We start from the raw sequence: 108,723 nt of genomic DNA on the forward strand, positions 1-108,723 counted from the left end.
CTTTCAGATGCTCAACAATCTCTTCTCGAATTGCCAAAACTTTTGGATCATCACCACCAAGTTCTTTTTCCAGACCCAGTGCTTTGTTCTGCAAATCACGAAGCTTATCAAGGAATTTAGCCAATTCCTCTTCATCAATACCGTCTTCTTTCGGCTCGTTGTTATCGTTGTCCGGCGACAACTCTTCAACCGGTACATCAACCAGATCTTCAGGTCGAACAAACCCTTGAACAACATCGGCGACTTTCCCTTCACCGTCGTCCATTCGATCAAAGGCATCCAGAATACTCTTTGCAAAGTTCGGGTACTTAGCCAAGGCATCCAGCATATCGCGGATACCCCATTCGATACGCTTGGCAATATCGATTTCACCATGACGGGTCAATAGGTCAACCGACCCCATTTCGCGCATATACATACGAACCGGATCGGTGGTACGGCCGAACTCGCTGTCCACTTCCGCCAAAGCGGCAATCGCCGCCTCTGCCGCCGCATCATCAAAAGCGCCGCCATCATCGGCCATCAGTTCATCTTCATCCGGAGGACTGTCAAACAGACGAATACCAAAGTCTTTAAGAATGGTTAATACTTGCCCAAGCTGATCTTCTTCAATATCATCCGGCAAAACATCATTTACATCGGCGTAAGTGAGATAACCCAACTCCTTCGCGCGCTCAATCAAATCTATTAACTGCTGTTTTCTTTCGACTTTGGTCATGCTTTGTCCCGACTGTAATTTACAATAAAACGAGAAATGGCTTAATCCAGGGCCTTTTCTGGCCACCCTGGAAAAACCGAACTCGCTATTATATCAAATTTTTCAAATATTTAGAATGTGTGTTTTTATTAATCTCAGGTTTTGTTCGAACTGGCGCCTATTTCTTTTTCTTTATTTCCGTCAGACGTCCCATTTCCTGCTCGTTCCACCCCTGAGAGCCCAGGCGAATTTCATCCAGCTGCCTGGCCAGCAACAGTGACAACTCTTTCAACTCGTTAATTAAAAAAGTTTCATCGTCCGGAAGATCCGAAGCTACGACCAAAGGCAAAAACACATCCATACCAAACTGCTTAAAGACCCCATCCACCTGACTGAAATCCTGAGAAGTTATCGACTGCGCCTGCATTCGCTTGAGTAATTCCGCCAAAAGCAAATAATCCTTTTCGCTCTGGGTACTTAGATTTTGCAAAAGCCCTGTAGAAAATATTTGGCTCCATTGCGGATTTTTCAAGAGCACACGAACAATTTTTAACGGCACACTCAGAACTTTAGGCATGGGAAGCGCCTGCTGTCGTGCATTTTTTGCTTGCCCACGATTTTGCGAACTCCCGGAACGAACGCCAATCTGCTGACCCAGAACCCAGTCTTTCATACCAACCAGATCCGCCACTCTTTCCAAGAGCTTGATTTGAACCACGCCACGCGCATTTTTAATATAAGGCTCTGCCAAGGCGACAAATCGCTGTCCGCCTTCAACACTCTGCACGTCTCCGCCAAGACGGGACTGCAAGCCATTCAACAGGAAATCGGAGAGCAAATACGCTTGATCGACTCTCCTCTCGAACGCTTCAACCCCTTCCTTGCGCACCATAGAATCCGGGTCCTCTCCATGCGGCAAAAACAAAAACTTCGCCATCCGCTGCCCTTCCATCATCGGCAAAGTAATATCCAGAGCTTTCCAAGCCGCCTTAACTCCCGCCTCATCACCATCAAAACAGAACACAACCTCATTGACCTGACGAAACAGCAACTCAAGATGTTCTTGGGTCGTCGCCGTGCCCAACGTAGCGACCGCATTGCGAATCCCGAACTGAGCCAGGGCCACAACATCCATATACCCCTCAACCACCAGAATACGTTCGACAGGCACGCGCGACTGGCGCATTTCATACAGGCCGTACAAGGTATTGCTTTTGTGGAAAATCGGCGTTTCCGGAGAATTCAAATACTTTGGCTGCCCCTGATCCAGAATACGCCCTCCGAAAGCGATGTAACGCCCGCGGCCGTCGCGAATCGGAAACATGATGCGTTCACGAAAACGATCATAAATCTTTCCGCCTTCTTTTTGCACCAGCATTCCCGCTTCGATCAACTGCTTCTGCAGCGAAGCATCCGCCTTTAGCCCCTTCATCAAACTATCCCATCCCGGAGGCGCGTAACCGATTTTAAACTCTTTGGCTATCTCCGGCGTCAGACCACGTTTTTTCAGATAATTCTTTGCTTGCTCGGACTGTGGATGGTCACGTAACTGCATACGGTAGAAACGCGCCGCCATCTGCATAACATCATACAGATCGCGCTGCTTCTGCTGACGCTGCTGCTCTTCTTGACGCTTTTGCGGACTCAACTGCTCGCGCGGCACCGGCATACCGTACATGGCGGCCAGAGTCTCCACCGCCTCGACAAAACTCAGACCGTCGTACTCCATCAAAAATGTGATTGCATCGCCGCTGGCACCGCAGCCGAAACAGTGATAGAACTGCTTTTGCGGATTTACATTAAAGGAAGGCGTTTTCTCATCATGAAACGGACAGCAGGCCTTATAAGTTGCACCGGCCTTTTTCAGAGGCACACGCTGACCGATCACCTGAACCAGGTCAGCACGCGCCAATACAGATTCTATAAACGACTTGGGAATTGTCCCGCCTTGAGCCATACAAAAGTCCGTTGATGAAAAGTAGAGATTATCTTAATTCAAGTTCGGAAAAATAAAAAACCCGCCGGTGAAAATCACACAGCGGGTTTTCGTCAAACCGATGCATAGCAAACAATTAAGCGTTCAATTTTGCCTTAATCAGCTTACTGACCTCGCCCATATCGGCGCGTCCCTGCATCTTCGGCTTTAGCAAGCCCATTACTTTACCCATATCCTGCATTGAAGCGGCGCTGGTTTCCGCCATCGCTTCGTCAATTAGAGCAGAAATTTCATCTTCAGTCAGCGCTTGCGGCATAAAATCCTGAATGACAGACATCTCATAGGCTTCTTGCTCAGCCAGTTCCGGACGCTCTGCATCCACATACTGCTGATGAGAATCTTTACGCTGCTTCATAGCCTTGTCTAAGATAGCAAGAACTTCCGCATCGTCTTCCAATGTCGTTTGATTATCAATCTCAACCTGTTTGATGGCTGCCAAAAGCGCGCGCACAACACCTAGGCGCGCCTTGTCTTTTGCCTTCATGCAGGCTTTCATTTCTGCCGTTAACTGCTCTTTTAATGCACTCGCCACAAGTAAAGTCCTATGGATTAGTAAAGACGAGTAGTACGACGGTTTTCGCGAGCAAGACGCTTAGCAAGACGCTTAACTGCAGCCGCTTTCATGCGCTTACGCGCCCAAGTTGGCTTTTCATAAAACTCACGCTTACGAGTTTCGGTCAAAACACCTGCTTTCTCACAAGCACGTTTAAAACGACGTAGAGCTACGTCAAATGGTTCTGTATCACGGATTTTTACGCTTGGCATAATAATTACCTTTTAAATTCTTTAAAATTCTATCGCTCAGGGCCGCAGTTACATGATGCATATCTCTACATTCTATTCGAGACGCCCTTTCTTTCCCTCGCAAGAATCAGGAAATAGCTGAAAACGCAGAATTATAAATTTACCCTGATTTTTTTGCAAACCTTTTTACAGAGAAACTCGCCATTCGGACAGAATAATTTTACTAACCGCGAATTTTCCGCTCAGAAAACCCAAGATTAAAAATGTTTTCAACAACTTAAAGTCAATCCAAACTTGACGCTTTACCCGAGCCACTCCCGCAAAGGCCGTGCTTAATATTCCGCCATGAAGACGGAAGCAAAGCAGTGGATGACAACCGCCCTTTAACCGAAATGACAGCAAAATTCATTCAGCGCTCATACAATCATGCGCTATTGACAGGTTTCTCGGTTGTTTTTTGTTAAAATTCATCCACTCTTTATCCACCTTTAACCCGAGGCACTCGGCCTCTATCGAGAGAAAACAGTTAAATGCTTGTATTGGGAATTGAAAGTTCATGCGACGAGACCGGCATCGCGCTCTATGACGGCGAAAACGGATTATTGGCACACCGACTTTACAGCCAAGTGGAATTGCATGCACTCTATGGCGGCGTAGTACCGGAGCTCGCTTCACGCGACCATATCCGCCGTATTATTCCTCTTATACAGGACACCTTAAAGGCGGCAGAACGACAAATCAGCGATCTGTCAGGGATCGCCTATACGGCAGGACCAGGACTGATCGGCGCCTTGCTGACCGGTGCTTCGGTCGCAAGAAGCCTCGCCTTCGCCCTGAACGTTCCTGCCGTCGGAGTGCATCACATGGAAGGCCACTTGCTGGCCCCGATGTTGGAAGAAAATAAACCGCAGTTCCCTTTTATCTGTCTGCTGGTCTCCGGAGGACACTCCATGATTATCCGCGTTGACGGCATAGGCCGTTACCGCCTCTTAGGCGACACCCTTGACGACGCGGCAGGCGAAGCGTTCGACAAAACAGCCAAGCTTCTTGATCTCGGCTACCCCGGCGGTCCGGAAGTTTCCAAACTGGCGCTACAAGGCAACGGTGAACGCTACAAATTTCCGCGCCCGATGGTCGACCGCCCGGGATTGGACATGAGTTTCAGCGGGCTGAAAACCTACACCCTGAATACATGGAAGCAAGCTCAGAAAGAGAACGATGCAACGCTACAGACCAAAGCCGATATCTGCCGCGCTTTTGAGATGGCGGTTGCCGACACCTTGGCAATCAAATGCAAACGCGCTCTGGAACAGGAAGGATTGAATCGACTGGTCGTATCCGGCGGCGTCAGTGCCAACCGTGAAATCCGCGAAAAACTGCAAGGCCTGATGAAAAAACGTCGCGGAGAAGCTTTCTTCCCACGTCTGGAATTCTGCACCGATAACGGAGCAATGATCGCTTACGCCGGCGCGCAGCGCTTGATGGCCGGCGAAGAACAGGGTCTCAACTTTTCGGCCACGCCGCGCTGGTCGCTTGAAGAACTCCCTCCGATCGACTTTTAAAAAAAACGCCCGAAACTTTTCGGGCGTTCTTGTTTTGAGCGATTGCCTTAACAGCCAATCAATTCTTTTTAATCAGACTTTCTTCGCCGTTGAGCAGGCGCTGAATATTACTGCGGTGTCGCCAAAACAGAATCAACGTCATAACCGCCGAACCGATCACCCAGCTCATTTCCGCATCGATAAAATAAATATAAACCGGCGCCAACAGGGAAGCGACCAGCGCGGAAAGCGACGAGATTTTCAGAACCTTGGCGACAAACAACCAGGTTGCCACCACCGCCAGACCAACTGGAAAAGAGAGTGCCAGAAGCATCCCCATCATGGTTGCCACGCCTTTACCGCCACGGAAACCGAAAAACAGCGGATACAAGTGACCGATAAAAGCGGCAAAGCCGATCACAAACACTTCTGCAGCGGAAAAGTCCAACTGATAAGCGAGCACAACCGGAATCACGCCCTTGAGCATATCCCCAAACAGCGTCACCGCTGCCGGCTTATTGCCGTACAAACGTTTAACGTTGGTCGCTCCGGGATTACCGGAGCCGCCTTCGCGCGGATCGCCCAATCCCATAACCCGGCAGACAATAATTGCCGCCGATACCGATCCCAGCAGATAGGACAACGCTACCGCAAAATAAATCTCATAACCCATTTTTTTATTCCCCTAAAAGCCCTGATTTTCTGTTTTTACTTTTTATTATCAGGCGTCTATTGAATTTGAATCGGCAGCAATTCTACCCGCTTGTTTAGGAAAAAGAAAACCGGGCACATAAAATCATTACAATACGACGCATGACCATCAACACAACTGTAAGGAGTGGGTGTGCACGACATTATCTACATTGAAGGCCTGAAAACCGCCGCGATTATCGGAATTTATGACTGGGAAAAAGAACAGCGGCAACCGCTGATTTTCGACATTGAAATGAGTGTACCAATCGCCAATGCGGCAAAAAGCGATCAGATTGAAGACACCGTCGACTATAAGTCCGTGGCGGACTTTATTATTGAATGGGTCAGCAACAGCCGTTTTGATCTTCTGGAAACCCTTCTGGAACAGCTAAGCGAAGAACTGTTTGCGCGTTTCAGAGCGATCCACCATCTCAAAATCAAGATTGGCAAACCGCAAGCCGTCCCTCAGGCCAAAACCGTCGGACTCATTATTCAACGCAGCCGACAGAAATAGACAGGAAGAACTTAAATATCCTGAGATTCTTCTTGAAACTGCTCATGCAGCTGTTTTTGCTCCTGAGCAGCGCGTTTAATCATCGGGATCAACTGCTCCATATATAAACAAGCGTGCGCTTCGGTAATTTTATCCATCGCCGCATAATCCTCGGCAAACTGACGCTGATTCTGCTTCGAAAGATTGCGCATCACCTTATTGTATAAAACCTCACCACTGGCCAAACGGGTAATCGTTACCAGCTGTTCCGGACTGACCAGCGGCGCAAATTTCTGTACCACCCGATCATCAACCTGCGCCATTTTATTTGCCAATGCACGGTAGGATTCCAGCTTTTTCTGTAGAACCGCATGCGAACTCTGCTCGCCGGAACTGAGACGCTTGGCGATCACATCATGCAAACTTTCCACCACCTCATACGGCAGAGTAAACGTCACAGGACCGATCTCCAGAAAAAACTCGCCCGATTCATCGTGTTTTGCCGAAATTTCCATCTCTCTCTCCTTCAATCAGATATAGCGCGTTTCTTCGTCTAAAAACTCGATAACACCTGTCGCTTCCAATTCAAAAGTTTTCTCCACGATGCGGCGAATCGCATCTTTGGAAAGCGCTTCCGAAGGAAGAACCACATCCTGCAAATCGTCACTGATCTGCCGCGACAGTATGCCCCCGCTATTTTCCATAACCATCTGATTAAAGGTTTCATCTCCGGCCAAACGCATCAAAATCACCAGATCAGCACTCTGCAACTCCCTGAGCAGCTTCTGTAAATAAGACGGGCTAAGCGCTTTAATCCTTAAACCGAGTTTAATGTAGCTTTGCAGTGTCGAATGATGCTCACCCCGCTCCAAAGCCATCAGATGCTCTAATGTAATCTGGAGCAGCGCCAGCGTAAAACGGTCGACTTTCAACGCGGCACAGCCAATATGTACCTGCCACTCATTTTCATGGATTTTCTTAATACCGACTTGCATCCCGTTTCCTATAAGCGATTTTGCATCTTTTGCATTCTAACGTGTCCTTGCCGCCCCAAGCGACTTTAAATCAATATCCAGGCGGCAAACAAAACCTAAGCAAATTTTCGACCAGAGTAATGACTCCTGCCATGACCGAAATCAAAAAAAGTCAAACCGGCACAAAGACTTAAGCCTACCATGATCTTTAATCTCCCGGTTTCCATACTGAAAATGCCGTGCGCAATACAAATTTATGCATGAAATGCCCACACCCCTCTAGAGCAGACTACCTATCTATTGCATAATAGCTGGCAATTTTGAACCAATTTAGAAAACTAACATGTCCAAGCACAAAAAGCTGCCGGCACCTTCCGAAGAAGCCAAGGAATTCAGCGAACATTTAAGCCAAAAGATCCGCACCTCGATAAAACGCCACGGATCGCTCAGCTTTGCACAATTCATGCAAAAGGCTCTTTATACACCCAATCTCGGTTATTACAGCAGCAGCCTGCCTAAAATCGGCAAAGGCGGAGACTTTATTACCGCCCCGGAAATTTCGCCGATTTTTTCCCGCTGCCTGGCCCGTCAGACACAACAAGTGCTTGAGCAGCTTGATGAACCCAACATTATCGAGTTCGGTGCCGGGCGCGGCATTATGGCCGCCGACATCCTTCTGGAAATGCAGCGCTTGGAACAAGACATTCATCGTTACTATATTGTGGAAATCAGTGCCGACCTGCAACAGCGTCAGAAAGCCTATCTGCGCGAAACACTCTCCGAAGAGCTGTTCAATAAAGTCGCCTGGCTTGAAAAACTTCCTGCGACACCAATCAGTGCGGTCATTCTGGCAAACGAAGTCCTCGACGCCATGCCGTTTGAGCGCTTACGCATAGAGCCGGAGAGAGCCCTGCAGGGGTACGTCTGCTACAATGAGGCAAAAAACACATTCGACTGGGATTACCAAACCATCACCGACTCCAAACTACAGCGTTTTGCCAACCAGTTGATCAAACATATCGGCAAGGTTTCCGACCTCGGCTATGAAACCGAGATCAACCTCAACCTCGGCCCCTGGTTGAAAAGCCTGAGTCAGATTCTGTCCAAAGGACTGGTTCTATTGATCGACTACGGCTATACCCGAGAAGAGTATTACCAGCCGGCCCGGGTTATGGGGACTTTGCGCTGCCACTATCAACACAGAGCCCACCAGAACCCTTTCTTCTACCCGGGGTTGCAGGACATAACCGCCCACGTTGACTTCACCGCAGTCGCCGAAGCCGGATTTGACGCCGGATTCCGTATCGCCGGCTACACAACTCAGGCGAATTTCCTGATGGGAAGCGGCCTGCTGGAGATGTCGGTGGATCCGCAGGCGGATATCGGCGAACAGATTAAGGTCGCACAACAGATTAAAACCCTGACGATGCCGGACGAAATGGGGGAAAATTTCAAAGTTATCGCTTTAAGCAAACAGATTGACGACGGCCTGATCGGCTTCAAAGTTCGCGATCTGCGCCACCAACTTTAAAAAAGAGAAAATAGATGGAACCTGTTTTAGATTGGTTACAAATCACCGTTCTGGCTTTGATTCAAGGGCTGACCGAATTTCTGCCCATATCCAGTTCCGGCCACCTTATTCTGGTGCCGCAGCTTTTCGGCTGGCAGGATCAGGGACTGGCGTTTGATGTTGCGGTGCATATCGGAACCTTAAGCGCGGTTGTCCTCTATTTCAGAAACGACATCCGACTTATGGTAATCGACTGGACGCGCTCGCTGATTACCCGTCAACCGACGTCGAACAGCCGTCTTGCATGGTGGGTTATTCTTGCCACCTTGCCGGCAATCGCTTTTGGCTTTGTTATCAACAACGGGCTTGAAGAGAGCCTGCGTAACCCGCTGATTATCGCCGCCACAACGATCGGTTTCGGTATCCTGCTGTGGTGGTCGGACATCAAAGGCCAAAAAATCCGCGACGAATACAGCCTGAGCTTTAAAGACATTACCGTAATAGGCTTTGCACAGGCTCTGGCGTTAATCCCTGGAACGTCCCGTTCCGGCATTACCATTACCGCGGCTTTACTGGTCGGCCTGACACCTCAGGCCGCTGCCCGCTTCTCGTTTCTGCTATCGATCCCGATCATTCTCGGCGCCGGGATTTTGAAACTTAAAGATCTTCTGGAGAGTTCGCACCCGGTCCAATGGCAGGCGATGATCGGCGGCACACTGCTTTCCGCTATCAGCGCCTATATTGTCATTGCACTGTTTTTAAAATGGATCAACCGCGTCGGCATGGCACCTTTCGCTTTGTACCGTTTCGCGCTTGGCGCTCTGCTGATCTACCTGTTTATCTAGGAATACACAAATGCGACGCTTATGGCTGATAACCGGCTGGGGATTGATCGCCGGCGTTTTTTACCTTTCCGTATTAACGCCCTATATTCCCACGATCAAAGTGAGTAATATTGATAAGGCGTATCACTTTATCGCCTACTTTGCGCTGATGATCTGGTTTGCTCAGGCTTACGCAGCCAACAGACGCTGGATCATCCTGCTGGCAATCATATTATTCGGCATCCTGATCGAATTCATCCAACCTCATTACGGTCGTGAATTCGATATAAAAGACATGCTCGCCAACAGCGGCGGCGCATTGATGGCATGGCTGATAAGCCTGCAAGGTGGCGACATTCTTTATCGCCGTTTTACCGTCAAGGCGCAGAGATAACGCAAAAGACAGCTATCGTCCAGGGAGAATAAAATGGAACCTCAGCAGAACCTAAGCCATACCCATTTATTCTCCGCGCAACAGAGTCGTCAGCTCGATCGCTTTGCGATTCGAACATTAGACATGCCCGGCATTCTATTAATGAAACGTGCCGCCTGGCACGCTTTCCAGACAACGCAGAATTTTTATCCCGCAATCGACAAATTCGACATTCTATGCGGCACGGGTAATAACGGCGGCGACGGATTCGCCTTGGCTCAGTTCGCTCGACTTCAAGGCAAAGAGGTCAGTATCTGGCTGCTGGGCGATACGCAGAAAATCCAGAATGACGCCCTGACAACATTTAAAGAAGCCCTGGCTCTCGGCATCCCGGTTCAACCCCTCTCAAAATACCCCTCAGCAGCAAACCATGACAAAGAGCGACTGATCGTAGACGCCCTGTTCGGAACAGGACTGGATCGTCCTTTGAGCGCTGAACTGCAAACCCTTATTCATGCGATCAACGCCAAAGAATTTCCTATCATTGCTCTGGATACGCCAAGCGGCCTGGACAGCAACAGCGGTCGAATTCTCGGCGCCGCCATTAAGGCACAGCACACCTGCAGCTTTATTACCTATAAGACAGGCCAATTCACTCTGCATGGCAAAGACCATTGCGGGCAAATCCACCTTTTCGACCTTGGCCTGCCTGATGACGCTTACCGACAAAATCTGTCCGACAGTATCGGCATGCATGGTCTTCGCTACTGGCGCGATAGAATGCCCAAACCCGACAGCACGCACCACAAAGGGCGTGCCGGAGTAGATCTTCTGATCGGAGGCAACAGCCAAATGGAAGGCGCCCTGCAAATAGCCGCCTCCGGCAGCCTGCATTGCGGAGCCGGACTGGTTCACATCTATAGCCCGCACAGCGGCTATCTCCGAGACATCCCGGAAGTACAATGCCACGCTCCGGATAACAGCGATCTCAAAACCTTAATCGCAAAAGCCGGCGCAATCGCGATCGGACCCGGCCTTGGTCAGAATGACTGGGCGCGGCAAAGCCTGCAGCAGCTTATCGAAAATGCATACGACAAAACTCTGATCCTGGATGCCGACGCACTGAACCTTCTGGCGCAAAAAGACGATCCGGAAATTGCCGCTATCCGCAAAAATTTGCAACAAGGCCATAACGAATGGATTTTGACCCCTCACCCCGGAGAAGCAGCCCGCCTGTTAAATTGCTCCGTAGAAGATATTCAAAATGATCGGGGGCATGCTATTCGCCAACTGCAGCAAAAATACGGCGGCATCATCGTTTTAAAAGGCAACGGCAGTTTGATCTTCGACGGCAAACAAATGGAACTCTGTCCGGACGGCAATCCGGGAATGGCGGTTGGAGGAATGGGCGACCTGTTAAGCGGAATTATCTGCGCCCTTGCGGCACAGAGTACGGATTCTTTTGCGGCGGCTTGTCTGGGTGTCTATCTGCACGCCAATGCGGGTGACCGGGCAGCCGAGACGTTTGGTCTCGCCGGCGTCACCCCAAGCAGAATGCTCGAGTCGATCGGCAAGCTGCTTGACTGAACGATTCCCCTCTATTTCGGAAGAAATGCGTTCAACTGCTGCATCATCTGATACAACTCGTCTTCGTTCTCCGCCATCAGGTTGATATGCCCCAGCTTACGCCCGGCTCTTTCCGCCTTGTCGTATAGATGCAGATGCGCCTTCGGCATTTTCAAAACTTCTTCAACCGGACCGGTTTCACCGATAATGTTCACCATGGCGGCCAATGGCTGTTTAGGCTGAGTCGACCCGAGAGGCAGACCACAAATCGCGCGCACATGATTCTCGAACTGACTAGTTTCCGCACCTTCAATCGTCCAGTGCCCGGAGTTATGCACTCGCGGCGCCATTTCATTGGCAACCAGCCCGTCTTCGGTCTCAAAAAGCTCCAGTGTCAGCACCCCGACATGATCCAACTCATCCAGCAGCTTATGCATATACTCTTCCGCCTGCTTCTGTACGTCTTCGCTGATTTGACGTGCCGGCGCAATTGTGTAGCGTAAAATGCCTTCGTGATGCACATTCTGCATCAACGGATAGTAGACATGCTCGTTATGCGCATTGCGTACCGCAATAATTGACAGTTCACGGGCAAAATCGACGAAGCCTTCCAGAATCAGTTCGCGCTCGCCCAATTGCTGCCAGGCCTTCTCAACCTGGTCTTCGCTTTTCAAAACCGCCTGACCCTTGCCGTCATAGCCTTCGGTCGTAGTTTTCAAAACCGCTGGCAGGCCGATTTTTTTCACAGCATTATGCAAACTTTCCAAAGAGTCGACCACTTCAAAAGGTGCGCACGGAATCCCCAGATCGGTAAGCAGATTTTTTTCTCGCCCGCGATGCTGCGAGACATAAAGTGACTTCTCTCCCGGATAGACCGGCGTTGTCTTGGCGATCTCGCGCACCATCTCAACGTCGGTATTCTCGCTCTCATAAGTAATAACATCGGCAAAATCGACCAACTGCTTCAGGTTATCCGCTTCGTCCGAATGCATATGCATATGGCCCAACAGAGCCGACGGTTCGTCTTCACTTACGCCATAAAAGGCGAATTTCTGCGCCAGTGGATAGCCGGCCAAAGCCAACATCCGGCCCAGCTGACCGGCACCTAAAACACCTACTTTCTTGCTGATCGGGGTCATGAGTCACTCCAAATAAAAAACCGTAGGCGTGCATTTTAGCAAAATGCACCCGCTACGGTTACTTTCAAAAGCACTTTATATCAACGGCGTCCGACGGCAATCGGGGCGCGCAGAGCATCGCAAGCGCAAGATGCTCTTGTCCGGCATTTATTACTCTACTCGAGGATCCGGATTAGCCAGAACAGTCTCCGTCTGTTCAGTGCGGAAACGGTTAACCGCCTCGCGTACTTCAGGATACTGGTTTCCGACAATCTGTGCCGCCAGAATACCGGCATTCTTCGCACCGGCTTCACCGATTGCCAAGGTTCCCACCGGAATTCCGCCCGGCATCTGTACGATAGATAGCAAAGAATCGTTACCGTTCAAGGCGCGCGATTTCACCGGCACGCCGAGCACCGGCACAACCGTTTTCGCCGCGACCATTCCCGGAAGGTGCGCCGCACCGCCGGCACCGGCAATAATCACCTGCAGACCGCGCTCTTGCGCCTGCTCTGCATATTCAAACATCAAATCCGGCGTACGGTGTGCCGACACCACTTTAACTTCATGCGGAACGCCAAAAAGTTCCAGCATTTCAACGGAATGTTGCATTGTCGGCCAATCGGACTTAGAGCCCATAATCACACCAACAAGGGGAGCTGTTTGTTGTGACATCGATATCACCCTAAATTTAGAAAAGGCGTCTATTTTCCTTATTTTTCAAACAAAATCAAATATTAAGTTTCAATAATTATTGAGTCGGAATAATTAAACAACCCCTTAATTTTATAAGGTTTTGCTATAATTTTTGATTATCACTCAACCCAGGCCTTTTGATTCATGCGATTCAAGCATTGCGCAAGCAGGCGTTCATTTCTAATGACGACTTTCGCCTCCCTGTTCGGACTGCACGGTTGTCAAAAAAACGATTACTCGCCCCAGGATTATGAACCAAAAGTGCTCGACTCCCCAAGTCTGAAACAGACGGAGTACGCCTTCGCCGTTCACCCTTTGCATAATCCATCAAGGCTATTCGAACTTTTCAATCCGTTAATGGAATATTTAAACGCCTATATTCCGGAAGCGCGCTTTCGACTCGAAGCCTCGCGCGACTATTCCAGCTACGACCAGAAACTGGCCGACGCTTCGGTCGAATTTGCTTTACCTAACCCCTATCAGACGGTAACTGCAATCGAATCCGGGCACTACAGAGTGTTTGCCAAAATGGGCGATGACCACAATTTCCGCGGTATCATTCTCGTCAGAAAAGACAGCGGCATTCGAAAGGTAACCGATCTGAAAGGCAAAACCATCAGTTACCCGGCTCCGACAGCCCTTGCCGCGACCATGATGCCGCAGTACTATCTGTATCAGCATGGCCTGAATATCAAAACCGATGCAAACAATATCTATGTCGGGTCTCAGGAATCATCTATTATGAATGTCCTGCACGGAGAAAGTGATGCCGGCGCAACCTGGCCGCCTCCGTGGGAACTGCTGGCGCAAGAAAATCCTGAACTGAAAGAAAAACTTGAGGTCAAATGGCAGACGGATCCTCTGCCGAACAACGGACTCATTGCGCGCAATGATGTTCCGCAACGACTTGTCACCCAGGTACAGCGACTGCTGAGCGAAATGCACACTACCCCGAGGGGCAGGGAAATTTTACAGACCATCTACCTTTCAAGATTCGAGGTTGCGGACAATGCCACTTATCAACCGGTGAAAGATTTCCTTGAAAACTTCCGGCAAAAAATCCGCATTCCAGAAGAAGAATAACCATAAAAGAAACCAATCCTTTGATGCCGTTACAGATTAAATCCATAAAAAACAAACTGATTTTAAGCATTGCATTAATCCACGCCGTGCTGATGACCCTGTTTATTTTTGACTTGGTACAGCGCCAGATGACCTTTCTGGAAAAAGAAACACGGGGGACGGCCATCGGCATCGCCAAGACACTGGCAACCAACAGCGTCCCCTGGATGCTGTCCAATGACCTTGCGGGACTGGCTGAAATCACTGACGCTCAGGCACAACAGGCCAATATTAACTTCGTGATGCTGATAAACACCGAAGGGAAAATTCTCGCTTATCACAACAACCGCAGCCCGCAACATCACGAAACCAGTATCGGTCGATTTCTGGAACTGCCGAAACACGACCCTTTCAATATGAAAAAAAGCGTCCACACCTACTTCGACGATGACAACGCCGTGGATGTCGCGATTCCGATCTGGAAAGAAGAAACACAACTGGGCTGGGCACGGGTTCAGCTAAGCCGCCTGAACACCACCAACAGCATTGAATTCATTACTCGTGAAGGCTTGTTCTACACTTTGATCGCCATCCTTTCAGGCACCGTAATGGCCTGGCTTATGGGGCACAATCTGACACGCAGGATCTACCGCCTGATCGATACGACCAAACGCATTCGCGACGGCGAACGAAATCTGCCGATCAACACGCAAGGTATAGACGAGTTAAGCGTATTGGCCAAAAACTTCGCCTCCATGCTGCAGCAATTGGAGAAAAACGAAAACGCCCTTTTTGAAGAGAAAGAACGGGCCGAAATCACCTTAAAATCCATCGGCGACGCGGTTGTCGTCATTGATGAAAACGGCAATATCGGCTATATGAACCCAGCCGCCGAACAGGTTACCGCCTGGGAACGAGAAGACGCTTTAAACAAACCGATTATCGAAGTGATGCAACTCTTTAACGAAAGCACCAAAAAACCCGTTAACAATCCGGCACTCCGCGCGCTGGAATACAACAAAGTCGTCGGCATCTCCAAAGAAACCATTCTGATCAACCGTCTGGGCGACACTATCTCACTGGTCGACTCGGCGGCACCGATCATCGATCGCGACGGCCATATTATCGGCGCCATCATGGTTTTCCATGACGCCACCGAAGAACGCTCCCTGCAGCAACGCCTCAGCTGGCAGGCCACTCATGACACCCTAACCGAACTCTATAACCGTTCCGCTTTCGAAAGTGAACTGGAAAGACTGATTCAACTGAGCGAATCGGACAAGCACAGCAAACAGAGCCTGCTCTATCTGGATCTGGATCAATTTAAAATCATCAACGACACCGTAGGACACACTGCCGGCGACCTGCTGCTTAAACAACTGGCAATGATTCTGGAACAGACTATCCAGAGTCGAGGTTTCCTCTCCCGTCTTGGCGGGGACGAGTTTGCCGTACTGATGAGCGAATGTGATACCGACAGCGCTATTCTTCTCGCCGAGGAACTGCGCCGCAGTATCGCCAGCCACCGGCTTTTCTGGGAAGGGAAAAGCTTTCAGGTAGGCTGCAGTATCGGGATTGCCGCAATTCACGGCAATCTGAGTAAAACCACTATTCTTTCGCGAGCCGACATTGCTTGTTATCTAGCCAAGGACAAAGGGCGTAATCGTATTGAAGTCTATCAGGAAAACGACAACTCCCTGGCTCAGGATCAGCACATTATCGACTGGGTCAACCGTATCAAACACGGTTTGGATAACCAGCAATTCCTGCTGTATGCGCAGAAAATCACCAACTTGCAATCCCCCGAACAATACGGCGAAGCCCATTATGAAATTCTGGTACGTATGCGTGATGAGGATGGAGAGATCATTACGCCAAACCACTTCCTGCCCGCCGCAGAGCGCTTTGATCTGATGAGCCAGTTGGATCTGTATATCGCCGAGAAAGCCATCAAATGGCTTAAACAATATGCTGCCAAAATAGAACTGCTGAACATCAATATCTCCGGCCAGTCTCTGGGTCAACAGAACTTCACCGACGAACTCCTCGCTTTGCTGGAGAACAACATCGGCAATAATCATAAAATCTGTTTCGAAATCACTGAAACGGTCGCCATCAGCCAGATGAACAACACCATCGATTTCCTGCATACGGTCAAGGAATTCGGCTGCAAACTGGCGTTAGACGATTTCGGATCCGGCTTTGCCTCCTTTACCTGGCTGAAAAACCTGCCGATTGACTTTGTCAAAATCGACGGCGACTTTATCCGCGACGTCTTGAATGATCCGGTGGATGCCGCCATGGTGCGCACGATCCGCGACATCAGTGAAATCATGCAAATCCAGTCGGTCGCCGAGTTCGTCGAAACGCAGGAGATCAGCGACTGGCTTAGAGAGACCGGAATTCACTATGGGCAGGGGTATCACTTCGACAAACCGAAACCCATTGAACAGGTCTTTGCCGAAAAACGTGTTTAAAATTTCCTTTACCGTTTGCTAGGAAATTAAAAAAATGCGATAATCTGCGAAAATTTAGCGCCGATTTGATCATCAGCTTGCGGGCGCATTAATAAGTACGGCTAAAGCGAGGAGCCTTCGAGCCCTCGAGAAAACGCAATTTCAGGTTTTCCGAGTACTCTCTGAATTTCCCGTCGATTTTCCGTACCTCGTTTTCAACTGTTTAAATATCTCTGTTTTCGAGGAACTCTTATGAGCAAATTTACCGTATTCACTTCCGAATCCGTATCGGAAGGACATCCAGATAAAATCGCAGACCAGATTTCGGACGCCATGCTGGACGCCATTCTGGAACAGGATCCGCGTGCGCGCGTCGCCTGTGAAACCTTTGTCAAAACCGGCATGGTCATTCTGGGTGGTGAAATCACTACGGAAGCGTGGGTTGACCAGGAAGAGCTGGTTCGTAAAGTCGTTAACGATATCGGTTATAACCACGGCGATCTGGGATTTGACGGTGACACCTGTGCGGTGCTTTCCTCAATCGGTAAACAGTCTCCAGAAATCGCCATGGGTGTCGACGAAACCAACGAGCACGAACAAGGTGCCGGTGACCAGGGACTGATGTTCGGCTACGCATCCAACGAAACCGATGTATTGATGCCGGCTCCGATCTACTATGCCCACCGTTTAATGGAACGTCAGGCATATGTTCGCAAATCCGGCCAGCTGAGCTGGCTACGCCCGGATGCCAAAAGCCAGGTAACCCTGCGTTATCAGGACGGTCAACCGGTAGCCATTGATGCGGTCGTACTTTCCACACAGCACAACCCTGAAATCGCCCAGAAAGACCTGCAAGAAGCGGTAATGGAAGAGATTATCAAACCGGTTCTGCCGAACGAGTGGCTACACAAAGAGACCCAATACCATATTAACCCGACCGGCCGTTTTGTTATCGGCGGCCCGGTGGGCGATGCCGGTCTGACCGGCCGTAAGATCATTGTCGATACTTACGGCGGTATGGCACGCCACGGCGGTGGAGCCTTCTCCGGTAAAGATCCATCTAAAGTCGACCGTTCTGCGGCCTACGCCGGCCGTTATGTGGCGAAAAACATCGTAGCTGCCGGCTTGGCCGACAAGTGCGAGATCCAGGTATCCTATGCGATCGGCGTCGCTGAACCGACTTCGATCAGCATTGAAACTTTCGGAACCGAGAAAGTCGATATAACCCTTATTGAAAAACTGGTTCGCGAGCACTTCGATCTACGTCCGAAAGGCCTGATCAGCATGCTGGATCTGTATCGCCCGATCTACCAGAAGACCGCATCCTACGGACACTTCGGTCGCGAGCTGCCGGAATTCAGCTGGGAAAAAACCGACAAAGCGGAGCTTCTGCGCGCCGAAGCCGGGCTGTAATTAAATTACAAAACACCAAGACAACATTTTATCTTCCGTAATGTCGTGTCTTGGTGGTGAAATTAAGCAAAGGAATTATCCAATGCAATCGCAAAAGAAATATGCACAAAAATTAAGCCTTGAGTTCTTTCCACCCAGAACCGAACAGGGGATGGAAAAACTGAAAACCGTCATTACCGAGGTCGGCGCCATGCAACCGGAGTATATGTCGGTCACATACGGCGCCGGCGGAACGACTCAGGAAAAAACCCTGGAAACGGTTCGTTACATTCAGACTCAGACCGAATTTGAAGCCGCCCCGCACCTGACCTGTATCGGCGCATCGCAAGAGAGCGTTCTTGAATTACTTGACGAGTATGAAGCCATGGGCGTCAAACGCATAGTGGCGCTGCGCGGCGACCTGCCATCAGGCATGATGGACCCGGGCGAATTCAAATATGCCAGCGATCTGATCGCGTTTATCCGTGAACGCAAAGGCGACACTTTCCATCTGGAAGTGGCCGCGTATCCGGAAACCCATCCGCAGGCACGCAATTGCGATATCGGCATCAAATGGTTCAAACATAAAGTCGAACAAGGTGCCGATTCAGCCATTACCCAGTATTTCTACAACTTCGACAGCTACCGCTACTTCATCGATAACTGCGAGAAGAACGGAATCGACCTGCCGATCATTCCGGGTATTATGCCAATCACCAACTACGAGAACCTGATCCGTTTCTCGCAAGGTTGCGGAGCAGAAGTACCGCGCTGGTTGAAATGCCGTCTGGAATCCTTCGACGAAGACGATAAAGAAGGCATGAAAGCCTTTGCCCGTGACGTTGTCACCGAACTGTGTCAGAAACTGTTGGATGCCGGCGCTCCGGGATTGCACTTCTACAGCATGAACAGTACCCAGCCAACGCTGGATATTGCTCAAGCCCTGACCTTGAAAAACGCCTGATTAAACGATGCGTATCCCTCGCCTCTATCTTCCGGCCGATTTCGCTCAAGGGGCGACTCTGTCTCTGAGTCGCGAACAGGCGCATTATGCTCTGACGGTACTGCGCCTGAAAGACGGTCACCCTCTGGAGCTGTTTGACGGCCAAGGTAATATCGCCCGGGCAAAGCTCGAGGTTATCGGGCGTCGGGAAGCAAACGTCATCCTTGAAGAGATCCATTGCGCGCACAACGAATCGCCTTTGAACAGCGTTCTGTTGCAGGGAATTTCCCGTGGCGACCGGATGGATTACAGCATTCAGAAAGCGGTCGAACTCGGCGTTACAGCGATTCTGCCGCTCTTTACCGAACGCTGTGAAGTCAAACTTAAGGGCGACAAGCTGGAAAAACGCCGCAGCCAGTGGCAGAGCATTGCAATCAATGCCTGCGAACAGTCCGGGCGTGCTTTTGTGCCGGAGATTTTGCCGATCACTAGCCTGAAAGATTTTTTTGCCGAAGCCTCGGAGCTGCAAGGAATTGTTTGCGATCCTTACGCCGAACAAACCCTGAAACAACTGGCCGCTCCGACCCCCGATACGCCCTTGCACATTCTGGTCGGTCCGGAAGGCGGTCTAAGCGACGAGGAAGTCGCGCTTGCAGTTCAGAACGGATTTGCCGCGACACGGCTTGGTCCACGAGTATTACGTACTGAAACGGCCGGACCGGCTATGTTGGCAATCGCGCAAAGCCTCTGGGGGGATATATAACCTCGTGCTGGTTCTGTTTGACTCTATCAGCCGGCACCCCTCAGACAATGAAGTATTCGGAATCCTCGCGGAATAAGCGCAGCCTGATAAGATTCATTATTACGCCATCATCTGCCGGCTTTATGCCTTCTTCGAATTCGTTATAATACTTAAATTCCCAATTTTGCTAACTTCGCCTCAGCCAATGCGCCCCCGAAGGCGAATAAAAGAGAGAAACCATGCCAGCAACTACCGTCGTTCCCCATTTGCAAACCGCCCTAACGGGTCCGCTACTTGAACTGGAAAGCCACCTACTCGCCCAGAGCCAGGAGATTGAAGCCTGGCTACGCAAGCAGTTCAAACAGACGCCGGCGCCTTTTTATGCATCAGTGGACCTGCGCAATGCCGGTTACAAGCTGGCACCGGTCGATACCAACCTCTTCCCGGCCGGCTTTAACAACCTGCATCCTGAAATCCGCTCTCTGGCCGTACACGCAGCACAGAGCACCATTACGCAGATCTGTCCGATCGCGGATGGCGTTCTGATTATTCCGGAAAACCATACACGCAACACTTTCTATCTGGAAAACCTGTTTTCTCTGAAAACCATCATTGAGACAGCCGGTTACGAAGTGCAGATCGGTTCACTGATGGAAGGCCTTGATGCCCCGATGATTATCGAACTGCCATCGGGCAATACACTGACACTGAAACCTTTGGTGCGCAAAGACAATCAGGTAGGCGTGGACGACTTTTTCCCTTGCGCGGTACTGCTTAACAACGACCTGTCAGGCGGCCGTCCGGCAATTCTCGAAAACATCGAACAAACACTGTTGCCGCCTCTGGATCTTGGCTGGGCCAGCCGCTATAAGACACACCACTTCCAGCATTATTCGGAAGTCACCGAAGCCTTTGCCAAGATCGTCAAGATCGATCCTTGGCTGATCACCCCGACCTCTGTTCAATGCGGTCCGGTGAATTTCAAAGAGCGCAGCGGCTTGGAAGATTTGGCCGAAACGGTCAATAAAGTACTTGCCGACACTCAGCAGTACTACGACACCCACAATATCGGCTGCAAACCATTTGCTATCGTTAAATCCGACAGCGGAACCTACGGCATGGCGATCATGTCGGTACAGAGCTCGGAAGACATCCTGAGCTTGAACCGAAAACAGCGCAATAAAATGTCCTCGGTCAAAGAGGGACTGCATGTCGAGCAGATGCTGGTTCAGGAAGGCGTTTACACCTACGAAGAGATCGACGGAGCCGTTGCCGAGCCGGTGGTTTATATGATCGGTAATCAGGTCGTCGGCAGTTTCTACCGCGTTCACACCGGAAAAGAAGCGACCGATAACCTGAACTCCCCGGGCATGCATTTCCAGCCTCTATCTTATGCCGAACCGGGCATTATGCCGGACGAGACGCAGCAGCCGGACTCGGCGCCTAACCGCTTCTACGCATACGGCGTTATTGCCCGGCTTGCGCTACTGGCAGCCGCCCGCGAAATCGCCGATGCCAAAGGCGATCTTCCGCCTTTGGAAATTCAGTAAGGGACAGGAAAATGATCCGACTTGGTATTGTCATGGACCCGATCGAAGGGATCAAACCCTATAAGGACAGTTCTTTTGCCATGCTGCTTGAAGCACAGCGACGCGGTTACGAGCTGCATTATATGCAACCGGAAGATCTGTATCTGAAGAACGGTCAGCCTTTTGCGACCACCAGTCTGCTCAAGGTATGGGATCGCGAAAAAAACGAGCAGTATTACGGCTTCGGAGCTTCTCAGGAATTGCCGCTCGGCGAGTTGGATATCATTCTTATCCGTCAGGACCCGCCGTTCAATAACGACTATCTGTACAGCACCCATATTCTGGAGCAGGCCGAAGCGCAAGGCGCTTTGGTGGTAAACAAGCCGCAAAGTCTGCGTGACGCCAATGAAAAACTGTTTGCCAGCTGGTTTCCGCACTGCATCCCGCAAACGCTGGTCAGTGCCGACCCGGACAAACTGCGCGCTTTCGTGCTCGAACACCAAGATACCATTTTCAAACCGCTGGATGCCATGGGCGGCGCTTCGATCTTTCGCGTTAAAGCCGGTGACCCGAACCTGAGCGTCATTATTGAGACCATGACCGATCACGGTAAACATCACATTATGGCGCAGATCTTTCTACCGGAAATCAAGCAGGGCGATAAACGGGTTCTACTGATAAACGGTGAGCCGATCGACTATACGCTGGCGCGTATTCCGCAGGAAGGCGAAACACGCGGCAATATCGCCGCCGGAGGTTCCGGCGTAGGCATGCCGATTACCGATCGCGAGCGCTGGCTTTGCGAACAGATCAAGCCGACACTGCAGGCAAAAGGGCTGTATTTTGTTGGCCTTGATGTCATCGGTGATTACATTACCGAAATCAATGTCACCAGTCCGACCTGTATTCGAGAGTTGGATGCACAATTCGGATTGAATATCGCCGGCACGCTTTTCGACGCTCTGGAGCAGCAATTAAACAAAGAGGCGCAATGAGTCGCGCTGCGAAACCAGCCCCGACGTTAAAACGCCGCCACCTGTTTAAAATGGCGGCAGCCGCAGGCTTTGCTTTCTCTTTTAGCGGCTGCTCCCGAAGCGAGTCAGCTTATGAGAGCCAGATTCTTATCTTCGGAACGGAAGTGGATATCAAAATCTACCATCCGGACAAATATGCGGTAAATGAAGCAATCGCCAGAATCAATCGCGACTTTCAAAAATTTCACCATGAATGGCACGCCTGGGAGCGAGGCGGGATCGTCAGTCGCATCAACGACGCTATAACCCGCAAACAGCCGATTGAAGTCGCCGAATCGGTAAAAACCTTCATTCTTAAATCACAACAGCTCAGCGAAGCCAGCGATTATCTGTTCGACCCCGCTATCGGCAAGCTTATCGCCTTATGGGGATTTCATTCTGAACAATGGCAAGGCCCGCCGCCGGATGACGGCGCAATCCGTAACTGGCTGGCGGAACGTCCGTCGATTAAAGATTTGTACTTTATCGGTCGCCGACTGTATAGCCACAACCCTCAGGTACAACTTGATTTCGGCGGCAATGCCAAAGGCCTCGCTCTCGACATGGCTTTACAAAGTCTGCAGAGAGCAGGCATTGAGCACGCTCTGGTCAGCATCGGCGGCGACATGAAGGCACTGGGGATAAAGCCCGGCAATCAACCATGGAAAGTCGCGATCAGCAATCCGCGCATCCCGGCCGAACCGATCGCCTCTCTGGCACTTTACGGGGAAGAGAGCGTTGTCACCTCCGGTACTTATCAGCGCTTCTTCGAATGGCAAGGTCAGCGCTATTCGCACATCCTAAACCCCAACACCGGTTATCCGGCGACAGGTTTCGCTTCGGTGACCGTAATTCACCCGGATGCAACGACCGCGGATGCAGCCGCTACCGCCCTGCTGATTGCCGGGCCGCAACAATGGCGTCACATCGCTGAACAGATGCAAATCGAGTACGCGTTATGCGTTGATTATTCTGGTCAAATCGAGCAAACAAAAGCGATGGAAAAACGCGCCAAACTGTTATAATTCGCTTATGAATCAGATGCACTCTCTCGAACACCATTTTCTGGTTGCCATGCCTTCTCTAGACAATAGCTGGTTTGAAAAATCGGTGATCTATATTGTCGAAGATAACGAGCATGGCACTATGGGACTGACCATTAATCTAGGCCATCAGCTGGACATTCGCACGCTTCTGGAACATTTCCACTACCATTACAACGAACGCAATCCACACTTGGATGAACAGGTGTTGCTGGGCGGCCCAGTGGATGTTGAAAGAGGTTTTATTCTGCACCAGCCCGCCGGAAGCTGGAAAAGTTCCATGCCGCTCAGAGACGGATTGGCAATGACCGTTTCCGACGATTTTCTACAGGCCGTCGGCGATGGCGAAGCGCCGGATAACTTCCTGGTTTGTCTCGGCTTTGCCGGCTGGGAGCCGGGGCAGCTGGCCGAAGAGTTGCAGGAAAACAGCTGGCTGACAATCCCCTATAACCAGAGTCTGCTGTTTGAAACTCCGGTCGAACAGCGCTGGGAAATCGCTTTAGGGACGCTCGGTATCTCTCCGGAATTTTTGAGCAGCGAGGCTGGCCATGCCTAAGAAAACGATTGAAGGCAATGTCATCGGTTTTGATTTCGGATTGCGCCGGATCGGCGTCGCGATAGGACAAACCATTACGCAAACCGCCTCTCCGGAAACCATTGTCGACAGCAGGGATGGCAAACCGGATTGGGATCGGATCACGGAGCTTTTCGAAAAATGGCAGCCAGCCGCGATTGTGGTCGGATTGCCTATGCGCCTGGACGGCAGCGAACAGCCTCTGACTCAGCCGGCACGGAAATTCGGGCAACGCCTGAGCGGCCGCTACGGCAAACCGGTTTTCTTTATCGAAGAGCAGTTGAGTTCGATCGAAGCGGAGCAGCGCCACGGCGCCAAAAAACAGCGTAAATCATCGCATATCGATGATCATGCGGCACAAATCATTCTAGAGAACTGGCTACAACAGACGGTTCCGTCAAATTCATAATTTAAGAGTACTGTCATGCAAGAACTGGATATCGACGTCAACGCCCTGATCGATAAAATGACCGCAGAGCTGAAGCCCCTTCTGAAAAAACACCCGGGCGCCAAAATGATCGGAATCCGCACCGGCGGAGAATGGATTGCACAATCCCTGCATCAACAGCTCGAACTGACAGACGAACTGGGTGTGATCGACATCTCCTTCTACCGCGACGACTTTTCGAAAATCGGCCTGAACCCAACGATCAAACCGTCGCACATTCCATGGGATGTCGAAGATCAGCATCTGATTCTGGTTGACGACGTCCTCTTTACCGGGCGTACCATACGCTCGGCGCTGAATGAGATTTTCGATTTCGGTCGCCCTGCCAGTGTCACTCTGGTTACCCTTCTGGATCGTAAAGGATGTCGTGAACTTCCTTTACAGGCGGATATTGTCGGTATGCCGCTTAAATGCGAACAGACACTAAAACTTACCGGCCCAGAACCCCTTAAAGTTATGATTTCCGAGCCAGCTGAGGTATCTGCATGAAAGCACGCTTGACCGCTCCGAATATTCAGTTAAACGAGCAGGGAAAACTGAAACACCTGCTCACTTTGGAAGGATTAAAACAGCAGCATCTGCTGGAGATCCTCGATACAGCGGAATCCTTTATCGATCCAAACAGCAATAAGATCAAAAAAGTACCGCTGCTGCGCGGCAAGAGCATAATGAATCTGTTCTTCGAGCCGAGTACGCGCACACGCACCACCTTCGAAATCGCTGAAAAGCGATTGTCAGCGGACATCGAGAGCCTGGATATCCAAACCTCGGCCACCAAAAAAGGTGAATCTCTGCTGGATACTTTATGGAATCTGCAGGCGATGCAGGCGGATATGTTTGTTATCCGTCACGCAGAAAGCGGCGCGGCGCATTTCTTTGCCCAGCACGTCGCCCCGCATGTCCACGTCCTGAACGCCGGTGACGGCCAGCACGCCCATCCGACTCAGGCGTTGCTGGATATGTTCACTATCCGTAAAAAGAAAGGCGATATCTTCGATCTTAAGGTCGCCATTATCGGCGACATTCTGCATTCGCGTGTAGTACGCTCGCAAATTCAGGCGCTGAGTATTCTGGAAGCTCGCGAAATCCGTGTAATCGGACCGAAAACCCTGCTGCCGGAAAATCCGGAAGCGCTTGGCGTGCATGTCTATCACGATATCGAGGAAGGCTTGCAGGACGTTGATGTCGTCATTATGGTGCGTCTGCAGAACGAACGCATGAAAAGCGCTCTGATCCCAAGTGAAAAAGAATTTTTCAAACGCTACGGTCTGACGGAAAAACGTCTTGCTTTAGCCAAACCGGATGCCATTGTCATGCACCCCGGCCCAATCAACCGCGGAGTGGAAATCGACTCGGCCGTCGCCGACGGTGCGCAATCGGTAATTCTCGAACAGGTTACCTACGGAATCGCCGTTCGCATGGCTGTGATGTCGATCATTATGAGCAACGCCGCTCAGCTGGCGCAACAGCAAGCAGAACAGCAGGAAAGAGAATTCAACTTAGAGAGTGAAGCCGAAGTGGAGGGAGCCCGATGAGACTCGCTATTCTGAATGCGCGCGTAATCGACCCGAGCCAAAATCTGGATAAAATCACCAGCATTTTTCTGTCACGTGGACGAATTGTCGAAATTGCCGATGAGGCTCCTGATGGATTCACTGCGGACCAAACCATTGACGCAAGCGGAAAATGGATCATTCCCGGGCTGGTTGACCTGCAGGCACGCCTTGGCGAACCCGGCAGCAGCTATGCCGGTTCGATCGCCAGCGAAACCCGAGCGGCTGTAGCCGGCGGCGTTACCACCATTTGCTGCCCGCCGGATACCAGCCCGGTTAACGACTCGCAAGCGGTCACCGAACTGATTCAACGTCGCGCCCGTCAGGCTGCAACCGCCTACGTCATGCCAATCGGCGCCCTGACCCAAGGACTCGAAGGCAAACTTCTCAGCGGGATCTATTCACTGGTTGAAGGCGGCTGTGTTGCACTAAGCCAGGCCAATCAACCGGTACAGAGCGCTCTGACGCTGAAAAATGCACTCGAATATACCGCCTCGTTGGATACGGTTATTATGCTGCGTTGCGAAGATCAGGACCTGAAAAACAATGGTGTGGCGCATGACGGGCCGGTCAGTTCTCGACTCGGTCTACCGGCAATTTCACCGTCCGCCGAAACGACGGCTTTGGCGCGCGATCTGATACTCGTGGAAGAAGCCGGAATCCGTGCACACTTTTCACAGCTCTCTTGCGCGCGCTCGGTCGAGATGATCGCCGAGGCGAAAAAACGTGGATTGCCAGTCACCTGCGACGTTGCCATCCACCAGTTACTGCTTTCGGAAATGGACGTTCTCGGCTTTAACAGTCTGTTCCATGTTTCTCCGCCGCTGCGCAGCCTCAAAGATCGTGACGCTCTGTTAGCCGGCGTTAAATCCGGTGTTATCGATGCGATTGTCAGTGATCACACCCCGTTGCACCGTGATGACAAACTACTGCCATTCGGAGAGAGCAAGCCTGGAATGATCGGTCTGGAAACTCTGCTGCCACTGGTTTTGAAACTGGTTCAGGAAAACCAGCTGGATCTGGATACTGCACTGAAAGCGGTCACCCACACCCCTGCCAGCATTTTAAACATCCCGACCGGCTCTTTGGAAAACGGCCGCCCGGCCGATCTGGTGATTATCGATCCGGAAGCGATCTGGACTTTTGAAGAAGACAAGATCGTCAGCGAAGGTAAAAACTCGCCGTTTGTCGGCTGGGAGTTTATCGGCAAAGTCGAACAGACCTTCTTCCAGGGCAGACCGGTATATAAAAATATCGAACTGTAACACGATGACAGAGAACACCATTGACCTAGCCATTCGCAGCGTCGATTGGCAGGAACAGTTAAATGGCTTTTCCCTGCTGACAGTTGAATGCGAAGCCGCTGATTACCCGAATCTTGCGGAAAACTTAAGCGGCATACAAGCGACTTTCAGCTTTATGCCGCAACTTCAGCTTGAACTTTTCTCTCAGCAGGTGCAAAACAACCGTATCCGACTGCAGTTCCTGACTCAGGACAACAAACCCGAGGGCTTCGATAGCGATGCTTTCGGGGCTGAATACCTTGTAATTCACTTGAGACCCTTCCCGCTACCCGCTTCGGAACAAAACGTCCTGTTACTCGGCGAAAACCTCTCCATGGCGGCTCTCTTCCCTTTAGCCAGACAACGTCAAAACGCTGTCGGCGCGACCTTGGCGCTATTGCATGCACAGCAGGGATTCCCGTTTGCGGTCAAACCGGCACGCTTTATGGTCGAGTCCACTCCACCCGAAGCGATCGGAGCCAGCGCACTGCTGGAAGACTGGAAAGTCGCCAACCGATTGAGCTCGGAAAGCTTTATTGCCGGATGTGCGCAGATGACACTCACGGAAATGCTGAATTACTGGCTGGAACAAATGCGGGAGAGCTTAAAAAAAGATGGGGAAAGTTGGTTGCTGTACCTCTCAGCCGGCGACTCAACGGTTCGCGAATGCCGCGGACTCGTCAAGGGGCTGGGAGAGAAGCTGACATTAATCAGCTTCAAAAGCTCGAATAAGCCAAGCGATGAACCGGGCAACTAACTCTTAATAAGCCGCAGCCCGACTAAAGCAAATACATACAGCACTGCTAAAAACAGCAGACTGCTTAAACCAAGAGCGGCTATCTGCATCAGAGTATGAATAAGGGAATTATCGCCTTGCATTATTTTCCCCAGCGGTTTCCAGATAATCCAACCCCAGAATACCAATCCTCCGAAAGCGGTCAGGAGAAGCAAGCCACCCTCCTTCCTATAGCGCTCTTTAATCATTAAATTCCCTTAATAAAAATAAGTATTTATCACATATTACCTACTTTTATCATGGGAATAAACAGGATTTTCGGACTGAAAAGCACGCAATTCGGCCGCAAAATACTTTTATCGGTAGATACTTTTATAAAACAAAATGAATTTATCCCAAAAGGAACAATCAGTTTTCGACTTTTTCGATTGAAGCCGCTGAATGACGGGTCTTTTTCGCCAAGGCTTCCATCTCTTTAGCCACATCATGCAGAACGCGCGACGCGGTCGAGCCGATCGCAGCCTCAACGAGAATCTGCAGTTCCTCGAAATTTTCTTCTTGAATAACTTGCAACTGCTCGTCACTCAGGCTGTTTTTAAACCCTTTGACGACTTCATAGGCGTGTTGTGAAATTTTCATGCGCTTTCCCCTATCTTCACTCAGTCTTCTTCAAAAATATCTTCGCCGCTGCTGACAATCAGCGGATCTACTTGAGCAACAACCTCTTCGTCTTTTCCCTCATAGGGAATCTGACTCAATATAAAGCGCATGGTTTCCAGGCGGGCGCGTTTCTTGTCGTTCGACTTGACGACCGTCCATGGGGCATGCAGCGTATTGGTATAAAAAAACATGTCTTCTTTGGCTTTGGTGTATTCATCCCAACGATCCAGTGACGCCAAATCCATCGGACTGAGCTTCCACTGCTTCAAAGGGTCTGTTTTACGAGCGTTAAAACGACGCAACTGCTCTTTACGACCGACCGAAAACCAGAATTTCATTAAACGGATACCGTCACTGACCAGCATGCGCTCAAACTCCGGTGTCTGATGCATAAACTGATTATATTGCGGCGGTGTGCAGAACCCCATCACTCGCTCCACTCCGGCGCGGTTGTACCAGGAACGGTCGAAGAGGACAATCTCTCCGCAGGTCGGCAATTCTTCGATGTAACGCTGAAAATACCACTGCCCTTTCTCTTTCTCATTGGGTTTATCAAGTGCAACCACTCTGGCACCACGCGGATTAAGGTGTTCCATGACTCTTTTGATCGTCCCACCTTTTCCGGCCGCGTCACGACCTTCGAACAACATCACGATACGTTCGTCATTCTCCTTGACCCAACGCTGTAATTTTAAAAGCTCAATCTGCAACAGTCGCTTGAGCTCTTCATATTCGTCGCGTTTGATTTTTTCGCTGTAGGGGTAGTTATTTTCACTGGAAATGACTTTCTTCATACGCGCACCTCAACTTTTACCGAAAATCCATTATCTAAGACTCAGTATACGCCCATGAAAGAGGCTTACCGCAGCTGTTACCGGCGAAGTTGAGCGAAGTTAAGGTTTCTCTGCCGGCCCGGTTTTCAAGTCAAACAAACGCGCGTTGAATCCGCTACAATTTAGTTTTTCACGGACACAAAGGATTCTACAATGAGCCTGCCGCAAGCAACGCCGCAACGCCAGCAACAGCTACAAGAGAATTTCCAAAAAGTTGAGCAGCGAATCGAGGAAGCCTGCCACAAAGCGGAACGCCCGAGAGAATCCGTGCAACTGCTGGCCGTCAGCAAAACCAAGCCGCTGGAAGACGTACTCAGCCTGGCCGCTATCGGACAGCAGGCTTTCGGAGAAAACTATCTTCAGGAAGCACTCGACAAAATTGCGCAAGCTCCGGATCTTGAGTGGCACTTCATCGGACCGATTCAATCCAATAAAACCCGACCGATTGCCGAAAACTTCGCTTGGGTACACAGCGTTGATCGCCTGAAAATTGCTCGTCGTCTGAGCGAACAACGCCCGCCAAACTCCGCCGCGTTGAAAATTCTTCTGGAAATCAATCTTGACGACGAATCCAGCAAAGCGGGATTCAATGAACATGACATTGAAGATGCCGTGAGCGAAGTTCTGCAAATGCCGCATATCGAATTGCGCGGCCTGATGGCGATCCCGATGATCCGCAGCGATTTTGCAGGACAAAGAGCGGTCTTCCGCCGGTTGAAAATTCTTCTGGACGCCCTACAGAAAAAATTTCCGGATGCCCGTCTGGATACTTTATCCATGGGGATGTCCGGCGATCTGGAGGCGGCAATTATGGAAGGCGCCACCTGGATTCGCATCGGGACCGACCTGTTCGGCGCGCGCGATTACGGCAGTAAAGCTTGAGCCGCAAAAATAAAAAAGCCGGTTGGGCGTTATCCACCCGACCGGCTGTTCTCCTTTTTGCAGTTTCATCCTTCAGAAAAGAATGAAATGGGTAATTTCTAACAAAACCTTAGCGTTACCTTTTTGGCAAAAGCCGCAAAATTCTATTGATTACCTCTATCTTTATTTAACGTCCGAAAAACGCCAAACTTTAGTTGTTTTCAGAAGAATCTCGCACTTTTTATCGTCGTATTTCAGGAAGCTGCACGCAGAGTTGCCATCGGCACATTAAACCCGTCCAGCTGACGATGAAAACTTTCCATACGCGCCAACCACATCTGCTCGCTACCCTGATCAGGAAAGCGTTGCGCAGCCACTTTAGCCGTCAATTGCACCCAGGTTTTCGAGGCATCCTCAAACCACTCATTCAGCGTTTCCAGAGCCAACTGCCACTTTTGATAATATTCGGGAAGCTGTTCCAGCGACGAAAACTTACTGACGCCGTTCACAGAGTGATTCACATCCTGTACCGCACCGTATTCTGCTATCGCAGCCTGTTGCTGTAACGAGCTGTAACTGACTGACTGCGTTAAGTTCAGTTGCATGCTCTGCAACTGACCGAAATCCATTTTCAATGTTTGTGCAGACTGCAGCGCCTGCTCCAGATTGCCACCGTAAAACTGATTGGCTATAGCATCAACCTGATCGAAGACCTCGAAAACCGCTTTCAACTCGTCCAGATCCAATTCCCCTTGAATACTGAACGCAAATCGTTCTTCAAACGCCATTGACTGCATGGTTTCCAGAGATTTATAGAACGCATTTCCCTGCGGCTGCTCCTCGGCATAGCGGGATTCTGCATACAGCATCTCTTTAAAGGATTGGTAAGAGGCGTACAACTGTCGAAAGTCGACTGTGACCTGATCCCCCTCTTTGGTGGTCAGTTGCAGGCTCATGCTTTCGCTGTACTGAAAAGACCTTTCGACCTGAACATCCGAAGCCACGAAACGGGTGTCGTCAAGATCATCTGCATAGCCGGCAGGCTGCGACCTTCCCGGAGAAGCGTCCTCCGAACCGGGCGCAAACAGATGTTTTCCGACCGAGGCATCTGCCAGTCGATTCAAAAAATCATTACCGGTAATCAAACTTAACATACACCACCTCAAATCACTGCGGGTCAATTTTGGCTTCGGCATCATCTTATAGCCGCCACTGAAAAGCTTAACGGCGCTGAGGGAAGATACTTTAACCGTTACGGAATCAGCCTGTTAGGGCGGCACGCATCCATCGATTGCCGAACACCGCAAAATAGCGCTCCAAAATCATGCAAAAACCCTGAGTAATTGGGCACTAGAGTGTAATTTTACCCGCAAGATGGCATATAATAACCGGCACTGAAATTTACCTAACAAGGCCGGATATTATGAACGCAAAAATCTGTTTTATCGGCGCCGGAAATATGGCAAAGAGTCTGATCGGCGGTTTGCTTGCCAGCGGCTACGAAGCGAAGAATATTATCGCCACCGACCCTTCCGAAGAGCAGCGTCAGGCACTTAGCAGTCAGTTTGCCATCGAAAGTTTTGCTGACAACAATGAAGCGCTGATGCACGCCGATATCGTCGTTCTGGCGGTAAAACCGCAAATTCTGCGCGATGTTTGCGCCGAAATCTCATCAACCGTTCAAGCTGGGTCACCTCTGGTTCTGTCTATCGCTGCCGGCATTCGCACTGACGATATCGATCGCTGGCTGGGTGGAAACCTAGCGATTGTTCGTACCATGCCGAATACTCCGGCTTTAATTCAGACCGGAGCAACCGGGCTTTTTGCCAACGCTCGCGTCAATAACGAACAGCAGAGTCAGGCGGAACACATTATGCGCGCGACCGGTTTGACCCTATGGGTTGATACAGAAGCGAAGATCGATGCGGTCACCGCCCTTTCCGGCAGCGGCCCTGCATACTATTTCCTGTTTATGGAAGCGATGGAAAACGCCGCGGAAAAATTGGGACTGGATCACAAAACCGCTCACCTTCTGACAATGCAGACCGCGTTGGGCGCGGCTAAAATGGTAATGGAAAGTCATCAGGACTGCGCTCAGTTGCGCGCCAATGTCACCTCGCCGAACGGCACCACACAAAAAGCGATCGAACATTTCGAGAGCAAAAACTTGCGTGAAATTGTTGAAGGCGCCATGACCGATGCCTACAAACGTGCTCAAGAACTGGCCGACGAATTGGGAGGCAACGCCTGATGGAAATGACATCGCCTTTAGGCCAGGGAGGCCTGTTTTTACTTCAGTTCACCGTCGGACTGGTGATTTTCGCTCTGATGCTGCGTTTCCTGATGCGTGCGACCTATGCAGACTGGAAACACCCCGTCGTAACCTTTATCGCCAAAGTGACCAACCCGCTGTGCGCAGCGGCAAACAAAGCCCTGCCGACCAAAGGACGCTGGGACTGGGCGGCGATTATTACCGCGCTGGCGATCTACGGCATTTTCGTATTTCTTATCGGACTGCTGACCAACCGAGATTTTGGTTTGCTCTTTATTGTTCTGACCTCGATCAGCGAAATCCTCAATCAGCTGCTGGATATGATGTTCTGGCTGATTATTATTCAGGTGATTTTAAGCTGGGTTTCGCCGCAGCCGAACCCGAACACGATCATCTTTATTCAGATGACTCAGCCGATTCTCGAACCGTTCCGCCGTCTGATTCCACCGATCAGCGGGCTGGATCTGTCGCCTATCGCGGCTATTGTCGCCATTAAACTGGTGCAGTATGTCATTGTCGGCTACATCACCCTCGCCGCCCAATCTATGATAGGAATGCCTGGATGAGTATTACCAATCCAACTGTCACACACTACCTTGCCGTTAACCAGCCGCTTCAATTGACCAGCGGTGCGACCCTGCCTGAATACGAACTGGCCTATGAAACTTACGGACAGCTCAACGAAGACAAATCGAATGCCATTCTGATCTGTCACGCCTTAAGCGGCGATCAGCATGTTGCCGGCATCGACGCCGACGGAAAAAAAGGCTGGTGGGACGGCTATATCGGACCTGGCAAGGTGATCGATACCGACAAGTTCTTTGTTGTTTGCTCCAATAACCTTGGAGGTTGTCGAGGCAGTACCGGTCCGACCAGTATTAATCCGCAAAGCGGGAAAGTGTATGGACCGGATTTTCCGATCGTCACCTGTAAAGACTGGGTGCAGAGCCAGAACCTGTTGCGCGAGCATTTCGACGTCGAACAGTGGGCGGCGCTGATCGGCGGTTCCATGGGCGGAATGCAGGTATTGCAATGGGCGATCGATTTCCCGGACAAGGTTCGGCATGCGATTGTCATCGCCGCCGCCCCTAAGCTTTCGGCACAGAATATCGCTTTCAACGAAGTCGCCCGCCGGGCAATCATGTCTGATCCGGACTTCCACGACGGTCGCTTCATCGAACACGACACCACCCCTAAACGCGGACTGACGCTGGCTCGAATGCTCGGTCATCTGACCTACCTGTCCGATGACATGATGGGCGTCAAATTCGGCCGCGAACTGCGTGAAGGCAAATTGCAATACAACTACGAAGTCGAATTCCAGGTCGAGAGTTACCTGCGCTATCAGGGCGAAAAGTTTGCTACCAAACAGAATTTCGATGCCAACACCTATCTGCTGATGACTAAGGCTCTGGATTATTTCGATCCTGCCGCCGATTTCGAGCATGACCTCAGCAAAGCGCTGGCTCAGGCGACGGCCAAATTCCTGGTCGTTTCTTTCACTTCCGATTGGCGTTTTTCGCCGCAGCGCTCGCACGAAATTGTCAAAGCGTTGCTGGATAACGATGCCGATGTCAGTTATGCCGAAGTCAAATCCGAACACGGCCACGATGCCTTCCTGCTGCCAAACCCGCACTACGAAGGGGTTTTCCGGAACTATATGGAGCGTGTTCATCGGGACACCCTTGCAGTGGAGGCGCAAAAATGAGTCAAGGAAAAATCATTTCCAATGAGTTCAAGTTGATTTCCAACTGGATTCAACCCGACAGCCGCGTACTGGATCTGGGCTGCGGCGACGGCGAATTGCTGAATTATCTGATCAAAACCCATAACGTCAACGGCTACGGCATGGAGCTGGATCCGGATAAAACAACTCAGGCGCTGGGCAATGGCATCAATGTCATTCAGACGGATCTGAACAGTTATGATCTGACCTATTATTTTGACGAGGATTCCTTCGACTATGTCATCATGACACAAGCTCTTCAGGTGGTCAGCCGTCCGGATGAGCTGCTGGAAGAAATGCTCAGCATCGGCAAAAACTGCATTATCACCTTCCCGAATTTCGGTCACTGGCGGAACCGTGCGCAACTGATGTTCGGCGGCACCATGCCGGAAACTGAAACGTTGCCTTACCACTGGTTCGACACACCGAATATTCATATGTGCACCTTCAAGGATTTCGAAAAGCTGTGTGACGACAAACACATCAAGGTAGTTGCACGCACCGTGGTCAACAGCGAACATGAGAGTTCTCTCGGGATGCGAATTGCTCCGAACCTTCTGGGCGAAGTGGCACTCTATCAGATTCGTAAAAAGTGAATCTTCTCTGCAAACGGCAGCGGAACCCCTTCCTCTCGCCGTTTTGCAGGTTATCTCACGCGATTTCTTTATCTATTCAGCTTTCTTTCATAGTTCATCCCCGTCTCGCGATTGAGCTTTAGATTAGAGTTTGCTAAAATTCGCAAATAATAATTATTATCATTTATTTTTCCGGTTTAGCGAAACCGCATAATTTTCGAGAGATTACATGCTGCTATCAGAATGTACCAATGGACAGATCGCCCAGATCACTCATCTTAAAGGCGAAGTCGAGATGAAAATGCGCCTGGTCAATCTCGGCTTTCACACCCATAGTGTGGTCGAATTGCTTATGATCCGCGGCAACAATTTGGTCATTACCGTTGATGGCAGCCGTTTCGCTCTCGACAAGCAGATTGCCGAACTGGTTGAAGTCGAGCCGTTATCATGACCGTTTTAGCCCGCAATTCAAAAAGCAAATCCCAGTTTGCCCTGCAGCATAATGTACAGGTTGCTCTGATCGGCAGCCCTAACTGCGGAAAAACTACCCTATTCAACCGCCTGACCGGTTCGCAGCAGACAACCGGAAATTGGCCCGGGGTTACAGTTGAGCAGAAATCCGGCTATTTCAAATTGAACAATCAGAACTACCACCTGATTGATCTGCCCGGAGTATACAGCCTCGATCTGTCCAACCATTCCGGTCTGGACGAGAAAGTCGCCTGTAATTTCCTGCAGTGTCAGCCGGCCGATCTGATTATTAATGTAGTGGACGCAACCAGTCTTGAGCGTCAGCTTTTCCTGACAGCGCAACTGCTGCACATGGGTCTGCCGGTGGTCGTTGTTCTCAACCGTATGGATCTGCTTAAAGAGCGTAACCTGCATATCGATATCGACAAGCTTTCCGAACAGTTGCACTGTCCGGTCATTCCGATTTCGGCTTATCTCAATAAGGGAATCGATCAACTCAAGCAGCAGCTGCCACAGTATCTTAACCACCGTGTCGATCTGCATTTCGACCTGCCGGATGTTCTGCATAACAGCGTCCATCAGGTGCGCGACTCGCAAGGTCTGGAAAGCGAAGATTCGGTCGGAGAATCGTGCTGGAAAACGCTGCAGATGCTGATTCATCCGCATACTGCTGACACGGCACTGCAGAGTTTCTGTATCGCCGAAAAACAACGTTTGGAAGAATATTATCAGGAAGATCTAGCGCTGATCGCAGCGGATCTGTATTTTCAATTTGCGCATGATGCCGCACATGCCAGTGAAATCCGTACCGACCAATTCACCCGCAATACGACCGACAGTATTGACCGCTGGGTACTGCATCCTATCTGGGGCCTGCCGATCTTTTTCGGAATTATGTATCTGCTGTTCGCGGCTTCGATTGCGGTCGGTAACGTCTTTATCGACTTTTTCGATCTCGGCGCTCAGGCACTGTTTGTCGACGGCACCGCTAATTTTCTCGGCTGGCTCGGTTCCCCCGAATGGCTAACCTCGCTGATTGCCAACGGCATCGGCGGCGGCGTGCAGGTTGTCGCCACCTTTATTCCGGTCATCGGAGCCCTGTATCTTCTGCTTTCGATCCTCGAAGACACCGGTTACATGCAGCGCGCCGCCCTGATTATGGATAACTTTATGCGTCGCCTCGGTTTGTCCGGTCAGGCGCTGGTCCCATTAGTAATCGGTTTCGGCTGCAACATTCCGGCGGTACTGGCCAGCCGGACGCTACCGGCACAGCAGGATCGAATCAAAACCATTATGATGACCCCTTTCATGTCATGCAGTGCCCGACTGACGGTGTATGTCATGTTCGCCACCGCCTTCTTTGAAGAAAATGCCGCGCTAATTGTCTTTTCGCTGTATATGACCGGTATTTTGGCGGCGGTTCTGACCGCCTGGATGCTGAAGAAAACCCTGCTTAGCGGCCAGGCTCGCCCGTTGCTGATGGAACTGCCGATCTATCATAAGCCGACTGTGCTGAATGTGCTGATCAACACCCGTAATCGCCTGAAAAGCTTTATTCTCGACGCCGGTAAGGTCATCGTCATCGTCGTACTGATTCTGAACGTACTTAACAGCCTCGGTACAGACGGTACCTTTGGACATGACAATCAGGAAACCTCGGTTTTGAGCAGTATTGCCAAGAGCGCGACCCCGATAGTCGAACCACTGGGAATTACGGAAGAGAACTGGCCTGCGACCGTCGGATTGTTTACCGGTCTGCTGGCTAAAGAAGTGGTCGTCGGCTCGCTTGACGCTCTCTACCAGCAACAGAATATCGAGTTGGACAGCGCCGCCGAATTCAGTCTGAGCAGCAGTTTAAAAGAAGCCTGGCAGACAATACCGGATAATCTGAGCGGCATCTTCGGCGATATTTCCGACCCGCTGGGCCTGCAATCGATCGAATCGGTGCATGACAAGGTGGCAATTGCCGAAGAACAGGGCTTCAGCCTGAGCACTCTGGATAAGATGGTCAACTCCTTCCAGGGCGCTATCGGTGCCTACGCCTATCTGCTGCTGATTCTTCTGTATTTCCCGTGTGTTGCGACCTTCGGGGCAATTAAACAGGAGCTTGGCTGGCGCTGGGCTTTAACCAGCGGAGCCTGGAGTCTCTTCCTTGGCTACGCCGTGGCGGTGAGTTTTTACCAGATCGCGACTTTCAGTCAGCATCCGAGCGCTTCGAGCGTCTGGCTAGGGGTATTCGCCTCGATTTTCGCAATGATCTGGTTTACCCTGAAATCGATCGGAAGGAAAACGGCGGGCGCGCCTTTGGAAAAAACCTCGGGAGGGAAGGCTTAATGATTCTGTTAGACATTAAACGCTATATCCGCCAAAGAGAAAGGGTCAGTCTGGACGATATTATCAATCGCTTCGACTTGAGCCAGGACGCTGCAGAAGGTTTATTGCAGCCTTTGATCAGTCAGGGACATATCCAGTCGCTGTCCGCCAGCTGTTCGACCGGACGCTGCAGCAGCGCCTGTCAAAGCAATCAGACCTACTATCAATGGCTCGATAACAAACTGCGCCAGCTTAACTTCCCGGTTCAGTTACACGCGAACAACGTCTAAACCCAGCTGCTAATCACCGGCACTTTCTGCATCGCCTGGCGAACTTCCTGGTGTTGCAGAAAGCGATCAATGTCCAGTTGCGTTCTACTGGAAGGCATAATAAATTCAATCGCCGTACGGAACTGTTCGCCTTCGGTCGAGCGGATCTTACGCGAATACAACACCTTGCCTTTGACCATAACAACCCGGTCTAGTTCCATAAAGACATTTACCTGCTCGAGCACTTTGAAAGGATTGGCGGACACAAATCCCAGACCGCCGGAACTGAGATTGATCATTCTTTTCGGCCATTGTTCGGGGTGAGAAATCGGAGCATAGGCTCTTTTAAGAAGATTATAGAGCGCGTTGAGCTGGTTATATTTGCGGATCAATGCATCCAGCACGACCGCCGCCGTCATCCCCTGAGCAACCAGCTGCTCAAGGTTGGAGACATAAAAATGCACATCAAAATCTTCTCTCTCAGCCTGCGGAAAGATAAACAGCCCCTCGTCCAGAGAGTGTTCGATACTCTCTTTCAGGGAACTCAATTCTTCCTCCAGTTCGGCATACAGTCCGGCAACTAGGTGACTGGTCGGCGAATCCTTCTTCACCTCCGGCGGTAAATATTTCAGATCGTCGCGGGCACGGTACTTATATTCTGCATGCGCACGCGGGTTTTGTTGATCCAGCAACTGCTGCAAGAGCCAGAAAAAATAGTTCAGACGATGATTTATGCTCGAAAACAGCGGATACAAAGGTGCTCCGCGAGTGGAAAGCTCCTCAAGCAGTTGATCGACGGTTATATTCAAACTTTCGATTTTTCTTTGCAGAGCGGTACTTTGCGGCCCTTTCAGCTGCTGTAATGTCTGCTTCCATTCCGACGATTCCCGTTGCAGGTAAATATGAATCGGCACATCAAAACGGAAAAAACGACGTCCATTTCCCATGAGTTATCCAAATAACGACTTAAATGCTTTTCTAACGACCTTTCTGCAATCGCGGCAAGCCATCCAGACCATCTTCAAGAAGATAGGCTTGGGCAAAGCCACGGACATACACCGCTTTGGTCACCTTGAGCCGGAAAAGCGAAAAATCCGGCAATGTCTGCAGCGTAGCAATAATGTCGCCAAAACGCTTCTCAAAACGCAACATCCATTCAACAAATTGTGCATCGTCACGCTTGATAAGCGCAACCTGCATCTCAAGACTCAAACGTTCGCGTGCATAAATCTGCTCGCACTCTGCTTCGTCCGCCAGAATCATTCCGGAAATTTCGCACTGTCCCGCTTCGACACACTGCAACAGATTGCCGGTATGTTCCGCCAAAGCGCTGACAAATATTGCCAACTCGCCCTGATCGTTGAAGGCAAACGGTGTCTGGCTGCTGTGCAGTTTTCCTTCGCTATTCTGAGTACTGAGTACCAGCGTCTTTTTGGATTGCCAGAAGTCGCGGCATGCCTGCTGAATTTTTGCATCCGGCTGGGTCATGATCAAACCCCTCTTTGTTGCAGCCATTCTCCGATCTTGAGCAACTGCTGAGCACATACCTGATGCGCCATAGGATAAGTATGCCACTCAACCTGATAACCGCCTTTTTCAATCGTGGCGCGGGACGCTTCTGCAGAAGCAAGAGGCACAACCGGATCGTTTAGCCCATGCATCATTAAAATCGGCATTTTGCGGTGCAGGTAAAACTGCTCGGCCATCGGGCAATAGGTTGAAAGGCCCATTACACCTCCGAGTTCATACTGGCCGCTCAAAGCGGCATGCAGTGCGACCAGCCCGCCCTGAGAAAAACCGGCAAGAATAATATCTTCAGCGGCAACCCCCTGCTTAAGCTGATTTTCAATCAACTCGAATACCCGATAACAGGCGACACGAATACCGGCGGCATCGACATCGTTCATCAGATCTTCGCTGCGGATGTCGTACCAGGAATGCATTTGCATTCCGCCATTGATGGTAACCGGATTGATTGGCGCATGCGGAAAAATAAAACGAATGCCGTGGTCTTCGGGCAGACCGAGTTGCGGAACGACCGGTTCAAAATCGTGGCCGTCCGCGCCCAGCCCATGCAGCCAGATAACCGTTTTTCGTACTTTACCCTGCGGTTCGATCAGAACCGGCGGTTCCTGTTTCAGTTGTGCAAACACGCTTTATTCCTTAATTTCCTGCTGTATTTTTGAGATTTAGCACCACTTTACCAAGCCGTAACAAGAATACAATTGTAAATCGTCCAAAAGCGCCGGTCTCTGGTAAAATAGCCGCCATTCAACGAACTATCGGAAGTAAACCTCAGGAAAGGCTCTATGAAAACCCTTCTGTGTGTAGTGTGCATGCTGATCGCTCTCAGTGGCTGCGGCAAAAAAAGCGACTTGACCTTGCCCGACGAACCGCAACAAAGTCTGTCGGGGCTAAGCGACAATCAGCACCCTTAAAAACTTCCTTAATCCGCTTAAAGTTCCGATAAAGAACGCAGCCCTCGACCAAACGGAAAAACCAAGCGGATTTTATCGCCGAATTCAGATTTTCAGGACTTAACATGATGACTCCATTCACCTATCAAAACGGCACCCTGTTTGCCGAGAACGTATCCCTGGCGCAACTGGCCGAAAACTACGGAACGCCGCTGTATGTTTATTCACGCAGCGAACTGGAAAACCGCTGGAACGCTTTCGATCAGGCTTTCGGAAAACAGCCACATCTTGTCTGTTATGCGGTCAAAACCAACTCCAACATTGCCGTTCTCAATGTACTGGCAAAACTAGGAGCCGGTTTCGATATCGTTTCACAAGGCGAACTGGAAAGAGTGCTGCGTGCCGGCGGCGATCCGAAGAAAGTGGTTTTTTCCGGGGTTGCCAAGCAGCCTGTGGAAATCCGCCGCGCGCTGGAAGTCGGCATCCGCTGCTTCAATATCGAATCCCATGCCGAACTGGACCGCATTCAGCAGGTTGCCGAAGAGATGGATCAGGTCGCCTCTGTGTCGATTCGCGTCAACCCGGATGTCGATGCCAAAACGCACCCTTATATTTCCACCGGTTTGAAAGACAACAAATTCGGTGTAGATATCAACACCGCCCCGGAACTCTACCAGAAGGCCGCGGACTGCAGTCATGTCAAACCGGTCGGAATCGACTGCCACATCGGTTCGCAGCTGACCGAAATCACTCCTTTCGTCGATGCTCTAGAGCGTGTTTTGGCGCTGAAGAATACCTTGCAAGAACAGGGAATCGAAATCCATCACCTGGATCTCGGCGGCGGTCTGGGCATTACCTATACCGATGAGACCCCTCCGGCCATCAGCGACTATATCGGTGCGCTTCTAGACAAGCTGAACGATCCGGATATGGAAGTCATTATTGAACCGGGGCGAGCCATTGCCGGAAACGCCGGCGTACTGTTGACGCAGGTCGAATTCCTTAAGCCGACCGAGCATAAGAATTTTGCGATTATCGACGCCGCCATGAACGATTTGATCCGTCCGGCTCTATATCAATCCTATCAGGACATTGTCGCCGTTACGCCGCGTGAAGACGGGCTGCAAGCGCAATGGGATCTAGTCGGTCCGGTCTGCGAAACCGGCGATTTCCTTGGTAAAGACCGCTCGCTTAACCTGCAGACTGGCGATCTACTGGCGGTTAAATCCGCCGGCGCTTACGGCTTCACCATGGCCTCCAACTACAACACCCGCCCCCGCGCGGCGGAGATCATGGTTGACGGCGACCGGACGCATCTGATCCGACGCCGTGAAACCTACGACGACCTGATCGGTCTGGAAACACTGATCGAGGACTAAGCTCGCCTCGCTCTGAAAAAGAAAAAGCCCGCGGATAATCTCTTATCCGGCGGGCTTTTTTTATGATTTATGACATCTATTTATCGTTCGCGTCGCGCTATCCGCTTATTCCGCGTTTTTAGGCAATTGCTGCAACAGCCATAGATGCAGATCGCTGAGTTGCCTGGCCTGCGCCAGACAGTTATCCTCGCCGCGGATTTTCAAAACCTGAGCCTGAATTTCAGGTTGCGAAACATCCGGCCATTTGATTTCGGCCGCCCACAGACGAACATCCCCATCGTCCGAGCTCTCGCGCCAAACCACAATCGAATGCTGCGGCGGCATGACCTTGGCAAGCAACCACCACGGATGCTGTAGCACGCGACTGATAAAAAGCAATTCTTCTTCACGCTCGATGACTTTCGGCTGCTCGCTGATAAAGCCGCTGTCTACAGAGCGCTGCCCGCTTTCAGGCATAGCTTCCGACAGCCACTGCTGATAAAGGCGCTCGACATCGGTCAGAAAACGGCATTCGGCCAGTTGCGCGATCTTGTCCTCTGCATCGAGCAACCCCAGTAACAGTAAAGCATCCTCAAGCAAAGCGACCATTGCCTGACACTGCAACGGACGACAAGGCAATTGCGCCAGCGATTTATGCAACCGGCTGCCGATCAGTTGCGGGAAACCGGCCGCCAGAGACAACGCCATCGAATTGATCCGCGGCAGCGCCTGCAGACCGTTGAGGCGCTTGGGGTCGATAATGCAGGCTTCAATCTGTTCAGCAATCTGTTGATTAACAAAGCGCAGACGCAAATTGCGTAACAGTTTGACCGTCTCCGCCTTACCCGGCCAACCGAGCTGCTGAACCATTTGCTGCCGGTTGCCGGCCATCAGAGCCACGACATCCGGTTCGGACAGACCGCTGGTCACCAGACGCCATGCCAGCATCGGGGACTGATCCAACAGTTCGAAAAGCTGCGGGTATTTGGCTGCATAATGCAACAGCGTCAGCTGATGGGAAGGGAAAAGACGGCACGAGTCCTGAACCCATTTGGGAATCTGCTTCAACCACGGATCCGTCTCCCGGTTTTTCGGCCACTCGAACGGTTTGATAAAATCGGGATACTCGGGAATCGGCTCGCCATCGAGCATCATCTTGTCCCAACTCGGCAGAGATATAACCCCCATCTCCGGGAACAGTTTACGCGCATCGACCCAAAGCACCTGATCGAACTCTTCCCAGTAGCAGAACTTGCTCAGATGCTTCTGGCGCAGATCCAAAGACGAGCTTTGTGCAAACTGCACCAGCGGTCTCTGTGGCGAACCGGAGAGTGTTGATCGGAATTGCAGGCCGGATTTCATCGCATCACATCCGTCATTTACCAGCTGGCACCGACCTTGAAGAACAGGGTCTTGATATACTCGGTCTCACCGATAGCCGGGTGTACCGGATGATCCGGTCCCTGATGCCCCTGATCGAACAGCTGAACCTGGCGGTCGATATGACGACCGGCCATCTGCACCGCCTGTAAAAGCTGATCGCGGGTCAGATGGTGAGAGCAGGAAGCCGACACCAGAATGCCGTCTTTTTCCAGAACGCGCATGGCCAGTTCATTGATGCGTTTATAGGCCTCAAAGCCCTGTTTGAAGTCTTTCTTGCGCTTGATAAAAGCCGGAGGATCAACAATGACAACATCGTATTTGTGCGCTTCCGCTTTGAGGGCATTCAATACATCAAACGCATTGCCCTGAATTGTGATCAGTTTATCCGCTACGCCGTTCAAGGCCGCATTGGTATCTACGCCGTCCAGCGCCAATTCCGATGCATCGACACAAGTAACTTCCTCGGCACCGGCATTGGCCGCAGCCACTCCCCAGCCTCCAAGGTAGCTGAAAACATCCAGAACGCGCTTGCCTTGCACCAGTTGCTGCAAACGTGCGCGTGACTGACGGTGATCATAGAACCAGCCGGTTTTCTGCCCTTCCTGAATCGGTACCGCAAACTTGGTGTTATTTTCTTCGATCACCAGTTCTTGCGGTAAATCGCCGATCACCTCTTCATCCAGAGAGAGTCCTTCCAGCTCGCGAGCACCGATATTATTTTTCAAGACGACCGCCTGCGGATGGTAGAGGTTTTCCAGCACCTGCAGAATATCCGTTTTAACCGCTTCCATACCGGCGGTGGAAATCTGTACCGAGAAGACATCGCCAAAACGGTCGATCACCAGCCCCGGCAGGCCGTCTGCTTCGGCAAACACCAGACGATAATACGGCTTGTCGAAACTCAGTTCGCGCAGCGCCTGCGCCGCCTGAATACGCTTTTTAAGAAACTTCATGTTCAGTTCAAGCTTGGCGCTGCGGCTTAATATACGTGCGCAGATCAGAGTATTCGGATTGACATACCCCATACCCAGCGGCTTACCGTTACTGGCTTCGATAATGACCTGCTGACCGGGAGCGAACTCTTTCAAAGGGGTCTCCTTGGTATCGACCTCATTGCTGAAAACCCATAGGTGCCCCTGCTTGATACGGCGCTCTTCATTCTTTTTTAAGCGTAAACTGGCTAACATTGATTTAATTCTCGCTGCAGACCCGAATCTTTACGGGCATTGAAAACAAAAAGAAGAGAGCGTTCTCGGGAACGGTTCTCTTCTTTTGCAAAATTAGAATGCGTGTGAAAGATTATTCGGCGTCGATTTGCGCCTGATAATCTTCATCGCTCAGAAGGTTGTCCAGTTCGGACTCGTCATGTGGCTGAATCTTGAACAGCCACCCGCCATCGTAAGGTTCGTCGTTAATCAACTCAGGCTCGTCTTCCAGCGCTTCGTTATAAGCGACGATCTCTCCGCTCAGCGGTGCAAAAATGTCCGATGCCGATTTGACCGACTCCAGAGACATCACTTCTTCGCCCTGCGCAACATCCGATCCCAACTCGGGAAAAGTAACGCTCATCAGCTCACCCAGAGCCTCCTGAGCGAAATCGGTAATTCCAACAACCGCCAAGCCGTCTTCATCAATATAGACCCACTCGTGACTATCGGCATATTTTAAATGATTCGGTAAGACACTCATCACAAATTCCTTTGATACGTTTTTGGCAAATCATAACATCAATTAAAGGGAAGTTGCTAAGAACTCATAAGCCATTCTCGAAAGAACTTCTAAAAAGCGAATTTCCGGTCATTTTACAAACTCACTACTGCACTTAAAGGACCTCTGCGGAGGCATTATCTTCCCTTGCACTGCGCCAGAAAAAAAGCATTTGGGAAATAGTTGCCGCCCATATAGGCCTTGGATACAATGGTGGCAATTCTACTGACGGTGGCCTTATGAAAGACCCTAAATTGCGCAATGCACTTCTCTTGCAACTCGTTGAGCAGGCTCAGGACGGGATTGTCGTAGCGGAGAAAGAGGGCGAAGATACCATTCTGATCTATGTCAATCCCGCCTTTGAGAAGCTGACCGGCTACAGCGCCGATGAAATCCTCTATCAAGACTGTCGCTTTCTTCAGGGAGATGACACCCATAAGGAATCGGTACATAAAATCCGTGAAGCAATTGATAGCAGCCAACCGGTGCGCACTATCCTGAAAAACTACCGCAAAGACGGTTCGCATTTCTGGAATGAACTCAGCGTCACCCCCTTCTATGACGAACACGATCGACTGACTTACTATATCGGCATTCAAAAAGACGTGACAGAACAGGTCGAGCTGCAAATGGCTCTGGAAACGGCCGAAAAGAAAATTGCCGAACTCGAAGCCAAGTTGAAAGCAAAAAATTCAGGCGCCAATTAAGCCTGCCTGCCATCATGGCAGATTTAGAAAGAAGCCGCCTGAATCTGCGGAAGTTCAGCAAACAGCTTGCGGTAAGATTTCAGCTCCATCTGTACGGCCGGCGTCTTCTCCATGCGGCCCTCTTCAAGGGTTACGAAAACACTGGCCAATCCCGGATAGCCGGTTTCTTCGGCAAATTCAGCCAGACTCCTTTCCGCCAGCATGACAAGGCCACAGCACTGTAATTGCTTTAACGCCTGAGTGGACGGCAGCGGTTTGATTCCACCCAGAAACGGCACAATTCCCTGATGACTTAACCAGAGTCCGCACAGAACCTGCGCCAACTGGGAGTCAACTTTCGAGCTGGAGGCGACATAAACGTTTTGACAATGCCGATGGCCTTTAAGACTCTTAAGACGCTGTTGCGCAAAATACAGACGTGAATACAAACGGGGCAAGAGCGCACTCTCCCAGCAGATTCTGGCAGACACATCATGCAGATCCACATCCAACTCGCATAACACCTGCAGAGCGGACAGCTCGTCAAATTCAACAAACAGCGAGTCGAGCGCGGTCTGCAAAGCGGCGTAATCACCACTCTGCGCGCTGGCTGCGAGCGTATTGGCGATAGAACGCAACTCATTCGGCGCTTCGGAAGCTTGCGGACTTTCCTGCAAGATCGCCTTGACCTGACTGATCGCAACCCCCTGCCGAGTCAGATCCACCGCACGCTTGAGGACCTCGATGTGCTCGTCGGTATAGAGTCGATGCCCGCTTTCAGTCCGTACCGGTTCCACCAAACCATAACGACGCTCCCAGGCTCGCAAGGTAATTGCATTTACGCCGGTCAGTCGCGAGACCTCGCGAATTGGATAAAGAGGTTGGTCCATGGCACTCGATCACAGTCAATTAAATTCAAGTCCGCCTATCTTAGACAAGAACGCCCTAAGGCGCAATTAGGCACGCTTCCCGCTCCGTTTGAGTTCGTCGACCCTTAGCAGGTGTTGCGCCCTGCTGCGTTTTAAGTCGACAACCGGATACGGATAATGTTTGCCCAGGTTAATTCCCTTGAGCACACACTCCTGCGGATAGAGCCATGGCGCGTGAATCGCTTTGCTTGAAAGCATTCGCAACTCCGGCACCCATTTGCGGATGTAATCGCCTTGGGCATCAAACTTCTCGCTCTGGCGCAAAGGATTAAAAAGCCGGTAGTAAGGCGCCGCATCGACACCGCACCCTGCAACCCACTGCCAGCCCATGGCATTATTCGCCGGGTCGGCGTCCAGCAGCGTGTCTGCAAACCAGGCCTGTCCGAGACGCCAATTCGCATTGAGATCTTTTGTCAGCAGCGAAGCAACCAGCATCCGCACACGGTTGTGCATATAGCCCGTCTCCCAAAGCTCGCGCATGCCGGCATCAATTATCGGAATTCCGGTGTGTCCGCTTTGCCATGCACAGAGCGACTCGGCATCATTCTGCCAGGACATATCGGCAAACTTCTGCTGAAAAGGCTCGGTTTCCGTATTCGGGAAAAACCATAACAGCAGACGGGCAAACTCGCGCCACAGAAGCTGTCTAAGCCACGGCTGGGCGTTTAGTTGCGGGTTCTCTTCCGCACAGGCAGTTAATTCGAAATAAATCGCCCGCGCGGAGATTTCTCCGAAATGCAGATAAGCAGAGAGTCGGCTGGTTGCATCCAATGCCGGAAAATCACGGTCATGATGGTAATCGATAATATTTTGCGTGATAAACCCTTGCAGCTGCCGCCACGCCGCATCCTCTCCGGGCTGCCAGTATTGCATCAGCTTTTGCGCCCAGGGCTGACACTGAATTTCCCGCAGACTCTGTGGCAATTCAAAGCGTTCACCGGGTAACTGCGGCCAGCGTAACTTAAGCCACTCTTTTTCCTGATTAACTGCACTCTCATCCAACGGCTGCAATGTCGGCAGTTTGTCCAGAACCGCTTTGTAGAACGGGGTAAAAACGACATAGGGATTGCCCTGTTTATTGACGACTTCGCCGGGCGTAAACCAGAATTCCGAGTGAAACGGCTGCAGAGCCACTTGGCGTTTTTTGCACAGTTGCAAAGCAAGATTCTGCATTTCCGTAAATGGCTGGCCGACCTGAACACTGTAGAAGACCTGCTGTGGTTCAATCTCCTCCAAAGCCAACGCAAACTGCTGCGCAAAATCACCACTGTACAGCAAAAGCTCCGCTCCCTTCTGCCGTAGCGAGGCTTGCAGCCGAAGCAGGCTGTGCGCAAGCCAGGCACTATTGGCCTGGCCCAGTGCTCGTTGCGGGTCATGAAAATAGACCAGCGCTACTTTGTCGGCCTGCGCAACCGCAGTTTGCAAAGCGGGAAGATGACTTAAACGCAATTCACGCTGAAGCCACACCAATATCGTTTTCCCCATACAATCTCTCCTCGACCCATAGACAGCGTGTTCGACTCATCCTGCTGAATAGCATGCCGCTCGTTAAGCCACCTCAGGAATGCTCCAGCGTGAACTGGTAGACCGAAACCTGCCCACTTTCAAACCCGATTGTGCAGTAATCCAGATAGTAATTCCAGATCCGCTGAAACGCCTTGTCATATCCCATCTTCTCCAACTGGTCGCTATGGTGATTGAAGCGCTGTTTCCAGAGTTGGCAGGTGGTCGCGTAATCCGCACCGAAGTCGAGACGATTAACAATTTTAAAACCGTGTGCGTTGCTCAGAGCTTCAAGCTGTGCGACACTCGGCAACAAACCACCCGGGAAGATGTACGCTTGGATAAAATCTACCCCGGACTGATAACTTTCAGCTTGTTGATCGGCAATCGTAATCACCTGCAACAGCGCTTTGCCGTCTTTTTTAAGCCGCTGTTTCAGCATTGTAAAATAGCTGTCCCAGTAGGATTTTCCGACCGCTTCAAACATCTCAATCGAAACGACATGATCATACTGGCGGCTTTCGTGACGGTAGTCCTGCAAAACCACCTCGTAACGCTCGCGCGGAAATTCTTTGAGGCGCTGCAATGCATATTTTTGCTGTTCTGCCGATAACGTCAGCCCTGTGATGCTTGCCCCTCTTTCCAGGGCACACTGCATAAAGCCTCCCCAACCGCAACCAACCTCCAGGATATGCTCACCGCCGGCAATCCCGAGTTCATTCAGAATACGCTGGTTTTTGACCATTTGAGCCTGTTGCAGGGAGAAGGTATCGCCCTGGAAAATCCCGCTTGAATAGGTCATAGCCGAATCCAGCCAGAGCGCATAAAAGTCATTTCCCAGATCGTAGTGATAGGAGACATTGCGGCGGCTGTTCGCCAGAGAATTGTGTCGTTTTCGGTGCTGCCACAAATGCCGCCAACGACCAAACCGGTTGCTCAGCAGAGAATCAAATTGCTCGACATTAAGATGCGCCAGTTTCAGAAGGCGGTAAACAGAGGTTGTTTCAACGGCGCCCTCAAAATAAGCCTGAGCAAATCCCAAATCACCCTGCGTTTTGAGCAGCCAGTATGTCCGCAAAGGACGCACGACAATCAGTTCGGCATGCGGTCCAGGCTGACCGCCTTCATAACGACGGCTTCGGCGATCGTCGAAAGTCAGCGTCAGGCTACCGTATTTCAATCGATCGAAAGGCAGCTTCAACAGCATATACTGGATCCACGAAGGTGCAATGAAACGTTCGCAGACGCTACCCAATAAAGTTCGGCTGGTGGTGAAGTTTTTCAACATAACTGCATCTCCGAGTGTGAGTATTTAACTTTTTTCAGTGCCTTAGGGGTGCGGTGAAATTTACCGCCCATAAACCAGATCTTTAAGGCCCACCAGTGAATCATGGTCAACACCTTGAGACTGTTAAAAGGCATCGCCAAAGCGGCTCTCAACAGCGACTGACGCGTCAGAGGCAAGGCGGTTGCCGCTTGAGTCGCCACCAGCATCGGCTGCTGCCGACAGCTCTGGTAGATACCCAAGTGAAAAGTATCTCCCGGCGCTTTAAGGCGAAAACGGTATTCGCAGTCCATATCGATAAACGGGGAAACGTGAAACGCTTTATCCGCTTTGGCCTGCACCATAGTCGCCAGAGGCGATAAAGGTTCGCCGCGGTTACCCAGTACATAGTGGTGCCATTGACCGAAGGTATTGCTCACTTCGCCGACAATTGCGATCAGCCGGTTCTGCTCGTCATAGGCATACCACATCGCCAGCGGATTGAAGATAATTCCCAGAAAACGTGGCGAACAGACCAACTCAATGCGCTGCGGCGCATCTTCTATGCCGTATTCGGCCAAGAGGCTTTCCAGCCACGGACGCCACGGTTTTCCGTCGCGCGCGCCAAAATCCCTGTAATTCAGGCTGTAGAGGTTAAAACGATTCAAAGAAAGAAATTTGCAGATGCCTTTGTGTGCACCTAGCTCTTCTTGAATCCGGTCTATCTCGACTCTCAGACTCATGACTTTGTACTGAAAGGCATAACGCACCGGAAACATCCTTTGATGCATCACCGAGCCAAAATAGACGGCCGATCCTTTCTCATATCCGGACGCATTCATACTTCGGCTCTCCGATTTTCCCACGGCAGAGAAACATTCCACCTCCGCGCCAGATCCACGGCACTGCGCAAACCGTCTTCGTGAAATCCGTAACCGGTGTAGGCACCGACAAACCAGCAGTTCTCCACGCCCTGAAGTCCACTGAGCGATTTCTGAGCCTCCATCGCACCTTGATCAAAGACAGGGTGTTGATACTGAATGCACTCATAAGTCATACGCGCCTCCGGTTCCTGCAATGGATTCAGCGTCACCAGCAGCGGCGTTTTCAGAGGAATATTCTGAAGCTGGTTCATCCAGTAGGTGACCGCGACATGACGCTCTTCACTACAACTCTCACGCAGGTAATTCCAACTCGCCCAGGCCTTTTTACGTCTGGGCATCAGGCGTGGATCACTATGCAGATAAGCGGTGTTCTGCTGATAGTTAAAAGCCTGCATACAGGTGAAGGTCTGTTGCAAAGCGCTATCAAACAGCTGCCAGTTCTGATCCCCATGCGCAGCAAAGACCACATGATCGAAAAGCGCTTCGCCGTTTTCGGTGGTCACCTTCAAGCCGTCTGCGCTTTTAGCAACCCCGCGCACAGGATCGTAAGCGACGGAAAACTTCGCTTTATGCATCAGGGCGTCGATATAGTTTTGCGCGCCCCCTTTTACCGTCTCCCATTGAGGGCGATCCTGAATATTGAGCAGACCATGGTTTTCAAAAAAGCGCAGAAAACTCTCCGCCGGAAAGGCCATCATTGTCTTTACCGGACACGACCAGATTGCAGCCGCCATTGGAAGCAAATAATAGTCGCGCATACGCTGGCTGAAATGATGCATGCGCAAATAGCTCTCAAGATTGAGCGTGTGAAGCTGGCCGTTGAACAGATCTTTTTTGGCTTGTCGGTTGAAGCGTAGAATCTCTGCCAACATTTTCCAGTGTGCGACCGAGAGCAGGTTCCTGCGTTGCGCAAAAAGCGTGTTGAGATTATTGCCCGAATACTCGATTCGCCCCTGATCAACCGATACTGAAAAACTCATTTCGGTATTTTCAATCGGGACCTTGAGGTGCTTAAACATTGCATTCAAATGCGGGTAATTCGGGCGGTTATAAACGATAAAACCAGTATCGACCGGCTGCTCGACGCCTTCAAGCTGCACCGAACAGGTATTGGTATGCCCGCCCAGTCGGGTATTTTTCTCAAACAGCGTGACCCGATGCTTCTGTCCCAGAAACCAGGCACTGGCCAAACCGCTGATCCCGCTGCCGATGACCGCAACACTTTGTCCGGGAGCAATACCGCTTCGCATAACCATTGATTTCATTTCGCACCTTCAGCCTATACAAACCCTTTCTTGAAGTTATACAAAAACCTTTACAAAAATTCAAATTTATTATACAAATTAGTAAAAAAACAGGATGAGCCTTGTAAAAACTCGCAAAATCATCCAGGAAAGCGTAATTTTTGTACAAATCCAAGAGACAGAGCGCCTGTCGGTAGCAACACTGTGCGAAGCGAGGCAAAAAGCTGTACAAGGCTGTACAAGGCTGTACAGCCTCATACACCTTCTTCCCGACCTTTTCTTTTACGGGCCGGTTTACGGATTTACGTTTGAGGCAGTCAAATGGAACAGAAGCAAAACAGCACGGTATGGATAGTCGGCGCTTCGCAAGGCATCGGCCTGGCCTTAAGCCGTCAATTACTGCAAAACGGTTTTACAGTGGTTGCCTCTTCCAGAAAAGCGACCCGGTCTTCAGAGCTTGTTCAGCTCCAACAGCAGTTCAACTCAGGAAAGCTGCATCTTCTCGACTGTGATGTCAGCGAAGAAAACTTACAAAGCTACTGTCAGCAGGCCTGGGAACTGGCCGAAGGTCTCGACTACTGGTTTTACAATGTCGGCGTCTACCAACCGATGAGCGTTTCCGAATGGGACTGGAACAGTTTTAATTTAATGAATCAGAGCAACTATCTTGGCGCAGTCAAACTGATGATTGCGCTGCAACGACTTCAGGCTCAACACGATAAACCGATGCACTGGATATGGAATATCAGTCTGGCCGCCGATTTTGGCCTGCCATACGGTGGAGGTTATTCAGCCCCCAAAGCGGCTCTGCTGAATCTTGCAGAATCGATCGCGCCGGAATTGGCTCGCCAGCGGATTAAACTTCAAGTGATTAACCACGGCTTCGTCAAAACCCGTTTGACCGCAAAAAATCGTTTCCCCATGCCCGGACTGATGGAACCCGACGAAGCGGCACGCAAAATCGTTCCATTGTTCGGGCAGAACCGTTTTGAACTGCGTTTTCCCTGGACCTTGTCGATCATTCTGGGAACGTTGAAACGCCTGCCGAAAAGCTGGAGTCTGTATATAAGTAAAAGGATGTTGAAGGATGACTGACCCGACGAGCGAGTGGCTGGCCGCTTATGCGCACGCTTACGAAAACCTCGAGCTAAACACGCTTCACAGCGGTTTGGGCTCGCTTCTCAACGAACAGATCTATTTTGAGGATCCGTTTAACCGCATTCACGGCAAAGCCGAAACCCTTCGTCTTTTCGAGCATATGTTCGCGACACTTCAGGAACCGAAATTTACCGTTCTCGATATAGCCGTCGGACAGAACGGCAACGGCTATCTTTACTGGCACTTCGACTTCCTGTTCCGACAAAAAAAACAACAGTTCGACGGCATGAGCAAAGTCCTCTTCGACTCCGAAGGCCAAGTCCGCTCACATATTGACTACTGGGATCCGGCCAAACACCTGTACAGCCAGTTCCCGATACTGGGATCGCTTCTGCGCCTTGTCGAACAGCGACTCGCCCTCCCGCAAAAGCGCCAAGCCCGCGCTTGAACAAACTACACGGAAAAAGCCTCACGCTGCCTGCATTGGCATTAAAGCGCCTAAAGGCGCATAATGACCGAATACATAAAGATAAGGAATCCCAGATGTCTCGTTTAACACGGCTGTTTGTCTTCCTGCCTTTTATGACGCTGCTGTTCTCACCTCCCGCGGCAGCGGAACTTAAAACCGGGGATATGGCGCCGAAGTTTGCGCTGTTTGACCAGCATCAGCAATCGGTTTCTCTGCAACAGCAGAGCGGGAACTGGGTCGTACTGTATTTCTATCCGAAAAACGACACGCCCGGCTGCACTACCGAAGCCTGCAGTTTTCGAGACAATATCAATCGGCTGATTGCCCAGCAGGCGGTTATCCTCGGGGTCAGCGTCGACTCGGTCAGCAGTCATCGGAAGTTTGCCGAAAAATATAACCTGCCGTTCAGTCTGCTTGCCGATAAAGACGCCGTGGTTGCTGAAAAGTATGATGCGGTTTTGAATTTGGGTATTGTGAAATTCGCCAAACGCCACAGTTTTATTATCGACCCTCAGGGTCGAATCGCTCGGATCTACCGGAATGTGGATCCGCAGAAACATGTGGCGCAGATTCTTAAAGATCTGCAACAGCTGCAAAGACAAGAGGGAAAATAGATGAACGACACTCAGAACAAAGCTTCGATCGTTTTCGGAATGGGATGTTTCTGGGGTGCGGAAAAGCGCATGAGCGAAATCCCCGGCGTACTTGATGTCGAATCCGGTTATGCCGGAGGAGACAGCACCCTGACTTCTTATCAGGAGGTTCTGACGCTGGAAAAAGCCATACATATCGGAATGACCGACGAGCGCAACCACGCAGAAGTCATCAAGGTCACCTATGATCCTCAACAGGTTGATTTAGAGACATTAATGATCCACTTCTGGCAGAATCACGATCCAACTCAGGGCGACCGTCAGGGAAATGATGTCGGCAGCAATTACCGCAGTGTCATCTACTATCGACAGGAAGACGAGAAACTCTTAGCAGAAAAAACCAGAGATCGTTATCAGCAGGCGTTAACCCAAAGAGGCTACGGTGAAATCACGACTGAAATCGCGCCTTTGAAAAACTACAATCGCGCCGAAGAGTACCATCAGGATTACCTGCAGAAAAACCCGCACGGCTATTGCGGACTGGGTGGAACCGGAGTGCCCTACCCGGACTAAATCTCGGCTTCATTCCGGCTTAAAGCGCCCGCCTTTTTCGCAGGGCTGCTTTACAGAAGAGCGATTGCAATTACTTCCAGTACCGCACCTAGCGCAATTAAAAATGCGCAGTGCAGGCAGGTCTCCAATCCATGAAACCCTTTCATAAAGATCCTTACCTTGTTTCAGATTAAATTAACGATTACGCCGCTTGCGCGGCCCCACTGGTGACCCAGTTTAAGAATCTCGGCCGTTGACTTCAACCTGACATTTTTTATTGGAATATAAAGCCGCTTTCAGGGCAACATTCAGGCTTTTCCCGGGACTGAAAAACCTTATTGGATCGCGAACCGCCTGACGAAATTGACAAGCCTCAAAATCACACCAATTGTCCATAACCGGAAAATTACTTAATATGAGGAAGACTTATAAATCCTGTTAGAATTCAATAAAGTGACGCTAAGCCCGAACGGCAGGAACCAAAGCAATGAAACTAATCTCAATGGCAACGCTGAAAATAGGCTTGGCACTGCTGACTCTGAGTTTGCTGACGGTAATAGCCGTGTACAGTATCGACCGCTCTTTTTTCCATAAAAATGCCGTTGATACGTCCTATCAACAGGCTCTGCACGAAATACAGTACAACGAAAGCCATTTCAATGAAGTGCTCCGAGACACAGCTGACACGCTCATCGCCATTGAAGAAAACAGTATTTTCGTCAACTACCTCAAAAACGAAGGCAGTAAAACGGCCTTAACGGATTTGCTGCACGGCTTTGCTCGTGCCCATGAACGCATCAAGCAGCTGCAGGTCATTGACCAAAACGGTCATGAGAAAATTCGCATTACCCGCAATACACGGGATTCCGCCCCTTATCTTGTCGAGAGTTATAAACTGTCCGATCTATCCGAGCGCGACTATTTTATCCGCGCTCGCCAGGACCCCTACTCCATGCTGCACTTTTCCAAGCTGGGCTCCAGCAGACAGAACGTGCAACAGAACGGCGAAATTACCGCAACCGTGCGCGCCAGTCTCAGCAGTTATGACGAAGACGGTTTCCACGGCATTGTGACCGTCGAACTGTTCGTTCAGGATCTGCTCAAAAATCTCGTGACTTCTCCCTTTCTATATAACGCTATTCTGCTAGACGCGCAAAGCTACCCGATCTGCCATTATGAAAAAGAAAACAACTGGGGAGCCTACCAGAATCCGCCGATTAATCTGGCCTCGGAATATCAACTGACGATAAACCAACTGGCCAAGGTGCCGGTTATAGAGCAAAACAACCAGCTGGCGGTTCGTCTAAATTTACCGCTTGAGGAAAACCTCTCTCTGATTGTGCGCATCAAACCGGAATACCTGCAACAGCTAAACAAGGATCATAACCGCAGCTATCTAGTCAGCAGTCTGGTCGCTCTGGCGCTTTTCATCCTTGGAGCCATCATTATTTTCAGGCTGATAAAAAGACAGAATCGCCAATTACAGCAACTCAATCAGCAAGTGTTGCTGGCCAGTGAAAGTGCCCGTATCGGCTTCTGGGAGTTTTCGCTTGCCGACCGTACTTTCCGTTTTGACAAAACATTGATGAATCTGTGGCCTTTTCTGAAAAACAAAACGCTCTATTCGCTTGACGAGATCAAACTACTACCCGTACCTCTGGCCGAAAACCTGCAACAGATCGATCAGGAAATCAGCAATCGCGCCCTGCCTTTCAAAGGCCAATTTGAGATCGAGATTCCCTGGGGGAAACGCCACCAGAACTGGCGTTTGCAATATAAATGCATGCTCGATAAAACCCGGCAGGTCATCTGTACCGGAAGCTGTTATGAAATAACCGATTTCAAAGATTATGAATCCCAGCTGCTCTCTCAGGAACGGCGCTGGAAAACCGCCCTGCTCGGCAGCGGAGACAGTTATTGGGAATGGGATATCAAAACCGACCGCCTGTATTTTTCGGATCGCCTGTGCGCGATACTCGGCTATAAAGAAAATTGCCATCTGCCCGATATGCAGCAATGGCTGAAACTGATCCACCCGGAAGACCTAGCCAGAAGCAGGAAGCTGCTCGGAGAACTTTTCCAGGGGCAACGGAATGCTTATCAGAACGAAATCCGGGTCTTGGACAAAAATCATCAGTACCGCTGGCTTTTGGATCGCGGGGTCGTGCTAAATTACGATCAGAGTGGCAAACCCGAAAAGATGATCGGAACACACAGCGATATTACCGAGCGTAAGACGCATGAGCTGACAGCGCAGCGTCTGACTCACGAGAAACAGACGCTGTTCAATACCATTGACAGTATTTTAATCACCTGCGACCGCGACGGTATCATCACTCATTTCAACCGTACCGCCGAATTGCAACTATTCTATTTCAGCGATAAGGTCGTTGGAAAACTCAGTCTATTAATGCTGCTCAATCCGATCGACTTTATCCGTCATGCGCAGAAAATGCACATCGACATCCCGGAAAAAACGCTGCCCCTAAGCTTTCAGAGCCTCTATAAAATTATCGAACATCAACCTGTCCGAGCCTTTACCACTCAATTGAGAACCCGCAATAACAGTACCATTCCGGTTATGCTGTCGCTGTTCACTAAGCTCGACGAAAACCGAGAGCCCAACGGACTGGTTCTCAACGCAACCGACCTGCGCCCGCAAAAACAACTGCAGGAAAGACACGACGAATTCGAAAACAAATATTACAACCTGTTTGAGCAGTCGCTTGACGGCATCTTATTGATTGATGCCAAAACCCTCAAATTAATGGAATTCAACCAGACCAGTTGTAAATTGCTCGGATTCAGCCCCGGAGAACTGGCCGAACTCTCTCTTAAGGATATCGATACGGAAGATGCCACCGGCAGTATTCTGAAACAGATCAAAAAACTCGAACATCGTGACGTCGTTTCTTTTGAGAGCGTGCTCGTCGATCGCAGTGGACAGGCCAAAGACGTGCTGATAAAAATCCGTAAAATCCACGGTCAGAATCGCGATCTTCTGTATGCAATTCTCCACGACATCAGCGACTTCAAACAGATTCAAAACCGTCTTGAAGAACAGAGTTCACGCCTGATTCAGGCGCAAAGTTTGGGGAAACTCGGAAGCTGGACTTATAACTTCATTTCCAAGAAGCTGAACTGGTCTCTGGAAATGTTCACTATTTTCGAAAAGAACCCTCTTACCTTCGAACCGGTCTTTGAAGACCTTACTCAGGATATCCATCCGGATGACCGTCAGCGAGTGCTCAACACTTTCCTGCATGCCAAAGAAGAAAACAGTCTTTTTCAGGTCGAGTACCGGGTTCAAATGAGTGACGGGCGCATTAAGTACGTTTTGGAAAGAGCAACCTTCTCCAGCGATGAAAACGGTGAAACGATTCTTGCGCAGGGAACCGTACACGACATCAGCGAAACCAAGCAACTCCAGGAAGAGTTGATTCAGGCTAAAGTCAGCGCGGAAAACGCCAACCGTGCAAAAAGCTTCTTTCTGGCCAATATGTCGCATGAAATCCGCACGCCTTTGAACGGCATTATCGGAATCAACGAGCTTTTGAGCAAAACCCTTTTGAACGAGACGCAGCAGGAATATCTGGAAAAATCGACTCGGACTTCCAAAGCGCTGATGAACATCATCAACGACATTCTCGACTATTCTAAAATCGAAGCCGGAAAAATCAGTTTTGAAAGCACTAAGTTCAATCTCAGCGAACTGCTTTCCAATCTCGCCGACCTCTTCTCGATCGAAGCCGAACACAAAGGCATCGAGCTGATATTCCTGATTGATCCGGAAATTCCGAACCAACTGATCGGAGACCCGTTAAGAATCTCCCAGGTGTTGAATAATCTGGTCGGTAATGCTCTGAAATTCACCTCTTCGGGTGAGATTATCATCTCCATGCGCAAGCTGTACAGCCATAACAACCAAGTGGAATTCGAAACCCTGGTGACCGATACCGGTATCGGTATTTCGCCCGAACATCGACACCGTCTGTTCAAACCGTTCTCTCAGGCGGAAAGTTCCAACACCCGTAAATACGGTGGAACCGGGCTGGGGCTGATTATCAGTAAACAGCTGGTCGAACAGATGAGGGGTAGCATCTGGCTTGATGAAGACTACCAGAAAGGCAGCCGCTTCGGCTTCACGCTGAAACTGGGATTCAAAAAGACCAGCGAAGACATTTTGCAGTCAACTGATTCCGGAGCGCCTTTCAGAGTGCTGGCCTTAATGAGCCGTCACGATGAAGCGGAAAACCTCAAGCAGACGCTGAATCTCGCACAGATGCGGACCGACCTCTGTACGAACCTTTCGGAATGCGAGCAAAAAGCGCAGCAGCGCACCTACAATGCCGTCATCCTTGAACTGCAAGGCAAAAGCCTGCAACGTATCGAAGAAGTGCTTCCTCTGGATTCTCTGCACTGCCCGATCTATCTTTTGGGCAAACAGGGGCGTCAGGAACGCCTGCGCAAAGAGTTGAAAGAACGCAAACCACCGATGACCCGCCTGGTTCTAAAACCTGTCATCGCACACAAAATGCTTGAAATACTTCTGCACCCGGAAGAGATCAGAAGCGACTACGAAGACTCCGAACACCCGCTGCATTTCAGCGGCAACGTTTTGCTGGTCGAAGATAACGAAATCAACCTCTTTGTTGCCACCGACTTCCTGAAAGATCTCGGACTCGAAGTCGAACAGGCGAGAAATGGACAAGAAGCGGTCGAGATCGCTTCGCAGAAAACATTTGATCTGATCCTGATGGATTTGCAGATGCCGGTAATGGATGGGTTTGAGGCGGCCGTCAAAATCCGCGAGTTTGATTCCAATACTCCGATTGTTGCCTTAAGCGCGGCGGTGATGGAAGAAGACATAGATCTGTGCCGCGAATCCGGAATCAATCAACACCTGAGCAAACCGATCACGCTCAGTAAACTGGAGTCAACTCTTGACGAATACCTACCGCGGCACGGCGCGGAAAATGAAAAACAGGAGCGAAAAAACAATCTTTTGAATTCCGAGGAAAAAGCTCCGCTCATTAATTTCACGGAGCTGCAGGAACGCTATCAGAAAACGGAAAAAATTCACTACCTGCTCGGCGAGTTTTTACAATCCTACCAAGACTTTATAGCGAACAACCAGAACAGTGACAGCGGTTCGGCAGCCTTCGACAGGGAAATACACACCCTGAAAGGCGTTAGCTCGGTCGTTTGTCTGGATCGGCTGTTTGAGTCCACTAAAGGCTTCTATCAAGCCAAAACGATTGAAGAAAAGCAAACCCTGCGTCCGGAATTGGAAAGCGTCCTGCAGGAAACTCTACAAGCAATCCGCTCCTACCTACAGGACACGTCACCATAAAACACCTTTAGCAGCACAGCTAAAAGTTATATTTTTCCATATCCCCTATTGCCAAAAATAAAAAAACCCGCCATAGGCGGGTAATCAAAATATACGAAGCATAATAAACAATGAACTTTTCTAGCTACTTAAAACAAGTTAAATAAATTGTTTACCGTCGTTATTTTAATACCCCGCCTCCTCATTGCAACCATTTTATTAATGATTTTTATTAATCACACAATTGCAATCTAAACACAAAAACAGTATATAACTGTTTTTAATGTATTTTTCTCAGTATTTAGGTAGGAAATTAGGCTCAAAATGTCCCATATTTACTTTTAACACTTAGTCATTAAAAAATTTTTACTGTAAAAGTCTTGTCAATCTTCAGCAAATAAGTTAATTTTCTCTTCGTATTACCGCTTTTTAAACATCAGTATTTTGTTTTACAGCAGTCAAAAAAATAATTAAGTTACTTTTTTACATAATTCAGGAGAAAGACATGCTCGTTTCACTACTAGGTCTTGAAACCCCAACTACTAAACATTCCGATGACGGCCTTGCTGCTGCTGTAGGTACATTGCAAAGCTTGCCAGTTGTCGGTGACTCCGTATCACCACTACTAGATACCCTTCACAGCCTTCCGCTTCTTGGCGAAGATGTACGTTTCGTAACCTCAACCCTGCATGCCATTCTTCCAGGCGAAACACTTATCAATGACGTTGTCGGCACTGTAACCAGCCTTCCAGTCGTCAGCGACGTTCTAGGACTTGTTGAATCAATCGATAACAACGTTCTAGCCGGCATCACAGGCCCAGAAGGCCTTCTTCCTAACCTGCTAGGCCCAGAAGGTTTAGTGGGCGGCCTACTAGGTACCGTAGGCGGTCTTGTTGAAGGTCTACCGGTTGTTGGCGGCCTTCTTGGCGGCGCTGCAGACGGCGGGCTACTTGGTGGCCTTCTAGGTGAAGACGGACTGGTCGGCGGACTACTAGGCGGTCTTCCAATCGTAGGTGACCTTCTAGGTGGTGCCGAAGGTGGACTTCTTGGCGGCCTTCTAGGTGGTGACGGCGGCCTATTGAACGGTCTTCCAATTGTCGGAGACCTTCTTGGAAGCAACGGTCTTGTTGGCGGTCTTCTAGGTGAAGACGGACTAGTCGGCGGACTGCTAAACACCTTGATCGGTGAGCACGGCGTTGTAACCGGTGTAGTTGATACTGTGACCGATCTTCTTGACGGTACTCTGGGTAACTTGCCAATCGTCGGTGATCTACTATCTGGTGGCGGCCTGCTTGGCGGTCTACTAGGCGGTGGTGATGGCGGCCTGCTAGGACTAGGTGATCTACTATCAGGCGACGATGGTCTGCTTGACGGTCTACTGGGTGGAAGCTCTGCGGATGCATCTGTTTCTGCTGGCGCCACCGTTGAAACCGGTGGTCTTCTTGGCGGGCTTCTTGGAGACAATGGTCTTCTTGGCGGTCTTCTAGGTGGTGACAACGGTCTTCTTGGCGGTCTTCTGTAACAGTCTTAATTTAACAACAAGACTGAAAGGCCGATTCTCGGCCTGATTAAAAGGCGGTAACCTTCGAGTTATCGCCTTTTTTATTTCCGTCAATTCGTGCAAAACATTGAGACTTTCTTGCCTGCAAGGGATTCCTATTTCACAAACTTACTTATTCAGTACAATGAAGCGAATTATCCATAACCAATTTCCCTACGGAGCCCTATATGGAGAGATCACGACTTGTAAAAAACCTAACGCCCTATCTCCTGCTCTTTTCAGCACTATTCGCGCAAACAGCGGTTGCGGACGGTACAGACTCTCGGCAGTTAAAACAGCAGGAACAGCGTTATGCCATTTGCGCCGCGCTTGCAGAAACGCAGCAACGCCAACAGTTCACTCAGAAATTACTCACACTTCATCAACAAAACAATCCATCTGTACCGACTGATGATCGACAGAAGTGGGTGAGACAAAAAATTGCCACTTTCGAACGCAGCTATCACGAATATAGCCCGCAAAGTAAACAAAAACTTTTTGGTAAAATCTGTCTGACAGAAAACCTGCAGACGGACGAAAACTTTAAAGGATTACAAGTTTCAGAACTACCGGAAAGCTTGCAGAGTAAAATTCACATTATCGCGACATGCGCGCTTATTTCGAATTCCTACGGTCTGAAACAACAGGCTCAAAAGCTGACTGCGGCGAATACGTTGATCATTATCGCCGGCGGAATGAACGGCAAAAACCAAGCGCTGCAACAACTCGCCCGCATCCATCAGGAAGTCACCAATGAGCTGAAATCCCTAGACAAAACGCAGCTTAAAAACCAATTCACAACGAGCTGCAATCAAGTCAAGAAGATGCAGAACACGCAATAATTACAGGAGAAAACATGGATATTTGGAGCAAAATCTTTTGGCAGGCAGGTCTGGGACTGAGTATCGTTGTCCTTTTTGTTGCTATCAGCGCTCTGATGAATGCTGAAAACGGGCAATTAACTGTCGAAAATTTGCAACATCTCAGCGGTACCTATAGCGCTCTATTCTCCACCTTGCAATTTGTTGTCTACCCCTGGCTGGCGCTCGGACTCTTTTTGCTGGTTCGTTTTATTTCGCGAAGATCCTCATAATTATCCGATCCCGCACACTCCAATAAATACTCTGCTCGGCAATAAAATGCCGTCAGAGTGAACGTTTATCCTGTAGCAGACGCTTCGCTATATACCAAACACCACATCCAAATATAATTCCGCACAAAAGAGATTAGTTAACGCAATAGATTTTATTATTGCAAAAAACGCATCAATACCCCTTAGTCATAAACTACAGCTATAGCCTTTCATTCTTTAATTTTATAAGAAAACCATAGTTGGCAATATAACAGATACTTTTTTAACTGTTTGCTAAAAGCATATTTATTATTTATAAAAAAAACTTTTAACATAACCTCTTTTTATTGCAATAAGCGCAACAAAAGCTATAATGAGCAACTGTAAAAAAAATGCAAAAAGTACATTTTAATAACAATAAAAGCTTTTTAAATCAGACGCCACTGTTTTAAAGGCCGATCTTCATCTAACATGAAGTGAAAAATGATTATTTTGGGAGAAAAGCAATGAAGTTCAATGAACGCTTAAAATACTATATTGAATATAAGGGCATCATTAAGCACCGCGTTGCTGAAGTTGCCGGGATCACACCTAGCGCATTTTTCCGTTTCCTGAACGGAACCAGCACCATGAAGTCATCTAACATTGAGAAAATCAATGAAGTATGGCCGGAAATGATCGCTTTTGCATTCTCGGTGGATCCTGATATTGCAAAACGCGCCAAAAAACTGAAGCTATCGGATGATGACGAGTAAAAACCGCCATCCTCGAAAATAAACCCGGAGCCAAAATACTCTGGGTTTTTTTTCGCCCAGAATTCAACACCCACGCAACAGTAATTGCCGAAAATACTCAACGCTGGCGGTTGTTGTTTTATACAAAAGCTATACAATCATTACTGTCCCAATTATGGAGAAAGTAATGCATTATCACGGACGAGCTCAATTTCAGCATGGCGAAACCAGCGCCACCGGAATATTAATCACCAACCTCGGTACTCCTGACGCACCAACCAAAGAAGCGTTAAGGCCTTACCTAAAAGAATTTCTAGAAGATCCTCGCGTTGTTGAGCCGCCTCCGGCCCGTTGGCTGTGGAAGCTGATTTTAAACGGCATCATTCTTAATACCCGCCCGGCAAAATCAGCGGAAGCCTATGCCAGCATCTGGGATTCAGAAGGTCCCGGCGCACCTCTGCTAAACATCACGCAGCGCCAGCTCGAAGGCATTAAGAAATCCGTTGAACCGCATTTCCAGGGCCGTGTGGAGTTTGCTCTGGCAATGCGCTACGGAAACCCTTCGATCGCCAGCGCTTTGCGAGAACTGCATGAAAAAGGCTGTCAGCGCATCGTCGTCTTGCCTCTATATCCGCAATATGCAGCGGCCACCACCGCCTCTACCTTTGATGCCGTGACGGCAGAATTGCAGACTTGGCGCTGGATTCCGGAACTGCGCTTTATTAACCACTACCATCGTCACCCCGGTTATATCAAAGCGTTGGCTAACAGCATTCGGGAACATCAGGCGGAACATGGTAAGCCGCAATTGCTGGTGATGTCTTATCATGGCGTCCCTCAGCGCTACCTCGATAATGGCGATCCTTACCATTGCGAATGCCATGTAACTTCGCGTCTGGTGGCGGAAGAACTTGGTTTAAGCAAAGATGAATATAAGGTCACTTTCCAGTCTCTTTTCGGTAAAGAAGAGTGGATTAAGCCATATACAGATGCAACCTTGAAGTCTTTGCCATCTCAAGGAATCAAGGATATTCAGGTGATCTGCCCGGGATTCTCGGCCGACTGCCTGGAAACCATTGAAGAGATCGACGAGGAAAACCGCGAATATTTCGAAGAAGCCGGCGGCGAGAAATTCAGTTACATTAAATGCCTTAACGATCGCGAAGATCATACCGAGATGCTGGCAGAGCTTATTTTACAGCACACTCAAGGCTGGTATGAGCGCGACCAGTTCGATTCGCAGCAGGACTCTGCCGAAAGAGATCGCGTGAAAGAGAACGCCAACGCAATGGGCTGCCCTTTTTAACAGGCCTTAGTCTCAAGCATAAAAAAGCCGCAATTAAGCGGCTTTTTTTCTCTCTGCCTGTAAAACAGGATTACTTTCTTTCATCCAACGGCAGATAACACGCCTTGCCTTTGCCCGTATAAATCTGCGTCGGACGGAAAATACGGTTATTCTGCAATTGCTCGCGCCAGTGCGCCATCCATCCGGCGGAACGCGCCACTGCAAAAATCGGCGTAAACAGCCCCGGATCGAAGCCCATTTCCTTATACAGAATTCCAGAATAGAAATCGACATTCGGGTAGACCCCTTTGTGACCAAGCAGTTCTTCACAAACTTTTTCCACTTCCAAAGCGGTAGCAAACGACTGGCTTAACTTGGCTGACTTGCCTTTGAGCAGATCATTGGACAATTTCTGCAAAATGGTCGCACGCGGGTCTTTGGTCTTGTACTCGCGGTGCCCCATTCCCCAAATCACTTTCTTATCGGCCAAACGCTGCTCGATATACGGTCGCGCATTTTCCGGAGAACCGATTTCGTCCAGCATCTCGATAACCTTCTGATTCGCTCCGCCGTGCAAAGGCCCGGAAAGCGATGCGATTGCCGACGAAATAACCGAACAAGGGTTGGCCAGAGTCGATCCGGTTACCATGGTCGTAAAGGTCGAGGCATTGATCGTATGTTCAGCGTGCAAAATAAGAATCGCATCCAACAGACGCGCCCAGTCTTTATCCGGCTCTTCGCCATTAAGCATATACAAAAAGTTTTCCGCATAAGTCAGGTCTTTACGCGGCTCGATCGGGTCAAAACCGTTACGCATATGCTCCCACATCGCAACCAGCGTTCCCATATGGGCGATGATTTTAACGGTTACATCATTGATGTATTCCTGGTTTTCGGTACCGCCTTTCATATATTCGGTACTCGGATAAAAACTCGCCAGACTGGCAACCACCACCTGCAGCATATGCATCGGATGGGTTGTGCTTGGCAGGTTCTTCATGATCTCGCGGATATTGAATTTAACCCGACGGTTTTCTCGCAGCTGACGATCAAAATGGTTCAACTCTTCTGCGGCCGGCAACTCGCCAAACAAAAGCAAAAGCGTAGTCTCTTCAAAAGAAGAATATTCCGCCAGTTCCTGAATGTCGTAGCCGCGATAGGTCAAAAGTCCTTTTTGACCATCAATAAAAGAGATCTGAGACTCCGTGGCCGGAACCCCCGCTAAACCTGGAATGTATTGCATAAGCTGCCCTGAAATTAGTCAGTTTTTTGAGTGCGTATCTTATACGCTAAATGAAGAACCGCAACCACAGGTCGTAGTTGCATTAGGGTTTTCGATAACAAAGCGTGCGCCTTGTAAATCTTCCAAATAATCGATTTTTGCACCGACAAGATACTGGAAACTCATCGGGTCAACCAGAAGGGTCACGCCGTCTTTTTCCACAACCGTATCGTCGTCGGCCTGATTTTCGTCAAAGGTAAAACCATACGAAAAACCGGAACAACCGCCACCGGTGATATAAACACGCAGTTTCAGATTCGGGTTCTGTTCATCTTCGATTAAGCCGCTGACTTTGGACGCCGCCGCTTCGGTAAAAACTAGAGGTGCTGGTGTATCAGACATATCGGATTCCTTTTCATGTCATTGCCAAGCGCAAATAAAAAGCATTATAGCAAAAAAGAGAGGGGCTGATTAAGGCACTCTATAGTGCGCCACGCCGCCCCCGTCGCATTTTCTACCTGTTAACAAAACCTTACGGCAACAACGCAACCTGGGTCAGTCCCAAGGTTTCATCAAGACCGAACAGAATGTTCATATTCTGCACTGCCTGGCCCGCCGCACCTTTCACAAGGTTATCGATCACGGAGCTCACGACCACCTGAGAACTGCCCTGAGGACGGTACACCGCCAGACGGCACATATTCGAGCCTTTAACCATTCGCGTTTCCGGCAGACTGCCGGCTGGCATCACATCCACAAACGGCTCGTCTTTATAGGTTTCTTCGAATAATTGCTGCAATTCCGCCTGAGACATATCGGTGTTCATCGTCGCATAGATCGAGTTTTCCATACCGCGAACCATCGGCACCAGGTGCGGCACAAACGTCAACCCGACTTCTCCGCCGCTCAACTGAGTCAACTTTTCCTTCATCTCCGGAAGGTGACGATGCCCGGACACGCCATAAGCTTTGAAGCTCTCGCTCATTTCCGCGCCTAACATGGCTACATTCGCTCCGCGCCCGGCACCGCTGACACCGGATTTTCCGTCGGCGATAATATTACTTGGATCAATCACCCCCGCCTTAAGCAACGGCAATAATCCCAGCATGACACTGGTCGGGTAGCAGCCCGGATTGGCGATAATCATCGCTTTGGCAATACTGTCGCGGAAATACTCAGGCAGACCGTAACAGACCTTGTCAAAAAGTTTTGCTTCGGTATGCGGCATTCCGTACCACTTAGACCATACGTCCAGATCTTCGATACGGAAATCGGCAGCCAGATCAATCACCTTGACACCGGCAGAGGTCAATTCGTCTGCCATACTCATGGCAACCCCATGCGGGGTGGCGAAAAACACGATATCGCAAGACTTCAGTTTTTCGCTGTCCGGCTGAGTAAATTGAAGATCGTAAATGCCGCGCAAATTCGGGTACATATCCGCAACTGCCACACCCTCTTCGCTGCGCGAAGTAATCATGCTTACCTCCGCCTGCGGATGATTGGCCAGAAGTCTCAATAATTCAACGCCGGTATAACCTGTACCACCGACAATACCCACTTTTACTTTTTGCATTTTTTTGATCCTTTTCTGCGCTGCTCGCCGGTAAAAAGCGAATGAAACGTTTTATTTTACCGTTTGCCGTCGATTCGGTCTAATAATGTTCCATACGACAACTATAGAGAAAAATAAATACGCGATGCCGGGTTGGCTTTTAAAACAAATCAGACAACTCTTATCCATTTTTTCTCAATATCTGCCGCTAGGCATCTTAAGCAAATCGCGCTAAGGTATCCGTAAACGAAATTGTTTCGATACGCATTCCGGATGGAGGCCCGATCGCCATGTCACATCTCAAAGAATCCGATATTACGCCACGAGAGTGGTTCCTCAACCGCCGGCAGTTTCTCCGCTCCATAGGCGCGGCCGGACTCCTGAGCACACCTTTGCACGCTTTTGCCGACAACGCCCTGAAATTCCAGCCGAATCCTCTGTACCGGCCAGATCTCAAGCTAACCGACACGGAACATGCGCTGCATTACAATAATTTCTACGAACTCGGCACGGGTAAATCCGATCCCTATCGAAACGCAGATCAGTTAATTACCGATAACTGGCAGGTTAGAATCGAAGGTGAATGCGCCAAACCGCAGACATTCGATATGGATGATCTGCTGGGAATCGAACAGGAAGAGCGGATTTACCGTTTCCGCTGTGTCGAAGGCTGGTCAATGGTTGTTCCCTGGATCGGCTTTCCACTGAGTAAACTACTCAATAAAGTCGAGCCGACCAGCAAGGCAAAATATGTCGAATTCATCAGCATTCTTGACCGAAAAAACCTGCCGGGACAACGCTTCAACATTCTCGACTGGCCTTACCGGGAAGGCCTGCGTATCGACGAAGCCATGCACCCACTGACCTTAATGGCGACCGGCCTGTACGGCGAAGCCTTACAGAATCAAAGCGGCGCACCGATCCGCTTGATCGTTCCGTGGAAATACGGATTCAAAAGCAGCAAATCCATTGTCACCATTCGTTTGGTCGAAAAGCAGCCTATCTCCTCTTGGATGCAGGCGACGCCGAGCGAATACGGCTTTTACTCCAACGTCAATCCGCAAGTTCCACACCGGCGCTGGTCACAAGCCAAAGAGCGCCCGCTAGGTTCCTTTTTCAAGCAGAAAACATTAATGTTTAACGGCTATGCAGACGAAGTTGCCGCACTGTACAGCGGCATGGATTTACGCCGCCATTTCTAAGGAAAGAAAGAATGCCTCTGGCCGTCAAGCTTTTGATTTTCAGTCTATTGTGCGCCCTGCCTGCGGTCGATCTGGGCTGGAAGCTATTACAGGACAATCTGGGAGCCAACCCGGTGGAAACACTGGAACACACCACCGGCGACTGGGCAATCTATTTTCTGTTGCTGACGCTCAGCATATCGCCTCTTCAGCAACTTTTCGTTCCCAAATGGCCGATTCCGATGCACCTTATTCGACGTGTCCTCGGACTCAGCGCTTTCGTTTACGCATTGCTTCACCTTGCGGTCTATTTTATTTTCGATATGGGACTGGATATTGATGAAGCCGTTCAGGACATCGCCACCCGACCGTTTATCATGATCGGCATGACAGCATTGATTCTGCTCATTCCTTTGGCCGTCACCTCGACCCAAGGCTGGCAAAAGCGCCTGAAACGTCGCTGGCAACAATTACATAAACTGATCTACCCAATCACCTTTCTTGGCATATTGCACTATGCGCTACTGGTAAAGGCCGACCTTTTCATGCCATTACTGTATCTACTGTTGTTCAGCGTTCTCATGCTGTTGAGACAGTTTAAGCTGCCGCGTTTACGTTAATCTGGAAAATCGCTTTCGGCCTTTTGACGAAACTGGTCTCTGGTCTGCAACTCCGCTTCATCCAACCACAATGGCTGATGCCCTCTGCGCCATACGGGACGGTTTTTCATCACCGCCTTGAAATACCCGCTATCAAGGTGACGGTGCAGCCAAGCCTGCAAAGCCGGATATGCGGCCTGCGTAAACCAAGCTTTATCCACATGGGCAAACTGACGGACAAACGGAAATATCGCCAGATCCGCAATCGTCAGACTGTCGCCAAGAAGATAACGGCTATTCTGCAAACAGGCTTCAAGCGTGCGTAAGAACAACTCTCCCTGCGCGCGCGCCTGCTCGGCAGGTATTTCCGGAAATTGTTCGGGATACTTATAGGCATCGAGATTCGCCTTAAAAGACGTATCGTTCTCTTCAATTAACGCCATAAGGAGTTGCTGCTGTTGCACATCCTGTGGATAAAGCGGACTTTTCCCCATCTTATCCTTCAGCGCCCAACACATAATGTCCCAACTTTCATCCAGCACCTCTCCGCCGGGCAACAGCAAAACAGGAATCGTACCTTTAGCGGAAGCAGCCAGCATTTCATCGGGCTTATCCCAAAAAACAATCTCTCTTTGCTCAACCTGAATACCGGAGAAGTATAGCGCCAGCCGTGCGCGCATCGCATAAGGACAACGGCGATAAGAGTAAAGAACCGGAAACCTGTTTTGCCCTGACTCAAAATGCATTCGGCACTCCCTTTGAAAAAGAAGCCTAATTTAGAAAATTCGCTTCCAAGAAGCAAATCCATTTCCGCCGTTTTTTGACATTTCAAATTGAGGCTTTAGGATGAAGGACTCCAGACACAACCGGAGATACCATGCCGTTTCTTAGAAACACGCTCTTTTTACTCAGTTTATTTATTTTTTCCGCTAATGTTCAGGCTCAACTGCATACCAAAGAGACGCAGAATATCGAAAATCTCGACGAACCCGTCTACAACCCTTTTATCGAACGCTACGTGCTCGATGAACTCAAGCAGTTACGTACCGATATGAACGACCTCCATGTCGATCTCACCAAAGAGGTCGTCAACCGGGAAATGGCCGCCACAACACGCGCCGTAAGTTATGCCACCGATACCATCACTTACTTTTTCTATCTGATCGCCGGGGTCAGTTCCGTACTGGTACTGGTCGGCTGGAACTCTCTGCGCGAAGTGAAAGAAAAGGTTCATACGCTGGCGAACACAAAAATCGAAGAAGTCGTTTCCGAATACGAAGACCGTTTGGAAAAACTCGAAGAAGAACTTAACCGCAAATCCCGCGGCATCACCAGCGCTCAGAAAAGGCTCTCGCAACATCAGGATATCTACAGTCTATGGCTCAAGGCAGGCCAGGAACAGATTGCTAGTAACAAGGTAGAAATTTATGATCAAATTCTGGAGCGCGATCCGGAAAACGCCGAAGCCCTGACTTACAAAGCGGATGTCGTGCTAGACATGGACGAACCGCACTGGGCCATTTCATTGTGCTTGCAGGCACTGAGAATCGATCCTGAAAACAGCCATGCGATGTATCAACTGGCGAGCGCCTACGCACTTCTCGGTTCAACGGAAACCGCTTTGCAATATCTGGAAAAATCGCTTAATGGCGCCGAAGGGAATGCCGAATCGATCTATAACGACTCTCACTTCGAAAGCCTTAAAGGCAACCAGCGTTTTATCGAACTGCTGAAATCCTATGACAGCAGCTACATGCTGTCCGAAGCGGATTAAAACGAAAATGTCACCAACGAAAAACCCCGCCTCTGCGGTTTTTTAAAAAATGAGCGCCAGGCTCAGATTTCTGAGATATATTCACCTTGGTTTTGCGGTAGTGGCTAGGCGTTTTAAAAACCGGAGCGCAGCAGGCATTTAGACCCATGAACATAGAAGCCATTTCTCAAAAACTTCACAAAACACAAAGACCGGCGGAAGCCGGTCTTTGGCAATAAATGAAGCACATTTAATTTTTCAGGCTCGTCGATACAAATTTAAGATGAAAACAAAAAAGCCAGCATTAAGCTGGCTTTTTAGAAGAATGTAAGCATTATAATTTCTGAATTGAGGGTTATATGACTATGCTGTCAATTCGAGGCGGCTAAATGAACCTTAGCGGACGACCATATGGAAATGGTCGTTAGTGCGAAGCAGGATGCCCGAGCCGAGTGTACATTTTAGTACATGAGCAACGGAAGCATTTAGCCAACAAAGAAGTGGCAGTATAGGCGAAAGCCTCAAATTGAAATTACATCATGCCGCCCATTCCTCCCATTCCACCTGCTGCCGCTGCTGCATCATCACCACCTTTTGAAGGCAGATCAGCAATCGCCGCACCGGTAGTCAGAACCAGACCGGCAACAGAGGCTGCGTTTTGCAGTGCAGAACGCGTCACTTTAGCTGGGTCGATAATACCCGCTTCAAGCATGTCAACATACTCTTCTTTAGACGCATCGAAACCGAAGTTACCTTCACCTTCCATTACCTTGTTTACGATAACAGAACCTTCAAGACCACAGTTTGCCGCGATCTGACGCATTGGCTCCTGCATAGCGCGCATAGCGATCTGGATACCGACGTTTTGATCGTCGTTATCACCTTCAACAGACACTTTAGAAAGCGCACGAACCAGAGCAACACCACCACCAGGAACGATACCTTCCTGAACCGCAGCACGCGTCGCATGCAACGCATCGTCAACACGGTCTTTCTTCTCTTTCATCTCAACTTCGGTAGCCGCACCAAGTTTAAGAACCGCAACACCGCCGGAAAGTTTTGCCAGACGCTCTTGCAGCTTCTCTTTATCGTACTCGGAAGTCGTACTTTCCAGCTGAGCTTTGATTTGCGCAACACGGCTGTCGATATCGTCTTTAGAACCAGCACCATCGATCAGTTTAGTGGTGTCTTTACCAATGACTGCAGACTTAGTTTCACCAAGAAGGTCCAGAGTTACAGATTCCAGGCTTAGACCGACTTCTTCAGAAATAACCGTACCACCGGTTAGAACGGCCATATCTTGCAGCATTGCACGGCGACGCTCACCGAAACCAGGCGCTTTAACAGCCGCAACTTTCAGAATACCGCGCATTTGGTTAATTACTAGCGTCGCTAGCGCTTCACCATCAACGTCTTCCGCAATGATCAACAGTGGACGGCTCGCTTTAGAAACCGCTTCCAGCGTCGGCATTAGATCACGGATGTTAGAAATTTTCTTATCGTAGAACAGGATGAATGGCGCTTCTAACTCTGCAATCATTTTGTCTGAGTTAGTCGTGAAGTAAGGAGACAGGTAACCGCGGTCAAATTCCATACCTTCTACAACCACCAGTTCATCTTCCAGAGAAGAACCTTCTTCAACGGTGATAACACCTTCGGTAGAAACACGCTCCATCGCTTCGGCAATCATTTCACCGACTTTAGCGTCGGAGTTTGCTGAAATAGTACCAACCTGAGCCCAAGAAGCTTTGGTATCACAAGGCTTAGCCATTGCTTTGATTTCCGCAACAACGGCTTCAACCGCTTTGTGAATACCACGGTTAAGATCCATTGGATTCATACCCGCTGCAACCGACTTCATCCCTTCGCGAACGATCGCTTGCGCAAGAACTGTAGCTGTTGTGGTACCGTCACCGGCAACATCGTTGGTCTGTGAAGAAACTTGCTTCACCATTTGCGCACCCATGTTCATGAACTTATCTTCAAGTTCAATTTCACGTGCCACAGAAACACCATCTTTAGTTACAGTCGGCGCACCGAAAGACTTATCAAGTACAACGTTACGACCTTTAGGCCCAAGGGTTACTTTTACTGCGTCCGCAAGAATGTTGATCCCATCAACCATTTTTTCGCGAGCATCTAAACCGAATTTGACGTCTTTTGCCATCTTCTTAAATTCCTCTATTTTGTTAAGACGACCTGAAAATCCAGGCCACTAAATCTAAATTTGAATCAACCTTATTACTCTACGATCGCGATAATATCGTCTTCGCGCATAATCATTAACGCTTCGCCGTTATCATCCTTAACTTCCTGACCAGAGTACTGACCGAACATAACTTTATCGCCGACCTTAACTGTCATGGCGATAATCGCGCCAGAATCAGAAGCCTTACCAGGACCTACAGCGACCACTTCACCCATGTTCTCTTTTTCCTGAGCAGATCCCGGAAGAAGGATCCCGCTTTCAGTTTGCTTTTTCTCTTCAACACGGCGAATCACAACGCGGTCTTGTAAAGGTTTAATGTTCATAGGTTTCTCCCTAAAAAGTTAGATATCAAAATACATATAAAAAAGAGGTTTTCCGGACGCCGTTTAAACTATTCCACTAAAACAGCAATCCTTGTGCTTTAAGCCCGCGGCAAATCGCGTAAGCATAAAGCAAAAATTAGCACTCCAAACTTTAGAGTGCTAATCATTTTATTCATCAGCATAAAGCTGTCAACAGATATGGGGGCATTTGAAATATTTTCAACCCAGCGATTCAAAAAAAGTCGGATCGATACAGTATCCGATTGATTTTTCTGGGAGTTTCCAATAGCGTTTTTTATCGATCTGGATCGCCATCTCATTCCTGACCACGAGTTCAAGTAAATAATAAATACAAAAAAGCACCGCAAGACTTTGCTATGGTAAGCACTCAGAAAAGACTCTTTCCAGGGTAAAACAAACTAAAACATCGTTTCTACACCCTTTATACTTGAAGAGATAGAAGCAGTTTTTAAGGAACCTTAAGCGATGATACCAACCGGCAACCGTCTAGCGTTTTTTGTTGTCACTCTCTTTTGGTTACTCAGTCTTACATTTCCGTTCAGAGCGATTGCCGCTGCGGATTCTCCGGTTCCGATCAAAGTGCTTTTCAACTGGCATCACCAATTCGAATATGCCGGGTTCTACGCCGCCCAGAAAAAAGGTTTTTATAAGGATGTCGGTCTCGACGTTCAACTGGATGCGTGGAACGGACACAGCATCATCGATCAGGTGGTTAACGGCGATTACCAAATCGGCGTTGACGGAAGTCTGATTCTCAAGGATTACATCAACGGCAAGCCGATCAAAATCCTTTTCCCTTCTTTGCAGTACTCCCCGATTGTGTTTCTGGCGCATAAACCGATCGACTCCCTGCACGATCTTGCAGGGAAAAAATTAATGTTTGCACACAATTATGAGATTTACGCCTTACTCAATAAAGCCGGCTTGACTGCAGACGATATTCAGCAACTGCCGCATAGCGCTAATGTTCAAGATTTTATCGATAAGAAAGTCGACTTTTATTCCGCTTTCAGCACCAATGAACCGGCTCAGTTAAACGAAAAAAACCTCACTTACTCGCTGATCGACCCAAAATCCTTCGGCATTAACTCTTATGGCGATTTCACCTTTACCTCGCAAGATTTCGCAAGTAAGCATCCCGACCAGCTCGAAGCCTTTAAACGCGCGACCATTCGCGGCTGGCACTACGCCCTCGAAAACCCGATGGAGATTGTCGACTACGTTCTACAGAGCTACCCGGTTAAAAAAAGCCGCAAGGCTTTGTTATATGAAGCCAACCGCACCGGAGAATTCGTTCTCAACGGCAAGGCTCCTATCGGCCACCTTTCCTCCGAGCGACTAAAAGCATTAGTGTATGACATGCACTCTTTAGGTATGGTGAATGAAACGCAGCTTAAACAGTTCGACCCGGACAAATTGATTTTCAAGCCGTATCACATCCACCTGACTGAAGAGGAACGCACCTACCTCAAAGAGAATCCGGTGATCCGGATTGCCAACGATATCGACTGGGCGCCCTTTGAATTTATCGATTCGCAGGGAAATTATCAGGGGCTGGCCGCAGACTATCTGCGACAACTCGAAAAACTGCTCAATATCCGTTTTGAGCCGGTGCAAAACCTGAGCTGGAACCAAGTCATCGAAAAAATGCAGAACGGCGAACTGGACATGTTCTCCTGCGCTGTCGCCACCGACGCGCGCAAACGCTACGCTAAATTCACCAGCCCTTACCTCTCGTTTCCGATGGTCGCTCTGGGTAAAGAATCACTCGACTACATTCAAGGGATTGACCAGCTAAACGGCCAGACTATCGCCGTCGTTAAGGGATACGCCAGTTTCGATTATCTGCAGCAACACAACCCACAAATCAAGATACTTGAAGTCCAGGATATTGAAGCCGGAATCCGAGCCGTGCAGGAAGGTCAAGCCTTGGCCTATTTCGGCAACCTGGCCGCAATCAGCCACAAACTCAAACAACTCGGCGACCTGAACCTTAAGATCGCCGGACAGATTGGCCCGCGTTTCGAACTGGCCATGGGGGCTAACCTGGAAAACGCCATTCTGCGAGATATTCTGCAAAAAGCGCTGGACGCCATTCCGGAATCGGAAAAAAGCCGTATCTACAACGATTGGTTACAGCTGAGAATCGTTCAGGAATATGACTACAGCAAACTGGTTCTTCCGTTCTCGGTCATCGGCGGAATATTCCTGTTTACCCTGATACTGCTCGGGGTACAGAAGCGTTATCAGAATAAGCTTCAATCTTATCTGGGCACCATCAACGAACTCAATTATGCTTCCATTACCGATGCCAACCAGAGAATGATCTGGGTCAGCGACAGCTTATGCACGCTGACCGGCTATTCGCGAAAAGAGCTCATCAATAAACCGCATAAAATTCTGATGCACCAAAACTCGCATGAACTGGGGATTGATCCGGACAAAATCTGGGAATACCTCAAGACAGGGAGAACCTGGAGCGGCGAATTGATTGCACAGAAAAAGAACGGTGAAGATCTCTGGGTTCACGCTACCGCCGTTCCGGAAATGAGTACGCTTGGAAGGCTACGTCAGGTTCGCACAACGCGACGCGACATCACGGCGCAAAAACGATTGGAAGAGATGACCATCAGAGACGAGTTAACCGGCCTGTATAACCGCCGCCACTTTAATAAAGTGCTGTATGAAAAACGTCATTCACAAGCGGATATTGCCCGAAGCGTGTCTCTTGTCATGATGGACATCGATAAATTCAAAAACCTTAATGACCGCTACGGCCACTATTACGGCGATAAAGTCCTGCAGCAGCTGGCAGAGCGCATTAAAGAATATTGTCATCAATTGGAAAGCGCCTTCGCGTTCCGCATCGGCGGCGAAGAGTTTGCGCTGATCATCACCGGTTTATCCGCGCAAGAACTTCGCGACTCTCTGGAAGCACTGCGTCTGAGCATTGAGGGCTTGAATATCGAGAACCAGTCCACTGAAAGTGAGCGGCAGATCGTAACCGCTTCGATCGGCGCTTACCCATTGCCCCATGATCTCGATGGCCTATCGGAACACACCATCTATAAACGCGCCGATAAAGCCCTGTATCAAGCTAAAAAAGCGGGACGCAATCAGGTTGCAATCTGGAGTCCGCAAGACTAAATTGTCACAGCCGGACAAATCCCAACCCTTGTTTCAAGCGCCCATAAAAATGCCGCTTAAAAGCGGCATTTTTATTTTCAAAACTTATTCACTCAACACCAGGTTATCCCGGTGTACCAGCGACTCGTCTTCCATATACCCTAGAATCGAGGCGATCTGATGACTCGGCTGGCCGAGAATTTTAATCGACTCGTTGGCCGGATAGTTCACTAGACCGCGGGCAATCTCTTTACCGAATTCATCAACACAGATCACCATTTCACCGCGCTGGAAACTGCCGCTCTGCGCCTTAACACCGATCGGCAACAGACTTTTACCGGAGTTTTTCAGAACCTTCACCGCTCCAGCATCCAGAATCAGACGCCCTTTTGCCTGCAAATGCCCGGCCAGCCATTGCTGGCGCGCCGTCATCGGCTCGACATCCGGAATCAGCAAAGTGCCGCACTCCGCACCGGAAGCCAACTTAACCAAGATATTTTCCTCCCGACCGGAAGCAATCAAGGTCAAGGTCCCCGAGCGCGCCGCGCGCTTGGCGGCCATTACCTTGGTATACATACCGCCCTTACCGAGTGCGCCCCCTTCAGGAGAAGCCATCGCTTCAATATCTTTACGACTGACTTTCGCCTCTGAAATCAGTTCGGCATCCGGATTGGTACGAGGATTATCGTTATAAAGCCCTTTCTGATCAGTCAGAATCACCAGAACATCGGCGGAGATCAGATTCGCCGTCAAGGCGCCGAGCGTATCGTTATCGCCGAAACGGATCTCGTCCGTCACGACCGTATCGTTTTCATTGATAATCGGCACCACGCCATATTCCAATAAAGCGCGGATGGTACTGCGCACATTCAGATAACGCTTACGATTCGAGAGATCGTCGTGCGTCATCAGAATCTGCGCCGTTTGAATTCCGTAGCGCGCAAATTTGGATTCATACGCCTGAATCAATCCCATCTGACCGACGGCCGCCGCCGCCTGAAGATCATGCAAAGCTTCAGGCCGGGTTGTCCAGCCTAAACGCTGCATCCCTTCGGCAACCGAGCCGGAAGAGACAATCACCACTTCCTTGCCGTTTCGCTTCAAGGCGACTATCTGTTCAATCCAATGCGCCAGAGCCTCCTTATTAAGCCCCTTGCCGTCATTGGTTAAAAGCGCACTGCCGATCTTAACGACCCAGCGCTGGGTATTCTGCAAATCTTCGCGACGCATCGACTGTTTTTATCCCTGAAACATGATTAATGATTAGAAATCGAAATCTTCTTCCACCGGCGCTCTCTGCGCCCGAGCCTGTTCCGCCGCTTCCTCTTCCTGAGCCTGCAGACGGTTTTCCTGCAACTGTTGCGCAATCGCGTTCATCAGTTCCTGAGTCCCTTTACGCTCTACCGCCGAAATACGGTAAACAGGGCCTTGCCACTGCGTTTCTTCAAGGATGCGTTCGGCGATCTCATCCACCTCCTCATCCAGAAGCAGATCAATTTTATTCAGAACCAGCCAGCGCTCTTTATCCAGCAACTCGTCGGAATATTTCTCCAGCTCCTGCTGAATCACGCGAATGCTTTCCACCGGATCGGAATCATCCATCGGCGCAATATCGACCACGTGCAGCAGCAGACCGGTACGCGAAAGATGCTTCAGGAACTGAATTCCCAGACCGGCACCTTCCGCCGCGCCTTCGATCAATCCAGGAATATCGGCGATAACGAAGCTGGTTTCCGGTGAAATCGAAACAACACCCAAATTCGGATAAAGCGTAGTAAACGGATAGTTGGCGACCTTAGGTCGCGCTGCTGACACGGAGGAAATCAGGCTCGATTTCCCCGCATTCGGCAAACCGAGCAGACCAACATCCGCCAGAACTTTCAGTTCCAGACGCAAATTGCGGTCTTCGCCGTCTTCACCCGGCGTACACTGGCGCGGCGTACGGTTTTTCGAACTTTTGAAATGCACGTTACCAAGACCGTGACGACCGCCTTGAGCGACCATCAGAGTCTGCTCGTGCTCGGTCAGATCGCCGATAACCTGATCGGCATCGACATCATAAACCACCGTACCGACCGGTACCGGAATCACCAGATCGTCTCCGGCAGAACCGGTTTTCTGCTGCCCCATACCGGATTGGCCGTTTTGCGCTTTAAAGCTTTTGGTATAACGGAAATCCACCAGCGTATTCAGGTTTCGGTCGGCTTTTAGAATGACATCACCGCCGTCGCCGCCGTCGCCGCCGTTCGGGCCACCAAAAGGAATGTATTTCTCACGGCGGAAACTGACAATACCGTTCCCTCCGCGACCGGCCTGTACAAAGATGGTTGCTTCATCAACAAACTGCATGTTTATCCTCTTGGTGTGTGGATTATTTCAAATGGGGTTTATTTTAGCAGAGCCCCCGCATATTAAGCGTAGGCAAAATCCTAACTTCCTGCTAAAAAACAAAAACGCCCCGACAATGCGGGGCGTTCAAGCAGTTGAAAGCTAAATAAAACTTATTCAGCAACGACTGTTACGTAAGTACGTACTGGCTTACCTTTGTTTACGAAAGCAACTTTACCGTCCGCTTTTGCAAATAAAGTGTCATCCTTACCGCGACCAACATTGTCACCCGCGTGGAATTTAGTACCACGCTGACGAACGATGATGCTACCAGCTGATACAGCTTCACCGCCGTATGCTTTCACACCCAATCGTTTGGCGTTGGAATCGCGACCGTTTTTAGTACTACCTGCTGCCTTTTTATGAGCCATGGTGCTATCCTTTTGTTAACAGAGCTGAACCCTCTTCAGATTCAGCTGCCGTTTTAAATTTAAAACTAGTCTACTTTAAGCAAGCTTAAGGGCTAAGCCATTAAGCTGAGATTTTACCGATTTTAACTTCAGTGTAGTTCTGACGGTGGCCTTGCTTAGTTTTCGAGCGGTTCTTACGACGACGGAATTTGATGATGGTTACTTTTTTACCACGACCGTTTGATTCAACAGTCGCTGCAACTTTAGCACCTTCAACTAGAGGCGCACCAACTTTAACGTCTGCACCTTCACCAACCATCAATACTTCGTCAAACTCAATCGCATCACCTGCTTCTGCATTCAAAGATTCAATGCGTAGGATTTGACCTTCACGAACTCGATACTGCTTACCACCGGTTTTAATAACTGCGTACATTATATCTCTCCCGGATATCTAAAATTCTTTTTAATAAGCCGCTATTCAGCGAAGGCAGGATTATATAAGTTTTTGATTTACAGGTCAAAGATAAATTCAAGGTTTTTCAGATAATTAGGTAAAAACTACGTTTTAACGAACGGAGCGGCGTCAAGGAGGCAGCCCAAAAACCTCAATCACTCATTAAGTATCTGAAATTTCGTGTAAATTTTCCAAGCTATTGTATTAATTTACGACTTAATAGCAAATCGATCAAAGCCGCATTGCAAACGATGTCAATGACACGCCCTAAAACTGGCTAAAGCTGGACTTTCATACTAAAATAGCGGCTTTTAGTGAAAGGTGACCGAGAGTAGGCCCGATGACTCTGCAACAAATTCGTAAACTCATTGCCGATGATATTAAAGCGGTTGATCAATTAATTCTGGATCGCCTTTCCTCGGACGTAGTCCTCATCAACCAGATCGGTCACTACATTATCAATAGCGGCGGCAAGCGCCTGCGCCCGTTATTGACCCTTCTGTCCGCCCGAGCCTGTGGTTATCAAGGAACCGATCACCACCTGATGGCAGCCGTAATCGAATTCATCCATACCTCGACACTGCTTCACGACGATGTTGTGGATGAGTCCGATACCCGACGCGGCAATAAAACCGCCAATGAAGTCTGGGGCAACGCCGCCAGCGTTCTGGTCGGCGATTTCCTCTATTCGCGTTCATTTGAAATGATGGTCGAGCCGGGAATTATGCGCATTATGCAGGTCATGTCGGCGGCCACGAACGTCATCGCGGAAGGCGAAGTGCTGCAACTGCTGAATGTGCATGATGCCAGCACAACCGAAGAACGCTATATGGAAGTCATTCACCGCAAAACCGCCAAGCTCTTCGAAGCGGCCACCCAGATGGGACCGATCCTGGCCGAAAAACCGGAACTGGAGGAAGCATTCATCGCCTATGGCCGTCATTTGGGCGCTGCTTTCCAGCTGGTTGACGACGCCTTGGACTACACGGCTGATGCCGAAGAACTGGGCAAAAACATCGGTGACGATCTGGCCGAAGGCAAGCCGACTTTGCCGCTGATCTATATTATGCAAAAGGGCACGGAAGAAGAACGCGAACTTGTGCGTCGCGCAATCGAGTCGGACGGCATCACCCTGCTGCACCAGGTGAGCGACATTATCCAGAACTCCGGCGCAATCGAATACACTTACGAAATTGCGCGCCAAGAAGCCCAGACCGCTCAAGAGGCACTGGCATCACTGGACGATAGCGAACTCAAACAAGCGCTGTTATCGCTAGCCGATCTGGCGGTAAACCGCAGTCATTAAAAACAAAAAAGGCATAGCTCAAAGCTATGCCTTCCTTAATCCACTTCAGAGATTTAGCGACGGCTCTTAGCCTTCGACCTCCGCCTCTTCCAGTTTTTTCTGCAGCGCATCTTTTTCGCGCTTCTCGGAAAAAAGCCGATACAAATCCAAATTCCCCAACTTGGTTTTACGCCAATCGATTCTCGGCATCAACCATTTAATCATCCAGCGGATAATATGGCACTGGTCGGCACTTTGATACAAAACTTCCGGCTGAGGCCGGTAACCATGCATCCGTTCAATCACAATCTGTTGCAGCTGATTGTCCGAACGCACTCGAATAAACCCGGTATTATCTTCATCAAAGCTGGTGCTGTAATAGACTTTAACCACCTTATTCATGCTGAAGATCGCTTTGGAAAGAATCGTGGATTCCGCTTTACCATTAATACCGACGGTTTGAATAAAGATATTTTGCGTTTTGATCTGACGAAAGAAACCTTCGACCAAATCCAACTCGACATCCTGGGTCGATTCATGATGCAGCCGCCGCGCTTCTTCGTTCTGGCGCTCTTTCTTTTCCATTTGGCGGAACAGAAATTCCGTACCAGGTGATAATTTGACTACTGCTTCTGCCATTTTATGCCTCCCTTGTAGGAAAGATAACGGCGAAAGATCCGATAACTTGAATTGCGGATAAAAAAAAGGGAGTGGACCCGCAGATCAACTCCCCTACACAATAAAGGTTTATACAAAAAACATGCTTTGGATCGCACATGTAAAAGATAACACAATTTTATCGAGAGTCATAAATAAAATTTTTATCAACACATAATGATTTTCTTATGACCTTGTAAAAAGGTATGTTTTTCGACGCTAAAAACAGTCTGCAAACAAAAAAGCCCCTAAAAAGGGGCTTTTTTAGTTTCCCGTCGAAAGCAACAGTCGACGATTAAAACGGAACGTCGTCATCGTCAAAATCGTTTGGAGCATAAGCAGGAGCCTGCTGCGGCTGCATCGGACGATTTCCGCCCATTGGAGGCGGTGTTTGTTGACCGGAGTTCTGTCCCATTCCCGGATTCATTCCGCCCATCGGGTTTAGCTGAGGCTGTTGTCCCATAGGAGCCGACTGTTGCGGAGCCTGTTGCCCGCCCATGCCTTGATTGGCGTTCATACCGCCGCCAAAGCCGCCACCTTGATTCTGCTGCCCATAACCGCCGTTATCGAAGCTCGAATCGGACTGACGTCCGCCCAGCATCTGCATCTGACCGTCAAACCCGCTGATAACCACTTCGGTGCTGTAACGGTCCTGACCGTTCTGATCCTGCCACTTGCGCGTCTGCAGTTTACCCTCAAGATAGACTTGAGAGCCTTTTTTCAAATACTGTCCGGCAATCTCGGCCAGCTTTCCGAAAATCGCTACGCGGTGCCATTCCGTTTTCTGCTGTTTCTGGCCGGTCTGTTTATCATTCCACTCTTCACTGGTGGCAACACTTAAGTTTGCAATGGCGTTACCATTGGCGGCATATTTAACATCAGGATCTTGGCCAAGGGTGCCAACTAGGATGACTTTGTTTACGCCTCGCATAACTCTTTACTCTCTCTGTTTCTCAAGGATTTGGAACTCTGTTCAATATATTCGATCAGGGTGACTTCGTTTAATTGCTTACGGTCGATTTTAAAATAAGCACGCTGCTCGTCGGGACGGATGACGACTTCGTAAATGCCGTCGTAAGCAGCCAGCGCTTTCTCCAGCCCGGCAACGTCGCTCTCATCAACGCGACCCAACGGAACCGAAGCGATACTTAAAGGCATCGGCTTCTCCATAGTCATCGCCGCCAAAAGCCAAATCATACCCAATACGCTGGTCAAAACAAAGACCCCATTATAACCATAATGCTGATAAAAATAGCCCCCTAATGCACCACCGATTGCCGCTCCGATAAACTGGCTGGTCGAGTAGACGCCGCTGGCAGTTCCTTTCTTGTCCGCCGGCGACAATTTCACCACCAGCGACGGCAATGAAGCTTCCAGAAGATTAAAAGCAGTGAAGAAAATCAGCAACAGCACAAACAACATCCAGAAGCTCTGTTCAAAGCCGATAAAACTCAACTGCATCAGGGTAATGGCGGAAATCGCGCCGACAAATACCTGTTTCATACGCCCTTTGCTTTCCGCTTGAATAATAAACGGCACCATCAATGCAAAAGAGAGGAGCATGACCGGCAGATAGATATGCCAATGATCAACCGCCTGCAATCCGGCGGAGTCGCGCAAGGTCAGCGGCATTACCACAAACATCGCCGTCAGAATTGCATGCAGAACAAAAACCCCTAGATCAAGGCGCAACAACTGGCCGTGGCGCAATATATCGGAAAACTGACTCATATCGGTCTGCGCTTCGCGCTGGAACGCCTGATTCTCGATCTTCGGCAAGGCAAAAATCACCAGCAGAATCCCGACAAGGGAAAGCAGTGCAATCACCCAGAAAATACCGCGAACGCCGATCCAGGCACTTAGCAGCGGACCGGCAACCAGAGACAGGGTAAAGGAGAGACCGATCGTCATGCCGACAATAGACATAGCGCGCAAACGATATTGCTCACGTACCAGATCGGCCACCGATGCCATCAGCACCGCGGCCACCGCCCCCATCCCCTGAAGAGCCCGGCCGAGAATCATCATTTCGATCGAGTCGGCAAGCGCGCAGATAATCGAACCAAGCATAAAAATCAGCATCCCGACGACAATCAACGGCTTGCGCCCGAACTTATCGGAAAGCGACCCGAAAGGGATCTGCAACAGCGCCTGAGTCAGGCCGTAGATCCCGATGGCGATACCGATCTGGGTACCGGTAATATTCTGAAACTCCTGCTCTGCAAAAAGCGCAAAGACCGGGAAAATCATAAACAGGCCAAGCATACGGGTAGAAAAGATTCCAGCAATCGAAAAAGCCGCTCTGCGCTCGACAGGACTCATAGAATTCGGTTCAGGAATGGACATAATGTAACCTTTTGTTTTTGTAAGTACAGACCGGGGCCACGCCGGAACGCTTTCGATTTCCGATAAAATTCTGCGGTGTACCGCAAAACGCTTAGCCGGATTTTATTCACCTTGGCGAAAAATATGCTTTGCCCCGGGCCGGTTAAAGAGCGCAAAATTATAACATTTCCCTCTTGGCGCCACGCTATAATCGAAGCGTTTCAATAAGGATTTTGCACGTTTTTTTGCCTTGCAAAAGTTTAAGGCAAGGCTGTGCGAAACTTCGCCGTTAAGACCATAAGGAGCGTTTCATGCCGACGAAACAGACACAAAGCAACCGCAGTCTATTTTTCTCACTAGCGAGTTTTGCGCTGTTGCTGTGTGCGCTGAGCATACAGCCGGTACAGGCCGATGACAAGCAACCCTCCGGACACAAAATTCATTTTTCCATTACCGAAAGTGAAAACGTCGGGAATGACCGAGTGTCGATCACCTTCAGCCATGTGGCTCAGGGTGCGACACCGCAATCGGTTACGGAGCAGATCAACAAGCGAATGAAATCCGCGTTTGCCGTATTGAAACGCTATCCGGATATTGTCGCCCAGACATCGCAGTACAATATCTACCCGGTCTATCAGAAACAGTTAATCAGCCACTGGCGCGGTCAGCAGTCGTTAAGCATTCATTTCGAAAACCGTCCGCAGGAAATGGCCGTTCTTGATGAAATTCAGCCGCATCTGGAATATAAATCCATGCAATTCAGTGTATCCGACACGCGCCGTAAAGAGGTTCTCGAACAGCTGACCCGAAAAGCCATTCAGACCTATCGTCAGCGAGCACAACTGATCGCATCCGAGTTCGCCAACGCCAAATATCAGCTACTGGAAACCCATATCAACACACCGAATATTCCGGTTGCAAGAGCGCTGTACGCACGCGCCGAAACCGCGATGGCATCCGACATGAGCGCCCCCAATGTCGCGGCCGGGGAAAGTAAAATTCAAATACAGATTTCCGGCAGGCTGCTACTCAAAGAATAACGAGCAGCAAACCGCTCTGTCATCTATTGGTTACGCGCTTTCAAGGCTGCTGAAAACGCGTCAGCCATGCCTCCAGTTCTTTCGCCGGCAAAGGCCGGCTATACAGATACCCCTGAACATAGCGACATTGCTGCTGTAACAGAAACTCGGCCTGCTTTTCGCTCTCGACGCCTTCGGCAATGACATTCAGGTTCATCCCCTGCGCCAGATTGATAATGGTGCGGGTAATATTGGCATCGTCTTCGTCTTCCGGAACACCCTGAATAAAAGACATATCAATTTTCAACTTATCGATCGGCAGATATTTGAGCCGCACCAGCGAAGAATAACCGGTTCCAAAGTCATCGATCGAAATTCGCACCCCTAGCGTCTTCAACTCTTGTATCACATTAGAATAAGTGGTCTCTTTCATCACCAGCGTTTCGGTCACTTCGAGTTCGATATAACGCCCGTCGATATTCGCTTCCTGCAAGGCGCTACGCACAACATGGAGCAAATTCTTGTCAATCAACTGCCGCCCGGAGAGATTCACGGCAATATAGTCGACTGCAACGCCCTGCTCAAGCCAGCTTTTCATTTGGCGGCATGCGGCACGCAAGACCCACTCACCCAACTTGAGAATGACGCCGGAATCCTCTGCCAGCGGGATAAACCGAGCCGGCGGAACCAGCCCCATTTCCGGATGATTCCAGCGCACCAACGCCTCGACACCGGTCAGTCGATTTTCAACCATGTCCACCTGAGGCTGATAATAGATGACAAACTCTTCATTCTCCAGCGCCTTATAGAGACCGTTGAGCATAAACAGCGTTTCGAAACTGGATGCGGACATCTCACTCGAGAAGAACTCAAAATTGTTCCGCCCTTGATCTTTGGCCCTATACAGCGCCGTATCGGCATTTTTCAGCAGCAAAACCGAACTGCTTGAATCTGCCGGAGCCATGGCGATCCCGATACTCGCCGTTACCGTGACTTCATTCACGTCCAACATGATCGGCTTACTGATGGAATCGAGAATCTTTTCGGCAATCAGCCCCGCTTCTTCCGCCGAATGCAGATCCTCCAACAGAACAACAAACTCATCCCCGCTAACCCGGGAAACCGTGTCGTGCTTACGCAACGCCTGCTGCAGACGACTGGCAATAACCTGCAACAGCAAATCACCATGCGGATGGCCGAAGCTGTCATTAATCGCCTTAAAGTGATCCAGATCGAGATAGAGCACGGCCAAATTGAGTTTACTTCTGCTGATATGCGTCAAAGCGTGCTCGAGGCGGTCATTCAATAAAACCCGGTTCGGCAGTGAGGTCAAAGCGTCGTGATGCGCCAGAAAACGCAGCTCCTCTTCATTCTCTTTAAGCGCCGAAATATCGGAAAATACGCCAATGTAATTGAGAAGTCCTCCCTTCTCATCCTGTATCGTGCTGATCGAAAGCCATTGCGGATAGATTTCACCGTTTTTGCGGCGATTCCAAACCTCCCCCTGCCAACGCCCTTTATCAAGCAGTCCGTCCCACATTTCCCGATAAAAGCTCTCATCATGTTTACCCGAATAGAGAATATTCGGAGTTTTTCCGTCCACCTCCTGCAAGGAGTAGCCGGTGATACGTGTAAAAGCCGGGTTAACGCTGATAAAGCGGTTTTCGGCATCGGTCACCATAATACCTTCGGCCAGATTGGCGATAATCGAAGACGCCTGATTCAACTTCCGTTCATTCTTTTTGCGCTCGGTAATATCCTGAATGGTGCCAAACATTTCCACGACATCGCCGGCATCGTCAAACTGCAGAACACCGATTCCGTACACCCATTTCTCACGGCCGTCGAGAGGAGAAACAATCCGATACTCTTTATCAAACGGCCGTTTCTTGCCAAGCACTTCATTAGTGAGATACTCGGTCATCATCGCTCGGTCTTCCGGCTGAATCAGTGATATCCAACCGGCCACATCGCGGACAAAGTACTCATCAATCCCCAGAATCCGGTCCAACTCTTCGGAACTGGTCCAAAGTCCTCTTTGCACGTCTAAAACATAGTGCCCGACCTTGGCAACCGACTGCGCCAGCCGCAGATATGTCTCGCTGGCCTGTAAACGATCATTGGCTTTCTTGAATTCGGTAATGTCTTCGGAAATCCCCAGCAGATATTTGGGTTCGCCTTTCTCGTCCGGAATGCCGACTTTGATCGTATGCAATATTCTGTCGCCCGCAGGTGTACTGACCAGTTCCTCGGCTACCGAGGTGACTTTACCGGAATTCAGCGCTTTGCGATCCTGCTCAACGAAGAAGCTCGCCTGCTCTTCGGGGAAAAAATCGTAATCATTTTTCCCCAGCATCTGATCACGGCTGTAGCCAAGAATTTTTTCGCCGGCTTTATTAAAGCGGACAAAGCGCAGTTCCTTGGCTTCTTTGACAAACAGCATCAGAGGGATAGATTCGACAATCGCCTCCAATTCCGCTTCGCGCTGATTCAATTCCTTTTCGATATGACTCTTTTCGGTAATATCCTGAACCGTTCCGGCGGTACTGAGCGGATTTCCCTGATCATCAAAAACCGTAAAGGCCTGCTCTAAGACATATTTGACTCTGCCGCCCGGGAAAAGCACTCGATGTTCAACGTTATAAACCTGTTTATCTCTTAACGATTTCTCAAAAACCTCAAGCACCCGCTGTCGATCTTCAGGATGGATCAGTTCCAGAAACCCCTCATAAGTCGGCTCAAAGGATGCTTCGTCACATTCGAATATCCGGTAGGTTTCAGGAGACCAATCGAGTTTATTTGCCCGCAGATCGAATTCCCAGTCACCGATTTTTGCGACACGCTGCGTTTCACTTAATTTTTTCCTGACACTGGTCAGTTTCTGATGATCAATGCAGACCTCAATGGAATGCGCCAGCTTATGCATAAGCTCCAGCAGGCAGTTAAGTGCAAAATCATCAAATTCCGAATGCGTTCTGTTTATAACCAGAACGCCGAATTCATTCAACGCAAACAGATAATAGAAATTCCCACCACTCTGCATCTGCAGCACATCTTGCCGATGCTGTTGATATCGCTGCAGCAACGGCTCAATTTCTTTTGAATCCAGTGAACATTCGGGGATCGATTCGGCATGGGCGCAACAGATTTCGACCAAGGATCCTTCCTGTCGATAAATCGCAACCGATTCGCAGTTAAGACGGCTTTGCATCAGGCTTGCCATCTCATTCAGCATTCTGTCCAATTCAAAGGAGTTGCCAATCGCAACGGCAATATCAAAAAATGCCGACTGCAGGGCGTATCTATCCATGTTTTAAATATCCTATTCGCGGTCTTTTTCTAAGAAATCCAACGTTCGTTCCCGTTCGAGACGGTTTCAATCCCTGAAATCGCACTCGTGGCAAGCAATCGTTCGAATCGCCAAAATGAAATCTCATTCAAACACAATTAACCCGCTAATCATTGCAGATTAAAAGAAATCATATCAAGCAAGGCTGCACAGTAACAATTAAATCCCTTTACACACTTCTGAAGCCTGACACTGACTGCAACATATTGTTTTAAAAACAACCTTGCTATAATAGCGGTTTGCCTCAAATTCTTGGACAGGGTTCTATGCTTGAAGAAATTGTCATTCGCGGCGCGCGCACCCACAACTTAAAAAATATCGATGTGACGATTCCGCGCGACAAACTGATCGTAATTACCGGTTTGTCGGGCTCGGGAAAATCTTCATTGGCATTTGACACCATCTATGCCGAAGGTCAACGTCGTTATGTGGAATCGCTTTCCGCCTACGCCCGTCAGTTCCTGTCGGTGATGGAGAAACCGGATCTGGATCATATCGAAGGGCTTTCTCCAGCGATCTCAATCGAGCAAAAATCGACTTCGCACAACCCGCGATCCACCGTAGGAACCGTGACCGAAATTTACGACTACCTGCGTTTGCTGTTTGCCCGTGTCGGGACACCGCGTTGTCCGACACACGGCTGCGATCTGCAGGCGCAAACCGTCAGCCAGATGGTCGATCACACTTTGGAATTGCCGGAAGGCAGTAAATGCTTGCTGCTATCTCCGGTGGTACGCGCCAAAAAAGGCGAACATCAGACGCTGTTGAGCGAGCTGCAGGCGCAAGGCTTTATCCGCGCCCGTATTGACGGCGAAACCCGCGAACTCGACGGCACTATCGAACTGGAAAAAAACAAGAAGCATACAATTGAGGTGATTATCGATCGCTTCAAAGTACGCGAAGATATCAAGCAACGTCTGGCGGAATCCTTCGAGACCGCCCTGCGGCTGTCCGACGGTCTGGCGCAAGTGGTTCCCATGAGCGAAGACGACGATTTCGAACTGCTGTTCTCGGAAAAATTCGCCTGTCCGCATTGCGGCTATTCGGTTCCGGAGCTGGAACCGCGAATCTTCTCCTTCAACAATCCGCACGGCGCCTGCCCGACCTGTGACGGACTGGGCGTCAAAGAGAGTTTCGAAGCCGACAAGATCATCAGCCATCCGGAGTTAAGTCTCGCCGGAGGCGCGATTCGCGGTTGGGACCGCCGTCACAAATACTATTACGATCTTCTGAAAGCGGTTGCCGACTTCTATGAGTTCGATATTGAAACCCCTTGGCAGGAGCTTTCTGCAGACAATCAAAAAGTTATTCTGTACGGCTCCGGTCGCCAGCAACTGCCGCTGCCGCACGGCAAATATAGCGATGTCCGTCGCTTTGAAGGCGTCATTCCGAATATGGAACGCCGTTTTGCCGAGACCGAAAGCAAAGCGGTGCGCGACGAACTGGAAAAATACCGCACCAGCAAGCCTTGCTCGGCCTGCGGCGGCACACGCCTGAACGAGGTCGCCCGGCATGTGTATGTTAACGACTACACCTTGCCGCAACTGACCGATTTTCCGGTCGGCGAACTGCATCAGATTTTCAGCGGAATGACGCTGGAAGGTGCGAAAGGTGAGATTGCCGCCAAAATCATCAAGGAAGTTCACGAGCGCCTGAGCTTTCTGGTCAATGTCGGCCTGAACTATTTGACTCTGAACCGCAGCGCCGACACGCTTTCCGGTGGAGAGGCACAGCGTATCCGTCTCGCATCGCAGATCGGTGCCGGTCTGGTCGGCGTCATGTATGTCCTCGATGAGCCGTCAATCGGCCTGCACCAGCGAGACAATGACCGACTGCTCAGCACTCTGAACCACTTGCGCGATCTGGGCAATACGGTGATTGTCGTCGAACATGACGAAGACGCCATCCGAGCAGCCGATCATGTACTGGATATCGGTCCCGGTGCCGGCATCCACGGCGGTCGGGTCATGGCTCAGGGAACGCCGCAGGAAATCATGGACAACCCGCAATCTCTGACCGGTCAGTTCCTGAGTGGAAAGCGTGCAATCAGTCTGCCGCAGCAGCGCCTGAAAACCGACGAACGCTGGCTGAAAATTAACGGCGCCCACGGCAACAACCTGAAAGATGTCAATCTGGAAATCCCGGTCGGGCTTCTGACCTGCGTCAGCGGTGTGTCCGGTTCCGGGAAATCGACACTGATTAACGGCACCCTTTCCAAGCTTTCGGCCAACATCCTTAACAAAGCCGGGCATACCCCGTCACCTTACAAAAGCCACGAAGGGTTTGAACACTTCGACAAGGCCGTCAATATCGACCAGAGTGCCATCGGACGCACACCTCGTTCCAATCCGGCGACCTATACCGGACTCTTTACCCCGATCCGTGAATTGATGGCGGCAACACCGGAATCCCGTACCCGCGGCTATACGCCCGGACGCTTCAGCTTCAATGTCAAAGGCGGGCGCTGCGAAGCCTGTCAGGGCGACGGAGTTTTAAAAGTGGAAATGCACTTCCTGCCGGATGTGTATGTTCCCTGCGACGTCTGTCAGGGCCAGCGTTACAATCGCGAAACCCTGCAGGTGCAGTACAAAGGCAAGAATATCCATGAGATTCTGGAAATGACCGTCGAAGACGCTCGCGCTTTCTTCGACTCGATCCCGGTATTGGCTCGCAAACTGCAGACATTGATGGAAGTCGGGCTCGGCTACATCAAACTCGGCCAGAGTGCGACAACCCTTTCGGGCGGTGAAGCGCAACGCGTCAAACTGGCCAAGGAACTGTCGAAACGCGATACAGGCAATACGCTGTACATACTGGATGAACCCACCACCGGCCTGCATTTCCACGATATCGAACTGCTGCTGCAGGTTATCAATCAGTTACGGGATCACGGCAACACCATTGTCATTATCGAACACAATCTGGATGTGATTAAAACCGCTGACTGGGTCGTCGATCTTGGCCCGGAAGGCGGCTCCGGCGGCGGACAGATTATCGCCACGGGAACACCTGAAGAGATTGCCGCCAATCCGCAATCGCATACCGGTCGATACCTTAAACCGCTGCTTGCGCGTTAAAAAGGCCTGCGATAACACCACCCCACTTACTTGCCCGGCTAATCCTTCTTTAGCCGGCAAGGTCAATGGCCGCAGACTGAACTCTCAGTCTCCACTCGTCAAATCGAACGCTTTTTGCAATTATTCACGTTAATATAGTGCGGTATCCTCTAAACCCGCAAACAGTGCATAACCTGACCGTCCTGTTTACGTACCCAAATTGTTTCTTCTTTAATGGCACAGCGATTACATGTATACACTTAACCCGACACTGCAACCGCACACTGACAATGCCAATGATCTGCGCCCGTCCTGCGTGCCTTCCGTTGCCGTTATCATCCCCTGTCTCAATGAAGCGCAAACCATCGCCAAGGTCATCGCCGATGTCAGAAGAGCTCTTCCTGTGAGCCGTATTTACGTGTACGACAATAATTCCACGGATCAAACGGCAGACATCGCCGCTGCTGCGGGCGCGGTCGTTCGCCAGGAAGTGCGCCGCGGCAAAGGACGAACGCTGAAAAAGGCGTTTGGCGAAGTTGAAGCCGATATTTTCGTTACCCTGGACGGGGACGATACCTATGATGCATCACGTCTGCCGGAAATGATTGAACGCCTGCAACAGGATCATCTGGATATGCTGGTCGGCGACCGTTTACAGGATCGCTCAAGCCATGACAGAACCGGTCACTATCTGGGTAACCGGCTATTCTCAAAAATGATCTCCACACTGTTCGACATGCCGGTAACGGATCCGTTTTCTGGTATGCGGGTAATGAGCCGTCGCTTTATCAAAAGTTTCCCGTCAATCGCTTCCGGTTTCGAAGTTGAAGTTGAATTAACCATCCACGCTTTCGATCTCGGTGCCGCTATTGCGGAGGTAGCCGTCGATTACCGCCTGCGCCCGGAAGATTCGCATTCCAAACTGCGTACACTTAAAGACGGCACCAAAATTTTCTTTAAACTGTTCTGGCTTTACCAGCTCAAGAAGCCCTTGCAGTTTTATGGCTACGCCAGCCTGCTGTTGCTTACCCTCTCCTGTATTACCTTTGCCATTCCATTGATCGAGTTCCTTACAACGGAAAAGGTATCGCATTTCCCGACGCTGATTGTCAGTATGGGCGGCTTCGTTCTCACTTTGCTGACTTTCGCTATCGGGCTGATTTCCGAAAATATCAACAGCCATAGTCGCGAGATTAAACGCTTTATTTTTCGCAGCAGCCAACGGAACTGATTTATGTTGAATAAAGTAAAACAGCGAATCCGGGACGACTGGAAACTTTTCCTGCAGAATTACTGGCTGGATCGCAAACCCATCTATACTCCCGACGATCCACAGTGGCACAATGAAGGCCTTTCGTTTGCCTTTATCAGCATCATTCTGATCGGCATGACGCTGTTTTTTTCGCCGATGCCACCGGACGATCTGTTAAGACACGTTCATGCCTGGCAGTATGGCTACGACTATCGCCTGATGTTTGATGGTTACCCCTATCACTTTAATGCCTGGTATGGCTTTGACTGGGTAGCAGGAAACCTTTATCAGGCGTTTGGCGCTTTCAGTATCAAATTAATCCAGACCGCATCGATTGCCTTGCTGGCACTTGTGGTTTACCTCAACTTGCATGAAGCCCACAAAGACACACGGATCTTCTTGCTGCTTTTCGTGATCTGGGCGGTCGGCGACCGTTTTCTTCTGGCCAGGCCGACGATCTTTGAAACCTTACTGATGTTTCTGGCGATTGCCGCCAGCTACAAGAATCTGAAGCCCCAATGGGATGCCCTGCTGCATTTGACACTGGGATGCTTGATGGCAAGTTTTTATCATTTGTTTTTTATCTACCTGATTCCGCTGCTTTTCTGGCGACGGATCTATCTTTTCCCGTTACTTGCAGGCGTCATCGGCTGGCAGTGGTTTAGCGGAGGTCAGTATTTTCAGGAGGTTATGGATATCTTCAATTTCGGCTCCATGCGTATCGACGGGATCAATGTAACGGAAAATCGTTTCGCCTTACCGGCCATTCTTCTGCTGGGCGCTTTCGCACTCTTATTTGTGTACCACTGGCAGCGCACTGATAAGCAATGGCTTTTGACTGCCGGATGGTTTTCCCTTCCGATGCAGATTCGCTATGTCATGGACAATCTGTTTCCGATCCTGATTTTTATTCTCGGCAGACACTGGAAAATCAGACCGCACCCGTTTCTGATTCTATTCATGCTGGTCATGGTAAAAGGGACTCTGGGCAGTTCGGCCTTCTATTTCAGCCAGAAACCGCAAACAACCGAGTATTTTGCGCAGGGCGAACATATCTTGGCGCAGAATCTCGGGGTCAACTTCTGGGTAATCAATCAGGGAGCGAATCAGCAGGTCAGAGTCGCGCCGGCGATGGAAATCGGCTTTGCTGATAATGCGATACAACAAGCAACGCTGGAGAAAAAGGTCAGCTGCGAACTGCTGAGGAAATTCGATTTCGATAAGTATGTGGAAAACTCGGCGGTCGAACTACCGACCGAGTGTCTGCAGCTGCAAGCTTCGACCGCGGACGGGTATAAAATCTGGAAAGTGTTGCACAACGACTTCGTGCGATAACCTTTGATCCATAGAGTCCAAGCGGCAAGAAATTGAAAGCACTGGAATCAGCTATGATCCGCCAGATCCGAAATCACATAACCGGCAAGCATTAAACCGAAAATACCCGGCATATAACTCGCGGTCCCGTTAACGACACGACCACGAGCGCCTTCAATCTCTTCCATCGGCCCCGGTTCCTTAGGTATTTCGCTCGAAAAAACCGTCATAACGCCCTTGGCGATTCTCTGTTTCTTAAGACGTTGGCGCATATTGCGCGCCAGAGCACAGCCGTATGTTTTGGAAATATCAGCCAATTGAATCTTGGATGGATCGACACGACGACCGGCACCCATGCTGGAAGCAACTCTTAAACTGAGTTGTTTGGCCGTCGCTACCAAAGCCACTTTACAGTTCAGACTGTCTATCGCATCAATCACATAATCATAACCGGGACTTAACAGACTGTGCATATCGTCCGGGCGAATGAATTGCTTGCTAATATTGACCTTGCAATCAGGATTAATATCCGCAATCCGTTCAGCCATCACCTCAGCTTTATTGCGGCCAAGATTGGAGTCCAAGGCTATAATCTGACGGTTTTTATTGGAAGGATTGACCGTATCGTGATCGATCAGGGTGATTTGGCCGACGCCTGCACGCGCCAGTGCCTCGGCAACAAAACCTCCGACACCTCCTACGCCCGCAACCAGTACATGCGCGCCTTGCAGTTGGGCAATCCCCTGCTCTTCAAATACCAATAAACTGCGTTCGAAAAGTGCGTCCATTCTTTATTCCTGCGAAAATCTAAAAATCTGTTGCGCATTATAGCTTGTTTGCTGCAAGACCTCTGCAACGGGTAAGGTTTTCAGTGATGAAATCATTTTGGCAACTTCTTGCAGATCATTAAGAGCAACATGTGTGTGCCCGGGCAACACGATATTCGGGTAGTCGGTTTCGAGCACAAAATGACTCAGATCGAAATTTTGCAGCATAGCATGATAACGATGCGCGTTTATACGGCATACAACGCCGTTCACACCGATTTTAAGACCCAAATTGATGTAACTCTCAACCAAAGGTAAAGAGGCTCCTAGAGCGTGTATAACACCGCCAACCCGATACTCTTTTAGCAGAGCAAGCATCTCGTTGTGCGCTTTGATTACATGAATCGAAACCGGCAACCGGTATTTCTGTGCCAGTTGTAACTGACATTCGAAGAGTTCGAGCTGCAGCGTTTTATTGTTGGAGAACTGCTTTTGAAAATCGAGACCGATTTCACCGAGCGCGCTAATCTTCTCGCGCTGCAGATAGTTTTCAAGGATATCAAGTGCAGCAAAACTGTCTTGGCTGACAAACCACGGGTGCAAACCAAGCGCACAGCCGACCATTGGAAACTGTTTGGAGAGTTCAACGGCATTATTCCATTGAGATGGATCCGTTGTAACGTTGAGAACGGGATAATGAAGCGCGGCAATCTCTTGCGGAGTTGCTTCAGAAAGATGAGCGTGGGTATCGAATAACATAATTTGTAGTTTACGTTTTCGATGGGCATAAAAAAAGCCGGATTAACCGGCTTTCTTTATTGCTGATTACTCAGCAGCGTTGTCGGCTTCCGCAACTGGGCGGTCAACCAATTCAACAATCGCCATAGGTGCGTTATCACCAGGACGGTAACCGCATTTAAGAATGCGGATGTAACCACCTGGACGACCTTGGTAACGTGGACCAAGCTCTTGGAATAACTTACCTACTGCTGCTTTATCACCTAAACGAGCAAAGGCAGTACGGCGGTTGTGAACGCTGTCATTTTTAGCCAGCGTAATCAAAGGCTCTGCAACTGTACGTAGTTCTTTAGCCTTAGCAACCGTAGTACGGATTACTTCATGTTCGATAAGTGAAGCAGACATGTTTTTGAACATTGCTTTACGGTGCGCACTGTTACGATTTAACTTACGACCTGATTTACCATGACGCATGATAGCTTCCTTATATTAAGATTCCTTGCTCACCAGACTTGCTGGTGGCCAGTTTTCCAGTTTTGTACCAAGGCTCAAACCTCTTTGCGCAAGAACATCTTTGATTTCTTGCAGAGATTTCTTACCTAGGTTAGGCGTCTTAAGCAGTTGCGGTTCCGCACGCTGGACAAGATCGCCGATGTAGTAGATTTGTTCTGCTTTCAGACAGTTAGCTGAACGAACAGTTAACTCTAAGTCGTCAACAGGTTGCAAGAAGATCGGATCAAACTCGTTCTCTTCTTCCTGAGGAGCCGCAACTTCCTTGTGCTTCAGATCTACAAATGCATTCAATTGTAGGTGAAGAACAGTAGCCGCTTGCTTGATCGCGTCTTCCGGATCAAGGGTACCATCAGTAACCACGTCAAAAATCAACTTATCAAGGTCGGTACGTTGTTCAACACGAGCATTCTGAACTTCGTAGCTGACGGTATGAACCGGCGAGAAACTCGCATCTAGACGCAGTACACCGATCGCGCTGTCGTTATCGGTTTGTGCTGCACGGTAACCCATACCACTTTCAACACGTAGGCTCATGTTCAGTTCAGCACCTTCAGACAAATGCGCAATGATGTGATCCGGATTAGCGATCTCAACATCATGGTTTAGCGCGATATCTGAAGCGCGGACAACTGCAGGTCCTTGTTTATTTAAAGTCAATTCTGCGCTGTTTGTTGCGTGTAATTTGACCGCCACCTCTTTTAGGTTTAAGAGAATTTCTAAAACGTCTTCTCTTACACCTTCAATCGATGAGTATTCGTGTAAAACACCATCAATTTGGGCTTCTACGATAGCCGCACCCGGCATAGAAGATAACAAAATACGACGTAACGCATTTCCTAGAGTGTGACCAAAGCCGCGTTCAAGCGGCTCTAGGGTTACACGACTGTGAAATGGCGTTAGACGTTGAATATCGACCATGCGAGGTGTCAACAACTGTTCTAACATCTCTTGCATCAGAGGTGATCTCCGTTTCTATTACTTAGAGTAAAGCTCAACAATCAAGTTTTCTTGAATATCAGCAGACAGATCAGCACGATCAGGAACTGATTTGAAAGTTCCTTCAAACGCTTTAGCGTCTACTTCAACCCAGCTAACCGCACCAGTTTGCGCTTTCAATTCAAGCGCTGCTGCGATACGAGTTTGGTTGCGAGATTTCTCACGAATAGAAACCACATCACCAGCAGATACTTCGAAAGACGGAATATTTACTGATTGACCGTTAACCAAGATCGCTTTATGCGAAACAAGCTGACGAGCTTCTGCACGAGTTGCAGCAAAGCCCATACGGTATACAACATTGTCAAGACGGCTTTCTAGGATTTGTAGAAGGTTTACACCAGTAGAACCTTTACGACGATCCGCTTCTTTATAGTAAAGACGGAACTTTTTCTCTAGAACACCGTACATACGACGAACTTTTTGTTTTTCACGCAACTGAAGTCCGTATTCAGTTACCTTTTTACGAGCTGCACCGTGTACACCTGGTAGTTGATCGATTTTACATTTTGATTCGATGCTACGAACACCGCTTTTCAAAAATAGATCAGTACCTTCACGGCGGGCAAGTTTACACTTAGGACCAATATATCTAGCCATGATTACCTCAAAAATTAAACGCGACGTTTCTTAGGTGGGCGGCATCCGTTGTGAGGAATCGGAGTTACATCAGAAATTGATGTAATTTTGAAACCAACACTGTTTAGACCACGAACTGCAGAGTCACGACCAGGTCCAGGACCTTTAACCATAACATCTATGTTCTTAACACCGTATTCTTGAGCCATTTGCCCAACTCGTTCTGCAGCAACCTGTGCAGCGAATGGAGTACTCTTACGAGAACCACGGAATCCGCTACCACCAGAAGTTGCCCAGCATAGTGCGTTACCTTGACGGTCAGTAATAGTTACGATCGTGTTATTGAAGCTAGCGTGAACGTGCGCTACCGCATCCGTTACGACCTGTTTAGCCTTCTTTTTAACACGTGAATTTGCTTTTGCCATATTCTTTCTCGCTATCTAAGCATTAACGCTTGATTGGTTTGATTGGACCTTTACGAGTACGTGCATTCGTCTTAGTACGCTGACCACGTAGTGGTAGGCTACGACGATGACGAATTCCACGGTAACAACCCATGTCCATCAAACGCTTAATATTCATAGACACTTCACGACGAAGATCACCTTCAATCGTGTAGTTTGTCACTTCGTTACGAAGTGCTTCTAACTGATCTTCAGTTAGTTCTCGAACTTTCGTAGATGGTTCGATACCAGTTGCTGCACAAACTTTCTTTGCAGCAGTAGAACCAATCCCGTAGATCGAAGTCAATCCAATAACAATGTGCTTGTTAACTGGAATGTTTACGCCGGCAATACGAGCCATTTTGACGCTCCCTTTAATTCCATCTACTGAAAAACGTGCGATTATACACATCTTTCGCTTTAAATACTAGATAAAAAACCTTGAAGTTATTTACCTTTTAATTTCGCTTTTTTCATCATGCCTTCATATTGGCTTGACTGCATTTGAGCCTGTACTGCTGTCATGAAATCCATGACTACAATTACAATGATCAAAAGTGACGTTCCACCAAAATAGAAAGGAACATTCCAATATAAGATCAAGAACTCTGGTAGCAAGCACACCGCCGTGATGTAGATCGCACCGGCTAGTGTCAAGCGGCCCATAATGCCATCAATGTGGCGGGCAGTTTGCGCACCCGGACGAATACCCGGCAGGTAGGCACCAGATTTTCTTAGATTTTCTGCCGTTTCATTTGGATTGAAAACAATCGCAGTGTAGAAGAAGCAGAAGAAAATAATTGCCATCGCATACAGAAGAACATACAGAGGCTGACCTGGAGACAGAGTCGTAGCAATGTCTTTCAACCACCCCATACCTTCAGCAGAACCGAACCAGCCACCAATGGTTGCCGGGAACAGAATAATACTGGAGGCGAAAATCGGCGGAATAACACCAGCCATATTTAACTTAAGAGGCAGGTGTGACTCTTGACCGCCATACAGTTTGCGACCGCGCATTTTTTGGGCATAGTGAACGGGAATACGACGTTGTCCACGTTCAACAAATACCACAAATGCAATAACAGCAGCGATTAAAGCAAGAAGGACAAATACGGTAATGGCGTGCATTGCACCCGTATTAACCTGCTCGAAGGTTCCACCCAAAGCGCTAGGCAGACCTGCAACAATCCCTGCAAAAATGATTAGAGAAATACCATTACCGATACCACGCTCGGTAATTTGTTCACCTAACCACATTAGGAAAATCGTTCCGGAAACCAAAGTTACCACTGCGGTCAGTTTAAACAACAGACCTGGATCGATAACAACCGGCATTCCATTAACATTTTGTGATTCGAGTGCAATCGCGACACCTAAAGCCTGGAAAGTCGCAAGCACCACAGTCCCCTGACGGGTGTACTGGGTGATTTTGCGACGTCCTTGCTCACCATCTTTCTTAAGCTGCTCGAGAGTAGGAGAAACCACCGTCAACAGCTGCATGATAATCGCAGCTGAGATGTACGGCATAATCCCAAGAGCAAAGATGGATAAACGCTCAAGGGCACCACCCGAGAACATGTTAAACATGTCTAGAATGGTACCCTTTTGCTGTTCGAACATTGCAGCTAAGGCAATCGGATCAATTGACGGAACAGGAATATGTGTACCCAATCGGTAAACGATGATGGCACCCAGGACGAAAAGAATCTTGTTCTTAAGTCCGCTCATTCCAGTTGATGCAATTGAACTATTCATAATTAAGCTTCTACAGTGCCACCAGCAGCTTCAATTGCAGCTTTAGCTGCTGCAGTTGCTCGCAATCCGGAAGTTTTTACAGCCTTGGTGATTTCACCAGAGTTGATGATTTTAACTTCCTTAATTTTCTGACCGATGATATCAGCAGCTTTAAGCGCTGCGATGTCAACTACGTCAGCTTCGATTTTAGATAGAGTATCAAGACGGATTTCAGTCACAAACTCGGATTTACGTGAAGTAAAACCGATTTTTGGCAGACGTCTTTGAAGTGGCATCTGACCACCTTCAAAACCGATCTTAGGCATACCACCAGAACGTGATTTTTGACCTTTGTGACCGCGACCACCCATCTTACCCCAACCTGAACCTTGACCACGACCTACACGCTTGCGTGAAGATTTGGCGCCGTCAGCTGGTTTTAAAGTATTTAGTTGCATTTTATGCTTCCTCTACTTTAAGCAAATAGGAAACCTTATTGATCATTCCGCGGTTAGCTGGAGTATCAATAACGCTTACTGTTTGGTGCATTTTTCTTAGACCAAGACCAGATACACACGCTTTGTGTGCTGGTAAACGGCCGATAGGGCTTTTTACCAGTGTCACTGTAATTTTTTTATCTGACATCTTACTCACCTACGATTTCTTCAACTGACTTACCACGTTTTGCAGCGATCATTTCTGGGCTGCTGATAGAAGTCAGTGCGTTAACAGTAGAACGTACAACGTTTACCGGGCGAGTGGTACCAACACACTTACAAAGTACGTTGTGAACACCTGCAGCTTCAAGAACCGCACGCATTGCACCACCGGCGATAACCCCAGTACCCTCAGAAGCAGGTAGCATAACGATGTTCGCTGCACCTTGCTTGTAGTTGATAGGATACTGAATAGTTCCGTCTTTAAGTGAAACAGATCTCATGTTACGACGAGCTTTTTCCATTGCTTTTTTGATCGCAACAGGTACTTCGTTCGCTTTACCACTACCGTAGCCTACTTTACCTTCGCCGTCACCAACAACTGCAAGAGCGGAGAACGAAAAAATACGACCACCCTTAACAACCTTAGCAACACGACGAATGCCCACTAGTTTTTCGATCAAAGCATCTTGGCCGTCTTGTAATTCATGTGAAGACATATTTTCCTTCCTTTAAAATTCAAGACCGTTTTCACGGGCTGATTCAGCTAACTGTTGAATACGACCGTGGTATTTGAAACCTGAACGATCAAATGCAACCTTGGTTACACCAGCAGCTTTGGCTTTTTCAGCAATAGCCTTACCAACAACAGCTGCAGCCGACTTGTTAGAACCATTGCTAATTTCTGATTTAACGTCCGCTTGTACAGTAGAGCTAGAAGCAACAACCTGTTGACCATCAGCTGAAATGACTTGTGCATAGATATGCTGTGAAGTACGGTGTACACACAGACGCGCCATTTTCAATTCAGAGATTTTTGCACGTGTTTTCTTCGCTCTACGAAGACGGGCTGATTTCTTATCCATACTTACTTCCAGCCTTATTTCTTCTTAGCTTCTTTACGTAAAATGCGCTCATCAGCATACTTAACACCTTTACCTTTATAAGGCTCTGGTGGGCGGTAGCCGCGAATTTCAGCAGCAACTTGTCCAACAACTTGCTTGTTCGCACCTTTTACAACGATTTCAGTTTGAGAAGGAGTCTCAATAGTAATTCCTTCTGGAATCTCGTGATCAACAGGGTGAGAGAAACCAAGAGTCAGGTTTAGTACTTTACCTTGTGCTTTAGCACGGTAACCAACACCAACCAACTCTAGTTTTTTCTCAAAACCTTCAGTCACACCTTGAACCATGTTATTGATGATTGAGCGAGCAGTACCAGCCTGCGCCCAACCTTTAACAACACCTTCTTGAGGTTGACAGATCACTTGACCGTCTTCAACAGAAACCAAAACAGCTTCATTAAAAGTTTGAGTCAAAGTATCTTTAGATCCTTTGACAGTGACAGTGTTACCTTCTACTTTAACTTCAACGCCAGCAGGTACGGTAACAGGAGCCTTTGCAATTCTAGACATAATTCAGATTCCTTATGCTACGTAGCAAACAACTTCACCACCGATCCCGGCAGCACGTGCCTGGTGGTCAGTCATAATACCTTTTGAGGTTGAAATTACAGCGATACCAAGACCGCCGATTACTTTTGGTAACTCATCTTTGTTTTTGTAAACACGCAGACCTGGACGGCTTACACGTTTAACCATTTCAATAACTGGTTTGCCTTCGAAATATTTAAGATCGATTGACAATTCAGATTTACCATTGTTCTCATTAATGCTGAAAGATGAAATATAACCTTCGTCGTTAAGTACTTTAGCAACAGCTGCTTTAACTTTTGAAGAAGGCATAACCACGTTAGCGTGACCAGCCATTTGGCCGTTACGGATACGTGTTAACATATCAGCGATTGGATCAGACATACTCATAGATATTTATCCTTACCAACTAGCTTTTCTTAATCCAGGAACATCACCTTGCATCGTCATTTGACGAAGCATATTACGTGATAGACCAAATTTTCTATAAACACCGTGTGGACGGCCAGTAATACGGCAGCGACGCTGCTGACGAACTGGAGACGCATCACGTGGCAACTTGTTTAGCGCATCTACTGCATCCATACGATCATCGAAATCAGTTTCAGGATTTGCGATGATTGCTTTCAGTTCAGCGCGCTTAGCTGCATATTTTGCAACTAGCTTTGTGCGTTTTGTTTCACGAGCAATCATTGACAACTTAGCCATTAGAAGATCCTCTTATTTCTTGAATGGGAAATTGAAGGCTTCTAAAAGAGCTTTCGCTTCATCGTTAGTTTGCGCAGAAGTCGCGAAGTTGATGTCCATACCACGGATCTTGTCAACTTTTTCAAACTCGATTTCAGGGAAAATGATTTGCTCTTTAAGGCCTAGGTTATAGTTTCCGCGACCATCGAAAGCTTTCGCGTTAACACCACGGAAGTCACGTACGCGAGGTAGAGCGATGTTGACTAGACGGTCTAGGAACTCATACATACGCTCACCGCGAAGAGTTACTTTACAACCTAGTGGATAACCATCACGTACTTTAAAGCTCGCAACAGATTTACGCGCTAGAGTACGTACTGCTTTCTGACCAGCAATTGCTTCCATATCGGCAACCGCATTGTCCAAAACTTTCTTATCGCCGATTGCATCACCAACACCCATGTTGATGGTGATTTTCTGCAGCTTAGGAACCTGCATCGGAGATTTATAGCCAAACTGTTCCATCAATTGAGGAACAACTTGCTCTTTGTAGAATGATTGTAATCTTGCCATTTCTCTACCCTTTATTAAGCGTCAACCGCTTTACCAGTAGATTTAAAGAAGCGGACCTTTTTCTCGCCTTCAACTTTAAAGCCAACTTTGTCAGCTTTGTTGGTTTCAGGGTTTACAAGAGCCACATTCGAAGCATCAATTGGCATTTCCTTAGAAACGATACCACCTTGTGCACCAGTCATAGGGTTACCCTTAGTGTGCTTCTTAACCAAGTTAATACCATCTACTAAAACTTTACCGTTAGCCATAACAGAAGAAATCGAACCACGCTTTCCTTTGTCTTTACCGGCTAGGACGATTACCTCGTCACCTTTTCTTAAACGATTCATTACTTCTTCCTTATAGAACTTCAGGAGCTAATGAAACAATTTTCATAAACTTGTCGTTACGAAGCTCACGAGTTACTGGGCCGAAGATACGTGTTCCAATTGGCTCGTGTTTAGCGTTCAGGATAACGGCAGCGTTACCATCGAACTTGATCTTAGAACCATCTGGACGACGAACACCGCTTGCAGTACGAACTACAACCGCGTTGTAAACATCACCTTTCTTCACTTTTCCACGTGGTGCAGCTTCTTTAACACTCACTTTGATCACGTCACCAACATTAGCGTAACGACGGTGAGAACCGCCTAACACTTTAATACATTGGACGCGGCGTGCTCCGCTGTTATCAGCTACGTCAAGCACTGTTTGCATCTGAATCATGGTGGGACTCCATCCATAAATAAAAATTACAAGTAGCACAAAAACCACCGAAAAGTGCAGTCCCGAAGTTATTTTCGGCTTGCAACTTTAAGGTGGCATTTGAAAATTGCGCGAATTATATCAACTAATTCACACAATTGCTAGTGAAAATTAAATTTTCGCTTTTTCGTCAATGCTAACTAAAGTCCATGACTTGTTTTTTGAGATTGGTGCAGTTTCTTTAATAGTCACTGTATCACCTACGCTAGCAGCGTTCTCAGAATCATGAGCCATGATCTTAGTAGATTTCTTAACGAATTTTTTATACTTAGGGTGTTTGATGAAACGGTTAACGCGAACAACAATAGAGTCCTGCATACCGTTACTTTCAACAACACCTTGAATAGTACGTGCTTTCTTTTGATCAGCCATCTTACTTACTCACTTTTTGACGAATGATGGTTTTAACTCGAGCGATAGAACGACGAACGTTCTTAAGCGCTGCAGAGTTTGATAACTGACCAGTTGAATGTTGCATTCTCAAGTTGAATTGCTCTTTACGAAGTTCAAGCAACTCGTTACGAAGTTCTTCAACTGATTTTTCGTTTAATTCTTTCGCAGTCATCTTACATCACCGTTCTAGTTACAACAGTTGTTTTGAAAGGCAGCTTAGCGGCAGCAAGTTCAAATGCTTCGCGAGCCAGCTTTTCATCAACACCTTGCATTTCAAATAGGATACGTCCTGGCTGAATCTGAGCAACCCAGTATTCAACAGAACCTTTACCTTTACCCATACGAACTTCAAGTGGCTTGTTGGTAATTGGTTTATCAGGGAAAACACGAATCCAAATCTTAGCACCACGTTTTACGTGACGAGTCATCACACGACGACCAGCTTCGATTTGACGTGAAGTCATACGACCGCGCTCTAGAGCCTTAAGACCGAAATCACCAAAGCTAACTTTGTTACCAGCTTGCGCTAGACCACGGTTACGACCTTTTTGTACTTTTCTAAATTTTGTACGCTTAGGCATTAACATAGTGAGTTATCCTTTTATTTACGGCCTTTTTTGCCCTTAGATGAGTTATTCTCTAGAGCAAGCTTACCTAGCTTCTCGCCTTTGAAAATCCAAACTTTAACACCGATCTTACCGTAGGTAGTATCAGCTTCGAAAGTTGCATAATCAATGTCAGCACGGAAAGTGTGAAGCGGTACACGACCTTCACGATACCATTCCGCACGGGCGATATCCGCACCGTTAAGACGACCGGAAACCGTTACTTTAATCCCTTCTGCACCTAGACGCATTGCATTACCTACAGCACGCTTCATAGCACGACGGAACTGAATACGCTTTTCAAGCTGCTGTGCAATTGACTCAGCAACAAGTTTAGCGTCAAGCTCAGGCTTTTTGATCTCTTCGATATTGATGTTAACTGGCATACCAGTCATAGCAGAAAGAGACTGCTTCAACTTTTCAATATCTTCACCTTTTTTACCGATAACAACACCAGGACGCGCTGTGTGAACCGTGATACGGATACCGTTAGCAACGCGCTCGATATTGATTCGAGAAACGGAAGCGTGAGCTAGTTTCTTGTTAAGTTCGTTACGAATCTCAAGATCGCTCACCAAGAAATCAGAATAGTTTTTGCTGTTCGCATACCAGCGAGCATTCCAATCTCTAGTAATACCAAGACGAATCCCGACCGGATTTACTTTTTGACCCATTCTGATTCTCCTTATTTATCGCCGACTGTCACGGTAAGGTGACTAGTGCGTTTCAAGATACGGTTACCACGACCTTTAGCACGAGCGCGCATACGCTTCATGATAGGGCCTTCATTAACGAATGCTGCTGTAACAGTCAGTTCGTCGATATCCATACCGTTATTGTTTTCAGCATTTGCAATTGCAGAGTTAAGAACTTTCTTAAACAATGCAGCTGCTTTTTTATCGCTGAACGCAAGGATATTTACCGCTTGCTCTACGTTCTTCCCACGGATTAAGTCAGCGACCAAACGCGCTTTTTGTGGAGAGATACGCGCAAATTTATGTGTAGCACTTACTTGCATGACCAACTCCTATTAACGTTTCGCTTTCTTATCCGCAGCGTGGCCGCGGTAGTAACGTGTCATTGAGAATTCACCTAGTTTGTGGCCAACCATGTTTTCAGAAACGAAAACTGGAATGTGCTCTTTACCGTTGTGAACTGCGATAGTCAGACCAATCATTTCAGGCAAGATCATTGAACGTCTTGACCAGGTTTTGATTGGACGCTTATTACCAGATTCTTGTGCCTCTACCACCTTCTTATAAAGGTGGTGATCAACAAAAGGTCCTTTTTTAACTGAACGTGGCATCAGTGTCCTTCCTTATTACTTATTGTGACGACGGCGTACGATCATGTTATCAGTACGCTTGTTGCTACGAGTCTTCTTACCTTTAGTCGGAACACCCCATGGAGTAACAGGGTTACGACCACCGGAAGTACGACCTTCACCACCACCGTGCGGGTGGTCAACAGGGTTCATCGCCACACCACGAACGGTAGGACGAACACCACGCCAGCGCTTAGCACCAGCCTTACCAAGTTTACGAAGACTGTGCTCAGAATTCCCTACTTCACCGATTGTCGCGCGACATTCCTGGTGGATCTTACGCATTTCACCAGAACGAAGACGGACTAGAACGTATGCGCCATCTTTACCAGCGATCGATACAAAAGCACCTGCTGAACGAGCAATCTGACCACCTTTACCAGGACGCATCTCTACGTTGTGAACAATCGTTCCAACCGGGATGTTGCGAAGTGGCAGGCTGTTACCAGCTTTGATTGCAACGTGATCACCAGACTCAACTACGTCACCTGCTTGCATGTTTTTCGCAGCAAGGATGTAAGCGCGCGCACCATCAGCATACTTAAGCAATGCGATGTGTGCAGAACGGTTTGGATCATATTCAAGACGCTCAACAGTCGCAGGAACACCTACTTTATCGCGCTTGAAGTCAACCATACGGTAGTGCTGTTTGTGACCACCACCTTGGTGACGTACTGTGATACGACCGTTACCGTTACGACCACCAGACTTAGATTTCTTCTCAAGTAAGGCTGCGTGTGGTTTACCTTTATGCAAAGTAGGCTCAACTACGCTTACTACAAAGCGGCGACCTGGAGAAGTCGGTTTAGACTTTTTAACAATTGCCATCTTTGAACTCCTTACTCAGCAGCCGCAAAGTCGATTTCTTGACCTTCAGCAAGACGAACGATTGCTTTACGCACACCATTACGCTTACCGGCACGGCCTTTGAATACTTTGCGCTTACCATTAATGTTAATCATGTTCACAGACTGTACTTTGACACCGAAAAGGGTTTCAACAGCTGCTTTAACTTCTGGTTTAGTTGCATCAGGTACAACTTTGAACACATACTGCTCTGATGAATCTGCCATAACTGCAGCTTTTTCAGAAACGTGTGGTGCTAGCAATACACTTAGAATACGTTCTTGGTTCATGCTAATTGCTCCTCTAGTTGCTTAACTGCACCTTGAGTCATCACGACGTTCTGGAAACCGATTAGGCTTACAGGGTCGATTGAAGCTGCATCACAAACGTCTGCTGCATATAGGTTACGTGCAGAAAGATACAAATATTCATCAAAGCCTTCAGTTACAACAAGCGCATCAGAAACATTAAGCTGCGCAAGCTTCGCTTTGAATTCTTTTGTCTTAGGTGCATCAACTTTGAAGTCATCCACAACAATTAGGCGACCTGTACGATTTAGCTCGGCAATAATCGAACGCATCGCACCGCGATACATTTTCTTATTAACTTTTTGAGAAAAATCACGATTGTGGCCAGGGAACGCACGACCACCGCCAACCCATACAGGGCTACGAGTCGTACCGGCACGTGCACGGCCAGTTCCTTTTTGACGCCAAGGTTTCGCACCACCACCGCTCACAGCTGAACGGTTCTTTTGACCTTTGGTACCAGCGCGTCCAGCATTCATATATGCTGTAACAACTTGGTGTACCAAGGCTTCATTAAAGTCAACTCCGAAAAGAGCATCAGAAACTGCAACAGTTCCGTTTTCTTTACCAGTTGCCAATTCAATTAGTTTTAAATCCATCGTGCCCACCTTACTTCACAGCTTTACGAACAATGACAGTACCGTTTTTAGCACCAGGGACCGCGCCTTTGATCAACAATAGACCATTTTCGACGTCCACTTTTACTAAATCTAGGTTCAGAGTCGTTTGACGGACAGCACCCATGTGTCCAGACATTTTCTTACCTTTGAAAACGCGACCTGGAGTCTGGTTTTGACCGATAGAACCGTTAGAACGGTGAGACAGCGAGTTACCGTGGGTTGCATCTTGCATACCGAAGTTGTGGCGTTTAATACCACCTTGGAAACCCTTACCTTTAGTTGTACCAGTTACGTCAACTACCGGCGTTTCAGAGAAACGTTCGACAGTGATTTCAGATCCAACTTCTAGACCTTCGATGTCCGCAGCTTCAGCGCGGAATTCCCAAAGACCTTCACCTGCTTCAACACCCGCTTTAGCGAAGTGACCAGCAGCAGGCTTAGATACACGACCAGCGTGTACAGAACCAGTGGTAACCTGGATAGCAGAATAACCGTCAGTCTCAAGTGTCTTGATTTGAGTGATGCGATTCGGAGCTACTTCGATAACAGTAACCGGAGTCGAAACACCTTCATCGTTGAACACACGAGTCATTCCGATTTTTTTACCAATGATACCAATACTCATATCATTAACCTCATTATTATAAAACAGTCAGTCATTACGATTGATGACCAACAAACGCGTTAATTAACGCAATTCAAGTTGAACGTCAACACCAGCAGCAAGGTCTAGCTTCATAAGAGCATCAACTGTTTTATCAGTTGGGTCTACGATGTCTAGAAGACGCTTATGAGTACGAAGTTCGTACTGATCACGTGCATCCTTGTTTACGTGCGGAGAGATCAACACTGTGAAACGCTCTTTACGTGTTGGCATTGGGATCGGACCACGAACCTGTGCACCAGTACGCTTAGCCGTTTCCGTAATTTCACGTGCAGACTGATCGATCAAACGGTGATCGAAAGCCTTTAAGCGAATACGAATGTTTTGAGTCGCCATAAAATTTCTCTCAAATTAATCAAAAGAAAAACAAGCAATTAAATTTGCTTGCAAACTAAGGTCGCGAATTATAACAGCAATTTTTTTTAAAAACAACCATTTAGCAATTCACAAACAATAAACAAAAAAAGGGAGCAGAAGCCCCCTTTTTTTCTTAGATGAAAATGCTATCTAAAGATTATTCGATAATCTTAGCAACAACACCTGCACCTACGGTACGACCACCTTCACGGATAGCGAAACGTAGACCATCAGACATCGCGATTGGAGCGATCAGTTCAACAGTCAT

At 49.1% G+C, this 108,723-nt stretch carries 118 protein-coding genes (1 of these 118 running past the window's edge); 50 read left to right on the plus strand and 68 right to left on the minus strand.

What is annotated here, in order from left to right; translation table 11 throughout:
• From rpoD to rpsU, 4 genes are all read right to left on the minus strand, one after another.
• A protein-coding gene (gene rpoD, locus J3999_RS05025; RefSeq protein ID WP_208126856.1) for an RNA polymerase sigma factor RpoD crosses the window boundary here: on the minus strand, positions 1-718 show its start. Its footprint begins 1,067 nt before the window's first position; the window shows 718 of its 1,785 coding nt (coding positions 1-718); the start codon lies at positions 716-718; its stop codon lies beyond the left edge, outside the window.
• 157 nt (positions 719-875) lie between these two features.
• A complete protein-coding gene (gene dnaG / locus J3999_RS05030; protein ID WP_208126857.1) occupies positions 876-2,654 on the minus strand; it encodes a DNA primase in 1,779 nt (592 codons plus the stop codon).
• Between the two features lie 115 nt (positions 2,655-2,769).
• Positions 2,770-3,225 carry a GatB/YqeY domain-containing protein gene (locus J3999_RS05035; protein ID WP_208126858.1) on the minus strand — a complete coding sequence of 152 codons (456 nt, stop codon included), beginning with the start codon at positions 3,223-3,225 and terminating at the stop codon, positions 2,770-2,772.
• 17 nt (positions 3,226-3,242) lie between these two features.
• Positions 3,243-3,458, minus strand: a complete 216-nt coding sequence (rpsU, locus tag J3999_RS05040; RefSeq protein WP_173284128.1) for a 30S ribosomal protein S21 — start codon at positions 3,456-3,458, stop codon at positions 3,243-3,245.
• Positions 3,459-3,967: 509 nt separating this feature from the next.
• Here rpsU and tsaD point away from each other — a divergent pair.
• Positions 3,968-4,999, plus strand: a complete 1,032-nt coding sequence (gene tsaD / locus J3999_RS05045) for a tRNA (adenosine(37)-N6)-threonylcarbamoyltransferase complex transferase subunit TsaD (protein ID WP_208126859.1) — start codon at positions 3,968-3,970, stop codon at positions 4,997-4,999.
• A gap of 58 nt (positions 5,000-5,057) precedes the next feature.
• On the opposite strand, the gene plsY is transcribed toward tsaD, so the two are convergent.
• Positions 5,058-5,651 carry a glycerol-3-phosphate 1-O-acyltransferase PlsY gene (plsY, locus tag J3999_RS05050; protein WP_208126860.1) on the minus strand — a complete coding sequence of 198 codons (594 nt, stop codon included), beginning with the start codon at positions 5,649-5,651 and terminating at the stop codon, positions 5,058-5,060.
• A 171-nt stretch (positions 5,652-5,822) separates the two neighbouring features.
• Between plsY and folB the strand changes: the two genes are divergently transcribed.
• Positions 5,823-6,185: a dihydroneopterin aldolase gene (folB, locus tag J3999_RS05055; protein ID WP_208126861.1), complete on the plus strand. Its 363-nt coding sequence runs from the start codon at positions 5,823-5,825 to the stop codon at positions 6,183-6,185.
• An 11-nt stretch (positions 6,186-6,196) separates the two neighbouring features.
• Here folB and J3999_RS05060 read toward each other — a convergent pair whose 3' ends face one another.
• Positions 6,197-6,679: a FliG C-terminal domain-containing protein gene (locus tag J3999_RS05060; protein ID WP_208126862.1), complete on the minus strand. Its 483-nt coding sequence runs from the start codon at positions 6,677-6,679 to the stop codon at positions 6,197-6,199.
• A gap of 15 nt (positions 6,680-6,694) precedes the next feature.
• Positions 6,695-7,159, minus strand: a complete 465-nt coding sequence (locus tag J3999_RS05065; protein ID WP_208126863.1) for a FliG C-terminal domain-containing protein — start codon at positions 7,157-7,159, stop codon at positions 6,695-6,697.
• Positions 7,160-7,481: 322 nt separating this feature from the next.
• Here J3999_RS05065 and J3999_RS05070 point away from each other — a divergent pair, with 322 nt between their 5' ends.
• Genes J3999_RS05070 through J3999_RS05085 form a run of 4 tightly spaced genes read left to right on the plus strand, consistent with a single transcriptional unit; the run spans position 7,482 to position 11,432 of the window.
• Complete coding sequence (locus J3999_RS05070) at positions 7,482-8,669, plus strand: class I SAM-dependent methyltransferase (protein WP_208126864.1); 1,188 nt, start codon at positions 7,482-7,484, stop codon at positions 8,667-8,669.
• Between the two features lie 14 nt (positions 8,670-8,683).
• A complete protein-coding gene (locus J3999_RS05075) occupies positions 8,684-9,493 on the plus strand; it encodes an undecaprenyl-diphosphate phosphatase (RefSeq protein WP_208126865.1) in 810 nt (269 codons plus the stop codon).
• 10 nt (positions 9,494-9,503) lie between these two features.
• Complete coding sequence (locus tag J3999_RS05080) at positions 9,504-9,866, plus strand: VanZ family protein (protein WP_208126866.1); 363 nt, start codon at positions 9,504-9,506, stop codon at positions 9,864-9,866.
• Between the two features lie 33 nt (positions 9,867-9,899).
• Complete coding sequence (locus J3999_RS05085) at positions 9,900-11,432, plus strand: NAD(P)H-hydrate dehydratase (RefSeq protein ID WP_208126867.1); 1,533 nt, start codon at positions 9,900-9,902, stop codon at positions 11,430-11,432.
• Between the two features lie 11 nt (positions 11,433-11,443).
• Here J3999_RS05085 and J3999_RS05090 read toward each other — a convergent pair whose 3' ends face one another.
• A complete protein-coding gene (locus tag J3999_RS05090; protein ID WP_208126868.1) occupies positions 11,444-12,550 on the minus strand; it encodes a 5-(carboxyamino)imidazole ribonucleotide synthase in 1,107 nt (368 codons plus the stop codon).
• A gap of 150 nt (positions 12,551-12,700) precedes the next feature.
• Positions 12,701-13,204, minus strand: a complete 504-nt coding sequence (purE, locus tag J3999_RS05095; RefSeq protein ID WP_208126869.1) for a 5-(carboxyamino)imidazole ribonucleotide mutase — start codon at positions 13,202-13,204, stop codon at positions 12,701-12,703.
• Positions 13,205-13,408: 204 nt separating this feature from the next.
• Between purE and J3999_RS05100 the strand changes: the two genes are divergently transcribed.
• The 14 genes from J3999_RS05100 (at position 13,409) to J3999_RS05165 (ending at position 28,020) form a co-directional block, all read left to right on the plus strand.
• Complete coding sequence (locus J3999_RS05100; protein ID WP_208126870.1) at positions 13,409-14,308, plus strand: phosphate/phosphite/phosphonate ABC transporter substrate-binding protein; 900 nt, start codon at positions 13,409-13,411, stop codon at positions 14,306-14,308.
• 23 nt (positions 14,309-14,331) lie between these two features.
• Positions 14,332-16,764: an EAL domain-containing protein gene (locus J3999_RS05105; protein ID WP_208126871.1), complete on the plus strand. Its 2,433-nt coding sequence runs from the start codon at positions 14,332-14,334 to the stop codon at positions 16,762-16,764.
• A gap of 231 nt (positions 16,765-16,995) precedes the next feature.
• The gene (metK, locus tag J3999_RS05110) at positions 16,996-18,156 is read left to right on the plus strand and encodes a methionine adenosyltransferase (protein ID WP_208126872.1); all 1,161 of its coding nucleotides are present in this window, start codon (positions 16,996-16,998) and stop codon (positions 18,154-18,156) included.
• A gap of 82 nt (positions 18,157-18,238) precedes the next feature.
• Positions 18,239-19,099 carry a methylenetetrahydrofolate reductase [NAD(P)H] gene (gene metF / locus J3999_RS05115; protein ID WP_208126873.1) on the plus strand — a complete coding sequence of 287 codons (861 nt, stop codon included), beginning with the start codon at positions 18,239-18,241 and terminating at the stop codon, positions 19,097-19,099.
• 7 nt (positions 19,100-19,106) lie between these two features.
• The gene (locus J3999_RS05120; protein WP_208126874.1) at positions 19,107-19,841 is read left to right on the plus strand and encodes a 16S rRNA (uracil(1498)-N(3))-methyltransferase; all 735 of its coding nucleotides are present in this window, start codon (positions 19,107-19,109) and stop codon (positions 19,839-19,841) included.
• A gap of 218 nt (positions 19,842-20,059) precedes the next feature.
• Positions 20,060-21,370 carry a glutamate--cysteine ligase gene (gshA, locus tag J3999_RS05125; protein WP_208126875.1) on the plus strand — a complete coding sequence of 437 codons (1,311 nt, stop codon included), beginning with the start codon at positions 20,060-20,062 and terminating at the stop codon, positions 21,368-21,370.
• A gap of 11 nt (positions 21,371-21,381) precedes the next feature.
• Positions 21,382-22,344: a glutathione synthase gene (gene gshB / locus J3999_RS05130; RefSeq protein ID WP_208126876.1), complete on the plus strand. Its 963-nt coding sequence runs from the start codon at positions 21,382-21,384 to the stop codon at positions 22,342-22,344.
• Complete coding sequence (locus tag J3999_RS05135; RefSeq protein WP_243755316.1) at positions 22,341-23,387, plus strand: FAD:protein FMN transferase; 1,047 nt, start codon at positions 22,341-22,343, stop codon at positions 23,385-23,387. Before gshB ends, J3999_RS05135 begins: the two co-directional genes overlap by 4 nt.
• Positions 23,388-23,394: 7 nt before the next feature.
• Complete coding sequence (locus tag J3999_RS05140) at positions 23,395-23,961, plus strand: YqgE/AlgH family protein (protein ID WP_173284109.1); 567 nt, start codon at positions 23,395-23,397, stop codon at positions 23,959-23,961.
• Positions 23,954-24,388 (plus strand): Holliday junction resolvase RuvX, encoded by a 435-nt coding sequence (gene ruvX / locus J3999_RS05145; RefSeq protein WP_208126877.1) that lies wholly within the window; start codon positions 23,954-23,956, stop codon positions 24,386-24,388. Before J3999_RS05140 ends, ruvX begins: the two co-directional genes overlap by 8 nt.
• Positions 24,389-24,403: 15 nt before the next feature.
• Positions 24,404-24,916 carry a bifunctional pyr operon transcriptional regulator/uracil phosphoribosyltransferase PyrR gene (pyrR, locus tag J3999_RS05150; protein ID WP_208126878.1) on the plus strand — a complete coding sequence of 171 codons (513 nt, stop codon included), beginning with the start codon at positions 24,404-24,406 and terminating at the stop codon, positions 24,914-24,916.
• Positions 24,913-25,962, plus strand: coding sequence for an aspartate carbamoyltransferase catalytic subunit (locus J3999_RS05155; protein ID WP_208126879.1), 1,050 nt, complete (start codon positions 24,913-24,915; stop codon positions 25,960-25,962). Before pyrR ends, J3999_RS05155 begins: the two co-directional genes overlap by 4 nt.
• Positions 25,959-27,245, plus strand: a complete 1,287-nt coding sequence (locus J3999_RS05160) for a dihydroorotase (protein WP_208126880.1) — start codon at positions 25,959-25,961, stop codon at positions 27,243-27,245. Before J3999_RS05155 ends, J3999_RS05160 begins: the two co-directional genes overlap by 4 nt.
• A gap of 4 nt (positions 27,246-27,249) precedes the next feature.
• Positions 27,250-28,020: a hypothetical protein gene (locus J3999_RS05165; protein ID WP_208126881.1), complete on the plus strand. Its 771-nt coding sequence runs from the start codon at positions 27,250-27,252 to the stop codon at positions 28,018-28,020.
• Here J3999_RS05165 and J3999_RS05170 read toward each other — a convergent pair.
• From J3999_RS05170 to ppk2, 3 genes are all read right to left on the minus strand, one after another.
• Complete coding sequence (locus J3999_RS05170) at positions 28,017-28,247, minus strand: hypothetical protein (protein ID WP_208126882.1); 231 nt, start codon at positions 28,245-28,247, stop codon at positions 28,017-28,019. The genes J3999_RS05165 and J3999_RS05170 overlap by 4 nt on opposite strands.
• 160 nt (positions 28,248-28,407) lie before the next feature.
• The gene (locus tag J3999_RS05175) at positions 28,408-28,638 is read right to left on the minus strand and encodes a hypothetical protein (protein ID WP_208126883.1); all 231 of its coding nucleotides are present in this window, start codon (positions 28,636-28,638) and stop codon (positions 28,408-28,410) included.
• 20 nt (positions 28,639-28,658) lie between these two features.
• Positions 28,659-29,453 (minus strand): polyphosphate kinase 2, encoded by a 795-nt coding sequence (ppk2, locus tag J3999_RS05180; protein WP_208126884.1) that lies wholly within the window; start codon positions 29,451-29,453, stop codon positions 28,659-28,661.
• A gap of 192 nt (positions 29,454-29,645) precedes the next feature.
• Between ppk2 and J3999_RS05185 the strand changes: the two genes are divergently transcribed.
• Positions 29,646-30,374: a YggS family pyridoxal phosphate-dependent enzyme gene (locus J3999_RS05185; protein WP_208126885.1), complete on the plus strand. Its 729-nt coding sequence runs from the start codon at positions 29,646-29,648 to the stop codon at positions 30,372-30,374.
• 233 nt (positions 30,375-30,607) lie between these two features.
• Here J3999_RS05185 and J3999_RS05190 read toward each other — a convergent pair whose 3' ends face one another.
• Positions 30,608-31,507, minus strand: coding sequence for a hypothetical protein (locus J3999_RS05190; protein WP_208126886.1), 900 nt, complete (start codon positions 31,505-31,507; stop codon positions 30,608-30,610).
• A gap of 269 nt (positions 31,508-31,776) precedes the next feature.
• On the opposite strand from J3999_RS05190, the gene proC reads away from it, so the two are divergent.
• The 7 genes from proC to J3999_RS05225 all read left to right on the plus strand — a co-directional run bounded on the left by proC (position 31,777) and on the right by J3999_RS05225 (position 38,000).
• On the plus strand, positions 31,777-32,604 hold the full coding sequence (gene proC / locus J3999_RS05195; protein WP_208126887.1) for a pyrroline-5-carboxylate reductase: 828 nt from the start codon (positions 31,777-31,779) through the stop codon (positions 32,602-32,604).
• On the plus strand, positions 32,604-33,191 hold the full coding sequence (locus tag J3999_RS05200; protein ID WP_208126888.1) for a YggT family protein: 588 nt from the start codon (positions 32,604-32,606) through the stop codon (positions 33,189-33,191). The genes proC and J3999_RS05200 overlap by 1 nt, the downstream gene beginning before the upstream one ends.
• The gene (locus J3999_RS05205; protein ID WP_208126889.1) at positions 33,188-34,333 is read left to right on the plus strand and encodes a homoserine O-acetyltransferase; all 1,146 of its coding nucleotides are present in this window, start codon (positions 33,188-33,190) and stop codon (positions 34,331-34,333) included. The genes J3999_RS05200 and J3999_RS05205 overlap by 4 nt, the downstream gene beginning before the upstream one ends.
• Positions 34,334-34,347: 14 nt before the next feature.
• On the plus strand, positions 34,348-34,947 hold the full coding sequence (metW, locus tag J3999_RS05210) for a methionine biosynthesis protein MetW (RefSeq protein ID WP_371811860.1): 600 nt from the start codon (positions 34,348-34,350) through the stop codon (positions 34,945-34,947).
• 208 nt (positions 34,948-35,155) lie between these two features.
• On the plus strand, positions 35,156-35,377 hold the full coding sequence (locus J3999_RS05215; RefSeq protein WP_208126891.1) for a FeoA family protein: 222 nt from the start codon (positions 35,156-35,158) through the stop codon (positions 35,375-35,377).
• Entirely contained in the window at positions 35,374-37,731 is a 2,358-nt protein-coding gene (gene feoB / locus J3999_RS05220) for a Fe(2+) transporter permease subunit FeoB (RefSeq protein WP_208126892.1), read from the plus strand. Before J3999_RS05215 ends, feoB begins: the two co-directional genes overlap by 4 nt.
• Positions 37,731-38,000, plus strand: a complete 270-nt coding sequence (locus J3999_RS05225) for a FeoC-like transcriptional regulator (RefSeq protein ID WP_208126893.1) — start codon at positions 37,731-37,733, stop codon at positions 37,998-38,000. The genes feoB and J3999_RS05225 overlap by 1 nt, the downstream gene beginning before the upstream one ends.
• Here J3999_RS05225 and J3999_RS05230 read toward each other — a convergent pair.
• The 3 genes from J3999_RS05230 to J3999_RS05240 are packed head-to-tail and all read right to left on the minus strand — an operon-like array spanning position 37,997 to position 40,132.
• The gene (locus J3999_RS05230; RefSeq protein WP_208126894.1) at positions 37,997-38,926 is read right to left on the minus strand and encodes a PilZ domain-containing protein; all 930 of its coding nucleotides are present in this window, start codon (positions 38,924-38,926) and stop codon (positions 37,997-37,999) included. The two genes, J3999_RS05225 and J3999_RS05230, sit on opposite strands and share 4 nt — an antisense overlap.
• A gap of 31 nt (positions 38,927-38,957) precedes the next feature.
• Positions 38,958-39,467: a pyridoxamine 5'-phosphate oxidase family protein gene (locus J3999_RS05235; protein ID WP_208126895.1), complete on the minus strand. Its 510-nt coding sequence runs from the start codon at positions 39,465-39,467 to the stop codon at positions 38,958-38,960.
• A gap of 2 nt (positions 39,468-39,469) precedes the next feature.
• Complete coding sequence (locus tag J3999_RS05240; protein WP_371811859.1) at positions 39,470-40,132, minus strand: alpha/beta hydrolase; 663 nt, start codon at positions 40,130-40,132, stop codon at positions 39,470-39,472.
• 156 nt (positions 40,133-40,288) lie between these two features.
• On the opposite strand from J3999_RS05240, the gene J3999_RS11975 reads away from it, so the two are divergent.
• Together J3999_RS11975 and lysA are read left to right on the plus strand one after the other, a co-directional pair.
• A complete protein-coding gene (locus J3999_RS11975; RefSeq protein ID WP_256438079.1) occupies positions 40,289-40,417 on the plus strand; it encodes a hypothetical protein in 129 nt (42 codons plus the stop codon).
• Positions 40,418-40,524: 107 nt separating this feature from the next.
• Positions 40,525-41,775: a diaminopimelate decarboxylase gene (lysA, locus tag J3999_RS05245; RefSeq protein ID WP_208126950.1), complete on the plus strand. Its 1,251-nt coding sequence runs from the start codon at positions 40,525-40,527 to the stop codon at positions 41,773-41,775.
• A gap of 105 nt (positions 41,776-41,880) precedes the next feature.
• Here the strand turns inward: lysA and J3999_RS05250 are convergent, their stop codons facing one another.
• From J3999_RS05250 to gcvH, 3 genes are all read right to left on the minus strand, one after another.
• The gene (locus J3999_RS05250) at positions 41,881-43,116 is read right to left on the minus strand and encodes a hypothetical protein (protein ID WP_243755317.1); all 1,236 of its coding nucleotides are present in this window, start codon (positions 43,114-43,116) and stop codon (positions 41,881-41,883) included.
• A 17-nt stretch (positions 43,117-43,133) separates the two neighbouring features.
• Positions 43,134-44,324, minus strand: coding sequence for a class I SAM-dependent rRNA methyltransferase (locus J3999_RS05255; protein ID WP_208126896.1), 1,191 nt, complete (start codon positions 44,322-44,324; stop codon positions 43,134-43,136).
• Between the two features lie 112 nt (positions 44,325-44,436).
• Positions 44,437-44,826 (minus strand): glycine cleavage system protein GcvH, encoded by a 390-nt coding sequence (gene gcvH, locus J3999_RS05260; protein ID WP_173284088.1) that lies wholly within the window; start codon positions 44,824-44,826, stop codon positions 44,437-44,439.
• A gap of 257 nt (positions 44,827-45,083) precedes the next feature.
• Between gcvH and J3999_RS05265 the strand changes: the two genes are divergently transcribed.
• Positions 45,084-45,551, plus strand: coding sequence for a PAS domain-containing protein (locus tag J3999_RS05265; protein ID WP_208126897.1), 468 nt, complete (start codon positions 45,084-45,086; stop codon positions 45,549-45,551).
• Between the two features lie 23 nt (positions 45,552-45,574).
• Here the strand turns inward: J3999_RS05265 and J3999_RS05270 are convergent, their stop codons facing one another.
• The 5 genes from J3999_RS05270 to J3999_RS05290 all read right to left on the minus strand — a co-directional run bounded on the left by J3999_RS05270 (position 45,575) and on the right by J3999_RS05290 (position 51,375).
• A complete protein-coding gene (locus tag J3999_RS05270; RefSeq protein WP_208126898.1) occupies positions 45,575-46,420 on the minus strand; it encodes a MerR family transcriptional regulator in 846 nt (281 codons plus the stop codon).
• Positions 46,421-46,486: 66 nt separating this feature from the next.
• Positions 46,487-47,944: a deoxyribodipyrimidine photo-lyase gene (locus tag J3999_RS05275; RefSeq protein WP_208126899.1), complete on the minus strand. Its 1,458-nt coding sequence runs from the start codon at positions 47,942-47,944 to the stop codon at positions 46,487-46,489.
• A gap of 73 nt (positions 47,945-48,017) precedes the next feature.
• Positions 48,018-49,250: a cyclopropane-fatty-acyl-phospholipid synthase family protein gene (locus tag J3999_RS05280; RefSeq protein ID WP_208126900.1), complete on the minus strand. Its 1,233-nt coding sequence runs from the start codon at positions 49,248-49,250 to the stop codon at positions 48,018-48,020.
• Positions 49,244-50,068: a DUF1365 domain-containing protein gene (locus J3999_RS05285; protein WP_208126901.1), complete on the minus strand. Its 825-nt coding sequence runs from the start codon at positions 50,066-50,068 to the stop codon at positions 49,244-49,246. Before J3999_RS05285 ends, J3999_RS05280 begins: the two co-directional genes overlap by 7 nt.
• Positions 50,065-51,375, minus strand: a complete 1,311-nt coding sequence (locus tag J3999_RS05290; protein ID WP_243755318.1) for an NAD(P)/FAD-dependent oxidoreductase — start codon at positions 51,373-51,375, stop codon at positions 50,065-50,067. The genes J3999_RS05285 and J3999_RS05290 overlap by 4 nt, the downstream gene beginning before the upstream one ends.
• 300 nt (positions 51,376-51,675) lie before the next feature.
• Here J3999_RS05290 and J3999_RS05295 point away from each other — a divergent pair, with 300 nt between their 5' ends.
• From J3999_RS05295 to hemH, 10 genes are all read left to right on the plus strand, one after another.
• Positions 51,676-52,449: an SDR family oxidoreductase gene (locus J3999_RS05295; protein WP_208126902.1), complete on the plus strand. Its 774-nt coding sequence runs from the start codon at positions 51,676-51,678 to the stop codon at positions 52,447-52,449.
• Positions 52,442-52,900 (plus strand): nuclear transport factor 2 family protein, encoded by a 459-nt coding sequence (locus J3999_RS05300; RefSeq protein WP_208126903.1) that lies wholly within the window; start codon positions 52,442-52,444, stop codon positions 52,898-52,900. Before J3999_RS05295 ends, J3999_RS05300 begins: the two co-directional genes overlap by 8 nt.
• 95 nt (positions 52,901-52,995) lie before the next feature.
• Positions 52,996-53,535, plus strand: a complete 540-nt coding sequence (locus J3999_RS05305; protein ID WP_208126904.1) for a peroxiredoxin — start codon at positions 52,996-52,998, stop codon at positions 53,533-53,535.
• On the plus strand, positions 53,536-54,087 hold the full coding sequence (gene msrA / locus J3999_RS05310) for a peptide-methionine (S)-S-oxide reductase MsrA (protein WP_208126905.1): 552 nt from the start codon (positions 53,536-53,538) through the stop codon (positions 54,085-54,087).
• Between the two features lie 466 nt (positions 54,088-54,553).
• Entirely contained in the window at positions 54,554-59,419 is a 4,866-nt protein-coding gene (locus tag J3999_RS05315) for a PAS domain S-box protein (RefSeq protein ID WP_208126906.1), read from the plus strand.
• Positions 59,420-59,903: 484 nt separating this feature from the next.
• Entirely contained in the window at positions 59,904-60,920 is a 1,017-nt protein-coding gene (locus J3999_RS05320) for a hypothetical protein (protein ID WP_208126907.1), read from the plus strand.
• Between the two features lie 206 nt (positions 60,921-61,126).
• Positions 61,127-61,780, plus strand: a complete 654-nt coding sequence (locus J3999_RS05325) for a hypothetical protein (protein ID WP_208126908.1) — start codon at positions 61,127-61,129, stop codon at positions 61,778-61,780.
• A 14-nt stretch (positions 61,781-61,794) separates the two neighbouring features.
• Positions 61,795-62,031 carry a hypothetical protein gene (locus J3999_RS05330; protein WP_208126909.1) on the plus strand — a complete coding sequence of 79 codons (237 nt, stop codon included), beginning with the start codon at positions 61,795-61,797 and terminating at the stop codon, positions 62,029-62,031.
• A 485-nt stretch (positions 62,032-62,516) separates the two neighbouring features.
• The gene (locus tag J3999_RS05335) at positions 62,517-62,765 is read left to right on the plus strand and encodes a helix-turn-helix transcriptional regulator (protein ID WP_173284076.1); all 249 of its coding nucleotides are present in this window, start codon (positions 62,517-62,519) and stop codon (positions 62,763-62,765) included.
• Positions 62,766-62,931: 166 nt separating this feature from the next.
• Positions 62,932-64,050, plus strand: a complete 1,119-nt coding sequence (gene hemH / locus J3999_RS05340; protein ID WP_208126910.1) for a ferrochelatase — start codon at positions 62,932-62,934, stop codon at positions 64,048-64,050.
• Positions 64,051-64,120: 70 nt separating this feature from the next.
• Here hemH and J3999_RS05345 read toward each other — a convergent pair whose 3' ends face one another.
• The 3 genes from J3999_RS05345 to argC all read right to left on the minus strand — a co-directional run bounded on the left by J3999_RS05345 (position 64,121) and on the right by argC (position 66,827).
• Positions 64,121-65,272, minus strand: coding sequence for a citrate synthase (locus J3999_RS05345; RefSeq protein WP_208126911.1), 1,152 nt, complete (start codon positions 65,270-65,272; stop codon positions 64,121-64,123).
• 39 nt (positions 65,273-65,311) lie between these two features.
• Positions 65,312-65,653, minus strand: a complete 342-nt coding sequence (gene erpA, locus J3999_RS05350) for an iron-sulfur cluster insertion protein ErpA (RefSeq protein ID WP_173284073.1) — start codon at positions 65,651-65,653, stop codon at positions 65,312-65,314.
• A gap of 130 nt (positions 65,654-65,783) precedes the next feature.
• Positions 65,784-66,827 (minus strand): N-acetyl-gamma-glutamyl-phosphate reductase, encoded by a 1,044-nt coding sequence (gene argC, locus J3999_RS05355; RefSeq protein WP_208126912.1) that lies wholly within the window; start codon positions 66,825-66,827, stop codon positions 65,784-65,786.
• A 269-nt stretch (positions 66,828-67,096) separates the two neighbouring features.
• Here argC and msrP point away from each other — a divergent pair, with 269 nt between their 5' ends.
• Positions 67,097-68,008, plus strand: a complete 912-nt coding sequence (gene msrP, locus J3999_RS05360; RefSeq protein WP_208126913.1) for a protein-methionine-sulfoxide reductase catalytic subunit MsrP — start codon at positions 67,097-67,099, stop codon at positions 68,006-68,008.
• An 11-nt stretch (positions 68,009-68,019) separates the two neighbouring features.
• Positions 68,020-68,607, plus strand: coding sequence for a sulfite oxidase heme-binding subunit YedZ (locus J3999_RS05365; protein ID WP_208126914.1), 588 nt, complete (start codon positions 68,020-68,022; stop codon positions 68,605-68,607).
• Here J3999_RS05365 and J3999_RS05370 read toward each other — a convergent pair.
• Positions 68,604-69,332, minus strand: coding sequence for a glutathione S-transferase (locus tag J3999_RS05370; RefSeq protein WP_208126915.1), 729 nt, complete (start codon positions 69,330-69,332; stop codon positions 68,604-68,606). The two genes, J3999_RS05365 and J3999_RS05370, sit on opposite strands and share 4 nt — an antisense overlap.
• 131 nt (positions 69,333-69,463) lie before the next feature.
• Between J3999_RS05370 and J3999_RS05375 the strand changes: the two genes are divergently transcribed.
• Positions 69,464-70,360 carry a tetratricopeptide repeat protein gene (locus J3999_RS05375; protein WP_208126916.1) on the plus strand — a complete coding sequence of 299 codons (897 nt, stop codon included), beginning with the start codon at positions 69,464-69,466 and terminating at the stop codon, positions 70,358-70,360.
• Between the two features lie 511 nt (positions 70,361-70,871).
• Here the strand turns inward: J3999_RS05375 and groL are convergent.
• Both groL and groES read right to left on the minus strand, forming a co-directional pair.
• Positions 70,872-72,506 (minus strand): chaperonin GroEL, encoded by a 1,635-nt coding sequence (gene groL, locus J3999_RS05380; RefSeq protein ID WP_173284067.1) that lies wholly within the window; start codon positions 72,504-72,506, stop codon positions 70,872-70,874.
• Positions 72,507-72,580: 74 nt separating this feature from the next.
• Positions 72,581-72,871 (minus strand): co-chaperone GroES, encoded by a 291-nt coding sequence (gene groES, locus J3999_RS05385; protein ID WP_173284066.1) that lies wholly within the window; start codon positions 72,869-72,871, stop codon positions 72,581-72,583.
• 486 nt (positions 72,872-73,357) lie between these two features.
• Between groES and J3999_RS05390 the strand changes: the two genes are divergently transcribed.
• Entirely contained in the window at positions 73,358-76,039 is a 2,682-nt protein-coding gene (locus tag J3999_RS05390) for a diguanylate cyclase (RefSeq protein ID WP_208126917.1), read from the plus strand.
• 84 nt (positions 76,040-76,123) lie between these two features.
• On the opposite strand, the gene proB is transcribed toward J3999_RS05390, so the two are convergent.
• The 4 genes from proB to rplU form a co-directional block, all read right to left on the minus strand.
• Positions 76,124-77,248 (minus strand): glutamate 5-kinase, encoded by a 1,125-nt coding sequence (gene proB, locus J3999_RS05395; RefSeq protein ID WP_208126918.1) that lies wholly within the window; start codon positions 77,246-77,248, stop codon positions 76,124-76,126.
• A gap of 33 nt (positions 77,249-77,281) precedes the next feature.
• The gene (cgtA, locus tag J3999_RS05400) at positions 77,282-78,367 is read right to left on the minus strand and encodes an Obg family GTPase CgtA (RefSeq protein ID WP_208126919.1); all 1,086 of its coding nucleotides are present in this window, start codon (positions 78,365-78,367) and stop codon (positions 77,282-77,284) included.
• A gap of 152 nt (positions 78,368-78,519) precedes the next feature.
• Positions 78,520-78,777, minus strand: coding sequence for a 50S ribosomal protein L27 (gene rpmA / locus J3999_RS05405; RefSeq protein ID WP_173284062.1), 258 nt, complete (start codon positions 78,775-78,777; stop codon positions 78,520-78,522).
• A 100-nt stretch (positions 78,778-78,877) separates the two neighbouring features.
• Positions 78,878-79,192: a 50S ribosomal protein L21 gene (gene rplU / locus J3999_RS05410; protein ID WP_173284061.1), complete on the minus strand. Its 315-nt coding sequence runs from the start codon at positions 79,190-79,192 to the stop codon at positions 78,878-78,880.
• Positions 79,193-79,553: 361 nt separating this feature from the next.
• Here rplU and ispB point away from each other — a divergent pair, with 361 nt between their 5' ends.
• Complete coding sequence (gene ispB, locus J3999_RS05415; protein ID WP_173284060.1) at positions 79,554-80,519, plus strand: octaprenyl diphosphate synthase; 966 nt, start codon at positions 79,554-79,556, stop codon at positions 80,517-80,519.
• 66 nt (positions 80,520-80,585) lie between these two features.
• Here the strand turns inward: ispB and J3999_RS05420 are convergent, their stop codons facing one another.
• The 3 genes from J3999_RS05420 to J3999_RS05430 form a co-directional block, all read right to left on the minus strand.
• Positions 80,586-81,137, minus strand: a complete 552-nt coding sequence (locus J3999_RS05420) for a hypothetical protein (RefSeq protein ID WP_208126920.1) — start codon at positions 81,135-81,137, stop codon at positions 80,586-80,588.
• Between the two features lie 313 nt (positions 81,138-81,450).
• A complete protein-coding gene (ssb, locus tag J3999_RS05425) occupies positions 81,451-82,086 on the minus strand; it encodes a single-stranded DNA-binding protein (RefSeq protein ID WP_208126921.1) in 636 nt (211 codons plus the stop codon).
• A complete protein-coding gene (locus tag J3999_RS05430; RefSeq protein ID WP_208126922.1) occupies positions 82,074-83,501 on the minus strand; it encodes an MFS transporter in 1,428 nt (475 codons plus the stop codon). The genes ssb and J3999_RS05430 overlap by 13 nt, the downstream gene beginning before the upstream one ends.
• Positions 83,502-83,791: 290 nt before the next feature.
• On the opposite strand from J3999_RS05430, the gene J3999_RS05435 reads away from it, so the two are divergent.
• Positions 83,792-84,520 carry an SIMPL domain-containing protein gene (locus J3999_RS05435; RefSeq protein WP_208126923.1) on the plus strand — a complete coding sequence of 243 codons (729 nt, stop codon included), beginning with the start codon at positions 83,792-83,794 and terminating at the stop codon, positions 84,518-84,520.
• A gap of 40 nt (positions 84,521-84,560) precedes the next feature.
• Here J3999_RS05435 and J3999_RS05440 read toward each other — a convergent pair whose 3' ends face one another.
• On the minus strand, positions 84,561-87,809 hold the full coding sequence (locus J3999_RS05440; RefSeq protein WP_208126924.1) for an EAL domain-containing protein: 3,249 nt from the start codon (positions 87,807-87,809) through the stop codon (positions 84,561-84,563).
• Positions 87,810-88,114: 305 nt separating this feature from the next.
• Here J3999_RS05440 and uvrA point away from each other — a divergent pair, with 305 nt between their 5' ends.
• The 3 genes from uvrA (at position 88,115) to J3999_RS05455 (ending at position 93,491) form a co-directional block, all read left to right on the plus strand.
• Positions 88,115-90,925, plus strand: a complete 2,811-nt coding sequence (gene uvrA, locus J3999_RS05445; protein WP_208126925.1) for an excinuclease ABC subunit UvrA — start codon at positions 88,115-88,117, stop codon at positions 90,923-90,925.
• 229 nt (positions 90,926-91,154) lie between these two features.
• Complete coding sequence (locus J3999_RS05450) at positions 91,155-92,135, plus strand: glycosyltransferase family 2 protein (RefSeq protein WP_208126926.1); 981 nt, start codon at positions 91,155-91,157, stop codon at positions 92,133-92,135.
• A 3-nt stretch (positions 92,136-92,138) separates the two neighbouring features.
• On the plus strand, positions 92,139-93,491 hold the full coding sequence (locus J3999_RS05455) for a hypothetical protein (protein ID WP_208126927.1): 1,353 nt from the start codon (positions 92,139-92,141) through the stop codon (positions 93,489-93,491).
• Between the two features lie 47 nt (positions 93,492-93,538).
• Here the strand turns inward: J3999_RS05455 and J3999_RS05460 are convergent, their stop codons facing one another.
• The 30 genes from J3999_RS05460 to J3999_RS05605 form a co-directional block, all read right to left on the minus strand.
• Entirely contained in the window at positions 93,539-94,258 is a 720-nt protein-coding gene (locus J3999_RS05460; protein ID WP_208126928.1) for a ThiF family adenylyltransferase, read from the minus strand.
• Between the two features lie 3 nt (positions 94,259-94,261).
• A complete protein-coding gene (locus tag J3999_RS05465; protein ID WP_208126929.1) occupies positions 94,262-94,996 on the minus strand; it encodes a TatD family hydrolase in 735 nt (244 codons plus the stop codon).
• 66 nt (positions 94,997-95,062) lie between these two features.
• Positions 95,063-95,449, minus strand: a complete 387-nt coding sequence (gene rplQ, locus J3999_RS05470) for a 50S ribosomal protein L17 (protein WP_173284049.1) — start codon at positions 95,447-95,449, stop codon at positions 95,063-95,065.
• 15 nt (positions 95,450-95,464) lie between these two features.
• Positions 95,465-96,442, minus strand: a complete 978-nt coding sequence (gene rpoA / locus J3999_RS05475) for a DNA-directed RNA polymerase subunit alpha (RefSeq protein ID WP_173284048.1) — start codon at positions 96,440-96,442, stop codon at positions 95,465-95,467.
• A gap of 21 nt (positions 96,443-96,463) precedes the next feature.
• A complete protein-coding gene (gene rpsD / locus J3999_RS05480) occupies positions 96,464-97,084 on the minus strand; it encodes a 30S ribosomal protein S4 (RefSeq protein ID WP_208126930.1) in 621 nt (206 codons plus the stop codon).
• A 14-nt stretch (positions 97,085-97,098) separates the two neighbouring features.
• Complete coding sequence (rpsK, locus tag J3999_RS05485; RefSeq protein WP_173284046.1) at positions 97,099-97,488, minus strand: 30S ribosomal protein S11; 390 nt, start codon at positions 97,486-97,488, stop codon at positions 97,099-97,101.
• A 22-nt stretch (positions 97,489-97,510) separates the two neighbouring features.
• Positions 97,511-97,867, minus strand: coding sequence for a 30S ribosomal protein S13 (rpsM, locus tag J3999_RS05490; RefSeq protein ID WP_173284045.1), 357 nt, complete (start codon positions 97,865-97,867; stop codon positions 97,511-97,513).
• A gap of 86 nt (positions 97,868-97,953) precedes the next feature.
• Complete coding sequence (gene secY / locus J3999_RS05495; protein WP_173284044.1) at positions 97,954-99,264, minus strand: preprotein translocase subunit SecY; 1,311 nt, start codon at positions 99,262-99,264, stop codon at positions 97,954-97,956.
• A 2-nt stretch (positions 99,265-99,266) separates the two neighbouring features.
• Positions 99,267-99,701, minus strand: coding sequence for a 50S ribosomal protein L15 (gene rplO, locus J3999_RS05500; protein ID WP_173284043.1), 435 nt, complete (start codon positions 99,699-99,701; stop codon positions 99,267-99,269).
• 1 nt (position 99,702) lies between these two features.
• Entirely contained in the window at positions 99,703-99,888 is a 186-nt protein-coding gene (rpmD, locus tag J3999_RS05505; protein WP_173284042.1) for a 50S ribosomal protein L30, read from the minus strand.
• A 1-nt stretch (position 99,889) separates the two neighbouring features.
• Positions 99,890-100,399, minus strand: coding sequence for a 30S ribosomal protein S5 (rpsE, locus tag J3999_RS05510; RefSeq protein WP_173284041.1), 510 nt, complete (start codon positions 100,397-100,399; stop codon positions 99,890-99,892).
• A gap of 12 nt (positions 100,400-100,411) precedes the next feature.
• Positions 100,412-100,765, minus strand: coding sequence for a 50S ribosomal protein L18 (gene rplR, locus J3999_RS05515; RefSeq protein ID WP_173284040.1), 354 nt, complete (start codon positions 100,763-100,765; stop codon positions 100,412-100,414).
• Between the two features lie 14 nt (positions 100,766-100,779).
• Entirely contained in the window at positions 100,780-101,313 is a 534-nt protein-coding gene (gene rplF / locus J3999_RS05520; protein ID WP_208126931.1) for a 50S ribosomal protein L6, read from the minus strand.
• A gap of 12 nt (positions 101,314-101,325) precedes the next feature.
• Entirely contained in the window at positions 101,326-101,721 is a 396-nt protein-coding gene (gene rpsH, locus J3999_RS05525) for a 30S ribosomal protein S8 (protein WP_173284038.1), read from the minus strand.
• Between the two features lie 12 nt (positions 101,722-101,733).
• Positions 101,734-102,039: a 30S ribosomal protein S14 gene (gene rpsN / locus J3999_RS05530; protein ID WP_173284037.1), complete on the minus strand. Its 306-nt coding sequence runs from the start codon at positions 102,037-102,039 to the stop codon at positions 101,734-101,736.
• A gap of 12 nt (positions 102,040-102,051) precedes the next feature.
• Complete coding sequence (rplE, locus tag J3999_RS05535) at positions 102,052-102,591, minus strand: 50S ribosomal protein L5 (RefSeq protein WP_208126932.1); 540 nt, start codon at positions 102,589-102,591, stop codon at positions 102,052-102,054.
• A 14-nt stretch (positions 102,592-102,605) separates the two neighbouring features.
• On the minus strand, positions 102,606-102,920 hold the full coding sequence (gene rplX / locus J3999_RS05540; protein ID WP_208126933.1) for a 50S ribosomal protein L24: 315 nt from the start codon (positions 102,918-102,920) through the stop codon (positions 102,606-102,608).
• 10 nt (positions 102,921-102,930) lie between these two features.
• Entirely contained in the window at positions 102,931-103,299 is a 369-nt protein-coding gene (gene rplN / locus J3999_RS05545) for a 50S ribosomal protein L14 (RefSeq protein ID WP_173284034.1), read from the minus strand.
• A 150-nt stretch (positions 103,300-103,449) separates the two neighbouring features.
• Positions 103,450-103,710: a 30S ribosomal protein S17 gene (gene rpsQ, locus J3999_RS05550; RefSeq protein ID WP_173284033.1), complete on the minus strand. Its 261-nt coding sequence runs from the start codon at positions 103,708-103,710 to the stop codon at positions 103,450-103,452.
• Between the two features lies 1 nt (position 103,711).
• Positions 103,712-103,903 carry a 50S ribosomal protein L29 gene (gene rpmC / locus J3999_RS05555; RefSeq protein ID WP_173284032.1) on the minus strand — a complete coding sequence of 64 codons (192 nt, stop codon included), beginning with the start codon at positions 103,901-103,903 and terminating at the stop codon, positions 103,712-103,714.
• Position 103,904: 1 nt separating this feature from the next.
• On the minus strand, positions 103,905-104,318 hold the full coding sequence (gene rplP, locus J3999_RS05560) for a 50S ribosomal protein L16 (RefSeq protein WP_173284031.1): 414 nt from the start codon (positions 104,316-104,318) through the stop codon (positions 103,905-103,907).
• A gap of 14 nt (positions 104,319-104,332) precedes the next feature.
• The gene (gene rpsC, locus J3999_RS05565; RefSeq protein WP_208126934.1) at positions 104,333-105,010 is read right to left on the minus strand and encodes a 30S ribosomal protein S3; all 678 of its coding nucleotides are present in this window, start codon (positions 105,008-105,010) and stop codon (positions 104,333-104,335) included.
• 11 nt (positions 105,011-105,021) lie between these two features.
• Positions 105,022-105,354: a 50S ribosomal protein L22 gene (rplV, locus tag J3999_RS05570; protein WP_208126935.1), complete on the minus strand. Its 333-nt coding sequence runs from the start codon at positions 105,352-105,354 to the stop codon at positions 105,022-105,024.
• A 12-nt stretch (positions 105,355-105,366) separates the two neighbouring features.
• Positions 105,367-105,642 carry a 30S ribosomal protein S19 gene (rpsS, locus tag J3999_RS05575; RefSeq protein WP_173284028.1) on the minus strand — a complete coding sequence of 92 codons (276 nt, stop codon included), beginning with the start codon at positions 105,640-105,642 and terminating at the stop codon, positions 105,367-105,369.
• Between the two features lie 15 nt (positions 105,643-105,657).
• Positions 105,658-106,488 carry a 50S ribosomal protein L2 gene (gene rplB / locus J3999_RS05580; protein WP_173284027.1) on the minus strand — a complete coding sequence of 277 codons (831 nt, stop codon included), beginning with the start codon at positions 106,486-106,488 and terminating at the stop codon, positions 105,658-105,660.
• An 11-nt stretch (positions 106,489-106,499) separates the two neighbouring features.
• Entirely contained in the window at positions 106,500-106,796 is a 297-nt protein-coding gene (rplW, locus tag J3999_RS05585) for a 50S ribosomal protein L23 (RefSeq protein WP_208126936.1), read from the minus strand.
• Positions 106,793-107,398, minus strand: a complete 606-nt coding sequence (rplD, locus tag J3999_RS05590; RefSeq protein ID WP_371811861.1) for a 50S ribosomal protein L4 — start codon at positions 107,396-107,398, stop codon at positions 106,793-106,795. The genes rplW and rplD overlap by 4 nt, the downstream gene beginning before the upstream one ends.
• Before the next feature lie 25 nt (positions 107,399-107,423).
• Complete coding sequence (gene rplC, locus J3999_RS05595; protein ID WP_208126938.1) at positions 107,424-108,059, minus strand: 50S ribosomal protein L3; 636 nt, start codon at positions 108,057-108,059, stop codon at positions 107,424-107,426.
• Between the two features lie 63 nt (positions 108,060-108,122).
• Positions 108,123-108,434: a 30S ribosomal protein S10 gene (gene rpsJ / locus J3999_RS05600; RefSeq protein WP_028485243.1), complete on the minus strand. Its 312-nt coding sequence runs from the start codon at positions 108,432-108,434 to the stop codon at positions 108,123-108,125.
• A gap of 178 nt (positions 108,435-108,612) precedes the next feature.
• The coding region (locus J3999_RS05605) for a hypothetical protein (protein WP_208126953.1) at positions 108,613-108,723 on the minus strand (111 nt) is incomplete at its 5' end.

It is taken from the genome of Thiomicrorhabdus sp. 6S3-12, from assembly GCF_017571475.1.
Classification (GTDB): Bacteria; Pseudomonadota; Gammaproteobacteria; order Thiomicrospirales; family Thiomicrospiraceae; genus Thiomicrorhabdus.

Coding starts and splice junctions, on each gene's coding strand:
- gshA (WP_208126875.1), top strand. CDS start 20,060: ATGCCAGCAACTACCGTCGTTCCCCATTTGCAAACCGCCCTAACGGGT.
- groES (WP_173284066.1), bottom strand. CDS start 72,871: ATGAACATTAAACCTTTACAAGACCGCGTTGTGATTCGCCGTGTTGAA.
- rpmA (WP_173284062.1), bottom strand. CDS start 78,777: ATGGCTCATAAAAAGGCAGCAGGTAGTACTAAAAACGGTCGCGATTCC.
- J3999_RS05135 (WP_243755316.1), top strand. CDS start 22,341: ATGAGTCGCGCTGCGAAACCAGCCCCGACGTTAAAACGCCGCCACCTG.
- J3999_RS05225 (WP_208126893.1), top strand. CDS start 37,731: ATGATTCTGTTAGACATTAAACGCTATATCCGCCAAAGAGAAAGGGTC.
- J3999_RS05290 (WP_243755318.1), bottom strand. CDS start 51,375: ATGAAATCAATGGTTATGCGAAGCGGTATTGCTCCCGGACAAAGTGTT.
- tsaD (WP_208126859.1), top strand. CDS start 3,968: ATGCTTGTATTGGGAATTGAAAGTTCATGCGACGAGACCGGCATCGCG.
- groL (WP_173284067.1), bottom strand. CDS start 72,506: ATGGCAAAAGACGTCAAATTCGGTTTAGATGCTCGCGAAAAAATGGTT.
- rpsJ (WP_028485243.1), bottom strand. CDS start 108,434: ATGGCGACTCAAAACATTCGTATTCGCTTAAAGGCTTTCGATCACCGT.
- msrP (WP_208126913.1), top strand. CDS start 67,097: ATGTCACATCTCAAAGAATCCGATATTACGCCACGAGAGTGGTTCCTC.
- J3999_RS05270 (WP_208126898.1), bottom strand. CDS start 46,420: ATGGACCAACCTCTTTATCCAATTCGCGAGGTCTCGCGACTGACCGGC.
- rpmC (WP_173284032.1), bottom strand. CDS start 103,903: ATGACTGCGAAAGAATTAAACGAAAAATCAGTTGAAGAACTTCGTAAC.
- J3999_RS05105 (WP_208126871.1), top strand. CDS start 14,332: ATGCCGTTACAGATTAAATCCATAAAAAACAAACTGATTTTAAGCATT.
- proC (WP_208126887.1), top strand. CDS start 31,777: ATGAACGCAAAAATCTGTTTTATCGGCGCCGGAAATATGGCAAAGAGT.
- rplX (WP_208126933.1), bottom strand. CDS start 102,920: ATGAATCGTTTAAGAAAAGGTGACGAGGTAATCGTCCTAGCCGGTAAA.
- J3999_RS05330 (WP_208126909.1), top strand. CDS start 61,795: ATGGATATTTGGAGCAAAATCTTTTGGCAGGCAGGTCTGGGACTGAGT.
- J3999_RS05205 (WP_208126889.1), top strand. CDS start 33,188: ATGAGTATTACCAATCCAACTGTCACACACTACCTTGCCGTTAACCAG.
- rplE (WP_208126932.1), bottom strand. CDS start 102,591: ATGGCAAGATTACAATCATTCTACAAAGAGCAAGTTGTTCCTCAATTG.
- J3999_RS05275 (WP_208126899.1), bottom strand. CDS start 47,944: ATGGGGAAAACGATATTGGTGTGGCTTCAGCGTGAATTGCGTTTAAGT.
- argC (WP_208126912.1), bottom strand. CDS start 66,827: ATGCAAAAAGTAAAAGTGGGTATTGTCGGTGGTACAGGTTATACCGGC.
- ruvX (WP_208126877.1), top strand. CDS start 23,954: ATGCCTAAGAAAACGATTGAAGGCAATGTCATCGGTTTTGATTTCGGA.
- J3999_RS05255 (WP_208126896.1), bottom strand. CDS start 44,324: ATGTTAGCCAGTTTACGCTTAAAAAAGAATGAAGAGCGCCGTATCAAG.
- J3999_RS05235 (WP_208126895.1), bottom strand. CDS start 39,467: ATGACCCAGCCGGATGCAAAAATTCAGCAGGCATGCCGCGACTTCTGG.
- J3999_RS05170 (WP_208126882.1), bottom strand. CDS start 28,247: ATGATTAAAGAGCGCTATAGGAAGGAGGGTGGCTTGCTTCTCCTGACC.
- J3999_RS05370 (WP_208126915.1), bottom strand. CDS start 69,332: ATGCATTTTGAGTCAGGGCAAAACAGGTTTCCGGTTCTTTACTCTTAT.
- J3999_RS05090 (WP_208126868.1), bottom strand. CDS start 12,550: ATGACCCCGATCAGCAAGAAAGTAGGTGTTTTAGGTGCCGGTCAGCTG.
- J3999_RS05185 (WP_208126885.1), top strand. CDS start 29,646: ATGAGCCTGCCGCAAGCAACGCCGCAACGCCAGCAACAGCTACAAGAG.
- J3999_RS05460 (WP_208126928.1), bottom strand. CDS start 94,258: ATGGACGCACTTTTCGAACGCAGTTTATTGGTATTTGAAGAGCAGGGG.
- rplU (WP_173284061.1), bottom strand. CDS start 79,192: ATGTACGCAGTTATTAAAACCGGTGGTAAGCAGTATCGAGTTCGTGAA.
- J3999_RS05070 (WP_208126864.1), top strand. CDS start 7,482: ATGTCCAAGCACAAAAAGCTGCCGGCACCTTCCGAAGAAGCCAAGGAA.
- J3999_RS05450 (WP_208126926.1), top strand. CDS start 91,155: ATGTATACACTTAACCCGACACTGCAACCGCACACTGACAATGCCAAT.
- J3999_RS05065 (WP_208126863.1), bottom strand. CDS start 7,159: ATGCAAGTCGGTATTAAGAAAATCCATGAAAATGAGTGGCAGGTACAT.
- rpsN (WP_173284037.1), bottom strand. CDS start 102,039: ATGGCTAAGTTGTCAATGATTGCTCGTGAAACAAAACGCACAAAGCTA.
- rplB (WP_173284027.1), bottom strand. CDS start 106,488: ATGGCAATTGTTAAAAAGTCTAAACCGACTTCTCCAGGTCGCCGCTTT.
- cgtA (WP_208126919.1), bottom strand. CDS start 78,367: ATGCAGTTTGTTGATGAAGCAACCATCTTTGTACAGGCCGGTCGCGGA.
- J3999_RS05190 (WP_208126886.1), bottom strand. CDS start 31,507: ATGTTAAGTTTGATTACCGGTAATGATTTTTTGAATCGACTGGCAGAT.
- J3999_RS05325 (WP_208126908.1), top strand. CDS start 61,127: ATGGAGAGATCACGACTTGTAAAAAACCTAACGCCCTATCTCCTGCTC.
- rplV (WP_208126935.1), bottom strand. CDS start 105,354: ATGCAAGTAAGTGCTACACATAAATTTGCGCGTATCTCTCCACAAAAA.
- J3999_RS05365 (WP_208126914.1), top strand. CDS start 68,020: ATGCCTCTGGCCGTCAAGCTTTTGATTTTCAGTCTATTGTGCGCCCTG.
- J3999_RS05305 (WP_208126904.1), top strand. CDS start 52,996: ATGTCTCGTTTAACACGGCTGTTTGTCTTCCTGCCTTTTATGACGCTG.
- metF (WP_208126873.1), top strand. CDS start 18,239: ATGCAATCGCAAAAGAAATATGCACAAAAATTAAGCCTTGAGTTCTTT.
- rpsD (WP_208126930.1), bottom strand. CDS start 97,084: ATGGCTAGATATATTGGTCCTAAGTGTAAACTTGCCCGCCGTGAAGGT.
- rplN (WP_173284034.1), bottom strand. CDS start 103,299: ATGATTCAGATGCAAACAGTGCTTGACGTAGCTGATAACAGCGGAGCA.
- J3999_RS05280 (WP_208126900.1), bottom strand. CDS start 49,250: ATGTTGAAAAACTTCACCACCAGCCGAACTTTATTGGGTAGCGTCTGC.
- J3999_RS11975 (WP_256438079.1), top strand. CDS start 40,289: ATGAAAACCCTTCTGTGTGTAGTGTGCATGCTGATCGCTCTCAGTGGC.
- hemH (WP_208126910.1), top strand. CDS start 62,932: ATGCATTATCACGGACGAGCTCAATTTCAGCATGGCGAAACCAGCGCC.
- rplP (WP_173284031.1), bottom strand. CDS start 104,318: ATGTTAATGCCTAAGCGTACAAAATTTAGAAAAGTACAAAAAGGTCGT.
- J3999_RS05060 (WP_208126862.1), bottom strand. CDS start 6,679: ATGGAAATTTCGGCAAAACACGATGAATCGGGCGAGTTTTTTCTGGAG.
- rpsM (WP_173284045.1), bottom strand. CDS start 97,867: ATGGCTCGTATTGCCGGCGTAAACATTCCAGTTAACAAGCACATTGTT.
- J3999_RS05390 (WP_208126917.1), top strand. CDS start 73,358: ATGATACCAACCGGCAACCGTCTAGCGTTTTTTGTTGTCACTCTCTTT.
- rplC (WP_208126938.1), bottom strand. CDS start 108,059: ATGAGTATTGGTATCATTGGTAAAAAAATCGGAATGACTCGTGTGTTC.
- gshB (WP_208126876.1), top strand. CDS start 21,382: ATGATCCGACTTGGTATTGTCATGGACCCGATCGAAGGGATCAAACCC.
- secY (WP_173284044.1), bottom strand. CDS start 99,264: ATGAATAGTTCAATTGCATCAACTGGAATGAGCGGACTTAAGAACAAG.
- rplW (WP_208126936.1), bottom strand. CDS start 106,796: ATGAACCAAGAACGTATTCTAAGTGTATTGCTAGCACCACACGTTTCT.
- J3999_RS05440 (WP_208126924.1), bottom strand. CDS start 87,809: ATGGATAGATACGCCCTGCAGTCGGCATTTTTTGATATTGCCGTTGCG.
- J3999_RS05200 (WP_208126888.1), top strand. CDS start 32,604: ATGGAAATGACATCGCCTTTAGGCCAGGGAGGCCTGTTTTTACTTCAG.
- J3999_RS05155 (WP_208126879.1), top strand. CDS start 24,913: ATGAAAGCACGCTTGACCGCTCCGAATATTCAGTTAAACGAGCAGGGA.
- J3999_RS05085 (WP_208126867.1), top strand. CDS start 9,900: ATGGAACCTCAGCAGAACCTAAGCCATACCCATTTATTCTCCGCGCAA.
- J3999_RS05285 (WP_208126901.1), bottom strand. CDS start 50,068: ATGAATGCGTCCGGATATGAGAAAGGATCGGCCGTCTATTTTGGCTCG.
- J3999_RS05250 (WP_243755317.1), bottom strand. CDS start 43,116: ATGAAATCCGGCCTGCAATTCCGATCAACACTCTCCGGTTCGCCACAG.
- rpmD (WP_173284042.1), bottom strand. CDS start 99,888: ATGTCAGATAAAAAAATTACAGTGACACTGGTAAAAAGCCCTATCGGC.
- proB (WP_208126918.1), bottom strand. CDS start 77,248: ATGCGTCGCGAAGATTTGCAGAATACCCAGCGCTGGGTCGTTAAGATC.
- J3999_RS05345 (WP_208126911.1), bottom strand. CDS start 65,272: ATGCAATACATTCCAGGTTTAGCGGGGGTTCCGGCCACGGAGTCTCAG.
- J3999_RS05075 (WP_208126865.1), top strand. CDS start 8,684: ATGGAACCTGTTTTAGATTGGTTACAAATCACCGTTCTGGCTTTGATT.
- J3999_RS05080 (WP_208126866.1), top strand. CDS start 9,504: ATGCGACGCTTATGGCTGATAACCGGCTGGGGATTGATCGCCGGCGTT.
- rpsK (WP_173284046.1), bottom strand. CDS start 97,488: ATGGCAAAAGCAAATTCACGTGTTAAAAAGAAGGCTAAACAGGTCGTA.
- rpoA (WP_173284048.1), bottom strand. CDS start 96,442: ATGCAAGAGATGTTAGAACAGTTGTTGACACCTCGCATGGTCGATATT.
- gcvH (WP_173284088.1), bottom strand. CDS start 44,826: ATGAGTGTCTTACCGAATCATTTAAAATATGCCGATAGTCACGAGTGG.
- dnaG (WP_208126857.1), bottom strand. CDS start 2,654: ATGGCTCAAGGCGGGACAATTCCCAAGTCGTTTATAGAATCTGTATTG.
- uvrA (WP_208126925.1), top strand. CDS start 88,115: ATGCTTGAAGAAATTGTCATTCGCGGCGCGCGCACCCACAACTTAAAA.
- J3999_RS05215 (WP_208126891.1), top strand. CDS start 35,156: ATGCTGCTATCAGAATGTACCAATGGACAGATCGCCCAGATCACTCAT.
- J3999_RS05265 (WP_208126897.1), top strand. CDS start 45,084: ATGAAAGACCCTAAATTGCGCAATGCACTTCTCTTGCAACTCGTTGAG.
- J3999_RS05315 (WP_208126906.1), top strand. CDS start 54,554: ATGAAACTAATCTCAATGGCAACGCTGAAAATAGGCTTGGCACTGCTG.
- purE (WP_208126869.1), bottom strand. CDS start 13,204: ATGTCACAACAAACAGCTCCCCTTGTTGGTGTGATTATGGGCTCTAAG.
- ssb (WP_208126921.1), bottom strand. CDS start 82,086: ATGCGAGGCGTAAACAAAGTCATCCTAGTTGGCACCCTTGGCCAAGAT.
- J3999_RS05375 (WP_208126916.1), top strand. CDS start 69,464: ATGCCGTTTCTTAGAAACACGCTCTTTTTACTCAGTTTATTTATTTTT.
- rplO (WP_173284043.1), bottom strand. CDS start 99,701: ATGCAACTAAATACTTTAAAACCAGCTGACGGCGCCAAATCTTCACGC.
- rpsS (WP_173284028.1), bottom strand. CDS start 105,642: ATGCCACGTTCAGTTAAAAAAGGACCTTTTGTTGATCACCACCTTTAT.
- rplF (WP_208126931.1), bottom strand. CDS start 101,313: ATGTCTAGAATTGCAAAGGCTCCTGTTACCGTACCTGCTGGCGTTGAA.
- ispB (WP_173284060.1), top strand. CDS start 79,554: ATGACTCTGCAACAAATTCGTAAACTCATTGCCGATGATATTAAAGCG.
- J3999_RS05175 (WP_208126883.1), bottom strand. CDS start 28,638: ATGAAAATTTCACAACACGCCTATGAAGTCGTCAAAGGGTTTAAAAAC.
- J3999_RS05140 (WP_173284109.1), top strand. CDS start 23,395: ATGAATCAGATGCACTCTCTCGAACACCATTTTCTGGTTGCCATGCCT.
- feoB (WP_208126892.1), top strand. CDS start 35,374: ATGACCGTTTTAGCCCGCAATTCAAAAAGCAAATCCCAGTTTGCCCTG.
- J3999_RS05165 (WP_208126881.1), top strand. CDS start 27,250: ATGACAGAGAACACCATTGACCTAGCCATTCGCAGCGTCGATTGGCAG.
- rpsQ (WP_173284033.1), bottom strand. CDS start 103,710: ATGGCTGATCAAAAGAAAGCACGTACTATTCAAGGTGTTGTTGAAAGT.
- J3999_RS05295 (WP_208126902.1), top strand. CDS start 51,676: ATGGAACAGAAGCAAAACAGCACGGTATGGATAGTCGGCGCTTCGCAA.
- J3999_RS05320 (WP_208126907.1), top strand. CDS start 59,904: ATGCTCGTTTCACTACTAGGTCTTGAAACCCCAACTACTAAACATTCC.
- rpsH (WP_173284038.1), bottom strand. CDS start 101,721: ATGAGTATGTCTGATCCAATCGCTGATATGTTAACACGTATCCGTAAC.
- J3999_RS05160 (WP_208126880.1), top strand. CDS start 25,959: ATGAGACTCGCTATTCTGAATGCGCGCGTAATCGACCCGAGCCAAAAT.
- rpsE (WP_173284041.1), bottom strand. CDS start 100,399: ATGTCTTCACATGAATTACAAGACGGCCAAGATGCTTTGATCGAAAAA.
- J3999_RS05120 (WP_208126874.1), top strand. CDS start 19,107: ATGCGTATCCCTCGCCTCTATCTTCCGGCCGATTTCGCTCAAGGGGCG.
- rplR (WP_173284040.1), bottom strand. CDS start 100,765: ATGGATAAGAAATCAGCCCGTCTTCGTAGAGCGAAGAAAACACGTGCA.
- J3999_RS05435 (WP_208126923.1), top strand. CDS start 83,792: ATGCCGACGAAACAGACACAAAGCAACCGCAGTCTATTTTTCTCACTA.
- rplQ (WP_173284049.1), bottom strand. CDS start 95,449: ATGCGTCATGGTAAATCAGGTCGTAAGTTAAATCGTAACAGTGCGCAC.
- rpsU (WP_173284128.1), bottom strand. CDS start 3,458: ATGCCAAGCGTAAAAATCCGTGATACAGAACCATTTGACGTAGCTCTA.
- J3999_RS05230 (WP_208126894.1), bottom strand. CDS start 38,926: ATGGGAAATGGACGTCGTTTTTTCCGTTTTGATGTGCCGATTCATATT.
- J3999_RS05300 (WP_208126903.1), top strand. CDS start 52,442: ATGACTGACCCGACGAGCGAGTGGCTGGCCGCTTATGCGCACGCTTAC.
- lysA (WP_208126950.1), top strand. CDS start 40,525: ATGACTCCATTCACCTATCAAAACGGCACCCTGTTTGCCGAGAACGTA.
- J3999_RS05430 (WP_208126922.1), bottom strand. CDS start 83,501: ATGTCCATTCCTGAACCGAATTCTATGAGTCCTGTCGAGCGCAGAGCG.
- plsY (WP_208126860.1), bottom strand. CDS start 5,651: ATGGGTTATGAGATTTATTTTGCGGTAGCGTTGTCCTATCTGCTGGGA.
- J3999_RS05455 (WP_208126927.1), top strand. CDS start 92,139: ATGTTGAATAAAGTAAAACAGCGAATCCGGGACGACTGGAAACTTTTC.
- J3999_RS05100 (WP_208126870.1), top strand. CDS start 13,409: ATGACGACTTTCGCCTCCCTGTTCGGACTGCACGGTTGTCAAAAAAAC.
- ppk2 (WP_208126884.1), bottom strand. CDS start 29,453: ATGAAGAAAGTCATTTCCAGTGAAAATAACTACCCCTACAGCGAAAAA.
- J3999_RS05420 (WP_208126920.1), bottom strand. CDS start 81,137: ATGGCAGAAGCAGTAGTCAAATTATCACCTGGTACGGAATTTCTGTTC.
- pyrR (WP_208126878.1), top strand. CDS start 24,404: ATGCAAGAACTGGATATCGACGTCAACGCCCTGATCGATAAAATGACC.
- rpsC (WP_208126934.1), bottom strand. CDS start 105,010: ATGGGTCAAAAAGTAAATCCGGTCGGGATTCGTCTTGGTATTACTAGA.
- msrA (WP_208126905.1), top strand. CDS start 53,536: ATGAACGACACTCAGAACAAAGCTTCGATCGTTTTCGGAATGGGATGT.
- erpA (WP_173284073.1), bottom strand. CDS start 65,653: ATGTCTGATACACCAGCACCTCTAGTTTTTACCGAAGCGGCGGCGTCC.
- metK (WP_208126872.1), top strand. CDS start 16,996: ATGAGCAAATTTACCGTATTCACTTCCGAATCCGTATCGGAAGGACAT.
- J3999_RS05335 (WP_173284076.1), top strand. CDS start 62,517: ATGAAGTTCAATGAACGCTTAAAATACTATATTGAATATAAGGGCATC.
- J3999_RS05465 (WP_208126929.1), bottom strand. CDS start 94,996: ATGTTATTCGATACCCACGCTCATCTTTCTGAAGCAACTCCGCAAGAG.